At 69.5% G+C, this 112,178-nt stretch carries 107 protein-coding genes, 4 tRNA genes and 1 riboswitch (1 of these 112 only partly in view); of the genes, 57 read left to right on the top strand and 54 right to left on the bottom strand.

Annotated features, from left to right (window positions below):
- Positions 1 to 132: 132 nt before the first annotated feature.
- Positions 133 to 585 carry a GNAT family N-acetyltransferase gene (locus tag AB0E78_RS06190; protein ID WP_361828891.1) on the bottom strand — a complete coding sequence of 151 codons (453 nt, stop codon included), beginning with the start codon at positions 583 to 585 and terminating at the stop codon, positions 133 to 135.
- Between the two features lie 66 nt (positions 586 to 651).
- Complete coding sequence (locus tag AB0E78_RS06185) at positions 652 to 1,110, bottom strand: MarR family transcriptional regulator (protein ID WP_361828890.1); 459 nt, start codon at positions 1,108 to 1,110, stop codon at positions 652 to 654.
- Between the two features lie 140 nt (positions 1,111 to 1,250).
- On the opposite strand from AB0E78_RS06185, the gene AB0E78_RS06180 reads away from it, so the two are divergent.
- Entirely contained in the window at positions 1,251 to 2,459 is a 1,209-nt protein-coding gene (locus AB0E78_RS06180; protein WP_361828888.1) for an MFS transporter, read from the top strand.
- 54 nt (positions 2,460 to 2,513) lie between these two features.
- Positions 2,514 to 2,939, top strand: a complete 426-nt coding sequence (locus AB0E78_RS06175) for a heme-binding protein (RefSeq protein WP_361828886.1) — start codon at positions 2,514 to 2,516, stop codon at positions 2,937 to 2,939.
- A 143-nt stretch (positions 2,940 to 3,082) separates the two neighbouring features.
- Here the strand turns inward: AB0E78_RS06175 and AB0E78_RS06170 are convergent, their stop codons facing one another.
- Together AB0E78_RS06170 and AB0E78_RS06165 are read right to left on the bottom strand one after the other, a co-directional pair.
- Positions 3,083 to 3,952 carry a GNAT family N-acetyltransferase gene (locus AB0E78_RS06170; RefSeq protein WP_361828885.1) on the bottom strand — a complete coding sequence of 290 codons (870 nt, stop codon included), beginning with the start codon at positions 3,950 to 3,952 and terminating at the stop codon, positions 3,083 to 3,085.
- A 5-nt stretch (positions 3,953 to 3,957) separates the two neighbouring features.
- Complete coding sequence (locus tag AB0E78_RS06165) at positions 3,958 to 4,509, bottom strand: DUF2269 domain-containing protein (RefSeq protein WP_361828884.1); 552 nt, start codon at positions 4,507 to 4,509, stop codon at positions 3,958 to 3,960.
- A gap of 76 nt (positions 4,510 to 4,585) precedes the next feature.
- On the opposite strand from AB0E78_RS06165, the gene AB0E78_RS06160 reads away from it, so the two are divergent.
- Positions 4,586 to 5,218, top strand: a complete 633-nt coding sequence (locus tag AB0E78_RS06160) for an HAD-IB family phosphatase (RefSeq protein ID WP_361828883.1) — start codon at positions 4,586 to 4,588, stop codon at positions 5,216 to 5,218.
- Positions 5,219 to 5,610: 392 nt separating this feature from the next.
- On the top strand, positions 5,611 to 7,173 hold the full coding sequence (locus tag AB0E78_RS06155; protein WP_361828882.1) for a globin domain-containing protein: 1,563 nt from the start codon (positions 5,611 to 5,613) through the stop codon (positions 7,171 to 7,173).
- A gap of 74 nt (positions 7,174 to 7,247) precedes the next feature.
- Here the strand turns inward: AB0E78_RS06155 and AB0E78_RS06150 are convergent, their stop codons facing one another.
- From AB0E78_RS06150 to AB0E78_RS06130, 5 genes are all read right to left on the bottom strand, one after another.
- Positions 7,248 to 7,730: an NUDIX hydrolase gene (locus AB0E78_RS06150; protein ID WP_361828880.1), complete on the bottom strand. Its 483-nt coding sequence runs from the start codon at positions 7,728 to 7,730 to the stop codon at positions 7,248 to 7,250.
- A 59-nt stretch (positions 7,731 to 7,789) separates the two neighbouring features.
- Entirely contained in the window at positions 7,790 to 8,695 is a 906-nt protein-coding gene (locus tag AB0E78_RS06145) for a LysR family transcriptional regulator (RefSeq protein ID WP_361828879.1), read from the bottom strand.
- Between the two features lie 247 nt (positions 8,696 to 8,942).
- Complete coding sequence (locus AB0E78_RS06140; RefSeq protein WP_361828877.1) at positions 8,943 to 10,160, bottom strand: cystathionine gamma-lyase; 1,218 nt, start codon at positions 10,158 to 10,160, stop codon at positions 8,943 to 8,945.
- Complete coding sequence (locus AB0E78_RS06135) at positions 10,157 to 10,654, bottom strand: low molecular weight protein-tyrosine-phosphatase (RefSeq protein ID WP_361828876.1); 498 nt, start codon at positions 10,652 to 10,654, stop codon at positions 10,157 to 10,159. Before AB0E78_RS06135 ends, AB0E78_RS06140 begins: the two co-directional genes overlap by 4 nt.
- Before the next feature lie 9 nt (positions 10,655 to 10,663).
- Positions 10,664 to 11,044 (bottom strand): phage holin family protein, encoded by a 381-nt coding sequence (locus AB0E78_RS06130; protein ID WP_361828875.1) that lies wholly within the window; start codon positions 11,042 to 11,044, stop codon positions 10,664 to 10,666.
- A gap of 71 nt (positions 11,045 to 11,115) precedes the next feature.
- On the opposite strand from AB0E78_RS06130, the gene AB0E78_RS06125 reads away from it, so the two are divergent.
- From AB0E78_RS06125 to AB0E78_RS06110, 4 genes are all read left to right on the top strand, one after another.
- On the top strand, positions 11,116 to 11,433 hold the full coding sequence (locus AB0E78_RS06125) for a cupin domain-containing protein (protein ID WP_160506069.1): 318 nt from the start codon (positions 11,116 to 11,118) through the stop codon (positions 11,431 to 11,433).
- A gap of 158 nt (positions 11,434 to 11,591) precedes the next feature.
- Positions 11,592 to 11,813, top strand: coding sequence for a DUF5326 family protein (locus AB0E78_RS06120; RefSeq protein ID WP_249588932.1), 222 nt, complete (start codon positions 11,592 to 11,594; stop codon positions 11,811 to 11,813).
- 288 nt (positions 11,814 to 12,101) lie between these two features.
- Positions 12,102 to 12,827 carry an IclR family transcriptional regulator C-terminal domain-containing protein gene (locus AB0E78_RS06115; protein WP_361829528.1) on the top strand — a complete coding sequence of 242 codons (726 nt, stop codon included), beginning with the start codon at positions 12,102 to 12,104 and terminating at the stop codon, positions 12,825 to 12,827.
- Positions 12,828 to 12,930: 103 nt separating this feature from the next.
- Positions 12,931 to 13,368, top strand: a complete 438-nt coding sequence (locus tag AB0E78_RS06110; protein WP_361828873.1) for an SsgA family sporulation/cell division regulator — start codon at positions 12,931 to 12,933, stop codon at positions 13,366 to 13,368.
- Between the two features lie 91 nt (positions 13,369 to 13,459).
- On the opposite strand, the gene AB0E78_RS06105 is transcribed toward AB0E78_RS06110, so the two are convergent.
- Positions 13,460 to 14,920, bottom strand: a complete 1,461-nt coding sequence (locus AB0E78_RS06105) for a YibE/F family protein (protein ID WP_361828871.1) — start codon at positions 14,918 to 14,920, stop codon at positions 13,460 to 13,462.
- A gap of 71 nt (positions 14,921 to 14,991) precedes the next feature.
- A riboswitch (TPP riboswitch) is annotated at positions 14,992 to 15,136 on the top strand.
- On the opposite strand from AB0E78_RS06105, the gene thiC reads away from it, so the two are divergent.
- A complete protein-coding gene (thiC, locus tag AB0E78_RS06100; protein ID WP_361828870.1) occupies positions 15,129 to 16,973 on the top strand; it encodes a phosphomethylpyrimidine synthase ThiC in 1,845 nt (614 codons plus the stop codon). It overlaps the preceding riboswitch by 8 nt.
- 77 nt (positions 16,974 to 17,050) lie before the next feature.
- Here thiC and AB0E78_RS06095 read toward each other — a convergent pair whose 3' ends face one another.
- Complete coding sequence (locus AB0E78_RS06095; protein ID WP_361828869.1) at positions 17,051 to 17,737, bottom strand: DUF4234 domain-containing protein; 687 nt, start codon at positions 17,735 to 17,737, stop codon at positions 17,051 to 17,053.
- 409 nt (positions 17,738 to 18,146) lie between these two features.
- Here AB0E78_RS06095 and AB0E78_RS06090 point away from each other — a divergent pair, with 409 nt between their 5' ends.
- Positions 18,147 to 18,623, top strand: coding sequence for a hypothetical protein (locus tag AB0E78_RS06090; RefSeq protein WP_361828867.1), 477 nt, complete (start codon positions 18,147 to 18,149; stop codon positions 18,621 to 18,623).
- A 95-nt stretch (positions 18,624 to 18,718) separates the two neighbouring features.
- Complete coding sequence (locus AB0E78_RS06085) at positions 18,719 to 18,847, top strand: hypothetical protein (RefSeq protein ID WP_361829557.1); 129 nt, start codon at positions 18,719 to 18,721, stop codon at positions 18,845 to 18,847.
- Between the two features lie 97 nt (positions 18,848 to 18,944).
- Here AB0E78_RS06085 and AB0E78_RS06080 read toward each other — a convergent pair whose 3' ends face one another.
- The 3 genes from AB0E78_RS06080 to AB0E78_RS06070 all read right to left on the bottom strand — a co-directional run bounded on the left by AB0E78_RS06080 (position 18,945) and on the right by AB0E78_RS06070 (position 22,510).
- A complete protein-coding gene (locus tag AB0E78_RS06080; RefSeq protein WP_361828866.1) occupies positions 18,945 to 19,820 on the bottom strand; it encodes a hypothetical protein in 876 nt (291 codons plus the stop codon).
- Between the two features lie 181 nt (positions 19,821 to 20,001).
- Entirely contained in the window at positions 20,002 to 21,093 is a 1,092-nt protein-coding gene (locus AB0E78_RS06075) for a metallophosphoesterase (RefSeq protein WP_361828864.1), read from the bottom strand.
- A gap of 295 nt (positions 21,094 to 21,388) precedes the next feature.
- Complete coding sequence (locus AB0E78_RS06070; RefSeq protein WP_190082941.1) at positions 21,389 to 22,510, bottom strand: LacI family DNA-binding transcriptional regulator; 1,122 nt, start codon at positions 22,508 to 22,510, stop codon at positions 21,389 to 21,391.
- Positions 22,511 to 22,886: 376 nt separating this feature from the next.
- On the opposite strand from AB0E78_RS06070, the gene hisC reads away from it, so the two are divergent.
- From hisC to AB0E78_RS06040, 6 genes are all read left to right on the top strand, one after another.
- Positions 22,887 to 23,966 carry a histidinol-phosphate transaminase gene (gene hisC, locus AB0E78_RS06065; RefSeq protein ID WP_361828862.1) on the top strand — a complete coding sequence of 360 codons (1,080 nt, stop codon included), beginning with the start codon at positions 22,887 to 22,889 and terminating at the stop codon, positions 23,964 to 23,966.
- A gap of 264 nt (positions 23,967 to 24,230) precedes the next feature.
- Positions 24,231 to 25,775, top strand: a complete 1,545-nt coding sequence (locus AB0E78_RS06060) for a cytochrome ubiquinol oxidase subunit I (RefSeq protein WP_361828860.1) — start codon at positions 24,231 to 24,233, stop codon at positions 25,773 to 25,775.
- Between the two features lie 14 nt (positions 25,776 to 25,789).
- Positions 25,790 to 26,794, top strand: a complete 1,005-nt coding sequence (gene cydB, locus AB0E78_RS06055) for a cytochrome d ubiquinol oxidase subunit II (protein WP_361828858.1) — start codon at positions 25,790 to 25,792, stop codon at positions 26,792 to 26,794.
- A gap of 89 nt (positions 26,795 to 26,883) precedes the next feature.
- Positions 26,884 to 30,381 (top strand): thiol reductant ABC exporter subunit CydD, encoded by a 3,498-nt coding sequence (gene cydD, locus AB0E78_RS06050; protein ID WP_361828856.1) that lies wholly within the window; start codon positions 26,884 to 26,886, stop codon positions 30,379 to 30,381.
- A 100-nt stretch (positions 30,382 to 30,481) separates the two neighbouring features.
- Positions 30,482 to 32,218 carry a GAF domain-containing protein gene (locus AB0E78_RS06045; RefSeq protein WP_361828854.1) on the top strand — a complete coding sequence of 579 codons (1,737 nt, stop codon included), beginning with the start codon at positions 30,482 to 30,484 and terminating at the stop codon, positions 32,216 to 32,218.
- Between the two features lie 172 nt (positions 32,219 to 32,390).
- Positions 32,391 to 33,431, top strand: a complete 1,041-nt coding sequence (locus AB0E78_RS06040) for a M23 family metallopeptidase (protein WP_361828852.1) — start codon at positions 32,391 to 32,393, stop codon at positions 33,429 to 33,431.
- Positions 33,432 to 33,485: 54 nt separating this feature from the next.
- Here the strand turns inward: AB0E78_RS06040 and AB0E78_RS06035 are convergent, their stop codons facing one another.
- The 8 genes from AB0E78_RS06035 to AB0E78_RS06000 form a co-directional block, all read right to left on the bottom strand.
- The gene (locus AB0E78_RS06035) at positions 33,486 to 34,382 is read right to left on the bottom strand and encodes a Cof-type HAD-IIB family hydrolase (RefSeq protein ID WP_361828849.1); all 897 of its coding nucleotides are present in this window, start codon (positions 34,380 to 34,382) and stop codon (positions 33,486 to 33,488) included.
- A 61-nt stretch (positions 34,383 to 34,443) separates the two neighbouring features.
- Positions 34,444 to 35,367 carry an LLM class flavin-dependent oxidoreductase gene (locus tag AB0E78_RS06030; protein WP_361828847.1) on the bottom strand — a complete coding sequence of 308 codons (924 nt, stop codon included), beginning with the start codon at positions 35,365 to 35,367 and terminating at the stop codon, positions 34,444 to 34,446.
- Positions 35,368 to 35,401: 34 nt separating this feature from the next.
- Positions 35,402 to 35,848 carry a hypothetical protein gene (locus AB0E78_RS06025; protein ID WP_361828846.1) on the bottom strand — a complete coding sequence of 149 codons (447 nt, stop codon included), beginning with the start codon at positions 35,846 to 35,848 and terminating at the stop codon, positions 35,402 to 35,404.
- 19 nt (positions 35,849 to 35,867) lie between these two features.
- Positions 35,868 to 36,458, bottom strand: a complete 591-nt coding sequence (locus AB0E78_RS06020; protein ID WP_361828844.1) for an RNA 2'-phosphotransferase — start codon at positions 36,456 to 36,458, stop codon at positions 35,868 to 35,870.
- 150 nt (positions 36,459 to 36,608) lie between these two features.
- The gene (locus tag AB0E78_RS06015) at positions 36,609 to 37,562 is read right to left on the bottom strand and encodes a MerR family transcriptional regulator (RefSeq protein WP_361829526.1); all 954 of its coding nucleotides are present in this window, start codon (positions 37,560 to 37,562) and stop codon (positions 36,609 to 36,611) included.
- A gap of 89 nt (positions 37,563 to 37,651) precedes the next feature.
- Positions 37,652 to 38,584, bottom strand: a complete 933-nt coding sequence (locus AB0E78_RS06010; protein ID WP_361828842.1) for a metal-dependent hydrolase — start codon at positions 38,582 to 38,584, stop codon at positions 37,652 to 37,654.
- Complete coding sequence (locus AB0E78_RS06005; RefSeq protein ID WP_361828840.1) at positions 38,581 to 40,362, bottom strand: SDR family oxidoreductase; 1,782 nt, start codon at positions 40,360 to 40,362, stop codon at positions 38,581 to 38,583. Before AB0E78_RS06005 ends, AB0E78_RS06010 begins: the two co-directional genes overlap by 4 nt.
- Positions 40,359 to 41,210: a M24 family metallopeptidase gene (locus AB0E78_RS06000; RefSeq protein WP_361828838.1), complete on the bottom strand. Its 852-nt coding sequence runs from the start codon at positions 41,208 to 41,210 to the stop codon at positions 40,359 to 40,361. The genes AB0E78_RS06005 and AB0E78_RS06000 overlap by 4 nt, the downstream gene beginning before the upstream one ends.
- Positions 41,211 to 41,463: 253 nt before the next feature.
- On the opposite strand from AB0E78_RS06000, the gene AB0E78_RS05995 reads away from it, so the two are divergent.
- The 4 genes from AB0E78_RS05995 to AB0E78_RS05980 are packed head-to-tail and all read left to right on the top strand — an operon-like array spanning position 41,464 to position 45,005.
- Positions 41,464 to 42,471 carry an ABC transporter ATP-binding protein gene (locus tag AB0E78_RS05995; protein ID WP_361829524.1) on the top strand — a complete coding sequence of 336 codons (1,008 nt, stop codon included), beginning with the start codon at positions 41,464 to 41,466 and terminating at the stop codon, positions 42,469 to 42,471.
- Positions 42,461 to 43,366: an ABC transporter permease gene (locus AB0E78_RS05990; protein ID WP_361828836.1), complete on the top strand. Its 906-nt coding sequence runs from the start codon at positions 42,461 to 42,463 to the stop codon at positions 43,364 to 43,366. Before AB0E78_RS05995 ends, AB0E78_RS05990 begins: the two co-directional genes overlap by 11 nt.
- Entirely contained in the window at positions 43,363 to 44,274 is a 912-nt protein-coding gene (locus AB0E78_RS05985) for an ABC transporter ATP-binding protein (protein WP_361828834.1), read from the top strand. The genes AB0E78_RS05990 and AB0E78_RS05985 overlap by 4 nt, the downstream gene beginning before the upstream one ends.
- Positions 44,275 to 44,285: 11 nt before the next feature.
- Positions 44,286 to 45,005, top strand: a complete 720-nt coding sequence (locus AB0E78_RS05980) for an ABC transporter permease subunit (RefSeq protein ID WP_361828832.1) — start codon at positions 44,286 to 44,288, stop codon at positions 45,003 to 45,005.
- A 312-nt stretch (positions 45,006 to 45,317) separates the two neighbouring features.
- On the opposite strand, the gene AB0E78_RS05975 is transcribed toward AB0E78_RS05980, so the two are convergent.
- From AB0E78_RS05975 to AB0E78_RS05935, 9 genes are all read right to left on the bottom strand, one after another.
- Positions 45,318 to 46,205, bottom strand: a complete 888-nt coding sequence (locus AB0E78_RS05975) for an HAD family hydrolase (protein WP_361828831.1) — start codon at positions 46,203 to 46,205, stop codon at positions 45,318 to 45,320.
- The gene (gene serS, locus AB0E78_RS05970; protein WP_361828829.1) at positions 46,139 to 47,428 is read right to left on the bottom strand and encodes a serine--tRNA ligase; all 1,290 of its coding nucleotides are present in this window, start codon (positions 47,426 to 47,428) and stop codon (positions 46,139 to 46,141) included. Before serS ends, AB0E78_RS05975 begins: the two co-directional genes overlap by 67 nt.
- Positions 47,429 to 48,156: 728 nt before the next feature.
- A complete protein-coding gene (gene pheA, locus AB0E78_RS05965; protein WP_361828827.1) occupies positions 48,157 to 49,092 on the bottom strand; it encodes a prephenate dehydratase in 936 nt (311 codons plus the stop codon).
- 128 nt (positions 49,093 to 49,220) lie between these two features.
- Positions 49,221 to 50,453 carry an iron uptake transporter deferrochelatase/peroxidase subunit gene (gene efeB, locus AB0E78_RS05960; protein ID WP_361828825.1) on the bottom strand — a complete coding sequence of 411 codons (1,233 nt, stop codon included), beginning with the start codon at positions 50,451 to 50,453 and terminating at the stop codon, positions 49,221 to 49,223.
- Between the two features lie 11 nt (positions 50,454 to 50,464).
- Complete coding sequence (locus tag AB0E78_RS05955; RefSeq protein ID WP_361828823.1) at positions 50,465 to 52,432, bottom strand: copper resistance protein CopC; 1,968 nt, start codon at positions 52,430 to 52,432, stop codon at positions 50,465 to 50,467.
- Positions 52,433 to 52,446: 14 nt separating this feature from the next.
- Positions 52,447 to 52,926: a copper chaperone PCu(A)C gene (locus AB0E78_RS05950; protein ID WP_361828821.1), complete on the bottom strand. Its 480-nt coding sequence runs from the start codon at positions 52,924 to 52,926 to the stop codon at positions 52,447 to 52,449.
- Positions 52,923 to 53,573: an SCO family protein gene (locus AB0E78_RS05945; protein WP_361828819.1), complete on the bottom strand. Its 651-nt coding sequence runs from the start codon at positions 53,571 to 53,573 to the stop codon at positions 52,923 to 52,925. Before AB0E78_RS05945 ends, AB0E78_RS05950 begins: the two co-directional genes overlap by 4 nt.
- A gap of 79 nt (positions 53,574 to 53,652) precedes the next feature.
- Complete coding sequence (locus AB0E78_RS05940; protein ID WP_361829523.1) at positions 53,653 to 54,384, bottom strand: YcnI family protein; 732 nt, start codon at positions 54,382 to 54,384, stop codon at positions 53,653 to 53,655.
- Between the two features lie 190 nt (positions 54,385 to 54,574).
- Complete coding sequence (locus AB0E78_RS05935) at positions 54,575 to 55,399, bottom strand: hypothetical protein (protein WP_361828817.1); 825 nt, start codon at positions 55,397 to 55,399, stop codon at positions 54,575 to 54,577.
- A gap of 281 nt (positions 55,400 to 55,680) precedes the next feature.
- On the opposite strand from AB0E78_RS05935, the gene AB0E78_RS05930 reads away from it, so the two are divergent.
- A complete protein-coding gene (locus AB0E78_RS05930; protein WP_361828815.1) occupies positions 55,681 to 56,127 on the top strand; it encodes an ATP-binding protein in 447 nt (148 codons plus the stop codon).
- A gap of 66 nt (positions 56,128 to 56,193) precedes the next feature.
- Here the strand turns inward: AB0E78_RS05930 and AB0E78_RS05925 are convergent, their stop codons facing one another.
- Entirely contained in the window at positions 56,194 to 57,630 is a 1,437-nt protein-coding gene (locus tag AB0E78_RS05925; RefSeq protein ID WP_361828813.1) for a PLP-dependent aminotransferase family protein, read from the bottom strand.
- A 47-nt stretch (positions 57,631 to 57,677) separates the two neighbouring features.
- Here AB0E78_RS05925 and AB0E78_RS05920 point away from each other — a divergent pair, with 47 nt between their 5' ends.
- Positions 57,678 to 58,199, top strand: a complete 522-nt coding sequence (locus AB0E78_RS05920; protein ID WP_361828811.1) for a carboxymuconolactone decarboxylase family protein — start codon at positions 57,678 to 57,680, stop codon at positions 58,197 to 58,199.
- A gap of 102 nt (positions 58,200 to 58,301) precedes the next feature.
- Here the strand turns inward: AB0E78_RS05920 and AB0E78_RS05915 are convergent, their stop codons facing one another.
- Both AB0E78_RS05915 and AB0E78_RS05910 read right to left on the bottom strand, forming a co-directional pair.
- Entirely contained in the window at positions 58,302 to 59,798 is a 1,497-nt protein-coding gene (locus AB0E78_RS05915; RefSeq protein WP_361828809.1) for an aminopeptidase P family protein, read from the bottom strand.
- A 99-nt stretch (positions 59,799 to 59,897) separates the two neighbouring features.
- Positions 59,898 to 61,331 (bottom strand): PP2C family protein-serine/threonine phosphatase, encoded by a 1,434-nt coding sequence (locus AB0E78_RS05910; RefSeq protein WP_361828807.1) that lies wholly within the window; start codon positions 61,329 to 61,331, stop codon positions 59,898 to 59,900.
- Between the two features lie 537 nt (positions 61,332 to 61,868).
- Between AB0E78_RS05910 and AB0E78_RS05905 the strand changes: the two genes are divergently transcribed.
- Both AB0E78_RS05905 and AB0E78_RS05900 read left to right on the top strand, forming a co-directional pair.
- Positions 61,869 to 62,546: a bifunctional DNA primase/polymerase gene (locus tag AB0E78_RS05905; RefSeq protein ID WP_361828805.1), complete on the top strand. Its 678-nt coding sequence runs from the start codon at positions 61,869 to 61,871 to the stop codon at positions 62,544 to 62,546.
- Positions 62,547 to 62,603: 57 nt separating this feature from the next.
- Complete coding sequence (locus AB0E78_RS05900; protein ID WP_361828803.1) at positions 62,604 to 63,221, top strand: hypothetical protein; 618 nt, start codon at positions 62,604 to 62,606, stop codon at positions 63,219 to 63,221.
- 204 nt (positions 63,222 to 63,425) lie between these two features.
- Here the strand turns inward: AB0E78_RS05900 and AB0E78_RS05895 are convergent, their stop codons facing one another.
- The 3 genes from AB0E78_RS05895 to AB0E78_RS05885 all read right to left on the bottom strand — a co-directional run bounded on the left by AB0E78_RS05895 (position 63,426) and on the right by AB0E78_RS05885 (position 66,095).
- Positions 63,426 to 64,391: a DUF5926 family protein gene (locus AB0E78_RS05895; protein ID WP_361828801.1), complete on the bottom strand. Its 966-nt coding sequence runs from the start codon at positions 64,389 to 64,391 to the stop codon at positions 63,426 to 63,428.
- Positions 64,392 to 64,602: 211 nt separating this feature from the next.
- On the bottom strand, positions 64,603 to 65,220 hold the full coding sequence (locus tag AB0E78_RS05890) for an ATP-binding protein (protein ID WP_361828799.1): 618 nt from the start codon (positions 65,218 to 65,220) through the stop codon (positions 64,603 to 64,605).
- Positions 65,221 to 65,282: 62 nt separating this feature from the next.
- Positions 65,283 to 66,095, bottom strand: a complete 813-nt coding sequence (locus tag AB0E78_RS05885) for a glycerophosphodiester phosphodiesterase (RefSeq protein WP_361828797.1) — start codon at positions 66,093 to 66,095, stop codon at positions 65,283 to 65,285.
- A 184-nt stretch (positions 66,096 to 66,279) separates the two neighbouring features.
- Here AB0E78_RS05885 and AB0E78_RS05880 point away from each other — a divergent pair, with 184 nt between their 5' ends.
- Together AB0E78_RS05880 and AB0E78_RS05875 are read left to right on the top strand one after the other, a co-directional pair.
- Positions 66,280 to 67,749, top strand: a complete 1,470-nt coding sequence (locus AB0E78_RS05880) for a trypsin-like peptidase domain-containing protein (protein WP_361828796.1) — start codon at positions 66,280 to 66,282, stop codon at positions 67,747 to 67,749.
- Positions 67,750 to 67,791: 42 nt separating this feature from the next.
- Positions 67,792 to 67,876, top strand: a tRNA-Ser gene (locus AB0E78_RS05875).
- A 134-nt stretch (positions 67,877 to 68,010) separates the two neighbouring features.
- Here the strand turns inward: AB0E78_RS05875 and AB0E78_RS05870 are convergent.
- The 7 genes from AB0E78_RS05870 to AB0E78_RS05840 all read right to left on the bottom strand — a co-directional run bounded on the left by AB0E78_RS05870 (position 68,011) and on the right by AB0E78_RS05840 (position 74,846).
- Positions 68,011 to 68,847 carry a hypothetical protein gene (locus AB0E78_RS05870; RefSeq protein ID WP_361828794.1) on the bottom strand — a complete coding sequence of 279 codons (837 nt, stop codon included), beginning with the start codon at positions 68,845 to 68,847 and terminating at the stop codon, positions 68,011 to 68,013.
- A 138-nt stretch (positions 68,848 to 68,985) separates the two neighbouring features.
- Positions 68,986 to 70,386: a site-specific integrase gene (locus AB0E78_RS05865; RefSeq protein WP_361828792.1), complete on the bottom strand. Its 1,401-nt coding sequence runs from the start codon at positions 70,384 to 70,386 to the stop codon at positions 68,986 to 68,988.
- Positions 70,380 to 70,574: a helix-turn-helix domain-containing protein gene (locus AB0E78_RS05860; protein ID WP_361828790.1), complete on the bottom strand. Its 195-nt coding sequence runs from the start codon at positions 70,572 to 70,574 to the stop codon at positions 70,380 to 70,382. Before AB0E78_RS05860 ends, AB0E78_RS05865 begins: the two co-directional genes overlap by 7 nt.
- Positions 70,571 to 72,070, bottom strand: coding sequence for a replication initiator (locus AB0E78_RS05855; protein ID WP_361828789.1), 1,500 nt, complete (start codon positions 72,068 to 72,070; stop codon positions 70,571 to 70,573). Before AB0E78_RS05855 ends, AB0E78_RS05860 begins: the two co-directional genes overlap by 4 nt.
- Before the next feature lie 134 nt (positions 72,071 to 72,204).
- Positions 72,205 to 72,918, bottom strand: coding sequence for a DUF2637 domain-containing protein (locus AB0E78_RS05850; protein WP_361828788.1), 714 nt, complete (start codon positions 72,916 to 72,918; stop codon positions 72,205 to 72,207).
- Between the two features lie 46 nt (positions 72,919 to 72,964).
- Positions 72,965 to 74,359: a cell division protein FtsK gene (locus tag AB0E78_RS05845; protein ID WP_361828787.1), complete on the bottom strand. Its 1,395-nt coding sequence runs from the start codon at positions 74,357 to 74,359 to the stop codon at positions 72,965 to 72,967.
- 106 nt (positions 74,360 to 74,465) lie between these two features.
- On the bottom strand, positions 74,466 to 74,846 hold the full coding sequence (locus AB0E78_RS05840; protein WP_361828786.1) for a hypothetical protein: 381 nt from the start codon (positions 74,844 to 74,846) through the stop codon (positions 74,466 to 74,468).
- Positions 74,847 to 75,004: 158 nt separating this feature from the next.
- Between AB0E78_RS05840 and AB0E78_RS05835 the strand changes: the two genes are divergently transcribed.
- A complete protein-coding gene (locus tag AB0E78_RS05835) occupies positions 75,005 to 75,442 on the top strand; it encodes a GntR family transcriptional regulator (protein ID WP_361828785.1) in 438 nt (145 codons plus the stop codon).
- Between the two features lie 1,345 nt (positions 75,443 to 76,787).
- On the opposite strand, the gene AB0E78_RS05830 is transcribed toward AB0E78_RS05835, so the two are convergent.
- Together AB0E78_RS05830 and AB0E78_RS05825 are read right to left on the bottom strand one after the other, a co-directional pair.
- On the bottom strand, positions 76,788 to 77,033 hold the full coding sequence (locus AB0E78_RS05830) for a hypothetical protein (RefSeq protein WP_361828784.1): 246 nt from the start codon (positions 77,031 to 77,033) through the stop codon (positions 76,788 to 76,790).
- Positions 77,021 to 77,203, bottom strand: a complete 183-nt coding sequence (locus tag AB0E78_RS05825; RefSeq protein ID WP_361829522.1) for a hypothetical protein — start codon at positions 77,201 to 77,203, stop codon at positions 77,021 to 77,023. The genes AB0E78_RS05830 and AB0E78_RS05825 overlap by 13 nt, the downstream gene beginning before the upstream one ends.
- 271 nt (positions 77,204 to 77,474) lie before the next feature.
- On the opposite strand from AB0E78_RS05825, the gene AB0E78_RS05820 reads away from it, so the two are divergent.
- The 7 genes from AB0E78_RS05820 to AB0E78_RS05790 all read left to right on the top strand — a co-directional run bounded on the left by AB0E78_RS05820 (position 77,475) and on the right by AB0E78_RS05790 (position 82,073).
- Positions 77,475 to 78,194 (top strand): XRE family transcriptional regulator, encoded by a 720-nt coding sequence (locus AB0E78_RS05820; RefSeq protein ID WP_361829521.1) that lies wholly within the window; start codon positions 77,475 to 77,477, stop codon positions 78,192 to 78,194.
- A gap of 2 nt (positions 78,195 to 78,196) precedes the next feature.
- Entirely contained in the window at positions 78,197 to 78,667 is a 471-nt protein-coding gene (locus AB0E78_RS05815; protein ID WP_361828783.1) for an NUDIX domain-containing protein, read from the top strand.
- A gap of 225 nt (positions 78,668 to 78,892) precedes the next feature.
- On the top strand, positions 78,893 to 79,585 hold the full coding sequence (locus AB0E78_RS05810) for a hypothetical protein (RefSeq protein ID WP_361828781.1): 693 nt from the start codon (positions 78,893 to 78,895) through the stop codon (positions 79,583 to 79,585).
- Positions 79,582 to 80,106: a hypothetical protein gene (locus AB0E78_RS05805; RefSeq protein WP_361828779.1), complete on the top strand. Its 525-nt coding sequence runs from the start codon at positions 79,582 to 79,584 to the stop codon at positions 80,104 to 80,106. Before AB0E78_RS05810 ends, AB0E78_RS05805 begins: the two co-directional genes overlap by 4 nt.
- Before the next feature lie 493 nt (positions 80,107 to 80,599).
- Positions 80,600 to 80,684: transfer RNA gene (locus AB0E78_RS05800), tRNA-Ser, on the top strand.
- Between the two features lie 207 nt (positions 80,685 to 80,891).
- Entirely contained in the window at positions 80,892 to 81,122 is a 231-nt protein-coding gene (locus tag AB0E78_RS05795) for a hypothetical protein (RefSeq protein WP_361828777.1), read from the top strand.
- A gap of 222 nt (positions 81,123 to 81,344) precedes the next feature.
- Entirely contained in the window at positions 81,345 to 82,073 is a 729-nt protein-coding gene (locus tag AB0E78_RS05790) for a sensor domain-containing protein (RefSeq protein ID WP_361828775.1), read from the top strand.
- 134 nt (positions 82,074 to 82,207) lie between these two features.
- Here AB0E78_RS05790 and AB0E78_RS05785 read toward each other — a convergent pair whose 3' ends face one another.
- Positions 82,208 to 83,080 carry a bifunctional DNA primase/polymerase gene (locus tag AB0E78_RS05785; protein ID WP_361828773.1) on the bottom strand — a complete coding sequence of 291 codons (873 nt, stop codon included), beginning with the start codon at positions 83,078 to 83,080 and terminating at the stop codon, positions 82,208 to 82,210.
- A 370-nt stretch (positions 83,081 to 83,450) separates the two neighbouring features.
- On the opposite strand from AB0E78_RS05785, the gene AB0E78_RS05780 reads away from it, so the two are divergent.
- The 9 genes from AB0E78_RS05780 (at position 83,451) to AB0E78_RS05740 (ending at position 92,640) form a co-directional block, all read left to right on the top strand.
- On the top strand, positions 83,451 to 83,762 hold the full coding sequence (locus tag AB0E78_RS05780) for a hypothetical protein (RefSeq protein WP_361828772.1): 312 nt from the start codon (positions 83,451 to 83,453) through the stop codon (positions 83,760 to 83,762).
- A 261-nt stretch (positions 83,763 to 84,023) separates the two neighbouring features.
- Positions 84,024 to 85,292, top strand: a complete 1,269-nt coding sequence (locus AB0E78_RS05775; RefSeq protein ID WP_361828770.1) for an acyl-CoA dehydrogenase family protein — start codon at positions 84,024 to 84,026, stop codon at positions 85,290 to 85,292.
- On the top strand, positions 85,289 to 86,197 hold the full coding sequence (locus AB0E78_RS05770) for a bifunctional MaoC family dehydratase N-terminal/OB-fold nucleic acid binding domain-containing protein (protein WP_361828768.1): 909 nt from the start codon (positions 85,289 to 85,291) through the stop codon (positions 86,195 to 86,197). Before AB0E78_RS05775 ends, AB0E78_RS05770 begins: the two co-directional genes overlap by 4 nt.
- A 1-nt stretch (position 86,198) precedes the next feature.
- Positions 86,199 to 87,533, top strand: a complete 1,335-nt coding sequence (locus AB0E78_RS05765) for an acyl-CoA dehydrogenase family protein (RefSeq protein WP_361828766.1) — start codon at positions 86,199 to 86,201, stop codon at positions 87,531 to 87,533.
- A gap of 41 nt (positions 87,534 to 87,574) precedes the next feature.
- The gene (locus AB0E78_RS05760; protein WP_361829519.1) at positions 87,575 to 87,982 is read left to right on the top strand and encodes a MaoC family dehydratase; all 408 of its coding nucleotides are present in this window, start codon (positions 87,575 to 87,577) and stop codon (positions 87,980 to 87,982) included.
- On the top strand, positions 87,979 to 89,145 hold the full coding sequence (locus tag AB0E78_RS05755) for a lipid-transfer protein (protein ID WP_361828765.1): 1,167 nt from the start codon (positions 87,979 to 87,981) through the stop codon (positions 89,143 to 89,145). The genes AB0E78_RS05760 and AB0E78_RS05755 overlap by 4 nt, the downstream gene beginning before the upstream one ends.
- 52 nt (positions 89,146 to 89,197) lie before the next feature.
- The gene (locus AB0E78_RS05750; protein ID WP_361828763.1) at positions 89,198 to 90,061 is read left to right on the top strand and encodes a DUF1906 domain-containing protein; all 864 of its coding nucleotides are present in this window, start codon (positions 89,198 to 89,200) and stop codon (positions 90,059 to 90,061) included.
- Between the two features lie 161 nt (positions 90,062 to 90,222).
- Positions 90,223 to 90,786, top strand: a complete 564-nt coding sequence (locus AB0E78_RS05745; RefSeq protein ID WP_249588982.1) for a SigE family RNA polymerase sigma factor — start codon at positions 90,223 to 90,225, stop codon at positions 90,784 to 90,786.
- Between the two features lie 204 nt (positions 90,787 to 90,990).
- Entirely contained in the window at positions 90,991 to 92,640 is a 1,650-nt protein-coding gene (locus AB0E78_RS05740; RefSeq protein ID WP_361829517.1) for a long-chain fatty acid--CoA ligase, read from the top strand.
- Between the two features lie 104 nt (positions 92,641 to 92,744).
- On the opposite strand, the gene AB0E78_RS05735 is transcribed toward AB0E78_RS05740, so the two are convergent.
- Positions 92,745 to 97,319, bottom strand: a complete 4,575-nt coding sequence (locus AB0E78_RS05735; protein WP_361828761.1) for a PAS domain-containing protein — start codon at positions 97,317 to 97,319, stop codon at positions 92,745 to 92,747.
- Positions 97,320 to 97,579: 260 nt separating this feature from the next.
- Positions 97,580 to 98,065, bottom strand: coding sequence for an SSI family serine proteinase inhibitor (locus tag AB0E78_RS05730; RefSeq protein WP_361828759.1), 486 nt, complete (start codon positions 98,063 to 98,065; stop codon positions 97,580 to 97,582).
- Positions 98,066 to 98,237: 172 nt separating this feature from the next.
- On the opposite strand from AB0E78_RS05730, the gene AB0E78_RS05725 reads away from it, so the two are divergent.
- Together AB0E78_RS05725 and AB0E78_RS05720 are read left to right on the top strand one after the other, a co-directional pair.
- Positions 98,238 to 98,328: transfer RNA gene (locus tag AB0E78_RS05725), tRNA-Ser, on the top strand.
- A 190-nt stretch (positions 98,329 to 98,518) separates the two neighbouring features.
- Positions 98,519 to 98,591 (top strand) — tRNA-Arg (locus AB0E78_RS05720).
- Here the strand turns inward: AB0E78_RS05720 and AB0E78_RS05715 are convergent.
- From AB0E78_RS05715 to AB0E78_RS05705, 3 genes are read right to left on the bottom strand one after another with little or no spacing between them, the layout of a single operon-like run.
- On the bottom strand, positions 98,557 to 99,072 hold the full coding sequence (locus tag AB0E78_RS05715) for a site-specific integrase (RefSeq protein ID WP_361828757.1): 516 nt from the start codon (positions 99,070 to 99,072) through the stop codon (positions 98,557 to 98,559). The two genes, AB0E78_RS05720 and AB0E78_RS05715, sit on opposite strands and share 35 nt — an antisense overlap.
- A complete protein-coding gene (locus AB0E78_RS05710) occupies positions 99,069 to 99,332 on the bottom strand; it encodes a hypothetical protein (protein ID WP_361828755.1) in 264 nt (87 codons plus the stop codon). Before AB0E78_RS05710 ends, AB0E78_RS05715 begins: the two co-directional genes overlap by 4 nt.
- Positions 99,329 to 99,700: a hypothetical protein gene (locus AB0E78_RS05705; RefSeq protein ID WP_361828753.1), complete on the bottom strand. Its 372-nt coding sequence runs from the start codon at positions 99,698 to 99,700 to the stop codon at positions 99,329 to 99,331. Before AB0E78_RS05705 ends, AB0E78_RS05710 begins: the two co-directional genes overlap by 4 nt.
- A gap of 202 nt (positions 99,701 to 99,902) precedes the next feature.
- Between AB0E78_RS05705 and AB0E78_RS05700 the strand changes: the two genes are divergently transcribed.
- Together AB0E78_RS05700 and AB0E78_RS05695 are read left to right on the top strand one after the other, a co-directional pair.
- On the top strand, positions 99,903 to 101,156 hold the full coding sequence (locus AB0E78_RS05700) for a helix-turn-helix transcriptional regulator (RefSeq protein WP_361828751.1): 1,254 nt from the start codon (positions 99,903 to 99,905) through the stop codon (positions 101,154 to 101,156).
- Between the two features lie 48 nt (positions 101,157 to 101,204).
- Positions 101,205 to 101,753 (top strand): GNAT family N-acetyltransferase, encoded by a 549-nt coding sequence (locus tag AB0E78_RS05695; RefSeq protein WP_361828750.1) that lies wholly within the window; start codon positions 101,205 to 101,207, stop codon positions 101,751 to 101,753.
- Between the two features lie 123 nt (positions 101,754 to 101,876).
- On the opposite strand, the gene AB0E78_RS05690 is transcribed toward AB0E78_RS05695, so the two are convergent.
- Positions 101,877 to 103,103: an FAD-dependent oxidoreductase gene (locus AB0E78_RS05690; protein WP_361828748.1), complete on the bottom strand. Its 1,227-nt coding sequence runs from the start codon at positions 103,101 to 103,103 to the stop codon at positions 101,877 to 101,879.
- Between the two features lie 131 nt (positions 103,104 to 103,234).
- Positions 103,235 to 104,185 carry an RNA polymerase sigma factor SigJ gene (gene sigJ / locus AB0E78_RS05685; protein WP_361828746.1) on the bottom strand — a complete coding sequence of 317 codons (951 nt, stop codon included), beginning with the start codon at positions 104,183 to 104,185 and terminating at the stop codon, positions 103,235 to 103,237.
- 225 nt (positions 104,186 to 104,410) lie between these two features.
- Between sigJ and AB0E78_RS05680 the strand changes: the two genes are divergently transcribed.
- The 9 genes from AB0E78_RS05680 to AB0E78_RS05640 form a co-directional block, all read left to right on the top strand.
- The gene (locus AB0E78_RS05680; RefSeq protein ID WP_361828745.1) at positions 104,411 to 104,833 is read left to right on the top strand and encodes a hypothetical protein; all 423 of its coding nucleotides are present in this window, start codon (positions 104,411 to 104,413) and stop codon (positions 104,831 to 104,833) included.
- 32 nt (positions 104,834 to 104,865) lie between these two features.
- A complete protein-coding gene (locus AB0E78_RS05675) occupies positions 104,866 to 105,693 on the top strand; it encodes an ATP-binding cassette domain-containing protein (RefSeq protein ID WP_361828744.1) in 828 nt (275 codons plus the stop codon).
- On the top strand, positions 105,693 to 106,994 hold the full coding sequence (locus tag AB0E78_RS05670) for a hypothetical protein (RefSeq protein WP_361828742.1): 1,302 nt from the start codon (positions 105,693 to 105,695) through the stop codon (positions 106,992 to 106,994). Before AB0E78_RS05675 ends, AB0E78_RS05670 begins: the two co-directional genes overlap by 1 nt.
- A gap of 50 nt (positions 106,995 to 107,044) precedes the next feature.
- Positions 107,045 to 107,659: a hypothetical protein gene (locus tag AB0E78_RS05665; RefSeq protein ID WP_361828740.1), complete on the top strand. Its 615-nt coding sequence runs from the start codon at positions 107,045 to 107,047 to the stop codon at positions 107,657 to 107,659.
- A 44-nt stretch (positions 107,660 to 107,703) separates the two neighbouring features.
- Entirely contained in the window at positions 107,704 to 108,600 is an 897-nt protein-coding gene (locus AB0E78_RS05660) for a DUF2797 domain-containing protein (protein WP_361828738.1), read from the top strand.
- Between the two features lie 163 nt (positions 108,601 to 108,763).
- On the top strand, positions 108,764 to 109,174 hold the full coding sequence (locus AB0E78_RS05655) for an antibiotic biosynthesis monooxygenase (RefSeq protein WP_361828736.1): 411 nt from the start codon (positions 108,764 to 108,766) through the stop codon (positions 109,172 to 109,174).
- Positions 109,161 to 110,090, top strand: a complete 930-nt coding sequence (locus AB0E78_RS05650) for an amidohydrolase family protein (RefSeq protein ID WP_361829515.1) — start codon at positions 109,161 to 109,163, stop codon at positions 110,088 to 110,090. Before AB0E78_RS05655 ends, AB0E78_RS05650 begins: the two co-directional genes overlap by 14 nt.
- A gap of 80 nt (positions 110,091 to 110,170) precedes the next feature.
- Positions 110,171 to 110,932 carry a response regulator transcription factor gene (locus AB0E78_RS05645; RefSeq protein WP_361828734.1) on the top strand — a complete coding sequence of 254 codons (762 nt, stop codon included), beginning with the start codon at positions 110,171 to 110,173 and terminating at the stop codon, positions 110,930 to 110,932.
- Positions 110,929 to 112,178 carry the 5' portion of a HAMP domain-containing sensor histidine kinase gene (locus AB0E78_RS05640; RefSeq protein WP_361828732.1) on the top strand. It continues 343 nt past the right edge of the window, so the window shows 1,250 of its 1,593 coding nt (coding positions 1–1,250); the start codon lies at positions 110,929 to 110,931; its stop codon lies beyond the right edge, outside the window. The genes AB0E78_RS05645 and AB0E78_RS05640 overlap by 4 nt, the downstream gene beginning before the upstream one ends.

Genomic DNA, 112,178 nt, shown 5'->3' with positions numbered 1-112,178 from the left:
GGGGGGGGGGGGGTTTTGCGTTTTTGGGGGGGGGGGTTGTTTTGGGGGTGTCCGCCCCGGGTTTTGTTGGGGGGGGGGGGTTTTTTTTATCAAACCCCCCCCCCCCACCCGTGCGACGCATCAACAACAGCTTCAGAGCTGCAGCTTGAAGCCCACATGCGATGCCGTGAACCCGAGCCGCTCGTAGAAGCGGCGGGCATCGGTACGGGTGGCATCCGAGGTCAGCTGCACCAACTGGCAGCCCTGTCGCCGGGATTCATCGACGGCCCATTCGATGAAGCGGGTGCCGAGACCGCTGCCACGTTCGTCGGCGTGCACGCGCACGCCCTCGATGATCGACCGAAGCGCTCCCTTGCGGGACAGGCCCGGAACGATGGTGAGCTGGAGCGTGCCGACGACACGGCCCTCACGCACGGCGACGACCTGGTGCTGGTTCGGATCTCCGGCAAGGCGTTCGAACGCGGCGAGGTACGGAGTGAGGTCGTCCGGCGACTCGCGCGTGCTGCCCAGGGGGTCGTCGGCGAGCATCTCCACGATGGCGGGGATGTCGTCGGCGACTGCGGGGCGTATCTCAAGATCTCCCATGAGACGCAGCCTATGCAGCCACCGGCCTGCCGGACAGGGCAGGCCGCCGCTCGACTTCCACAGCCCCTACGCGGGGACCCGCACCGCTTCCACGGCCCTGACCAGCGGCGTGAGCTCCGGGTTCAGCGCCGCCTCGTCGAGCGCCTCGCGCAGTGCGGCGTCATTCGTGGGGCGTGCCTCGGCGAGGAGTGCGGTGCCCGCCTCGCTGACGTCCGTGTAGATGCCGCGGCGGTCGGTGGGGCACAGGTAGCGGGACAGCAGCCCGCGGTCCTCGAGCCGGGTGACCAGGCGCGTGGTGGCGCTCTGGCTGAGCACGACCGCGTCGGCGACCTGCTTCATCTGCAGGTGGCCGCCCTCCCCGTCGTGCTGGCGGCTGAGGACGTCCAGCAGGGAGTACTCGCGCACGCTCAGGTCGTGCTTGGCCTGCAGGGCGCGCTCGATGTGGGTCTCGATCTTCCCGTGGAGCAGGGAGAGCGCGCACCAGCCCTGCGCAAGGGCGGTGAGTGCGGGGTCCGTCGCTGTCATGGCTCTTGTTCCTCCGTCCCGGAGCTGCTGAGACCAGGATAGTCCACCGCTGCAATATCCAGCGGTTGCAAGTAACCCGCGTGTGCAACTATTGTGGACGCAAGCTAAGCGCACCTGCAATCGTCTTGGAAGGTAGAACCATGCCTCTCGCGCTACTGGCCCTCGCGATCGGGGCCTTCGGAATCGGGACCACAGAGTTCGTGATCATGGGACTCCTCCCTGAGGTCGCGGGTGACTTCGGCGTTTCCATCCCCACGGCCGGTCTTCTCGTCACCGGCTACGCACTCGGCGTCGTACTCGGCGCTCCCCTGATGACGGTCCTCGGCACCCGCATCTCGCGCAAACGCATGCTGATGCTGCTCATGGGCCTGTTCATCGCGGGCAACCTGCTCTCCGCGGTAGCCCCGGTCTTCGGCGTCATGCTGGCGGGCCGCGTCGTCGCCTCGCTCGCCCACGGTGCCTTCTTCGGCATCGGCTCGGTCGTCGCGGCCGAACTGGTCGCACCGCAGAAGAAGGCCGGAGCCATCGCCATGATGTTCACGGGCCTGACCGTGGCCAACGTGGTCGGAGTGCCGCTCGGCACGCTCGTCGGGCAGACCCTCGGCTGGCGCGTCACCTTCTCCATCGTGGCGGGACTCGGCGTCATCGGCCTCGTCGGGATCGCCAAGCTCGTTCCTGAACTGCCCAAGCCCGAGGGCGTACGGCTGCGCCACGAGCTGGCCGCGTTCCGCAACGTCCAGGTGCTGCTCGCCATGGCGATGACCATCCTCGGCTTCGGCGGAGTCTTCGCGGCCGTCACCTACCTGGCGCCCATGATGACGGACGTCGCCGGCTACGCGGACTCCTCCGTGACCTGGCTCCTCGTCCTCTTCGGCCTCGGCATGGTCGCGGGCAACCTGGTCGGCGGGAAGTTCGCGGACCGGGCCCTGATGCCGCTGCTCTACATCTCGCTGAGCTCGCTGGCCGTCGTGCTCGCCCTCTTCACCCTCACCGCCCACAACAAGATCGCGGCAGCCGTGACCATCACGCTCATCGGCGCGCTGGGCTTCGCCACCGTGCCGCCGCTGCAGAAGCGGGTGCTCGACCAGGCCTCCGGCGCCCCGACCCTCGCCTCGGCCATGAACATCGGCGCCTTCAACCTCGGCAACGCGCTCTCGGCCTGGCTCGGCGGCCTCGTGATCTCCGCGGGCCTCGGCTACACCGCCCCGAACTGGGTGGGCGCGGCCCTCGCGGGCTCCGCGCTCCTCCTCGCCGTCGTCTCGGCCGCGCTCGAGCGTCGCTCGGCCGCTCCCAGCCTGGTCGTGGCGGGCGTGACCCCTGTCGAGCAGCCGACGCCCGTCCACCACTGACCCCATCACCCCCACTAGCCCTCTCATGAGCACCACCGCACAAGGAGAAACCCCATGAGCACCGCCACCCCCGCCGTCGCCCCGCTGACCACGCAGGACGCCGAGGCCCTCGTCACCGCGGCCCGTCGCGCGGCCGAGGCGGCCGATGTCACGGTCAGCGTCACCGTCCTCGACGCGGGCGGCCATCTGCTCGCCTTCCGGCGCGACGACCGGGCCGTACTGATCTCCGGCGAGACCAGCACGCGCAAGGCGTACACGGCGCTCCAGCTCAACGCCCCGACCGCCGACCTCGTCGACCTGGTGAAGCCCGACGGCCCCTTCCACACCCTGCCCACCGCCCTCGACCGGCCGCTGCTCTTCATCGCCGGTGGCGTCCCCGTCCACCGTGACGGCCGTCTGATCGGTTCCGTCGGCGTCGGCGGTGGAGCTCCCGAGCAGGATCACGGGTTCGCCACGGCGGCCGTGCAGACCCTCGCGTAGTACGACACCGCGGGTACGACACCGCGCGAGGACATGACGAAGGCCCGCCCCCAAGTACCGGGAACCATCCGGCGTTTGGGGGCGGGCCTTTGCGTTCGGTCAGTGGGGTTCCGTACAACGGTCAGCGCGGTTCAGTACTGCCGTCAGCCGGCCGCGACCGTCAGCGGCGCGAAGCGACGGGTCCAGTCGCCGGGCAACTCGGGGACGCCGTACGTCATCACGGCATTGAAGGCGGTCGGCGCGAGGCCCCGCTCCTTCACCCAGGTGAGCAACTCTTCGTGGCGTACGTCGATGTCGGTGCGCAGCGGTCGGTCCGAGCCCTCGGCGAGTGAGGCGATCAAGGCCTTCGCCGTCTCCGTGTCGGGTGCGATCAGAGGGCCGATGACATGGGTCTCCATGTTCGGCCAGGCACCCGCGTAGCCCGTGATCGTGCCGTCCGACTCCGCGACCCGCAGCTGGTCGACGAAGGCGGGGAGCCGGGTGAGCACGTGAGTGCGGTCGAGGCCGAAGACCTCGGTGTCGAGACGGACGATCGCCGGCAGGTCCTCCGCGGTCGCCGGCCGGGTGGCGACTTCCGGCAGCGGGCCGCCGGGGGTGAACCGGCCGCGGACCATCTCGGCGCGCCCGGTGGTCTTGAAGCCGAGCTGCTCGTAGAGGGGCTGGCCGGTCGGCGTCGCGTGGAGGGTGAGCGGGGTGGTGCCCGCGCCCTCGACGACGTACCGCATCAGGCGGCGGCCGAGGCCCTTGCGTGCGTGCCGCTCGGCGACGAGGACCATGCCGATCGCTCCGAGGCCGGGGCGCTCGTGTGGTCCGTACTCGGTCACCACACAGGCGGCCACGAGGCCGTCACCGTCGGGGTCGTCGATGCCGTAGCCCGTACCGGCCGAGAGCAGCAGCCCCCATTTATGGTCCTCGCGTGGCCAGCCTCGATCCTGCGACAGGTCGGCGCAGGCGGTGAGATCACGGAGGGTCAGCCGGCGGATGGGCAGGGCGGAGAGGGTAGGTGTCGACACTCGGCTCAGGCTGTCTGACGCATGACCTTGGCGTCCACCGGTTTGCGGGCAGAAGCACGTTGGTTTTGGTCACGTTGCTTCCGGCCACGGCGGGTCAGGCCCCAGGGCTTGAGCACCGAGATGACCGTCATGAAGAGATAGGCGCTCAGGGAGACGACGGGGCCCGCGATCAAGTCGGTCGGATCCGTCACCGGGGCGCCCGCGGACACGATGGCGACCGTGTCGTTGATGCCCGGACGCAGCGCGAACGCCGACGCGGCGGTGGTGGCCAGGGTCAGCCAGAACTTCGTGTAGACCCAGCGGTGCCTGGCAAGGCCCCAGGGAGTCCCGAGGGACAGCAGCAGACCGCTCAACAGCGTGAGCAGCGCGAGCGGCAGCACCAGCCAGTCCGTGAACAGTTTCATGGAGCGGGCGGCGGCCTCGGTGACCGCGGCGGAATCCGTGGTGATGGCCGCGAAGGCCAGCGCGAGCAGGCCGAGCGTGAGCCCGAGCCAGCCTGCGGCGGCGATGACATGGACGACGAGGGTGGCCCGGCGAGCGGGGCGGCGTAGTTTCACGTGAAACACGGTGCCGGGATCGGCGGCCGAAGGCGTCTGACGGCGGGAGTAACCGCGGGTACTAGCCTCGGCGTACATGGCACGCCTTCACCTCTTCGACCTGGACGGAACGCTGCTGCACGGCACGGCGGCTCCCGTGGAGATCTCGCGCCAGCTCGGCCTCGACGCGGAAATCGCGGAGCTGGAACGGGACTTCGTGGCGCAGCGAATCGACTCGCCGCAGTACGCGGCCCGTGTGCACGCCCTGTGGGCGGACCTCACGGACGCGCAGGTCACCGCCGCCTTCGACGGTGCGCCGTGGCTGACGGGGATCCGTGAGACCTGGGCGGAGATCCGGGAGGGCGGCGATTACTGCGCGGTGATCTCGCTGTCACCGTCGTTCTTCGTGGAGCGGCTGCTCGGCTGGGGCGCGCATGCCGCGCACGGCTCGATTTTCCCCGCCGTGCCGTTCACCGAGCCGGTGAATCCGACGGGCATTCTCAACGCCGCGGCCAAGGTGAAGATCGCGAACCGGCTCTGTGAAGAGTTCGGGGTGGGGCGGTCCGATTGCGTCGCTTATGGAGACTCGCTCTCCGACCTGGAGCTGTTCGGAGCGGTGCCCGTCTCGGTCGCCGTCAATGCGGATCAGCGGCTGGTCGGGCTCGCGACCCACTCTTATGTCGGGCGTGATCTGCGTAAGGCGTATGAATTGGTGCGCGACGCCCGGTAATTGGAGCAATTGGCGGGCGCCGGTCGCTTAATTCCTGGTTAAGGGCGGTGGGACTTGTGTGCCGGACGGCTGCCGGTATGGTCGAGTCCGGTTCGGGCCGGGTGCTCTTTGGGCACCCCTGGGGGGCACGGCGGAGGGCAACGAAGCCTAACGGGGCGAAGTGATCGAAGACCTGAACTTTCCGTTATGCGACCGGCGTGACGGCGAGGGATGGGACGCTGCCGTGAGAGGACTGCGGGCAATGTCACATTTGACACCTACTTGTCCGTAGGGTCCGGTGATTCGAGGTTCAATGTGGCCACATTGGCTGCCGAGGCGGAGCGGGGAAAGTAAGCGGCTTCCTTCAGGGAAGTGCACGGACCGACTGAGAGATGTTCGAGGCGAGGCACAGCATGGACGCTCCGACCACCACGTCGGCGGGCAACGGCACTTCTGGTGACAGCGGCGGTGGAGGCGGCTGGTTCACCCCACGGAAGGCGCCGAAGCCGTCGGAGGGCGGCGAGCAGCAGACCCAGGCCGAAGGTGGCGAGCCCGAGGCGACCGAGGGCCGTCGGGTCTCCGCCATACGTCCCGTGGGCAGGCCCGGCACGGCTGCACCCGGCCCGGAGGCCGGCCCCGCGCCCCAACCCGGCGACGCGGCAGCGGAGCGAATACCGGCCGCCCGGGAAGCAGCCGCACTGACGCCCGCATCGGCTCCCGCACAGGCGCCCGCTCCCTTCGCGCGGCAGAACGCGCCGCAGAACGCGCCGCAGAGCGCTCCCCAGAGCGCACCTCAGGCCCCGGCGCCCCAGGCCGAGCCGCCGCGCTCCGAGCGCGTACCGGAACCACGGAAGCCCTCCCCCACGGGTTCCCCCGACGCGATCCGCGTCCAGCGCACCATGGCCGAAATAGCCCCCGTCGCCGACAAGGTGACCTCGTACTTCTACGCGCTGCTCTTCACCCGGCACCCCGACCTGCGCCCCTTGTTCCCCGCCGCGATGGACACCCAGCGCGACCGGCTGCTCAAGGCGCTGCTGACCGCCGCCGAGAACATCGACCACGCCGACGCGCTCGCCGCGTATCTGAAGAACCTCGGGCGTGGACACCGCAAGTACGGCACCCGGCCCGAGCACTACCCGGCCGTCGGCGAATGCCTGATCGGCTCGCTCAGCCGGTACGCGAGCGCGATCTGGGACGAGGAGACCGAGGCCGCCTGGGTCCGGACGTACACGACGATCTCCCAGATCATGATCGACGCGGCCGCCGCGGATGAACTGCGCGCCCCTGCCTGGTGGCTCGCCGAGGTCGTCTCGCATGACCTCAGGACGCCTGACATCGCTGTCGTCACCGTCCGCCCCGACCAGCCCTACCCCTTCCTGGCAGGCCAGTACACGAGCCTGGAGACGCCTTGGTGGCCGCGGATCTGGCGGCACTACTCCTTCGCGTCGGCGCCGCGCTCCGACGGACTGCTCTCGTTCCATGTGAAGGCCGTCCCCGCGGGCTGGGTCTCCAACGCCCTGGTGCACCACGCCCGCCCCGGTGATGTCCTGCGCCTCGGCGCGCCCGCGGGGTCGATGACCGTCGACCATTCCACCGACAGCGGCCTGCTCTGTCTGGGCGGGGGCACCGGCATCGCCCCCATCAAGGCGCTCGTCGAGGACGTCGCCGAGCACGGCGAGCGGCGGCCGGTCGAGGTCTTCTACGGAGCCCGCACCGACCACGACCTGTACGACATCGACACGATGCTGCGCCTCCAGCAGACCCATCCCTGGCTCTCGGTCCGCCCCGTCGTCGACGGGCACGCCCACTTCCCGGACGCCGTGCGCGAGTACGGCCCCTGGAACGAGTACGACGCGTACCTCTCGGGCCCGCCCGGCATGATCCGTAGTGGGGTGGACGCGCTGCGCGACGTCGGCATCCCGGCCGGCCGCATCCGCCACGACTCCGTCGAGGAACTGGTCACCACGGGCGATTAGTCCCGATCAGGCAGCCCCGATCAGGTCCCATGGTCAGGTCCCCTGGTCAGTGATGTGCAGCCAGCTGGGCAGAATCAGCCCAGGTCAGGGGCGTGCATCGCTCGTACGCCCTCGATGTTGCCGTCCAGGTAGTGCCGCAGCGACAGCGGTACGAGGTGGACCGAGGCGATACCGACCCGGGTGAAGGGCACATGGACGATCTCGTACTCGCCGCACGGCTCCTCGATCTCCGGGCCGTGCCGCAGCGAGACGTCCATGGACTCCAGGCGGCAGACGAAGAAGTGCTGGACCTTGACGCCGGTCGCGCCACCGTCCTCGCCGATGTGCTCGACGGTGTCCACGAAGCAGGGCACCACGTCGGAGATCTTGGCGCCGAGCTCCTCGTGAACCTCACGATGGAGCGCGTCGACGACGGTCGCGTCCTCCGGCTCCACGCCGCCACCGGGGGTGAGCCAGTAGGGATCGACGCCGGGTTTGGTCCGCTTGATCAGGATCAGGTCGTCGCCATCGAGCAGGACGGCGCGTGCGGTGCGCTTGACCACGGGTCGGACGGTCATGGGAGGAATGTGGCCCGGACTGTTCCACGTGAAACATCGTGAACCAGCCGGAGTCCTCCTCAAGTCCAGTCGACGGCAGCGCGCAGCAGCCACTCGTGCGCCCGCGCGATGTGCGTCATGGCGAGCGTGCCGGTGCGTACGACCAGGAAATACGTGCGCAGGGGCGGCACCGCCGGGTCAAGCAGGGCCACGACCTCGCCACTCTTCAAGGCGGGCGCACAGAGATAGCGCGGCAGCACGGCAAGACCCGCCCCGCTGGCGACACAGGAGAGCACCGCCCGTAGGTCCGGCACGATGACGGCGCCCGATGCGGCCGGACGGGTGTCGAAGACGGCGGACCAGTAGCGGGCGACCAGCGGCAGCGACTCGTGCACCTCCACCACGGGCAGGTTCTCCAGCGCCGAAGCGCCCTTGCGGCGCACCGTGCCGGGTCCGATGCGCGCCGCCCAGTGCGGTCCCGCGACCAGGACGTGCTCCTCGTCGCACAGCGGCGTCGCGGTGAGCAGTGAGCCGCGCGGTCTGGCGGTGGTGATGGCCAGGTCGTGATGCCCGGCCGAGAGCCCCTCGATGACTTCCTCCGCGTTGCCGAACGAGGTACGCAGTGCGTAGCCCTGTCCGTCCTGCCCGGTCAGCGAAGTGAGGGCGGGTAACGCGCGGGCCGCGGTGAACTCCGGGGGCCCCGCGAGGTGGAGGGTGCGGACCGAGGAGTCTTCTTCGAGGCCTGTCTCGGCGATCTCCACCAGGGCGTCGAGATGCGGCGCGGCCTTGTGGGCGAGCTCGTCCCCGATGGTCGTGGGCGTGACGCCGCGCGCCTGGCGCAGGAACAGAGGGCGGCCGAGCTGCTGCTCAAGGGTGCGTATCTGCGAGGTGACGGCCGGCTGGGACAGGCCGAGCAGGGCAGCCGCGCGCGTGAAGGAACCGGCCCGGTGCACGGTCACGAACGTGCGCAACAAGGCCAGATCCACGGCGACGCCCTCCCCTCTCGGCCCTCGGACCGCGCCCAACTATAAATATGTCGATAGGTGTCTGCCGCTACTGTGATTGGACACTGACACAGAGTCAACTAGCCTGGTTCGCGCGGTTCTTCGCGCGCGGAACCGGAACGGTCCGAGCCACGAGGGGGGAGGCTCGGGCCGTTCGTTGTGCGTACTCCAGTACTAGTTCTGCGTGCTCCAGCAGTAGCCGCGAGGGGCCCGCACGCAGTCGGGGCCGTCAGCCCGCCGACTCGTCCAGCGCGCGCAGCACGTCCCCGACCAGGTCATCAGGGTCCTCGGACCCGGCGGAGAGGCGGATGAAGCCCTCCGCGACGGCGTCCCCTCCCCAGCGGCCACGCCGCTCCGCGGTGGAACGCACGCCGCCGAAGCTCGTCGCGTCGTCGACCAGACGCAGTGCGTCGAGGAAACGATCGGCACGGGCGCGTGAGGGCAACGTGAAGGAGACCACGCACCCGAAGCGCCGCATCTGCCGCGAAGCGATCTTGTACGAGGGGTCGTCGGGCAGCCCCGGGTAGCGGAGCCCCGTCACCTCACCGCGGGCGCGCAGCGCCTCGGCCAGGGCAAGGGCGTTGGCGTTCTGGCGCTCGGCGCGCAGCTGGAGCGTGGCGAGCGAGCGATGCGCCAGCCAGGCCTCCATCGGCCCCGGGATGGCCCCGACGATCTTGCGCCAGCGCCGCACTGAAGCGGTCAGCTCCGCGTCGCGGCAGGCGACGTACCCAAGGAGGATGTCGCCGTGGCCGGTGAGCATCTTGGTGCCGCTGGCCACGGAGAAGTCCGCGCCGAGGTCCAGGGGACGCTGACCGAGCGGCGTGGCCAGGGTGTTGTCGACCGCCACGAGGGCTCCACGCGCGTGTGCCGCGTCGGCGAGGCGCCGTACGTCGCACACGTCGAGACCCGGGTTCGACGGCGTCTCGATCCACAGCAGCTTGGCGCCGTCCAGGACGTCGAGCTGGGCGTCGCCGCCGGTCGGGGCGGTGCGCACCTCGATGCCGTACGCCGTGAGCTGCTCTTTGACGAGAGGCAGCACCTGATAGCCGTCGTCCGGCAGGACGACTACATCACCGGCGCGCAGCTGGGAGAAGAGCACGGCCGAGATGGCGGCCATCCCGGAGGCGAAGACCAGGGTCTCGACGTCCGTGCCGGCGGCTCCGTCACTGCCGTCGCCCGGTGCCTCGAGCTCGCCGATGGCCTGTTCGAGCAGCGTCCAGGTCGGGTTGTCGTCCCGGCCGTAGGTGTACGGCCCGGTGGGATCACCCGGCAGGTGGAAGTGCGCGGCGAACACCGGCCCCGGGAGGGTCGGCTCGTGCTTCACCGGCTCGGGGAGGCCGGCCCGCACCGCTCTCGTGCCGTCGCCCATCGCGGCGCGTGTTCCCACGCCTGTGCCTGCGGCCGTTCCCTCGCCGGTACCTGCGGATATCGCTGCGGAGTCCGTCATGCCGCCCGCCCTTCCCTTGCTTCGCGTACGGCGTCGAGCAGACCTTCGCTCGCCGCCTCCACCATTCTCAGGCACGCGTCGAACCCGTCGTCGTCCCCGTAGTACGGGTCGGGGACGTCCAGGTCGCCGAGGCCGGCCGCCACGGGATCGTACGAGCGCAGCAGCCGCACCTTGTCCGCGTCGGCCGGCGTGGGCGCGAGGCGGCGCAGGGCTCGGTGATGGCCGGAGTCCAGGGCGATCACCAGGTCGATCCGGGGGAACCAGGAGACCTGGAAACGGCGCGCCACGTGATCGCTCTCGTAGCCGGCCGCCGTCAGGACGGAGACGGCGCGCGGATCGGCGCCGTCCCCCTCGTGCCAGCCGTCGGTGCCCGCACTGTCCACCTGGACGAGGCCGCCGAGTCCGGCCTCGTCCACCCGGGCACGGAAGACGGCGGCGGCCATGGGGGACCGGCAGATGTTGCCGGTACACACGAAGCACACGGAGAAGGGCATGGGGTGGACTCAGTCCTTGTCGTCGGGCAGGACGACGTTCATCGCCCAGGACACGATCGAGATGATCAGGCCGCCCAGGACGGCGGTCCAGAATCCCTCGACGTGGAAACTCACGTCGAACTTGTCGGCCAGCCACGACGTGAGCAGCAGCATCAGGGCGTTGACCACGAGCGTGATCAGGCCGAGCGTCAGGATGAACAGGGGGAAGGTGAGCACCTTCACGACCGGCTTGACCAGGAAGTTCACCAGGCCGAAGAGCAGTGCGACGACGATCAGCGTGAGCGTCTTCTTGCCCGTGCTGTCGCCGGTGAGCGTGATCTTGTCGAGGAGCCACACGGCGACGGCCAGGGCCGCCGCGTTGGCGATCGTCTTGACTACGAAATTCTTCATGTGTCTGATCGTTGCAGACGGACGGCCAGAGCGGTCGGTTCGCTGGCTGGGGCAAGGGGCGTACGAGGACGATGAAGGCATTCCGGCTGGATGAACTGGAGACGGAGCGCGCCGCGAACGACGGTGCGTACCTGCAGTTTCTGCGCGAGCGGAACATGTCGGTCGGGCTGTACGCGCTCGACGCCGGGGAGTCCGATCCCCAGCAGCCTCACCAGCAGGACGAGGTGTACATGATCGTCAGCGGACGGGCGTCGATCACGGTCGGCATGGAGACCACCCAAGTCGCGCGCGGCAGCGTGGTGTACGTGCCCGCCGGGGTGGCCCACAAGTTCCACCACATCAGCGAGGACCTGCGGGTGCTCGTCGTCTTCTCCCCGCCGGAGGGCTGATCCTCTACGCCGCAGGGCTGACTTCTCAGGGCTGCGACCTCGGGGTTCCCTAGGGGGCGGATCAGGGGAGGACAAGGGATGCGAGGCCCCCGTCGGGTCCTCCGCCCGCCTAGCATCGAATGCAAGAAGCAGGACGGATGCGGAGAGAGGTAAGGACGATGGCAGCGCAGGAGATCTTCTCGGGATTGCCGTGGTGGGTGAAGTGGATCGCGGTGCCTGTCATCGCGCTGGTCGTCTTCGGCGGTTTGATAGCGAGCGTCGTGGGATTCGTGGTCGGTCTGTTGTTCAAGGCACTGATTTTCGTCGCCTTGGTGGGTGGACTCATCTACGTCGTACGGAAGTTCATATCCGGCTCGACCTCTTCCCGCAGCGATTGGTGACTTCTGGCAACAGTTCGCTCGGGCGGGGGAAGTTTCCTGGTGCGGCGCCTTAGGTCGGCGGCCAACGGTTAGAGTCCGAAAACCGGCGCGGGGTGAGCCCCGCGCGTGGGCGCACTGCGCTCCCACCCGTGTATCCCCGGGCACGGGCGGAACCCCCACGCGTTTCGGGAGTGACCCTTGGCCACGGTTGACGCCACACCCGCCGACATCTCCTCCAACGACCCCCCGTTCGAGGCATCGCCGACCGTCACGGCCTCAACTGCGGCCGCGCCGACTCTCATTGGCTCGGTGCAGCGGGCGATGCACCTGCTGGAGGCCGCTTCAGCGCATCAGGAGGGGGCGCCCGCCAAACAGCTGGCCCGGGAGGCCGGGCTCGCACTCCCCACGGCGTATCACCTGCTGCGCACGCTGACGCACGAGGGCTATCTGCGCCGGGAGAAGGGCGTGTTCGTGCTCGGGGAGGCGGCCGAGAGGCTGAGTGCGAGCGGGGCGCAGCAGAATCGTCGCGGCATGATCGGTGAGGCTCTTGAGCACTGGCGGGACGCCATCGGCGTACCGGTGTACTTCGCCGTCTACCGGGAGGGCGAGATCGAGGTCGTGGCCGTCGCGGACACACCCGGGAACCCGGCGGTGGAGGAATGGGCCGACTTCCGCGAGACCGGACACGCCCATGCGATCGGGCAATGTCTGCTCGCTCAACTCGACGACGAACAGCGGCAGGACCACCTCTCCCGCTATCCGGTGCAGTCGATCACCCGGTACTCGGTCCGTGACCACCGGAGTTTCATCCGGCGCCTGGACGCTATGGGCCGGATGAAGCCCGTGGTGGAGCGGCAGGAGTACGCGCTGGGAACGGTCTGCGCCGCGATTCCGATCACTGCGGGTAACACCGCGGCCACCATGGCAATTTCCGTTCCGTCCTATCAGGCGGACCGGCTACTCCCTGCGGCTGAACGCTTGCAGAATGAGATCGGAAGGCTACTGGGGACACTTGCCTTCTCTATCAGCATCTGAAAACTCACTCCTTGTGATCTGATGTGTACGTTAAGCAAGATGCCATGAGTGTCAGGGAGTTGGTTCCTGGCCAGTCGAGCTTTAGCGACGGGGTAGGCGGACGATGCGCGAGTCGGTCCAGGCAGAGGTCATGATGAGCTTCCTCGTTTCCGAGGAGCTGTCGTTTCGCATCCCGGTGGAGCTGCGTTATGAGACCGGCGATCCCTACGCCGTCCGGCTGACCTTCCATCTCCCCGGAGACGCACCCGTGACCTGGGCCTTCGGGCGGGAGCTGCTGGTCGACGGGGTGGGCGGGGCGTGCGGTGACGGGGATGTGCACATCGCCCCCACCGATCCCGAGCTGCTCGACGATGTACTGATCCGGCTTCAGGTCGGTGCGGATCAGGCGCTGTTCCGGGCGGGGATCCCACCGCTCCTCGCCTTCTTGGACCGTACGGACAAGCTGGTTCCGCTGGGGCAGGAGCGGGCGCTCGCCGACTTCGAGACGCACCTGGACGAAGCGCTGGACCGGATCCTCGCCGAGGAGCAGAGCGCGGGCTGACTCCGCGAACCAAGGGGCGCAGCCGTACGGCAGATTGGTGCATTTCGTGGCATCGGCCGCGTAAGCCTTGCGGCGCCGGGCCGCGCGAGCCTCAGGCCTTGCGGCGTCGGCCTTTTCCGCCGCGGCTCTGCTTGGGTGCGGGCAGGACGGGGGTGGCGGGGGCGGCGGGAGTGGCACCGCCTCCGGGGTGGGCCGCGCCTCCAGCGTTGCTCGCGCCTCCCGGGTGGCTCGCGCCTCCCGGGCGGGCCGCGCTTCCCGTGTGGCCCGTGGGAGTCGAGCGGTCGGCCGAGACCACCAGGGCCGCGAGCGCGGTCGTCACCGGTACGGAGGCGACCAGGCCGATCGAGCCGACCAGGGTGCGCACGATCTCCTCGGCCACCAGCTCGCTGTTGGCCACCGTGCCCACGCTGCTCTGGGCGATCGAGAAGAGCAGCAGCAGGGGCAGCGCGGCACCCGCGTAGGCCAGGACCAGGGTGTTGACGACCGAGGCGATGTGGTCGCGGCCGATGCGGATGGCGGCGCCGTACAGACCGCGCCAGCCCATCGTGGGGTTGGCCTGGTGCAGTTCCCAGACCGCGGACGTCTGCGTCACCGTCACGTCGTCGAGTACGCCGAGCGAGCCGATGATGACGCCGGCGAGCAGCAGACCGCTCATGTCGATGGACGGATACAGGCCGTGGATCAGGCCGGTGTTGTCGTCCGTGTTGCCCGTCAGCGAGGCCCAGCCGATGAAGAGCGAGCCGAGGAGGCCGATGAGGAGCAGGGAGATCAGCGTGCCGAGGACCGCGACCGAGGTACGCGCCGTGAGGCCATGGCACAGATAGAGCGCGATCAGCATGATGGCGCTGGCCCCGATCACCGCCACGACCAGCGGGTTCGAGCCCTGCAGGATCGCGGGCAGGATGAAGAACGTCAGGACCAGGAAGCTCAACGCCAGCGCCACCAGGGCCATGACGCCGCGCATTCGTCCCACCACGACCACGGCGAGTGCGAAGATCCCGGCGAGCAGCGCCATGGGGAGCTTCCGGTTCACGTCGGTGACCGAGTACTGCAACGCCTCGGGGGCCGTGGGCTCGTAGGCGACCACCACCTCCTGGCCCTGGCGCAACTGCCGCGGTGAGTCCGGCTGGACGATCTCGGTGAACGTGCGGCCCTTGTCCTTTCCGCTGGTCACCTCGATCGTCGCCTTCTTGCAGACGCCCTTCGCGCGGGACTGCGCGGACTGCTCCTCGGCGGTGGAGGTGTCGCCGTTGGGCGGAGTCTGGGAGGCGTTCACCTCACTGCAGGGGAGCTCTTTCAGCTTCGCCACCGTGGCTGACTGGGTCTGCCGGTCGAAGCCGACTCCGGTGCGTTCGTGGGACGGTGCGCCCCCTGGCCAGAACACCGCGAGCCCCACGACCACCGCCGCGGCGAAAGGAATCAGCACGGCGGCGATGACCTTGCGCAGATGCTTGGAGACGGGGGCGGCCGGGCCATGGCTGTGGGAGTGCCCGTGCGAGTCGTGCGGCACGTTCGGGGCGGGCGGCTGGGACGGCGGCTGTGTGGTGGTCACTGCCCGATCATCGCAAGAACGGAGGGGGCCCTCTGTTCAGCGCGCCCGACGGGACGCTAGCGTGGAGGCACCTTTGCAAACGCGGGAGCTCGGAGCACCGGGCTGAGAGGGCGCTGACCTCCGTACGAAACGGTATGAACCGTACGGAATCCGCTGCGTCGACCGCCGAACCTGTTACCGGGTAATGCCGGCGTAGGGAGTAGGTCTCATGACCACAGCGGACGCACGCACGCCTGCCTCCAGCAGCGACGAGAACGGCGAGAACGGCGAGAACGTAGGAAACGCCGAGCACACCGTCGCGGCCGAGGCCGGGAAGTCCATCGGCTGGCACAAGGCGTATGTCGAGGGTTCACGCCCCGACCTGCGGGTGCCGGTCCGACAGGTGCACCTCACCAACGGCAAGGCCGTGACCTTGTACGACACTTCGGGGCCGTACACCGACGAGTCCATCGACACCGACGTCCGCAGGGGCCTCGCGCCCCTGCGCGAGAACTGGATCATCGCCCGCGGCGACACCGAGGAGTACGTGGGCCGCCCGCCCCGTCCCGAGGACGACGGCATCAAGCACACCTCGCCGCGCGGTGGCCTGAAGAACCTCGACGCGGTCTTCCCCGGCCGCCCGCGCCAGCCCCGCCGGGGCCGCGGCGGCCAGGCGGTGACGCAGCTCGCGTACGCCCGCCGTGGCGAGATCACGCCCGAGATGGAGTTCATCGGGATCCGCGAGAACCTCGACCCCGAGGTCGTGCGCGCGGAGGTCGCCGCGGGCCGCGCGGTGATCCCCGCCAACGTCAATCACCCGGAGATCGAGCCGATGATCATCGGCAAGAAGTTCCTGGTGAAGGTCAACGCCAACATCGGCAACTCCGCGGTCACCTCCTCCATCGAGGAGGAGGTGGACAAGATGACCTGGGCGACCAAGTGGGGCGCCGACACGGTCATGGACCTGTCCACCGGGCGCAACATCCACACGACCCGCGAGTGGGTCCTGCGCAACTCCCCCGTGCCCATCGGCACCGTGCCGCTCTACCAGGCCCTGGAGAAGGTCGACGGCCAGGCCGAGGCGCTGACCTGGGAGATCTACAAGGACACGGTCATCGAGCAGGCCGAACAGGGCGTGGACTACATGACGGTGCACGCGGGCGTGCGCCTTCCGTACGTCCCGCTGACCGCCAACCGCAAGACCGGCATCGTCTCGCGCGGCGGTTCGATCATGGCGGCCTGGTGCCTCGCGCACCACAAGGAGAGCTTCCTCTACGAGAACTTCGAGGAGCTCTGCGAGATTCTCGCGGCGTACGACGTGACGTACTCGCTCGGCGACGGTCTGCGCCCCGGGTCGATCGCGGACGCCAACGACGAGGCGCAGTTCGCCGAGCTGCGCACGCTCGGGGAACTCAACACGATCGCCAAGCGTCATCACGTACAGACCATGATCGAGGGCCCGGGCCACGTCCCGATGCACAAGATCAAGGAGAACATCGACCTTCAGCAGGAGATCTGCGAGGAGGCGCCGTTCTACACGCTCGGCCCGCTGACCACGGACATCGCGCCCGCGTACGACCACATCACCTCCGGCATCGGCGCCGCGATGATCGGCTGGTGGGGCACGGCGATGCTCTGCTACGTCACGCCCAAGGAGCACCTCGGCCTGCCCAACCGCGACGACGTGAAGACCGGCGTCATCACGTACAAGATCGCGGCCCACGCGGCGGACCTCGCCAAGGGGCACCCGGGCGCGCAGGACTGGGACGACGCGCTCTCGGACGCACGCTTCGAGTTCCGCTGGGAGGACCAGTTCAACCTGGCCCTCGACCCGGTCACGGCGCGGGAGTTCCACGACGAGACGCTGCCCGCGGAGCCCGCGAAGACGGCGCATTTCTGCTCGATGTGCGGTCCGAAGTTCTGCAGCATGAAGATTAGCCACAGCATCACAGAGCAGTTCGGCGGTACTGCGGCTGCGGACGCGACGGCTGAGGAGGTCGCGGCGGGGATGCTCCAGAAGTCGAAGGAGTTCGCCGCGAGCGGGAATCGGGTCTACCTGCCGCTGGCGGACTGACGCGCGGTTAAGCGCCGCTCCAGGAAACTTCGGCTTCTGGAGCGGCGCTTCCCCGTACGGCGAACCAGAGCGGATGGCTAGTGAGGGAGGACCGGATCGGCGACCCGCAGAGCGTTAAGGACGGCGTCCTCGGTGGAGTGCACCTCGGGGTAGAGCTTCTCCGGGTCGGTGTGAAGTCGGTAGTCCCACACGATGCCGTAGATCCCGAGCGTGACGAACGAGAGAAGGAAGTGCATCCCGAAGCTGCGGTTCAGCGTTTGGACGGGCTCGAAGGTCAGCGGATACCGGACAATCCCGAGCTTGGTCCAGGCGACACTGAGCTTGTCGTCGAAGTCCTGTTCAGTGAGCTGGATCTGCCACCAGAAGCGCATCAACCGATAGACCGCGATGCATCCGTAGATCCCTAGCGTGATGAAGGACAGGAAGACCGACAGTCCAGCCTTGATTGGTTTGTGCTCATCCTCGAAACGGCCCTTCACAAAGCGCTGCAGGTCGTCCAGCTCATCGTGACTGGCATCGTACTGGCCATGCTCCTCGGCGTACTGCTTTGAGGCATCGATGACCGCGTTGTAGTAGTGCACACGGCGACCTCTGAAGAGGTCAGCACGGTTGAGTCGGCGATAGAACAGCACAACTCCGTAGACGCCTAGCGTCACCCACGACAGGAGAAAGAAGTAGATGCCCCAACCGACGAATATCTGGTCCGTCGAGCGCCTCTCGTGCACGTAGCGGTCTACTTGCTGCACTGCTTGAAGCTGTTCCATGTGGGCCCCCAGTCGATCAGCCCTCGTCGGTGCCGGGTGTGATCTTCTTCTGGGGAGACATCAGCGGCTCAATCCCACGGAGACGGGTTGCCCGTCCTCAGTACGTCTAGCGATCGCACTCTCTTCACCCAGCGTATGCCTGGCTCAGTGCAAAAGCCCCTGCTCTGCAGCCTTTCCTTCAGGGACCTGCCCAAAGTGCTGAGCAATCCTGCTTGGCCGGCCTCGGACGAGCCGAGGGGTGTGATGCCTCTGGGCGCCTGCCAAGGATGACTGGGCAAAGCATCACCGGACGGACTTTGCGGCAGATGGGAGTGCCAGTTCGACGTGCGGATGGGCAACTAGAGCGAAGGCGACGGCCGCGTGGATCTGGATCTACCATCTAAGGGGGAGACAACTCCCAGGAGATCCGATGAAGTACCGAGTGATCACCGCGGGGATATTGACACTCCTCGGGGTGTTGCTGGTCGCATTTGGCACTGCTCTTGCCGTCCCGACCGTGTCGGCTCAGGCCCCACGACCGGCGCCGACGACCTCTTACGACGAGCTGACCGCACGGGAATGGGCTCTGATAGCCAAGGACCCTGACGCGCACGCCGGCGAGCGCTACGTCGTATACGGAGTGGTCACACAGTCCGACGCAGCAACTGGCACCGAGGCTCTCCGCGCGGACGTCGACGGAGTTCGGCACACCGACGCTTACGAGTACCCGACCAACACCGTTCTGACCGGGGACGCAAAAGCGTTCGCGAAGATCGTGACGGATGACAGCTTCACGGCGAAGGCCGAAGTAAGCGGATCCATCGAGTACGAGAATCAGATCGGCGGTGAGACGACCGCTCCGGAGCTGCAGGTGGATTCCATCAAGGTGACAACTCCTGCGCCGTAGGCGATTCTGCGTGGCCCAATCTTTGAGACGGCCCGACGCTGCTCAGGGTTGGCGCCCATCGAGAATGTGCCGGTTCCAGGCTGAAGTTGCCCAGCATGAAGATCTCGCACGACATCCGGCGTGAGCACGGTGGCTCGAAGGACGAGATCGAGGCGGGCATGGAGCAGAAGTCCAAGGAGTTCGCGGCAGCAGGAAACCGCGTGTACCTCCCCATCGCCGACTGAGCCGACCGAACCGGCCGCGCCGACCGAAACGGCTCAGCGATGGTCCGCGCCGCGCTTCGGGCGGGTGTGTCATGCCCGCCCGAAGCAGCGTCGCGTGCTACTCCGGCTTGTGGTCTGGACCTCCGAAGTCCGGGCTGCTGAAGTCCGGGCTGGAAAAGCTCGGTCGCGGTCCCGCCGCCGGGCCGCCGTCCGGGCTGCTGAACCCCGGCCTGTTGTAGCCGAGTTGAGGCATGCGGCTGGTCGGGTCCGTCGCCGGAGTGCGCGCCGCGTGCGCCGTCCCGGGATCCGCGAGCGCCTCCCGCAGGAACGGCAGGACGCCGCGCTCCATGAGTGCCTCGCCCCAGGCTTCCCTGGCGCGAACCACCTCCTCGTTCCGTTCTCCGTACGGACCGGCCTGGAGCGACGTGGCGCCGTTGCGCAGGGCGGTCAGGAGCAGGCCGATCGCGGCGATCAGGATGCCCCCTGCGGTGAGCGCGCCGAACAGCCACCCCGCGGTGAGCAGGGTTTCCGCGAAGGCGGGCTCGGGGTTGAGCATCTTCAGGATGTAGCCGACGAGCAGAAAGATCGCGGCGGCCGCCCCGGCGAGAACCGGTGCGAGCACCGCCACGACGGCGACGGCTCCCGCCCCTGAACCCTGGGCGGTGACCTCCCCCATCGTGGTGGCGAGACCGAGGCCCCCGGAGCCGGCTTCCGCCGGACCCTCGGGGCTCCGCTCCCGGATCGATGGTGCGGCAGATCCGCTTTCGCGCAGTTCCTCGCGGACCTTCACATAGTGCGTGTACTCGGTCGTGGCGGCGGCAGTGATCAACGCAGTGGCGTTCAGGGCCATGGTGCGCAGCTGCTCGGGATTGAGCCGCTCGCCCACTGCGGCGAGATCAGGACGATTCGGTGCCGTACGCAGCGCCTCATCGAGGATCCGCTCATATTCGGGGCGGTCCTCATTGAGCAGGTGTGGAGCGCTGTTCATGTGCATCCCCCGATGCTCCGTAGGGCTTGGGGCTCGCATGGGTGCGAGCCGTCGGGCAGAAACGGAGGGGAGCCTGCTACGGATAAGCCGATGGTAGAGCCGTGAAGGCACGCGGTGACAGGGGGTTTCCAGAAATAGGCCCCCTGGCCAGCGTGATCCTGTAGTGGTGCGCCTGCCCGGCGAACGTTCAGTTATCCAGGGGAAGTTGGCAGACCAGCAGTTTTCCGGCCATGGTCACGCCGCCGTCCATGGCGATGGCCAGGCCGCCTGCGTAGATGTGGGGTCCCTCGATGACGGGGCCGCCGCCGTCCGAGTCATCCTCGGAGCCGACATCGCCGAGCAGATACGGGATGGGGCTGTGGCCATGCACGATGCGGTGGCCGCCGTACATGTCGAGGAGTTCGCGTACGGCGGAGGGGCCGGACTCGTCGCGGAAGGCGAAGCGCTTGGTGAACTTCCGGAAGAGGTCCCAGCATTCGTCGGCGTCGTTGCGCGTGAGGGTCTCACGGACCGTGTCGTTCACGGCCTCGATCGAGTCGCCGTAATCCAGATAGGCGGTGGTGTCGGAGTGCATCAGGAGATGCCCGTCCTCCGCCTCGATCGCGTCGAGGCGGGCCATCCACTGCAGATGGTGGTCCTCCAGGCGCTCCATGTCGGTCTTCTGACCGCCGTTCAGGAGCCAGGCGGCCTGGAAGGTGGCCGTGCCCGCGCCCGAGTTGACCGGGGTGTCGCCGAACCGCTTCGCGCCAAGCAGGAGCAGTTCGTGGTTGCCCATCAGCGCCTTGCAGTAGCCACCGGCGGCCGCGGCCTGCGCGGACAGACGCATCACGAGGTCGATGACGCCGATGCCGTCCGGGCCGCGGTCGGTGAAGTCGCCGAGGAACCACAGGCGCGCGTTGCCCGCGGACCAGTCGCCCTCGGCGTCGATGAGGCCCTGCTCCTGGAGCGCCGCGAGCAGCTCGTCCAGATAGCCGTGCACATCGCCCACCACGTACAGCGGGCCGTGTTCGTCGGTCGCCGGCGCCTGCGGAGGCTCGGGCATGACCTGCACCTCCACTCGCACGGTGTCCCCGCGATTGATGACGGGGAGGTCGCGCTGAGTGGGGGTGTAGCCGTCGTCCGCGTCCGGCGCTCCGGGGATCACCCCCGGAGCGCCCGGAACCGCCACGCCCGCCGGGTCCCCCTGGACCGGACCGGTCTCATGGACGTACGCCGGAACGCGGAAGTCGCGCAACGTCGCCGTCCGCACATCGGGTCCCTGACCGGCCCCCTGAGTCATCGACCCCTCCACCACCATTGCGCCGCATCTGCACCGAGATCGGACTGCCTGGTCGCAGCGGCCCGCGGTGTCGTCCGCCCATCATAGGAATGCGGCTCGCGCTGTGTGGTGCACCAGGGGTGGTGAATCAGTGCTGAACCCCAGTTCACCGAGGTTTTCTCCCGAATTGGGTAGGGGTTTCCCCCCAGGCCACGACCGGGACGTGCCAGGCAGTGCCGGTTGTCGGCCGGTTGTCGGTCGGTTGTCGGCCGGTTGACGACCGGCTGACGGGGGTTCTCCCCGCCGGGCGGCCCGCTCAACCGGGTCCGGGTGAGCGGGGTGGGCTGACCGTCGTACGCGGGGGACGCCGCTCGGACGAGGTGCGCACGATCAGCTCCGTCGGTATCACCTGCTCGACGGGCCGGCCCGAATCCAGGCCTTCGATGGCGTCGATGAGGAGTTGGACCACGGCCGTGCCGATGCGCCGGGGTTTGAGCGAGAGCGTGGTGATGGGCGGTTCGGTCGTGGCGTAGACCGTGGACTCGCTGCAGCACACGAGCAGCAGGTCGTCCGGGACGCGCAGGCCGTACCGGCGGGCGGCCGCGAGGAGATCGGTGCCGTTCGGGTCGAAGAGGCCGTAGACGGCGTCGGGGCGGTCGGGCCGGGCGAGCAGCCGGTCGGCCGCGACGGCGCCCGCGCAGGGGTCGTGAGCCGGGTAGGACTCGTAGACCGGATCCTGCCCGACGCGCTCGCACCAGCGCAGATAGGCGGTGGTGGACAGATGGGTGTACGTGTCCGTGGTGGTCCCGGTGAGCAGCCCGATCCGGCGGGCTCCGGCCGCCGCGAGGTGGTCGAGGATCTCAAGGACCGCCGCTTCGTGGTCATTGTCGACCCAGGCGGTGACCGGGAGTGACCCGGCAGGACGGCCGTCGGACACTACGGGTAGGCCCTGGCGCACGAGTTCGCTGACGACGGGATCGTGGTCGGACGGATCGACGACGACGGTGCCGTCGAGCGCGACGTTCGACCACACGTCGACCGGGCTGCGCCGGGAGGTGGCGGGCAGGATGACGAGGGCGTAGCCGCGGGCCAGCGCGGCGGAGGTGGCGGCTCTGGCCATTTCCGCGAAGTACGCGAATTCGGTGAAGGTGAAAGGTTCATCCCCGTATGTCGTCACGGTCAGGCCGATGAGGCCCGACTTGCCGGTACGGAGGGTTCGGGCCGCCGCGGAGGGGCGATAGCCCAGCCGTTCGGCGACCTCGCGGACATGGCGACGGGTGGCGTCCGGAAGCCGCCCCTTGCCGTTAAGAGCGTCGGAGACAGTCGTGATGGAGACACCGGCGGCGGCGGCGACGTCTCTGATGCCCGCTCGGCTCTGCCGGTTGCCCCGGCGGGCGGTCTCCGCTCGGCTCACCTGATGGTTCCCTGCTGCTGTCATGGCGAGCCGATAGTAGGGCTCATGAGGGTGGGTAGTGCGGACGCATATTCACTTGTTGACAGGCACGTTTCTGCATGGTCGAGGCGGGTCAACTACCTTGGATTATAAGGGAGTTGCCGGGTTTCAGGGTGGACGGTCCCTTGTCGCCGCGCACAGGCCTGCCGAATGAGCGATGTTTCGAAGAGGTCTCAACTCACCTTCACGGGTGATGCGCGCCACGGAGTGAGCCACCGGCGCGCGCCATGAGGGGGAGCGCTCCCCCCTCGTTGTGCGCCTGGCGGAGCGGATCCCCCTGACCCATTCGCAGCAGCGCTGAATCCTCATAAGGTGAGGAGTATTGAAGTCAGGCCGTTCAGGTGTTCAGAGGAGGACTGCGGTGAGCGAGAAGAGCCCGAGGCTGCGTGCAGAGCTGGAGGGTATCCCCACCTACAAGCCGGGGAAGCCTGCCGCGGCCGATGGCCCGGTGGCCTACAAGCTGTCCTCGAACGAGAACCCCTACCCGCCTCTGCCGGGCGTCATGGAGAGCGCGCTCGCCGCCGCTGGTGTGTTCAACCGCTACCCCGACATGGCGTGCACGGGCCTGATGAACGAGCTCGCCGACCGCTTCGGGGTGCCGGTGTCGCACGTGGCGACCGGCACCGGTTCCGTCGGCGTCGCGCAGCAGCTGATCCAGGCCACGTCGGGCCCGGGGGACGAGGTCATCTACGCCTGGCGGTCCTTCGAGGCGTACCCGATCATCACGCAGGTGAGCGGGGCCACGTCGGTGAAGGTGCCGCTGACGCCGGGGGATGTCCACGACCTGGACGCGATGGCCGACGCCATCACCGACCGGACGCGGCTGATCTTCGTCTGCAACCCGAACAACCCGACCGGCACCGTGGTGCGCAGGGCCGAGCTCGAACGGTTCCTCGACCGGGTGCCGAGCGATGTCCTGGTGGTGCTCGACGAGGCCTACCGCGAGTTCATCCGTGACCCCGAGGTGCCGGACGGCGTCGAGATCTACCGTGACCGGCCGAATGTCGCCGTGCTGCGTACGTTCTCCAAGGCGTACGGCCTCGCGGGCCTGCGCGTCGGCTTCGCGATCGCCCATGAGCCGGTAGCGGCCGCGCTGCGCAAGACGGCGGTGCCGTTCGGCGTGAGCCAGCTCGCGCAGGACGCCGCGGTGGCCTCGCTGCGGGCCGAGGACGAACTGATGGGCCGCGTCGGGTCCCTGGTCGCCGAGCGCACGCGGGTGGTCGAGGCGCTGCGCGGGCAGGGCTGGACGGTGCCCGAGACGCAGGCGAACTTCGTGTGGCTGCGGCTCGGGGAGCGTACGAGCGACTTCGCGGCGGCCTGCGAGAAGGCCGGCGTGGTCGTACGGCCGTTCGCGGGCGAGGGGATGCGGGCCACGATCGGCGAGACCGAGGCCAACGACATCTTCCTGCAGGCGGCGGAGGCGTTCCGCAAGGAGCTCTAGCCTTCGGCCGCTGCGGAAGAGGAAGGCCGAAGAAGGACCAGAAGGCCCCGGGGTGCTGCCCCCCGGGGCCTTCTCGCGTTTCCCGGGGTGCGGCCTCTCGCGTTCCCCAGATGAGGGGGACCCCCCCTCCACGTGCCGACAGCCAGTACGACATAATGCTTGTGAATGTGAACGCGTTCACAAGCGTGTCCTGGTTGGTCCCAAGGTAAGTGGGATTAAAGGGGCAAACTGCCGATGTGATCACGGCCGTAAGGAGAAGTCGACGTGGATCTGGCTCTGGCGCCCGAGACTTTGGCGCGATGGCAGTTCGGCATCACCACCGTCTACCACTTCCTGTTCGTCCCGCTGACGATCTCCCTGGCCGCCCTTACGGCGATCCTGGAGACGGCGTGGGTGCGCACAGGCAAGGAGCACTACCTCAGGGCGACCAAGTTCTGGGGAAAGCTGTTCCTGATCAACATCGCGATGGGTGTCGTCACCGGCATCGTCCAGGAGTTCCAGTTCGGCATGAACTGGTCCGACTACTCGCGCTTCGTCGGTGACATCTTCGGGGCGCCGCTCGCCTTCGAGGCGCTCATCGCCTTCTTCTTCGAGTCGACCTTCATCGGCCTGTGGATCTTCGGCTGGGACAAGCTCCCGAAGAAGCTGCACTGCGCCACGATCTGGATCGTCTCCGCAGGCACCATCGCGTCGGCGTACTTCATCATCGCGGCCAACGCCTTCATGCAGCACCCGGTCGGCTACAAGATCGTGGAGCGGGACGGCACCAAGCGCGCGGAGCTCACCGACTTCTCGAAGGTGCTGTTCCAGGAGACGACGCTGGTCAACTTCGCCCACGTCATCTCCGCGGCTGTCCTGGTCGGCGGTGCCTTCATGACCGGCATCGCGATCTTCCACCTGCGCAAGAAGCAGCACATCCGCACCATGCGGATGTCGATGCGGCTCGGCCTGGTCACCGCGTTCGTCGGCACCCTGCTCACCGTGGTCAGCGCCGACACCCTCGGCAAGGTCATGTACGAGCAGCAGCCGATGAAGATGTCGGCCGCCGAGGCGCTGTGGGAGTCGGAGAAGCCGGCGCCGTTCTCGCTCTTCGCGTACGGCGATGTGTCCAAGGGGCACAACGACGTGGCCATCGAGATCCCCGGAATACTGTCCTTCCTCGCCAAGAACAACTTCAGCGCCGAGATCCCCGGCATCAACGACCTCAACAAGGAGGCGCAGGAGAAGTTCGGGCCCGGCGACTACCGGCCCAACATCCCCACCGCCTACTGGTCCTACCGCTGGATGATCGGCTTCGGCGGGGTCTCGATGGCCCTGTGCACCGCAGGCCTCTGGCTCACGCGCAAGAAGTTCTGGCTGGCCCCGGAGCACCGCACGGGCGCGGACGACGTGCCGAAGCTGATGCTCACCAAGAACAAGGAGCTGGCACCGAAGCTCGGCAAGTGGTGGTGGGTGCTCTCCCAGTGGACGCTGATCTTCCCCCTCATCGGCACCGCCTGGGGCTGGATCTTCACCGAGACCGGGCGACAGCCCTGGGTGGTCTACGGCGTCCTGAAGACCAGGGACGCGGTCTCACCGGGGGTTTCGCAGGGCGAAGTCATCACCTCGCTGGTCGTGTTCACCGCGATCTACGCGATCCTCGCCGTGATCGAGGTGAAGCTGCTGCTCAAGTACATCAAGCAGGGGCCGCCCGAGCTCACCGAGGCCGATCTCAACCCGCCCACCAAGATCGGCGGTCCCGGCTCGGGCTCGGGCTCGGGTTCCGATGACGATGCCGACGCCGACCGGCCCATGGCCTTCTCGTACTGAGGGAGTTGATCGACATGGAACTTCACGACGTCTGGTTCGTGCTGATCGCAGTCTTGTGGATCGGCTACTTCTTCCTGGAGGGCTTCGACTTCGGGATCGGCATCCTCACCAAGCTGCTCGCCCGTGACCGGACCGAGAAGCGGGTGCTCATCAACACCATCGGCCCCGTCTGGGACGGTAACGAGGTGTGGCTGCTCACGGCGGGCGGCGCGACCTTCGCCGCCTTCCCCGAGTGGTACGCGACGCTCTTCTCCGGCTTCTATCTGCCGCTCCTGATCATCCTGCTCTGCCTGATCGTGCGGGGTGTGGCCTTCGAGTACCGGGCCAAGCGGCCCGAGGAGAAGTGGCAGCGCAACTGGGAGCAGGCCATCTTCTGGACCTCGCTCATCCCGGCGGTGATGTGGGGCGTGGCCTTCGCCAACATCACGCGGGGCGTGAAGATCGACGCCCACAAGGAGTACGTGGGCAACTTCTGGGACCTGCTGAACCCGTACTCGATCCTGGGCGGCCTGGTCACGCTGACGCTGTTCACCTTCCACGGCGCGGTGTTCGCCTCGCTCAAGACGGTGGGTGACATCCGGATGCGGGCGCGGAAGCAGGCGCTCGTGCTCGGCCTGGTGGCCGCTGCCCTGGCGCTCGGGTTCCTGGTCTGGACGCAGGCGGACAACGGCGACGGCAAGAGCCTGGTCGCGATGATCGTGGCCGTGGTCGCGCTGGTCGGTGCCATCGGGGCGATCAAGATGGGGCGCGAGGGCTGGTCGTTCGCGCTGTCGGGCATCACGATCGCGGCGGCCGTCGCGATGCTCTTCCTGACGCTCTTCCCGAACGTCATGCCCTCGTCGCTGAACGAGGAGTGGAACCTCACGGTCACCAATGCCTCGTCGAGTCCCTACACCCTGAAGATCATGACCTGGTGTGCGGGCATCGCGACGCCGATCGTGCTGCTCTACCAGTCGTGGACCTACTGGGTGTTCCGCAAGCGGATCGGGACGCAGCACATCGCTGATGCGGCGCACTGAGTGCTCCGCGGATGCCGCGCACTGAGTCCTTCGTGGACGCCGTGCACTGAGTTCTCCGCTCGCTGATCTCTTCGGAGGGTGTGTTTCACGTGAAACCAATCGACCCGCGTCTGCTCCGGTACGCCCGCGCCACTCGGTTCTTCCTGGCCGCGGTGGTGGTCCTCGGCGTCGCCGGGGCGGGCCTGGTCGTCGCTCAGGCGATGCTCATCGCCGAGATCGTGGTCGGGGCCTTCCAGGAGGGGCTCGCCCTCGGTGACCTGGGGACGCCGCTCGTCCTGCTCGTGGTCGTCGCGGCGGGGCGGGCGCTGGTGGCCTGGCTGACCGAGCTCGCCGCCCACCGGGCGAGCGCGGCGGTGAAGTCGGAGCTGCGGGGGCGGTTGCTCGACCGGGCGGGGCAGCTGGGTCCCGGCTGGCTGAGCGGCCAGCGGACGGGTTCGCTGGTGTCGCTGGCCACGCGGGGCGTGGACGCGCTCGACGACTACTTCTCGCGTTACCTGCCGCAGCTGGGGCTCGCGGTGGTGGTCCCGGTGGCGGTGCTCGCGCGGATCGTCACCGAGGACTGGGTGTCCGCGGCGATCATCGTCGTGACGCTGCCGCTGATCCCGATCTTCATGATCCTGATCGGCATGGCGACCCAGAATCACATGGACCGTCAGTGGCGGCTCCTCTCCCGTCTGTCGGGGCACTTCCTGGACGTGGTGGCGGGGCTGCCGACGCTGAAGGTGTTCGGGCGCGCGAAGGCGCAGGCCGAGTCGATCCGGCAGATCACCGGCGAGTACCGGCAGGCGACGATGCGTACGTTGCGCATCGCCTTCCTGTCGTCGTTCGCGCTCGAACTCCTCGCGACGCTGTCGGTGGCGCTGGTCGCGGTGACGATCGGGATGCGGCTCGTCCACGGGGACATGGATCTGTACGTGGGTCTGGTCATCCTGATCCTGGCGCCCGAGGCCTATCTGCCGCTGCGTCAGGTCGGTGCGCAGTACCACGCGGCGGCCGAGGGGCTCTCGGCCGCCGAGGAGATCTTCGAGGTTCTGGAAGCTCCTGTGCGGGTCACCGGGGAGGCGGCGGCGCCTTCGGGGACGTTGAGCGTGGAGGGCGTGACGGTCCGGTACCCGGGGCGGGCGTCGGACGCGGTCTCCGGGGTGTCGTTCGCGGTGGAGCAGGGCGAGACCGTGGCGCTGGTCGGGCCGAGCGGTGTGGGCAAGTCGACGCTGCTCGACGTGATCCTCGGGTTCGTCGAGCCTGCCGAGGGGCGGGTGCGCGTCGGGGGCGCCGACCTGGCCGGGGTCGCGCCGGAGCGGTGGCGCGAGCGGATCGCCTGGGTCCCGCAGAGGCCGCACCTGTACGCCGGGTCCATCGCGGAGAACGTACGCCTGGCGCGGCCGGACGCGGACGACGCCGCCGTGCGGGACGCGTTGGAGGCGGCAGGGGCCTGGGAGTTCGTCTCCGTGCTGCCGGGTGGCGTGGAGACGCTGCTCGGGGAGGACGGGGCCGGTCTCTCCGCAGGGCAGCGGCAGCGGCTCGCCCTGGCGCGGGCGTTCCTGGCCGACCGGCCCGTGGTGCTCCTCGACGAGCCAACCGCGGCTCTGGACGGGGAGACCGAGGCAGGGGTCGTCGAGGCGGTCCGGCGGCTGGCCGTGGGGCGGACCGTGCTGCTTGTCGTGCACCGGCCGGCGCTGCTGGCGGTGGCGGACCGGGTCGTACGGCTCAGCGCCTCCCGGGAGCGTGCGCTGAACGGGGCGGCGCTCCCGCTCGCGGTGGCGGCTGACGCGCCCCTCGGTCACCCGGAGGCGCCGGACGCCCCGGTGGAGGCGTGGGAGAGCCCCCGGCCCCGGAGGGACGTGCTGGCCCGGGTGCGGGGTGCCGCGCAGGCACGGAAGGGCAAGCTCGTGCTCGCCCTGCTCCTCGGTGCCCTCGCGATCGGCAGTTCCGTGGGGCTGATGGCCACCTCGGGGTGGCTGATCAGCCGGGCGTCCGAGCAGCCGCCGGTGATGTACCTGATGGTCGCGGTGACGGCGACCCGCGCCTTCGGCATGGGCCGCGCCGTCTTCCGTTACGCGGAGCGCCTCGTCTCGCACGACGCCGTCCTACGGATGCTGGCCGACACCCGAGTGGCCGTCTACCGGCGCCTTGAGCGCCTCGCCCCGGCCGGGCTCGGGAAGACCCGCCGCGGCGACCTCCTCTCCCGCCTGGTCGCCGACGTGGACGCCCTGCAGGACTACTGGCTGCGCTGGCTCCTGCCCGCGTCGGCCGCCGCGGTCGTGGGCGCCGGAGCCGTCGGCTTCACCGCCTGGCTGCTGCCGGAAGCGGGCGCCGTACTCGCCGTGGGCCTGCTCATCGCCGGAGTCGGCGTACCGCTGCTCTCCGGAGCCGTCGCCCGCCGGGCCGAGCGCAAGCTCGCCCCCGCGCGCGGGGTGCTTGCCACCCGCGTGGCCGATCTGCTCACCGGCACCGCCGAGTTGACGGTCGCGGGCGCGTTGACCCGGCGTACCGCCAAGGCGAAGGAAGCCGATGCCGAGCTGACCCGCATCGCGTCGCGGACCGCCACGGCCACCGCGCTCGGCGACGGGCTCGGGGCGCTCGCCTCCGGTCTCACCGTGGCCGCGGCCGCCCTCGTCGGCGTACAGGCCGTGCATGACGGCCGGCTCGGCGGCGTCGCGCTCGCCGTCGTGGTGCTGACCCCGCTCGCCGCCTTCGAGGCGGTCCTCGGGCTGCCGCTCGCCGTGCAGTACCGCCAGCGGGTCAGGAAGAGCGCCGAGCGCGTCTACGAGGTCCTCGACGCCCCTGAACCCGTACCCGAGCCCGCCGTGCCCGCACAGGCCCCGCAGACGCCCTTCCCGCTCCGCGTGGAGGGGCTGCACGCCCGGTACGAGGGCCAGGACCGGGACGCGCTCGCGGGCGTCGGTCTGACGCTGGAGCGCGGACGGCGTATCGCGGTGGTCGGCCCTTCGGGCTCCGGCAAGACCACGCTCGCCCAGGTGCTGCTGCGCTTCCTGGGGACGAGCGAAGGAACGTACAGCCTGGGCGGCACGGACGCGGCCACGCTGGACGGCGACACCGTGCGCGAACTCGTCGGGCTCTGCGCGCAGGACGCGCACCTCTTCGACAGCTCCGTGCGCGAGAACCTGCTCATCGCGCGCAAGGGCGCCAGCGACGACGAACTGCGCCACGCCCTCGCACGGGCGCGGCTGCGGGAGTGGACCGACTCGCTGCCCGACGGACTCGACACCCTGGTCGGCGAGCACGGTGCCCGCCTCTCCGGCGGCCAGCGGCAGCGCATGGCCCTGGCCCGCGCGCTGCTCGCCGACTTCCCCGTCCTCGTCCTGGACGAGCCGGCCGAACATCTCGACCTGCCGACCGCCGACGCACTCACCGACGACCTCCTCGCCGCCACCGAGGGCCGTACGACGCTGCTCATCACGCACCGGCTCGCCGGGCTCGACGCGGTGGACGAGGTGATCGTCCTGGACGCGGGCCAGGTGGTGCAGCGCGGTGCGTACGCGGACCTCGTGCTGGTGGACGGGCCGCTGCGGCGGATGCGGGAGCGGGAGCGGGCGGCGGACCTGCTGGTGACGGCCGCCGGGTAGGACCGCGGGGCCCGTGCCCGGCCGGTGGCGGGGCCTGTGCCCATGGCTGGGGACGGGCCCCGACTTTCCTCGCCAAATAGGACTAACTACTCTCAAAGGCATGTCAGCCCCCTCGGCCTCCGCCGCCTCACCGCAACCCGACGGCCCACCGGACCCGGTAGAGGCGGCGAAGAAGGCGACCCGCAGCCTGCAGGGGCTCTCCCCCGAGCTGACCGCGCGCGTGCCGCAGCTCCTGGAGGCGATGCGCTCCGTAGGCGCCGGGCTCGAACTGCACACCACACTGGACCGCATCTGCGAGACCGCGGCCGAGCTCGCGGACGCCCACTACGCGGCGATCGGCGTCGTCTCCGAGGACGGCAAGGGGCTCTCCGACTTCGTCTACACCGGCATCGACGCGGTGACCGCCGAGCGCATCGGGCACTTGCCCGACGGGCACAAGGGGCTGCTCGGCGCGCTCATCCACCAGCCGGAGACCCTGCGCCTCGCGGATCTCTCGGCCGACCCGCGCTCGTGCGGCTTCCCGGCCTACCACCCGCCGATGCGTACCTTCCTCGGCGTCCCCATCCGCGTCCAGGGCGAGATCTTCGGCAACCTCTATCTGACCGAGAAGCGGGGCGGCGCCGACTTCAACGAGTACGACGTGCACATGGTCCGCGTGCTCGCGACGGAGGCGGGTATCGCCATCGGCAACGCCCGCCTCTACGAAGCCGCCATGCAGCGCGAACGCTGGATCGACGGCTCCGTGGCGGTCACCACGGCGCTCCTCTCGGGCAGCGACGCGGAGGAGGCGCTCGCCGTCGTCGCCGAACAGGCCCGCCATCTCGCCGACTCGGCCGCCGGAATCGTGCTCCTGCCCGACGAGGAGGGTGGCATGGAGATCGTCGCCGTCTCCTCGGACGAACCCTCCGGAGTGCTCGGTGTCGTCGTCCCTCCGGAGAGCCGGATCATCACCGATCTGCTCGCCGGGGACTCCGTGTTCCTCGACGACGCGGCCACGGACCCGCGCGTCATGACCGACCTCGCCCGCGGCTACGGCCCCGTCATGATGCTGCCGCTGCAGAGCGACGGCCGCGTCATGGGGACGCTCGTCACGCCACGCGCGCGTGGCGCACGGCCGTTCAGCGAGACCGAGCGGACCCTGGCCACCCAGTTCGCCTCCCAGGCCGCGCTCGCGCTGATGATGGCCGAGGCGCAGCGTGACCGTGAACGGCTCGCCGTCTACGAGGACCGCGACCGGATCGCACGGGACCTGCACGACCTCGTGATCCAGCGCCTGTTCGCCACCGGGATGATGCTGGAGAGCGCCCAGCGCAGGTCCATCGTGCCCGAGGTGCAGACGGGGGTGGGCAAGGCCGTCGACGAGCTGGACGTGACGATCCAGGAGATCCGGACGGCGATCTTCGCCTTGCAGCAGGGGCCGGCGGAGGCGCCTTCCGGGCTGCGTACGCGGGTCCTTCGCGAGATCAACATGGCTGCCGTTCCGCTCGGCTTCAAGCCCTCGCACCATTTCGTGGGGCCCGTCGACACCGTGGTCGGCGAGCTCAGCGGCAAGAACCTCATCGCGGCCCTGCGCGAGGCGCTGTCCAACGCGTTCCGGCACGCGCGGGCCGACCGTATCGATGTCGTCGTCGACGCTACGGTGATCCTGCCCGACGGGCAGCAGGGCGTACGCCTGACGGTCTCGGACGACGGCGTCGGCATCGCGGAGGGCGGTCGGCGCAGCGGCCTGAAGAACCTCAAGAGGCGGGCGGAGTCGCTCGGCGGGGACAGTTGGTACGGCCCGGGGATCGGGGAGGACGGCGGCGGCACGGCGGTGGTGTGGCAGGCGCCCTACTAGGCGCTCCTGCCAGGCCCCCTACCCGGCGCCTTACTAGTGGCTCTGTAGTCGTGACGACTGGGCATCGGGTCCCTGTTCGGGCGTACGGGAGTGGGCTGTTCGGGGCACCGGGTGCCCCGGGTGTACGAGTCGGGCAGGACCCGGGGACGGCGGCAGGTCAACGATCCCTGACATGCGCTTCAGCCACCGCGGTACCCGTCACCCGCTCGTCGCCGTGACGGTGCTGCTGTGCGCGCTCCTGTGCCCCATGCCCGCCGATGCCTCCGAAGGACCGGACACGAGCGCCGAAGTGGCACGCCTCTACGAGGAGGCTTCCGCGGCGACCGCGCGCTACGAAGAGGGCCGGTACGCCGCCAAGGCGCAACGCGCGAAGGTCCGGAAACTGGACCGGCTCCTCGCGAAGGAGCGGGCCGCGGTCGAGGTGCTGCACGCGGACCTCGGCCGGCTGGCCAGCGCCCAGTACCGCAACGGCGGTGACCTCCCCCAGGCCGCCCAACTCCTGCTCGCCGACAGCCCGGAAGAGCTGATCCGTGGTCAGCGGCTCCTGGGGCAGGCGGATCTCGCCGTCACCCACGCCGTCGGCAAGACCCAGCGGGCCGCCGCCAGGCTCGCGACCGCCAAGCGCACGGCGGACCGCGCCCGGCGCACGCTGGACCGGCGCAGTGCGGATCTCGCCGAGCTGAAGCGCGGCATCGAGAGCAAGCTGGCGTCGGCGCAGTGGACCCTGCAGGGCGAGGCCGACCGGTCGGTCGCGGCCGGGCAGTGCAGGGGTGCCGTACGCCTGGACCAGCCGGAAACGGACTCCACGCGCGCGTGGATGACGCCCGTGGAGACGTACGAACTGTCCGCGGGCTTCGACAGTGCCGGTGCGCGCTGGTCGCACCGGCACACCGGGCAGGACTTCGCGGTCGGCATCGGGGCGCCGGTGCGGGCGGTCGGCGCGGGCCGGGTGGTGTCCGTGACGTGTGGGGGCGGCTTCGGCATCGAGGTCGTGGTGGAGCACAAGGGCGGCTACTACACGCAGTACGCGCACCTGGCCGCCGTCACCGTCGACCAGGGGGAACGGGTGCACCCCGGGCAGTGGGTCGGGCAGGCGGGCACCACCGGCAACTCGACGGGGCCGCACCTGCACTTCGAGGTGCGGATCACGCCGGATCTGGGGTCGGCCGTGGACCCCGTCAAGTGGCTGGACGACCGGGGCGTGCGGCTTTGAGCGTGCCGCATGAACCGGGGCGTGCGGCTCTGGGCTTCCCGGGCGAGGCGGGGCCTACTGTCCCTGCTGCTCGCTCAGGATCCGCTCGATGACCACCGCGACACCGTCCTCGTTGTTGGCGACCGTGTGCCCCGAGGCGGCGGCGAGCACATCCGGGTGCGCGTTGCCCATCGCGTACGACGTGCCCGCCCAGCTGAGCATCTCGATGTCGTTCGGCATGTCCCCGAAGGCGACGACCTCCGCGGGCGTGATGCCGCGCTCGGCACAGCACAGCTCCAGGGTGCTGGCCTTGGAGACTCCCGGACCGCTGATCTCCAGGAGGGCGCTCGGGCTCGAGCGGGTGATCTCGACCTGGCCGCGCACGGCCTCGCGGGCCACGGCCAGGAAGTCGTCGGGCGCGATCTCGGGGTGGAAGGCGAGGACCTTCAGGATGGGCTGGGTCGCGTTCTCTGCGTTCTCGGGGTCCTCCCCGAGAAGCTTCTCCGCGGGGGCGATGCTCTCGCCGGGCTCCAGGTGCAGGGGCGGGTACGTCGGTTCGTGGTGCAGTCCGCCGGTCCGCTCGACCGCGAAGGACGTGCCGGGGGCCGCCGCGCGCAGCAGGCGGACGACGTCGAGGGCGTCCTCGCGCCGCAGCTCCCGCACCTTCACGAAGCGGTGGCCGCCCGATCCGTCGTGCAGGTCGACCACGGCGGCGCCGTTGCCGCAGATGGCGAGGCCGTGGCCGTGCACGTGAGCGCTGACGACGTCCATCCAGCGGGCCGGGCGGCCGGTCACGAAGAAGACCTCGATCCCGGCCCGCTCGGCGGCGGCGAGTGCGGCGACGGTGCGGTCGGACACGGACTTGTCGTCACGCAGGAGGGTGCCGTCCAGGTCCGTGGCGATCAGCCGTGCCGTGGGCCGGTGGGGGGCGGTTGCGGCCGGGGTCTTGGGCCGTGGGGTAGCTGAGGTCACGCCATCGATTGTCCCGCACATACGTGCACGGGCGTGCGCTGGGGCGCACATCTGAGTGCCTTTATGCCCCTGCCGTGCTGCCCCCGAGCTGGACCAGAGCCTCCGTGGCGATCCGCTCGAAGACCTTCTCGTCGGCCGCGAAATCCGTTCCGGGCAGCGGCCAGTGCAGCACGATCTCGTTGAAGCCCAGCTCAGCGTGGTTGCCGGCGAAGTCGACGAAGGCGTCGAAGGAGTCCAGAGGACGGTCCGGGGTGAACCCGGTGAGGAGGATCTTGTCGAGTTCGGCGACGTCCCGGCCGATCGCGTCGCAGGCCGCGGCGAGCTTGTCGGCCTGTCCGCGGATGGCTTGAATTGACTGTTCCGGAGTGCCGTTCGCGAAGAGCTTCGGGTCACCGGTGGTCACCCAGGCCTGCCCGTGGCGCGCGGCGAGCTTCAGGCCGCGCGGTCCGGTGGCGGCGACCGCGAAGGGCAGCCGGGGGCGCTGGACGCAGCCCGGGATGTTCCGTACCTCGGATGCCGAGTAGTGCTCGCCCTCGTACGAAACGACGTCTTCAGTAAGAAGGCGGTCGAGCAGCGGCAGGAACTCGCCGAAGTGATCGGCCCGTTCGCGCGGGGTCCAGGGCTCCTCGCCGGGCTTGAGCAGCGCGGTGGCGTCGAAGCCGTTGCCGCCCGCGCCGATGCCGAGGGTGATCCGGCCGTCGGACACGTCGTCCAGGGTGATCAGGTCCTTGGCGAGGGTCACCGGGTGCCGGAAGTTCGGCGAGGTGACCAGGGTGCCCAGGCGCAGCCGGTCGGTGGCCGCCGCGGCGGCGGTCAGGGTCGGCACCGCGCCGAACCAGGGCCCGTCGCGGAAGGTCCGCCAGGAGAGGTGGTCATAGGTGTACGCGGTGTGGAAGCCCAGCTCCTCGGCCCGCTGCCAGCGCTCCTTGCCCCCCTCGTGCCAGCGGCGGACGGGCAGGATCACGGTGCTCAGACGCAAACTCATGTATCAGAGCGTATGTCCTGCGGGCCTCGGGCTTTCACCGGAATCTGCTGCTCAGCCAGGGGGTGAGGACGACCATGGGGATGTACTCCTTGTGCGTCCTGTCGCCCGGCATCGGCACGATCAGGTGGTAGCCGGGCGGGAAGCGCCGCCCCTTCACATGGGCCAGACCGCCGAGGACCGAGCGCAGGAACGCGGGTACGTCGTCGCGCGGTATGTCGGCGCACTCGACGCCCTCGACGGTGATCAGCGCGTCGTCGTCGGGATAGAGCCGCACCGAGAGCCGGGGCGAGCCGCCGAATTCCACGAAGGCCTCATGGGGCAGCGATCCGTCGGGGTCGGTGGTCACGCCGATGCCCGCGGAACTGCGGCGCGACGTCTGGTCGGCGCCGATGTCGTGCGAGATCTCCATCTCGAGGCCGTACTCGTGCGCGATCTCACGGAGTGCGGCGAGCGCGGCCTCGGTGCTGTGCAAATGTTCCATGGCCATCGATCATGCCTGGTCAGTGCTTCTCCGGGAAGCGGAGACAGCCGGGCGGTACGGCGGCGGTGAGCCAGACTCCGTTGGCGCTGACCTGGAAGACGTGTCCGTCGCGATGCATCGCGCCCGCGTCGACGGAGAGCACGACGGGCCGTCCGCGGCGGGCGCCGACGCGGGTGGCGGTCTCACGGTCGGGCGAGAGGTGCACGGCATGGCGGTTCATGGGCCGCAGGCCTTCGGCGCGGATCGCGGGGATATTGCGGGCCACCGTGCCGTGGAAGAGATACGCGGGCGGGGTCGCCGGGGGCAGATCGAGGTCGACGTCGACGGAGTGGCCCTGACTGGCGCGGATCCGGCCGTGCTCCACGGCGAAGCGCTGTTTGTCGTTCACGGCCACGACGTGCTCCAGCTCGGCACGGGTGAAGCGGAAACCGTGTGCGGCGGCTGCCGCGATGAGGGCGTCGATCTCCACCCAGCCGCTCTCGTCGAGCGTGAGCCCGATTCTCTCCGGCTGATGTCGCAGGTGCTTGGAAAGGTATTTCGACACCTTCACGGTGCGCCGCTCGCCCGCCGCTTCGCCGGAGGGGGCTTCTGAGGGGGCTTCTCTATTCATCCATTCAGCCTCGCTCCGAAGCGTTCTCCCCGCACTTGATTTTCGTCCACCGACTTTTCATCCGCCACTTTTCGTCCACAGGTTTGATCCACAGCCAAGTCCAGTTATCCACAGGGGAATTGGCGATTCTGTGGACAACGCCCAAACAATTTAGGTGTTTTGGCTAATAGATCCTGTATTAAGGTGACTTGCCGCGAGTGTGTCCAATGTCCGGGCCTGAACCTCGCGTTCAGTGGCGGCTGCGATGAACGCGGCAGCGTTCTCTCGTCCAACAAGCCCTTCCACCGCCTGCATTGTCGAGGCCGGAAGGGCCACGGGGAGCGGCTCATTCATACGCTGGGCGGGCTGCCCCGAGGCGAGGTGGTGCTGGAGGTGGCGGGTGGCGAACAGGCGCATGGCCCGCGCCAGTTCGGCGTCGACGGACTGCTGAGCGAGCGGCCTCAGGCGCCGGACGAGAGCCGCCGCCTCGGCCGCGTCCGCCTCACTCGGCGGGTGGTGGCCGAGATAGCGCGCAAAGACATGCTCGGTCGTGAACTCCAGGAAACGGGCCGCTATGTGCTCGACCTGCCCCCTCAACTCCCGCAGATGGCCCGAGATGGCGGACAGCGGTACTCCTGCGGCATGCAACTCGACCGCTACGGCGAGCTCTTGAGGACTCGGCACCAGGAATTCGTCATCCCGCCCCGGCATGGGCTCCAGCACACCGAGGGCAATCGCGTCGGCCAACGCGGCCTCGTCCGGCTCGCCCCCGAACGCCGCGTCCAGCTCCGCCCGGGTCATCCGGTCGGCCTTCTCGTCCGTCCATGGACCGCCGACCTCGGCGGCGAGTCCCAGGACGCCGCCGAGCCCCCGGCCCGCGTCCCAGGCCTCCAGCAGTTCCTTGATGGAGGCCAGGGTGTAGCCCCTGTCCAGCAGATCGGCGATCTGCCGCAGCCGGGCCAGATGCGCGTCGACGTAGACATTGGCCCGGCCGCGCCGCTCGGGCCGGGGGAGCAGGCCGCGGTCCTGGTAGGCGCGGATCGTGCGGACCGTGGCCCCGCTGTGGTGCGCCAGATCCTCGATGCGGTACTCCACCGGCCTGTGCTCGGTACCGTGCTGATCCACGGACCTGAGCTCGGCGGCGTGCTGATCCACCGGCCCCTGCCCGGCGCCCGACTTCTCGTCCACGCTCCCCGCCTCCGTAAACCCTCGTGCTAGGCGATGGCCGCTCGGCCGACCGCAGCGGCCGCGGCCCGTGCCGCGGGTGACACCGCCAGATATTCGACGGCCTTGCGCAACGAGCCTTCCTGCGAGGGATGGTACGACCGCCGCAGGTAGCGGGGTATGGCCGCTCCGAGCTCCCGCCACGTGGGCAGCAGGCCCTTCCTGACGGCCCTGTTGTGCTCGGCCAGTGAGTAGCGGAGGCGGCCCGCGAGCTGGGGGTCCCTGCGCATCAGATACGCGGTGCCCCAGACCCACAGGTACAGCATCACGGGTGCGGTGACCGTCATGCCCGCGATCCGGCGGGCATAGCGGGCCAGGCCCTCGCCGCCGCAGTGCTGATACATGTCGAAGGCGACCGAGCGGTGCTCGACTTCCTCCGCGCCGTGCCAGCGCAGCAGGTCGAGCATGACCTCGTCGGCGTCCGCCTGGTCCAGGCCCTCGGCGTGCAGCACCCAGTTCCCCAGGACCGCCGTGAACTGCTCGATCGCCGCGACGACCGCGAGGCGGAAGCGCAGCCACTCCTGCGTTGGTATCGGAGCACTCAACGGCGGGTTCTCGCCGAGGAGTTTCTCGAAGAGCAGGTCGACGTACTTGGTGAACGCGGCGGTGTCGAGCCGCTGCGCCGCCAGGTGATCGAGCACGTGCGCGTGCTGCACGCTGTGCGTGGCCTCCTGGCCCATGAACCCCTTGACGTCCTTGAGCAGCACGGGATCGGTGACCAGGGGCAGGCCTTCCTTGAAGACCTTCACGAACCACCGCTCCCCGGCGGGGAGAAGCAGATGCAGCACGTTGATCACGTGGGTGGCGGTGGGCTCGTCCGGTATCCAGTGCAGCGGCGTCCGTTCCCAGTCGAACGAGACCCGGCGCGGAACGATCGTGTAGTGCTCCTCGGAGTTCGTCTCGGTGCTCTTCTCCGTGCTCACAGCGGCGGCTCCAATCGGGCTATCGCACGCAGCGCCTTGGGCGTGAAGCGGGACATGAGGTGGGCGCCACGGGCCTCCGGGGTGACCGGGACCACGGCCTGGTTCTTGACGACCGCGCGCAGGATCGCGTCGGCGACCTTCTCCGGCGGATAGTTCCGCAGGCCGTACAGGCGCGAGGTCTTCTTCTGGCGGCGCTTCTCCTCCTCGGCGTCGACGCCGGCGAAGCGTGTGGTCGCCGTGATGTTCGTGTTCACGAAGCCCGGGCATATCGCCGAGACGCCGATGCCCTGGCCCGCCAGCTCCGCGCGCAGGCACTCGCTGAGCATCAGGACGGCCGCCTTGGAGGTGCTGTAGGCGGGCAGGGCCTTGGACGGCTGATATGCCGCCGCGGAAGCGGTGTTGACGATGTGGCCGCCCTGTCCGCGCTCGGCCATCTGCTTGCCGAAGAGCCGGCAGCCGTGGATCACGCCCCACAGATTGACGTCCAGGACCTTCTTCCAGTCCTCGGGGCTCGTGTCGAGGAAGGATCCGGTGATGCCTATCCCCGCGTTGTTCACGAGGACGTCGACGATGCCGTACTCCCTGGCGACCTTCTCGGCGAGCTTCTCCATGGCCTGCTCGTCGGTGACGTCAACCGTCTCGCCCCAGGCCTCGGGGGCCCCGATCAGACGCGACATCTCCGCCGTGCGCGCCGCGCTCTCCGCGTCCCGGTCGACGGCCACGACGCGCGCGCCCGACTCGGCGAACGCGAAGGCGGTGGCCCGGCCGATGCCGCTGCCCGCACCCGTGACCAGGACCAGCTGGCCGCCGAAGCGATCGGCGTGCTTCCCCGTGGCCACACTGGCGTTGACGGGCACGCCGTCCTCGTTCCTGGTGACGAAGTCCGTGATCCACGCCGACAGTTGGTCGGGCCGGGTGCGGGGCACCCAGTGCTTGGCCGGGATGCTGCGGCGCACCAGCTCCGGCGCCCACAGTTCCAGTTCGTCGTAGAGCCGCTCCGAAAGGAAGATGTCGCCGGACGGCGTGATGAGCTGCACGGGGGCGTGGGCGTAGGCGTCGGCGCGGGGCCTGCGCATCCGAGCGCGGACGTTGTCGCGGTAGAGCCATGCTCCGTGCGCGGCGTCCGAAGGCAGCGACGACGTCGGATAGTCACCCGACGGGACCTTCTCCACGCGCTCGAGGATCTTCGGCCACCGCTTGCCGAGCGGCCCGCGCCAGGCGAGCTCGGGGAGCACCGGCGTGTGCAGCATGTACACGTACCAGGACTTGGCGCCCTGGCCGAGGAGCTGCCCGACCTTGCGGGGCGTGGGCCGGGTCATCCGCTTCTTGATCCAGTGCCCGAAGTGGTCGAGCGAGGGTCCCGACATCGAGGTGAAGGACGCGATGCGCCCTTCGGTGCGCTTGACCGTCACGAACTCCCAGGCCTGCACCGAACCCCAGTCGTGGCCGACCAGATGCACCGGCTTGTCCGGGCTGACCGCGTCCGCGACGGCCACGAAGTCATCGGTCAGCTTCTCCAGCGTGAAGCCGCCGCGCAGCGGCTGCGGAGCCGTCGACCTGCCATGGCCGCGCACGTCGTAGAGCACGACGTGGAAGCGGTCGGCCAGGCGCTCGGCGACCTCCGACCAGACCTCCTTGGAGTCCGGATAGCCGTGGACGAGCAGCACCGTGGGCTGCGTCGGGTCGCCCAGCTCGGCGACGCACAGCTCCACCCCGCCCGTACGCACCCAGCGCTCGCGGGCGCCCTTGATCCCCTTGGTGATTCCTCCCGTGGTCATGCGGCGGCCCTCTCCTCAGCCCAGCGCCGCACATGCGGCAGATCGTCATCCAGCCAGAACGCGCTCTGCTCGGGATCCTTGGAGTCGGTGACGACCAGGATCTCCTCGAACTTCGCGCCCGTACCCCTGAATCCGAGGTGCGGTTCGACCGCCCAGAGTCCCTTCTGGGGTGGGTGGTCGGAGAATTTGTACGGCGACCAGAGTGGCGACCAGCCGTCCCGATGGCCATGGATCGCGTCGCTCGCGAGCCCCTTCAGGGACTGGGTGCCGAAGCCGAAGACGTTCGGCGACAGCCGGCGCTCCTTGACCCGGTCGACCTTGTGCGCGATGACCCCGAAGGGATAGGCGCGATGGCGGTTGGCATAGCCCTGGCGGACCATGAGCCGCTCCACGTCCTCATAGATCTCGCGCAGCGGGCGGCGCTCGCGCACCTCGCGCAGGAGCAGCTCGCGGTGCGCCTCCAGGTCGGCGAGCAGCTTGTCGTGCACGGGATTGAGGCCGAGGCAGCCCGAATAGCCGATGTCCGCCGTGTATCCCTTGTAGACCGGGGCCATGTCGAGGATGAAGGGCATCCCCGGCTCGAGGCGGCGGTTGGTGGGGAAGAACTGGAGCGGTATCCGGAAGTTCACGAACGCCGTGCGGTCCCCGAACCAGGCGAACGGCAGGTGGAACCAGTCCCGCACACCCCGCTCGCGCAGCCACTCACGCTGCATCCGCGCCGCCTCGCGCTCGGTCACACCCGGCTTGAGCTGCGCCGCGACCGCCTCCGCGCATTCATACGCGAGGGTCTGCACTTCCCTGAACCCCCGCAGTTCCGCGGAGAGTTCACCTGCCACTGCTGAGGTCATGCCACCGTCCGTCCGTGTCCGGTCCATCGCAGTACGCGTCCGTAACTTGACACTGATGAATGTGACAATGCTCAGCGGCTACGTCAATAGCTGAGCCCGAGCCGGTCCTGACTCCGGGGAAAGCTGCGGGGTATCCCCCAGGGGGCGACCTCAGGACGACCCCTACGGGCCCGTAATACCCGAGAGTGATGCGAGGACAGCACCCTGGTCTGACGCCCGATGTGGTCTGCGCCACTACCTTCGAAATGTGACTGTGATCGCGACCGAAAGCCTGAGCAAGCGGTTCCCGAGGGTGACCGCGCTTGACCGGCTCTCCATGGACATCGGGCCCGGTGTGACCGGACTCGTCGGAGCCAATGGAGCCGGCAAGTCCACTCTGATCAAGATCCTGCTGGGTCTGTCCCCCGCCACGGAGGGCACCGCCGCCGTGCTCGGCCTCGACGTCGCCACCAGTGGCGGCCAGATCCGTGAGCGCGTCGGCTACATGCCGGAGCACGACTGCCTGCCGCCCGACGTCTCGGCCACCGAGTTCGTCGTCCACATGGCGCGCATGTCGGGGCTGCCGCCCACGGCGGCCCGTGAGCGAACCGCGGACACCCTGCGGCACGTGGGTCTGTACGAGGAGCGCTACCGCCCCATCGGGGGCTACTCCACCGGCATGAAGCAGCGCGTAAAGCTCGCGCAGGCCCTCGTCCATGACCCCGACCTGGTCTTCCTGGACGAACCGACCAACGGCCTAGACCCCGTGGGCCGCGACGAGATGCTCGGCCTCATCCGCCGCATCCACACGGACTTCGGCATCTCCGTCCTGGTCACCTCGCACCTGCTCGGCGAGCTGGAGCGCACCTGCGACCACGTCGTCGTCATCGACGGCGGCAAGCTCCTGCGGTCCAGCTCCACCACCGACTTCACCCAGACCACCACGACGCTGGCCGTCGAGGTGACCGACACCGACGAACACTCCGACGGCACCAAGGCGTTCCGCGAGGCCCTGCAGGGCCGGGGGGTCGCCACCCACGAGGGAAGCGGACTGCCCGGTGCCGGGCACACCGTGCTGCTCGAGGCGGCCGGTGACGAGACGTACGACCTGGTCCGTGACCTCGTCGCGGAGCTCGGCCTCGGCCTGGTCCGGATGGAACAGCGCAGGCACCACATCGCAGAGGTCTTCCAGTCCGAACAGACCGCACAGCCCGAGCCGTCCGGACTGCCTCAGCGGTCCGGCAAGGAAGAGCGGAAGGAGGCGGTCCGTCATGGCGGTTGAGCAGCCCCCGGCACACGCCGGCGAACAGACCCAGATCCACAACATCGGCTATCGCAACTACGACGGCCCGCGCCTGGGCCGCGCCTATGCCCGCCGTTCCCTCTTCTCACAGAGCCTGCGCGGTGCGTACGGACTCGGCCGCTCGGCCAAGTCCAAGGTCCTCCCCATGATCCTCTTCGCGGTGATGTGCGTACCCGCCGCGATCATGGTGGCCGTCGCCGTGACCACCAAGGCGAACGAACTCCCCCTCGACTACACCCGCTACGCGATCGTTCTGCAGGCCCTCATCAGTCTCTATCTCGCCGCCCAGGCCCCCCAGACGGTCTCGCGCGACCTGCGCTTCAAGACCGTCCCCCTCTACTTCTCCCGCCCCATCGAGCACAGCGACTACGTGTGGGCCAAGTTCGCGGCGATGGCATCGGCGCTCTTCGTCCTCACGGCCGCACCGCTGCTCGTCCTCTACGTAGGGGCGCTGCTCGCCAAGCTCGACTTCGCGGACCAGACCAAGGGCTTCGCCCAGGGGCTCGTGTCCGTGGCGCTGCTCTCGCTCCTCTTCTCCGGCATCGCGCTGATCGTCTCGGCGATCACACCCCGCCGCGGCTTCGGGATCGCCGCGGTCATCGCCGTGCTGACCATCAGCTACGGAGCGGTGTCCACGGTCCAGGCCATCGCCTACGAACAGGGCAGCACCGACGCCATCGCCTGGCTCGGTCTCTTCTCGCCGATCACGCTCATCGACGGCGTACAGACCGCCTTCCTCGGCGCGACCTCCGCCTTCCCCGGAGGGGAAGGCCCCTCGTCCGGCACGGGCGCGGTCTACGTGATCGTCGTCCTCGCCCTCATCGCGGGCTGCTACGGCGCACTGATGCGCCGCTACCGAAAGGTCGGGCTGTGAGCACCCTCAACATCGACCACGCCAGCCGGTGGTTCGGCAACGTGGTGGCGGTCAACGACATCACGATGACCGTGGGCCCGGGCGTCACCGGCCTCCTCGGCCCGAACGGCGCGGGGAAGTCCACCCTCATCAACATGATGGGCGGCTTCCTCGCCCCCTCCACCGGCAGTGTCACCCTCGACGCCAAGCCGATCTGGCGGAACGAACAGATCTACAAGGACATCGGCATCGTCCCCGAGCGCGAGGCGATGTACGACTTCCTCACCGGACTCGAATTCGTCGTCGCCAACGCCGAACTGCACGGCCTGGACAAGCGGGCCGCGCAGAAGGCCCTCGCCACGGTCGAGATGGAGTACGCGCAGGACCGCAAGATCTCGACGTACAGCAAGGGCATGCGCCAGCGCGTGAAGATGGCGTCCGCCCTCGTCCACGAGCCGTCCGTGCTCCTGCTGGACGAGCCGTTCAACGGCATGGACCCCCGTCAGCGCATGCAGCTGATGGACCTGCTGCGGCGCATGGGCGACGAGGGCCGCACGGTCCTGTTCTCCTCGCACATCCTCGAAGAGGTCGAGCAACTCGCCTCGCACATCGAGGTGATCGTGGCCGGCCGGCACGCGGCGAGCGGCGACTTCCGTAAGATCCGTCGCCTGATGACCGACCGCCCGCACCGCTACCTCGTGCGTTCCAGCGACGACCGCGCACTGGCCGCCGCCCTGATCGCAGACCCGTCGACGGCAGGAATCGAAGTCGACCTCAAGGAAGGCGCCCTGCGCATCCAAGCCATCGACTTCGGGCGCTTCACCGCCCTGTTGCCACGCATCGCCCGCGATCACGACATCCGGCTCCTCACGGTCTCGCCCTCGGACGAGTCCCTCGAGTCGGTCTTCTCCTATCTCGTCGCGGCCTGAAGGGAGCCATCGTGTACGACCCCACTGTCGCCCGGCTCACCTACCGGGCCCTGCTCGGCCGCCGCCGGGCTCTGATCCTCATGGCCCTGCCCGTCCTGCTGATCGTCATCTCCGCCGCGGTCCGCGGATTCAGCGGCGCCGACGATCAGGTCGCCTCCGACCTTCTCGGCGGCTTCGCGCTCGCCACGATGGTGCCGATCATCGGTGTCATCGCGGGCACCGGGGCCATCGGCCCGGAGATCGACGACGGCTCCGTCGTCTATCTGCTCTCCAAGCCGATCAAGCGGCCCACGATCATCCTCACCAAGCTCACCGTCGCCATCGCCGTGACCATGGCCTTCTCCGCGGTCCCGACGTTCATCGCGGGCATGATCCTGAACGGCAACGGCCAACAGATCGCCGTCGCCTACACGATCGCCGCCCTGGTCGCCTCCATCGCGTACGCCGCGCTCTTCCTGCTCCTGGGCACCATCACCCGGCACGCGGTGGTCTTCGGGCTCGTCTACGCCCTCGTATGGGAGGCGCTCTTCGGGACCCTGGTCCCCGGGGCGCGCACGCTCAGCGTCCAGCAGTGGTCGCTCGCCATCGCCCAGAAGACCGCGGGCGGCGACCTGGTCACCTCGGACGTCGGACTGCCGGTCGCCACGGTGCTCCTCATCGGCGTCACGGTCCTGGCCACCTGGTATGCGGGGCAGAAGCTCCGGTCGCTGACGCTGGCCGGGGAGGAGTAATTAATTCGGTGGCGGGAGCACCGGGGGCGCGGGCACAGTAGTTCGTGTCACCGCGCCACGACCCTGGCGCCCACTTACCGGGAGAGGAGCCGACGTGTCCTGCACCAGTCCGTCGAGTTCCCGGCAGGGCAGCCCGCGGCAGGCTTCGGAGTAGTTACTCACTCCGTCGAGCCCCGCCCACGGGATGGCCCGGGGCGGCCGCTTCGAGCGCGCACTTCGCTGCGCGGGCCGCCCACCCGACGTCGCACTGAGCCGGGCACCGCATGTCGGTGCCCGGCTCAGTGCGTGCGGGGCGTGGCGCCCGCACGAAGGTCAGCCGAGGAGCTTCTCCAGGACGACCGCGATGCCGTCGTCCTCGTTCGACGCCGTCACCTCGTCGGCGACCGTCTTGAGCTCCTCATGGGCGTTGGCCATCGCCACGCCGTGCGCCGCCCAGCCGAACATCGGGATGTCGTTGGGCATGTCCCCGAAGGCGATCGTGTCGGCGGCCTTCGCGCCCAGGCGGCGGGCCGCGAGGGACAGGCCGGTCGCCTTGGAGAGGCCGAGGGGGAGCAGCTCGACGATGCCCTCGCCGGCCATCGTCACGCCGACAAGCCCGCCCGCCACCTCACGCGCCACCGCGGCGAGCGCGTCGTCGCTCAGGCCCGGGTGCTGGACGTACACCTTGTTCAGCGGAGCCGCCCACAGCTCGGCGACATCGGTGAACGGGACGGCGGGCAGCGGGCCGTCCTGGACCACGTACCCAGGTCCTACGATCACCTCGCCGTCGAGGCCGTCACGGCTCGCGGCCAGCGCCAGCGGGCCGATCTCCGCCTCCATCTTGGCGAGGGCGATACCGGCCAGCTGCCGGTCGAGCGTGACCGACGTGAGCAGCCGGTGCTCGCCCGCGTGGTAGACCTGCGCGCCCTGCCCGCACACCGCCAGGCCGTCATAGCCCAGGTCGTCGAGGATGTGCCGGGTCCAGGGCACGGCGCGACCGGTGACGATGATGTGCGCGGCGCCCGCCGCGGTGGCCGCGGTGAGCGCGTCGCGCGTACGCGCCGAGACCGTGTCGTCGGAGCGCAGCAACGTTCCGTCGAGATCGGTCGCGACGAGCTTGTACGGGAAGGACGGGGTGACGGGAGCAGGGTGGCTCACTTGTTGATGGGCTCCAGGATCTCTCGTCCCCCGAGGTACGGACGCAGCACCTCGGGCACCCATACGGAGCCGTCGGCCTGCTGGTGGTTCTCCAGGAGGGCGACGATCGTGCGCGGAACGGCGCAGAGCGTGCCGTTCAGCGTCGCGAGCGGCTGCGTCACCTTCTTGCCGTCGCTCTCCTCGCGCATCCGGATCGACAGACGGCGGGACTGGAAGGTGTTGCAGTTCGACGCGGACGTCAGCTCGCGGAACTTGCCCTGCGTCGGGATCCACGCCTCGCAGTCGAACTTCCGCGAGGCGGAGGAGCCCAGGTCGCCCGTCGCCACGTCGATCACCTGGAAGGGCAGACCGAGGCCCGTGAGCCACTGCTTCTCCCACTCCAGGAGCCGCTGGTGCTCGTTCTCCGCGTCCGCCGGGTCGACGTACGAGAACATCTCGACCTTGTCGAACTGGTGCACGCGGAAGATGCCGCGGGTGTCCTTGCCGTACGTGCCGGCCTCGCGGCGGAAGCAGGGCGAGAAGCCCGCGTACCGCAGGGGCAGCTTGTCGGCGTCGATGATCTCGTCCATGTGGTAACCGGCGAGCGCGACCTCGGAGGTGCCGACCAGGTAGTAGTCGTCCTTCTCCAGGTGGTAGACGTTCTCGGCGGCCTGGCCGAGGAAGCCCGTGCCCTCCATGGCGCGCGGGCGGACCAGGGCGGGCGTCAGCATCGGGATGAACCCGGCCTCCGTCGCCTGCGCGATCGCCGCGTTCACCAGGGCCAGTTCGAGCAGGGCACCGACACCGGTCAGGTAGTAGAAGCGCGAGCCCGAGACCTTCGCGCCGCGCTCGACGTCGATGGCGCCGAGTGCCTCGCCGAGCTCCAGGTGGTCCTTGGGCTCGAAGCCTTCGGCCGCGAAGTCGCGCGGGGTGCCGATCGTGTCGAGGACGACGAAGTCCTCCTCGCCGCCGACCGGGACGTCCGGGTGGACGAGGTTGCCCAGTTGCCCAAGGAGGCGCTTGGTCTCCTCGTCGGCCTCGTCCTGGGCGGCGTTGGCCGCCTTGACGGCGGCGGAGAGCTCGCCGGCCTTCTTCAGGAGCTCGGCCTTCTCGTCACCCGAGGCCTTGGGGATGAGCTTGCCGAGCGCCTTCTGCTCGGAACGCAGCTCGTCGAAGCGGAGCCCGGACGACCTGCGCCGCTCGTCGGCGGAGAGCAGGGCGTCGACGAGCGCGACGTCCTCTCCACGGGCGCGCTGGGAGGCGCGAACACGGTCGGGGTCCTCACGGAGCAGGCGAAGGTCAATCACCCCACCAGGCTACCGTCGAGCGGTTCCGGCTCTCGACTCGATATTCCACTCTGAAGCGTTATGACCGGTTTGCCGGAATAGGAATTCCCGAAAGAAGCCCGCCGGGAACTCGACGAAAAATCGACAGAAATGAGCCATCGGGCGATCACCAGCCGGTCGCCGCGCAACCGTCGAGGGGCTGCCGCACCCCGCTCCGGACCCTCGCGTGCGGGGTCAATGAAAGGGGTGCCATTCCCCGAAATGGGGCAGAGCGGGCCTGCCTCCTTGACTCGATCCCCTTGCGTGGGCCGGGACTTGGGGGCCCGGTTGTCCACAGGGATATCCCCTGTCGAAAAGTTATCCACAGGCTGTGCGAAAGATCTGTGGATGCCGGAAGGGATCGTTCCGAAAGCCGCATGCGCGACGAAGGATTCCCGTCCCAAACCACCCTCACACCCACTTTCGAGTGGAAATGGTTCGCTCCAAAGAGTTGATCAATGGAAAAGAGTGGACGAGGGGTGACGTGCGGGACTGTGGACGGACTTGTGGGGTGTAGGCCGATTTGTCGACCATGTCGTGCTTCGTTGTCGACTTGTCCCCAGGTCGAGAACGGGACCTGTGGATAACTTTGTGGATAACGTAAATCAGCAGGTAAGACCGCCCGCTGGACTCATCGGTCGGCTCGGACCCGGCAGTCCAGACCGCTCATACTCGGCAGTCCAGACCGTCCGGCCCGGCAGTCAGACCGCTCAGAACCGGCCGTCCTGGCACTGGGTCAGCCAGTCCGACGCCGCAAGGAACTCGCCATCGGTCGTCCCGGGTCGCGGCGCCCGCAGGTCGGCGGGCGACACGCCCGCACGCGGGTACGACCCGAGGAAGCGCACCTGAGGGCAGATCCGCTTGAGGCCCATCAGGGCCTCGCCCACGCGGCGGTCCGTGATGTGACCCTCGGCGTCCACCGAGAAGCAGTAGTTGCCGATGCGCTGGCCGGTGGGCCGCGACTCGATCCGCATCAGGTTGACGCCGCGCACGGCGAACTCCTGGAGCAGTTCGAGCAGGGCGCCGGGGTGGTCGTCGCCCAGCCAGATGACCACCGAGGTCTTGTCCGCGCCGGTCGGCGCCGCGGGGCGGGCCGGGCGGCCGACCAGGACGAAGCGGGTCTCGGCGGTCGCCGCGTCGTGGATCTCGCTGACCAGCGGTTCCAGGCCGTACGTCGCCGCCGCGAACTCGCCCGCGAAGGCCGCGTCGAAGCGTCCCTCCTGGACCAGGCGCGCGCCGTCCGCGTTCGAGGCCGCCGACTCCCACAGGGCGTCCGGCAGATTCGCGGCCAGCCAGTTGCGGACCTGGGGCTGGGCCACGGGGTGGCCGGTCACCGTCTTGATGTCCTTGAGCTGCGTGCCGGGCCGTACGAGCAGCGCGAAGGCGATCGGCAGGACGACCTCGCGGTAGATCATCAGGGGCTCGCCCTTGGCGAGTTCGTCGACGGTGGTGGTGACGCCGCCCTCGACGGAGTTCTCGATCGGCACCAGCGCCGCTGCCGCGTCGCCGCCGCGGACCGCGTCCAGCGCGGCCGGCACGGACACCATCGGGACGAGCTCCCTGGTGGCCGCTTCCGGGAGCGTGCGGAGGGCGGCCTCGGTGAAGGTGCCCTCGGGGCCGAGATAGGTGTAGCGCATCGCCGACATACCGTCACCCTAATGGCCCGTACGTGGCACGGCTCACGCGTCTCACGGAGCGGCGCCCGCCCCACGTACCCATGCTCGAACCCTCGTGCGGGAGGCCGGAAGAACCCTCGTGCGGGAGGGCGTAAGCACTACGCCTCCAGCAGCCGCTGCCCCACGTACTCGCCCTTCGCGGCCCCGCCCGGCACCGCGAAGAGCCCGCTCGCCTCGTGCCGGATGAACTCCGACAGCGCGTCCCCGCGGTCGAGCTTGCGCTGCACCGGCACGAAGCCGCGCAGCGGGTCCGCCTGCCAGCACACGAAGAGCAGGCCCGCGTCCGGCTCCCCGCCCTTGTCGAAGCCGTCGTGGTACGAGAACGGGCGGCGCAGCATCGCGGAGCCGCCGTTCTGGTCGGGCCGGGTGATGCGGGAGTGGGCGTTGAGGGCGATGACGTACTTGCCGTCCGGGCCCGCCTTCTCCAGCTTCGGCTCGGTGGTCTCCGTACCGCCGGTCAGCGGTGAGCCGTCCGACTTGTGACGGCCGATGACCGCCTCCTGATCCCCCACCCCGAGCTTCTCCCAGTCGTCCAGGAGCATCCGGATACGGCGTACGACGACATACGAGCCGCCGGCCATCCACGACGGGTCACCCTCGGCGGGCACGTAGATCCGCCGGTCGAAGTCGTCCTCCGACGGCTTCGGGTTGTTCGTGCCGTCGATCTGGCCCATCAGATTGCGCGTCGTCATGGGGTGCGCGGTCGCGCCCGGCGAGCGGTTGAAGCCGTTCATCTGCCAGCGCACCCGCGCCGCGTCGCCCGCCTCCTTCTGGAGCGCGCGCAGCGCGTGAAAGGCGACGAGCGGGTCGTTCGCGCCGATCTGCACCCACAGATCGCCGTCGCTGCGCGTCTTGTCGAGGTGGTCGGACGAGAAGTCCGGCAGCGGGTCGAGCGCCGACGGGCGCTGCTTCTCCAGGCCGGTGCGCCCGAAGAAGCTGTGACCGAAGCCGAAGGTGACGGTCAACGACGACGGGCCCGCGTCCCGGGCGACATCCGTGTCCTCGCCCGCAGCGGCCTTGCCCGCCATCAGCCGCTCGGCCGTCGCCGACCAGCGGCGCAGCAGGGCCGCCGCCTCCTTGCGGCCCGCGCCCGCCGACAGGTCGAAGGCGATCAGATGGCCGCGGGACTGGACGGGCGTGGTGATGCCGGGCTGATGTTTCCCGTGAAACATGACCGTGTCCGCGCCAAGGGACGCCAGCGACGCCGCCTTCTCGGGGGTGTCCGAGGGCGCCGCGGCATACCCGGCCGCACCGCCCGCCGCGCCGAGCGCGAGACCGGTGGCGCCCGCGGTGCCGAGCAGCCGCCGCCTCGAAATCCCGTTGTCCGCCATGGTGGTTCCGTTCAGCCGATCTGCACGTTCTTGTTCACGGTCACTTGGTCGATGTCGGAGGTGCGCACCGTCAGCGCGACCTTCCAGTTGCCCGCCATCGGGATCTGCACCCCGCTCGCGCTCCAGTGTCCGGTGGCGATGTGGTCGGGGGCGACGGGCAGCGGCCCGACGTCCTTCGACTTGAGGGTGAACGAGACCTTCACCTCGGGGATGTCGAACGCGCTGCCGTTCGGGCGCTTCACGAAGATGTGCATCTCGTTGCTGCCGGTGCGGCCCGGGTCCAGGTCGAGCTGCACGGTGCCCTTGCCGTCGTCGGAGCCCGTGTCGAAGGGGATCTTGAGGGTGAGCGGGCCGGACCGCTGTGCGGCGGCGGCCGTCTTCGAAGCCGCCGCTTCCTCCTCCGTGCGGCCGGGCTCGGTGGAGGTGAGGATCGTGGTGACGGCGAGCAGGACGACGGCGACGCCCGCCTCGGCGAGCACGGAGCGCCGCAGGCCGGACCGGTTCGGGTCGGCGTCGCGGATCCGCTTCTCGCGGGCGGTGCTCATGGCGGCCTGTTGGCGGGCGAGCTGGGCGGAACGCTTGGCGTCCGTTCCGGCGCCTCCGGCGGGCACCGTCACCGGCTTCTTCTCGACGCGCTTGGCCCCCGCGTGCTTCTCCGCACGCTTCTCGACGACGGCCGCCGCGGCGGCCTCCGGCGCCATGTCGCCCGCCTGGCCCGCGATCCGCCCCGTCCAGCGCCGGGAGATCCAGGCGATGCCGACGAGGACGGCCACCAGGCCGACCTTGATCAGGAGCAGCTGTCCGTACCGCGTACCGGTGAGCGCCGACCAGGAGCCGACCTGCCGCCACGACTGGTAGAGCCCGGTCGCGGCGAGGGCGACGACGCTGCAGAACGCCACGCGCGAGAAGCGCCGTACCGCCCCGGCCTCCATCGACGGCCCGAAGTAGAGGGCGACGACGAGCGCCGCGAGCCCGCCGAGCCAGGCGGCGACGGCGAGCAGGTGCACGACGTCCACGGGCATCGCGAGACCGGCCTGGATGCCGGTCGACGCGTGCTCGGCCATGGCCCAGGTCGCGCCGAGTCCGACGGCGACGACACCTCCGCCGACCGCGAGCCCGAAGGTGAGGTCCTTGCGCTCCTTGGGGTCGGTCCGCTTCTCGTACGCACCGAAGAGCACCGCGATGAAGAGCGCGGCGGCGGCGAGCAGCAGCAGCCGTGAGACCAGCGCGGCTCCCGTCTTCGTCTGGAGCACGTCGCCGAGCTTGGCCATGTCGAAGGCGTCGGCGATCTTGCCCGACCCGGTGTAGGGCGCGCGGAGCAGCAGCATCACGAGGGTGGATGCGGTGAGCGTGACCCAGCCGGACACCACGAGACGCTGCACGGGGCGTACGCCGGCGCCACGCGGCCAGCAGCCGAGCACGAAGGCGGCCCCTCCGACGACGAGAATGAAACCGGCGTACGAGAGGTAGCGGGCGAAGCCGTAGAGCCCGCCGACGAATCCGCCGCCCACTTCCTGGTCCGGCAGCGCGACCTTCGTGTCGGACGGCGCGCCCACGGAGAAGGTGTAGGCCCCGGAGATGGGGTGGCTGTCGGCGGAGACGACCTGGTAGGCGACGGTGAAGGTGCCGTCGGGCAGCCCCTTGTGCAGTGGCACGCCGTACGTGTTGGAGCCGAGGTCGGTGGTCTTGCCGGTATCGACGCGCTTGCCGGCCGGGTCGAGCACCCGTACGGAACCGTCGGACATGGCGACCTTCTCGGAGAAGGTCAGCGATACGCGGGCGGGCGCCGTGTCGACCACCGCCCCCTGCTTGGGGTCGCTGCCCGTCAGCGCGGCATGGGCGGAAACGGGTGCCGCCGTGGCCAGCAGGGCGCCGAGGAAGACGGCGACGACGAGCAGGAGCCGTCCGGCGCCGGGGGTTATCCCGAAGCGCGCGGCGGCCCCGGAGCGAGCTCCACAGCGGGGAGCGATGGTCTGCATCAGCGATCAGTCCCTCAGTGCGACGCGTGCTTGCCGGGCTTGGGGTTGTACGTGGCGGCCTTCACCGGAACCTCAATGTCGATCGGTTCCGACTTCTCGAAGTGCAGCGTCACGGCGACCTTGTCGCCCTGCTTCGGCTTGTGCTTGAGCTCCTCGAACATGAGGTGGTTGCCGCCCCGCGCGAAGTCGAGCTCGCCGTTCGCGGGTACGTCGAACGACTTCTGCTCCTTCATCGCGCTGCCCTTGGTGCTGTGCAGCGTGACCTTCTGCGCGAGGGAGCTGGTCACCGAGGTGAGCTTGTCGGCGCCGCCCTTGTTCGTGACGGTGAAGAACCCGGAGGCCATGGTGTCCATGACGGGCTCGGGCATGAAGGCGCCGGCGACCTTGAGTTCGGGCTTGTCCGATGCCTTGTCGGCCGACGCGTCCGAGCAGCCGGCGAGGGCGAGCCCCGCCGTCAGCGCCAGGGCGCCGCCGGTGAGAATGCGGCGGTTCACGGAGTCGCTCCCTTGACGATCTTGGGGAGGTCCTTGGTGTAGTCGTCCACGGTGGTGTCCTCGCCGTAGAGGACGTATCCGGCGTCGGTCTTCGGCGAGAACGCGATGACCTGCGTGCCGTGCATCGAGACGACCTTGCCCTTCTCCTTCTTGGAGGGCTCGATGCTGATGCCGAGGGTGCGGGCGCTGCCCTGGATGGTGTCGAAGTCACCGGTCAGACCGATGAAGTCGGTGTCCTGGGACTTGAGCCACTTGCCGAGGGCTTCGGGGGTGTCCCGCTTGGGGTCGGTGGTCACGAAGACGACCTGGAGCTTGTCCTGTTCGGCCTTGGGCAGCTGCTTCTTGGCGACGGCGATGTTGCTCATCGTCAGGGGGCAGACGTCGGGGCAGTTGGTGTAGCCGAAGTAGATGAGCGTCGGCTTGCCCTTGGTCTCGGCGCGCAGGTCGTACTTCTTGCCGTGCGTGTCCGTGAGGACGAGGTCCGGCTTCTCGAAGGGCTTGTCGAGGATGGTCGCGGCCTTGTCGCCGTTGGACTCGACGGAGACGTCCGCGACGGGCTTCTTGCCGTCGTCACCGCTGCCGCAGGCGGACAGGGTGAGGGTGGCCGCGGCCAGCATGGCGGCGGCGAGCAGCTTCTTCTTGCGCATACGAAAATGTCCCAGATGTGAGGGGGCCCGGGCGCATCGGGGGCGGTCGTAACGCCCCCGATGCGGCCCGAAGGGTGGCTCAGCTGTTGGCGCGCCGACGACCGGCGAGCACGCCGAACGCCACACCGGCGGCGCCGACGACGATGCCGACGATGCCGAGGACGCGGGCGGTGGAGTCGCTGCTGTCGGAGGAGGCGGCGGACTCGCTCTTGTCGTCCGACGTGGCGTCTTCCTTGGCGTCGTCGTGAGACGCGGCGGCGCCGTGGCCGTCCTCGGACGCGGCGGTCAGGGCGAGGGCGGGCGCCGGGTGCTCCGGCTCCTCCTGGCCCTTCTGCTGCGGCTCGATCCAGCGGACGACGTCCTTGTTGTCGTACGTCTGGACGGCCTTGAAGACGAGCTCGTCCGCGTCCTCGGGCAGCGCGCCGATGGAGAGCGGGAACTTCTGGAAGGTGCCCGGCCGGACACCCTTGCCGTCGGCGGTCCAGGTGACCTTGGAGACGGCCTCGTCGATCTTCTCGCCGTGCATCTCGAGCGGCTTGTCGAGCTTCGTCTTGGTGACCTTCGCGGTCCAGCCGGGGATGTCCTGCGTCATGACGGAGGCGAGCGGGTGGTCCTTGGGGAAGGAGACCTCGAGCTTGTTGGTCGAGGCGTCGTCCATCTCGTTCGGGACCTTGAAGTTGACCGTGGCGTAGCCGCCCTTGGCGGCCTGGCCCTCGGCCGTGACGCTGACGTGCGCGAAGGCGGGGACGGAGAGCAGCAGGACGGCGGAGGCGGCGACGCCACCGACGACGGAGACGCGGGAGGCCTTCACGGTGGACAGCGCAGACAGAACAGACATGGCGGAACACTCCACTTTCAGCGGTGGTGGTCAGCGGTGCCGACGAGATCGGCGGCGGTGACCGGGGAGAGTGCGCGCGGCAACGAACCGAGCGGGCACGCGCGCGTGGATGCCGCCGGGCGTGAGGCACCTCTCCGTAGTGCTGCGGTAGGAGTGCGTCGCGTCAGGCAGCGAGTGCGAGTGCGGCGGAGGCCGGCGGCCCTCGCCTGATCACCGTGTGCTGGAGCGCGGAGGTGTGCGGCTTCGGTGGTCCGAAGAAGGCCGTACGGGGCGCGCGGAGATCCGCGTCGGGCGCTCCGGGAAGTCCGGCGCGGAGGGCGCATACGAGGGCGAGCGCGCCGCGCAGGGAACGAATGAGAGCCCCCTCGGCGACTCCATACGCCCCGTGCGCCGAGAGCCGCACGAGTCGGAGCAGCGCGATGTCGCCGCGGCGCAGCAGCCATCCGGCGGTCACGGCGGCGAGTACGTGCCCCAGGAGCATGGGAAGCGACGGGAGCAGCGACATGGAGCCCATCGCCGAGTCCGCCGCCGTGGTGGCCGGGGAGCTGTGGTGGAGGGCGTGGCCGGTGGCCCCGCCGCCCGGCTCCACGCCGGCCGTCGTCAGGATCCGGTGGGCCTGGGCGGGGCTGATGCTGGCGGCGCCGGCCCCGCACACGATGCGCGCGGCCCGCTCCATCAGGGAGGGGTCAGTGGACGCCACCGCCGTGCTCCCGTGCTGCCCGGCTCCGAAGAGCGCGTGCAGTCCCACCTGCCCGGCAGCGAGCAGGGCGGCGATGCCCGGCAGTGACCGCTCACGCCCGGCGAGCGGTGCCGCGAGGGCGAAAACGGCGAGGAATCCGACGCCGAGCGTCCACAGCGGGACGGCGGCGCAGGAAGCGAGCACATGGCCCCCGGCGGACAGCACGACGCAGAGCACGGCGAACACCGCGGCTCTCAGCAGCCGGAGGTCTACTCCGGTGCGCGTTTCGTGCGGGTGGGGGGCAGTCATGGCCGGAACATCATTGCACTGGGCTTACCCGCCTCATACGGCAGGTCCGCAAGCTCCCATGGATGCCGATGAGTGCCGATGAGTGCCGATCGGTGTCCGTCGGCCACGAATGGGCGCCTTTGGGCGGGGGCCCGAAAGTGGCTCGTGAGAGGCGTGTCTACACCGTCCCGAGCCATCCGCGCGTCCGCCGTATGGGCGGCATCACTTCAACTACGCGCTTACACACGGGCGCTTGCGGCAATACGTATCGGTATGTCGAGCCGCGGCCAGGAGGCTGGAGCATGAGCATGTGGTGGTCTCTCCATTTGCGGCGCGAAGCTGCGAGCGTCCCGCTGGCCCGCCGCTTGCTGATGGGCACGATGGAGACCGCGGGGGTGGATCCCGACGTCTCGTACGACCTGTCGGTGGCGCTCAGCGAGGCCTGTGCCAACGCGGTGGAGCACGGTGGAGCGGCGGTGCCTCCCGAGGGGGCGGCCGGGGCCTATCGGGTGACGGCGTACCTGGACGGCGAGAAGTGCCATATCGAAGTGGCCGACTCCGGCCCGGGATTCGTCCCCGTCGCGCAGCCCGCATCCGACAGCGCCGAACACGGACGCGGGCTGTACCTCATCCAGGAGCTCGCCGATCACGTCCACTTCGGCAACGAGCCGGGGGGCAGGGGCGGCGCGGTGATCAGCTTCGACAAGATCCTCAAGTGGCGCGAGGACGCACCGCTCGTCACGGCCTGAGCACCCTTCCAACGCTGTAGAAGCCCCATCTGGTCTCCCGGGGGTCTGCCGGGCCCTCTTCCCCGCTCAGCCGGGCGGCAGTGCCCTGCACAGGGCCTCCAGTGCCGCTCCGTAGGCGTGCTCCGGAGGCGTGGAGTAGCCGACGACCAGGCCGTCGGGCGCGGGCATCGTGGCCTCCGGGTGGCGGAAACCGGCGAGGCCCTCCAGTGCGAGGCCCTGCCAGGCGGCTGCCTTGGCCGTGGACTGTTCGGTGCCGGGCGGCAGCCGCAGGACGGCGTGCAGGCCGGCGGCGACGCCGGTCGGGCTGATGTGCGGGGCGTGCGTGGCGAGGGCGATGACGAGCTGGTCGCGGCGGTTGCGGTAGCGCTGACGCATGCGGCGGATGTGCCGGTCGTAGTGGCCCGACTCGATCAGATCGGCGAGCGTGAGCTGGTCGATGACACTGGCCCACGCCTCGCGTTCGCCCTTCGCCGCGAGCACTCCGTCGATGAGGTGTTCGGGCAGAACAAGCCACCCGAGGCGCACTCCCGGAGAGAGGCTCTTGCTGACCGAGCCCATGTAGACGACGCGTTCGGGATCCAGGCCCTGTACGGCGCCCACCGGCTCCCTGTCGTAGCGGAACTCGCCGTCGTAGTCGTCCTCCAGGACGAGGCCGTCGCGGGCGCGCGCCCAGTCGATCACCGCCGTGCGCCGGGTCGGGTGCAGCGGGCCGCCGGTCGGGAACTGGTGTGCGGGCGTGAGCAGTACACCCCGGACTCGCTGACTTTCGGTCAACTCCTCGATCCGGGCGCCCTTTTCGTCGAGGCCGAGCGGAACCGTCCGTACGCCCGCGGTCGCGAGGATCGACCGATGAAAGCCGAGGCCGTACGACTCCACGGCCAGCGGCCCGCGCAGCATTCCGCCGCCCCCGGCCCCGAACAGCAGCCGCAGGGCGTGCGCGAAGCCGGAGCAGACCACGATCCGCTCCGGGTCGGTGCGCACTCCGCGGGCGCGCCCCAGGTATCCGGCGAGCGCCCGGCGCAGCTCGACGCGCCCCTGTGGGTCACCCGGCCCGAAGGCCTCGTTCGGCGCGGAGTTGAGGGCACGCCGGGCCGCGGCGAGCCAGGCGGTACGCGGGAAGGAGGCGGCGTCCGGCTGGCCCTGGCGCAGGTCGTACGCGGGCGGGGCGGGTGTCGCGGGCCGGGTGGGGGCCCGCTTGGGGACGCGGGTGCGCGCGGGAGGCGCCGCCCGGTCGGCCACCCGGGTGCCGGAACCCTGCCGTGCGGTCAGCCAGCCCTCGGCGACCAGCTCGGCGTACGCGTCGGCGACGGTGTTGCGGGCGATGCCCAGATCGGCGGCGAGGGAGCGGTAGGGCGGAAGCCGTGTCCCCGGAGCGAGCCGCCCCTCGCGCACGGCGTCCCGCAGCGCACGGATGAGGACGGCACGGCGGCCACCCGCTCCGGAGAGCTCCAGGTGTAGGTCACTCCCGATGCGCTCGGCCAAATTGACCCATGATTCCGCCATGGGAATGCACCCTATCGAAGGTCTATCCCACCCGTAGATTCATGGTCATGACGAACAACGAGAACGCCACGCAGACCACCGCCCAGGCCGCCGCACGGACCCTCGCCCCCGCCCCCACCCCCGCTCCCCGCCTCAACTTCGCCAAGGCCGCCCCCAAGGCCTTCAAGGCCGTGATCGGACTCGACGCCGCCGCCCGAGACGGTCTCGACCCGGCCCTGGTCGAGCTGATCCAGATCCGCGCCTCCCTGCTCAACGGCTGCGCGTACTGCCTCCACATGCACACCTCCGACGCGCGCAAGGCGGGCGAGGACGAGGCGCGGCTGCACATGGTCGGCGTATGGCGCGAGGCCAGGAACTTCTTCACGGAGAAGGAGCAGGCGGCCCTCGACCTGACCGAGGCCGTCACGCTCGTCCACCGGGGCGGCATCCCGGACGACGTCTACGCCCGCGCGGCGGCGCACTTCGACGAGACGGAGCTGGGCCACGTCCTGGCCCTGATCTTCACCATCAACACCTGGAACCGCATAGCCCTGAGCACCGCCAAGGTGGCGGGCGAGGACGAGCGCTAGGTCCCTGGGAGACGACCGCATGGCCCCGGAAACGCGAAACCGGGCCCCTTCCTAAAGAAGAGGCCCGGTCCGGCAGGTCGCGGCAGATCAGATCACGGACGATCAGCCCTTGAGCTCGGCCATCCACGCCTCGACGTCATCGGCACGCCGCGGCAGCGAAGCCGACAGGTTCTTGTTGCCGTCGGCCGTCACGAGGATGTCGTCCTCGATCCGCACGCCGATGCCGCGGTACTCCTCCGGCACCGTCAGGTCGTCCGCCTGGAAGTACAGACCGGGCTCGACGGTCAGGCACATGCCGGGCTCCAGGACACCGTCGGCGTACGTCTCTCGGCGCGCGGCCGCGCAGTCGTGGACATCCATGCCGAGCATGTGGCCGGTGCCGTGCAGGGTCCAGCGGCGCTGGAGGCCCAGCTCCAGGACACGCTCGACCGGGCCCTCGACGAGGCCCCACTCCACGAGCTTCTCGGCGAGCACACGCTGCGCGGCGTCGTGGAAGTCGCGGTACTTGGCGCCGGGCCGCACGGCCGCGATACCGGCCTCCTGGGCCTCGTACACGGCGTCGTAGATCTTCCGCTGGAGCTCGTTGAAGCGGCCGTTGATCGGCAGTGTCCGCGTCACGTCGGCGGTGTAGTACGTGTGCGTCTCCACACCGGCGTCGAGGAGCAGCAGCTCCCCGGAGCGCACGGCGCCGTCGTTGCGCACCCAGTGCAGCGTCGTGGCGTGCGGGCCTGCGGCACAGATGGAGCCGTAGCCGATGTCGTTGCCGTCGACGCGGGCGCGCAGGAAGAACGTGCCCTCGATGTAGCGCTCGCTGGTCGCCTCGGCCTTGTCCAGGACCCGTACGACGTCCTCGAAGCCGCGCGCCGTCGCGTCGCACGCCTTCTGCAGCTCGCCGACTTCAAACTCGTCCTTGACCAGACGGGCCTCGGAGAGGAAGACGCGCAGCTCCTCGTCGCGCTCGGCGGTGACCTTGTCGGTCAGCGCGGCCTCGATGCCGGCGTCGTAGCCGCGGACGGCACGGACGGAACCGGTCGCCTCGCGCAGGTGTTCGGCCAGCTCGCGCACGTCGGACGCGGGGATGCCGTACAGCGTCTCGGCCTCGGTGAGGGAGTGCCGGCGGCCGACCCACAGCTCACCCTGGCCGTCCAGCCAGAACTCGCCGTTCTCGCGGTTGGAGCGCGGCAGCAGGTAGATGGTGGCCTCGTGGCCGCTCGTGCCGTCCGCGAAGTCCGTCGGCTCCAGGACGAGGACGCCGTCCTCGGTCTGGTTGCCGGTCAGGTACGCGTACTCGACGGAGGCGCGGAAGGCGTACTCCGTGTCGTTCGAGCGGGTCTTGAGGTTGCCCGCGGGGATCACGAGACGCTCGCCCGGGAAGCGCGCGGAGAGCGCGGCACGGCGGGCGGCGGTGTGCGCGGTCTGGGCGATCGGCTGCAGGTCGTGCAGCTCCGTGTCGGCCCAGCCGGACTTCATGTTCTCGGCGAGCTCGTCGGAGACTCCCGGGTACAGGCCGTTCTTGCGCTGCTTGATCGGCTCTTCCTCGGACTCGATCTCCAGGTCTTCCGGGATCTCCGGGTTCTCCGGATTGAGCTCCTCCGACACGATCTGCCTCCTATGTACGACACTGGGCCCCCTCCATCGTACGGGCGTACGGAAGGGGTCCCAGAGCCAGAAGGCCCATTACATGGCGTATCGCGGGAGTCACTCGAAACGGGCCGCGAGGAGAACCACGTCCTCGTCGCTGTCGGCCGTGTCGAGCCCGTCCGGCAGCACCGTCCGCAGGATGTGATCGACGAGCGCGTCCGGATCGTCGCGCACCGTCTTCGGCACCCCGGCCGCCGCCGCGTGCAGCCGCGCGAAGGCCCGGTCCATCGGGTCACCGGTGCGGTGCAGCAGGCCGTCCGTATAGAGAAGCACCGTTTCTCCCGGCTCCGTCCTGAACTCCACGCTGGGTGCCTCCCAGCACGCGAGCATCCCCAGCGGCGCCGACAGCGACGTCTCCACGAACTCCGTGCGCCGCTCGCCGATCACCAGCGGCGGGCTGTGTCCGGCACCGGCCAGGATGATCTTGCGCTGGGCCGGCTCGCAGTACGCGAAGAGAGCCGTCGCCGAACGGGCCGGTTCGGTGAGCCGCAGCAGCAGCTCCAGATCGGACAGTACGGCGACGGGGTCCTCGCCCTCCATGACGGCATACGCCCGCAAGGAGGCCCGCAGGCGCCCCATCGCGGCCACGGCGCTCGGCCCGGACCCGGTGACGGACCCGGCCGCGAGACCGAGCGCGACGTCGGGCAGCGGCAGCGCGTCGAACCAGTCGCCGCCTCCGAGCGCGCAGGTGCGGTGCCGCGCGGCGAGCTGCACCCCGGCGACCCGCGGCAGACGCGAGGGCAGCAGCTCCTCGCGCAGGGTGGTCTCCGTCGTGCGGGCACGGTCCAGTTCGAGCAGCCGCGCCAGGTGCTCGGCGGCCTGGCGCACGTAGAGGCCGACGAGGTGGCGCTGACGCTCGCCGGGCTCCGCGGGCTCGTCGTACAGCCAGACTGCGGCGCCGATCCGGCCCGCGGCCTCGCTGGACAGGGGCAGCGCGTACGTCGCGGCGTAACCGAGCCGGACGGCGACCTCGCGGTGACGGGGGTCGAGGCTGCTGTCGGCGAGCAGGTCGGCGTTGACGATCTCGGTCCCGGCGCCCGGGGGCGTGGGCGGCGCGTCGAGCAGCCGCCCGAAGGCGGTGGCGGCGCGGGGGACCGTCTCGATGTGGCCGAGGTCGGCACGGGTGACGCCCAGGCCGACGGTGGTGTCGGGGCCGATCCCGTCCGCGGGCTCGAGGACGAGCAGGCCGCGGCGCGCGCCGACGAGGGCGGCTCCGGCGTGCAGCAGTTCGTGCAGGGCTTCGTCGAGGGTGGCCGTGCGCGCCAGGCGTTCGGTGAGCTCCTGCAGGGTGGTCAGATCGGAGATCCAGCCCGCGAGCCGGTCCTGGATCATGAGGGTCGGTGCGGCCTTGGCCTGTGGGGCTGGCGCGACAGTGTGGGCTGGTGGCGGAACAGTTGAATCGATTCCGGCCACTTTCGGGAGGTGCGGAGCGTTCATGGCTGACGGCTTTCCGGCCGGTGCGTATTGCTCAATAGCATCGCAAACCCCCATGTCATTCTGCGCCGCTAGCAATGTTCTCCACATCTACACGCACTGGTTAGGGGATGTCCAGCATTGTCCAGCTGGGATTCCTGGTGTCCGTGGGAATTCTGTGACGTATCGCGATCTTGGTAACTTGGCTCAAAAGTGCCTGAGGCGACGGCCTATTGCGATCGACTGGGATTGTTCAACAAGGGGTACTCCCGAGCCCTCAGGCACGGGAGGCGCGTCACAGCGGCCGTGATGGGTACGTACTCGGTGATGACCAGGGGCAGTTGAGATCAGCCCGGAACCTGGTGACGGACCCGGGCGTCTTAACTCACGACGACCGTGCCCCATCCTCCCGTGGGGGAGGCGGCGAGAAGCACGCGGGACAGCAAACGCCAGGCACCGCCACCCCACGCCACGCTAACGCTCGGCCCTTCGGGGTTCCCCATGCCGCAGGCTGGGGTGTGATGCGCCAGTTCTACGCACAGCGAAGTGATCCACACATGGTGTGATGTGGCCCGCCGTGTTCCTCGGCGTGTAAACGGAAAGGAACGAGCGCTCATGCGCGAGATCCTCGGAAGGCGAAGCAGGCTCCTGTCCAGGCTCACCGGCAGGAAGTCTGACCGGAGTCCCGGCCTGAAGGGCGCGGCCCTGACCTTTGCGACGGCATGGAAGTGGCCCGTGGTGCCCGGCGTCGGCCTCGACCGGCGAGACGGCACCCGCTGCGCCTGCCCCGACCCCGACTGCACGGTGCCAGGAGCCCACCCCCTCGACCCAGGTCTGCTGACCGCGACGACCGACGAGCGCATGGTGAGCTGGTGGTGGACGAACCGCCCGGACGCTCCCATCGTGCTCGCGACCGGCGTCGGCGCCCCGTGCGCCGTCAGCCTGCCCGCCATCGCGGGTGCGCGCGCGCTGGCCGCGCTCGACGAGATGGGCATCAGGCTCGGCCCGGTCGTGGCGACCCCCGCCCGCGTCTTCCTGCTCGTAGCGCCGTACTCCATGGAGCAGTTGGGCGAGCTGCTGTACGCCAAGGACTACGTACCGGGCTCACTGCGCTTCCACGGAGAGGGCGGATACATCGCCCTGCCGCCCTCGGAGACGGGTCAGGGTCCGGTGGGCTGGGAGCGGGCTCCGCTGCCCGGCTCGGCAGCCCCGTGGGTGCCCGATGTCGAGGCCGTGGTGGACGCGGTGGTCGACGCGCTCACTCGTACGGGTGTGAGCGCGCCCGAGTTGTAGGGGAAATGGGCGCGCGGCGAGCCGGGCGCCCAGCAAACGTCGTTACTGTCAGGCCTTATGAACCCCCGCCTGATCGCGCTCATGGGCGTCGTGGCCATTACGGTTTTCCTGCCGCTCGCCGGCGCGTCCGCGGGGCCTGTGGGTGACGGCGACGCCGACGCCAAGCCGTCGGAGCGACCGGCGGACGCGGCACCGGGAACGGCGCCGGATCCGGACGCGAAACAGCCCTCCACGGAGAAGCCGACTTCGAAACGGCCTTCTACGGAGGGCTCGTCTTCGTCTGCGTCCTCGTCCGGGGACGGCTCGTCGCTCCTCACGGGGCTCGGCCTCGACACTTCCGCACAGTGCGGCCCCGAAGTGACCTCCCCCAAGGGCATCGAGGCCCAGACGTGCGTCCTGACCCAGGGGCAGGACACCTGGGGGCGCACGTACTACCGCAACACGACCGGTGATGAGCTGAGCGCCGTACTGACCGTTATGGGCCCCCGCGGACGCACCGTCCAAGTGCATTGCGCGGTCGGCGCGGCGGACGAGCCGGGGGCGTGCGAGACGCCCCGGGAGCGAACGGTGGGGAATGCCGGGGCGTATGCGGCGGTGGTGGAGTTCGCCGACGGGAGTGGCGGACCGTTGCTGCTGCGCTCCGGGAGCAACTCCGCTCGACCGAAGGCCAGTTGAGACAGCAGGTCAGGCCGGACAGCGGGCCGGACATGAAAGCGCCCGGTTGCTGGCGACGGGGGATGCACCAGCAACCGGGCTACCTGAACGGTAACAAGAGATCTGCTCTGGGCAAATTCGATCTCGGATATCCAGACAGGGATTTACCTGCGACGACGGGGAGTTGTGACAGGAGTCACGCTCCCCGTCCGACTGACTGGTGGGTCAGCTCAGCGTCACCTGGCGGTTGGTGAGACCGCCGCGCGCCCGGCGCTCCTCCGGCGTGAGCGGGGCATCGCTGCCCAGCGCCGTCGCGAGCCGCTCGGCGAACTCCGCGGCGGGCTTCTCGATGTCCTCGGCGCTCATTCCGGTCGGCAGGTCCCACACCGGGACCGTCAGACCGTGCGCCCGGAAGGAGCCGACGAGACGGGTGCCGTCGCCGAGGCTCGACGTACCGGCCGCGTGCAGCCGCGCGAGCGCGTCGAGGAGCTGCTCCTCGGGGTGCGGCATGACCCAGCGCAGGTGGTTCTTCTCCGGCGTCTCGCACCAGTATGCGGAGTCCACGCCGGAGAGCCGCACGGTCGGGATGGCGGCGGCGTTCGCCCGCTCCAGGGACGCGGAGACCTCCGTGGACGCGTTCTCCGAGTCCGGCACCCAGAACTCGAAGCCGGCGTGCACGATCGGCTCGAATGCGCCCTCGGGGTCCAGGAGGTCCTGCAGGCGCGGCCCGTCGGCGGGGGCGCGGCGGGCCTGGACCGGAGAGCCGGGCTCGGCGGTCAGGGCGCGCTGGAGGGTGTCGGCGAGGTCGCGGCTGATGTCGCCGGACGCGGTGTCGTTCTGCAGGCCGAGCAGGACCGAGCCGTCGTCGCGGCGCAGCGCGGGCCAGGCCATCGGCAGGACGGTCGCCAGGGAGACGGAGGGCACGCCGTCCGGCAGTCCGTCCTTGAGGGGCAGTTCGACGGTCGCCGCCGGGACGAGCTCGCGCAGGGCCACCCAGTCGCCCTCGCCGGGCAGGCCTTCGAAGGGGCGGTGCACCAGCTCGGTCGCCGCGTGCGCGGCGGCCCGGCCGTGACAGGCCTTGTAACGGCGGCCCGAACCGCAGGGGCAGGGTTCGCGGGCACCGACGACAGGGACCTGTCCGTCCGTCAGCTGCGGCTGCTTGCCCTTGGTCTGAGGGCGCTTCTTGGCCATCTTGGGTGTCTCCCGGATGCGGCTTTACAGCGTGGCTCTTCGTACGCCTTGGGGCGTACGGGCGCGAGCCTAGCCGCTCGCCCAGGGGGCGCCGGGATTCAGCCTGGGGCGGTGGGAGCCGCCGGGCGGTCGCAGGTCGTGATCCTCGTCGGTGGCCGCCGCCCGCGGCGGTCGGTTGCGGCGGGCGGTCGCGGTCGTCGGACCACGGTCGTCAGTCGCGGTCGTCGAACGGGTCGGCGTACGCGAGGTCGGGTATCCCGGCGGCCGAGGGGGCCGCGACGCGCGTAGCGAAGTCCTCGTGACACTGCCCGGCATGGACGACCACCCAGACCGTGACCTCGCCGTGGGTGTCGTCGCGGACGCCCCAGGCCTCGGCGAGGGCCGTGATGATGTTGAGCCCGCGCCCGCCGTGCGCGGTGACCGAGGGCGTGGCCGGAACGGGGCGGGTCGGTCCACCGCCGTCCGTCACCTCGACCGTCAGCCGGCCTGTCGCGTCCACGCGCCAGGCGGCCCGGACATCACCGTCGCCGACCATTCCTTCGCCCAGCGGCCTGCCGTGCCGGCAGGCATTGCTGAGCAATTCCGAAAGGATCAGTACGGCATCGTCGACGACCGTTTCCGGCACCCCGTTCCCGCGCAACTGATCACGCATCCGGTGCCTTGCTTCTCCCACGCCCGCAGGGCCATGGGGTACGGCCATGCTCGACGACGCGGGCACCTCCCGTGCCACCACCAACGCCACCCCCGAGACCTCCTTCGCCCCACGCCACGGTGTGAATGCCCCAATGGACTGGACCGGAAACCGGCCAATCCTTGTGCGGTGACGCACTCGTAACGATCGAATACGGACCGAACGCGCCGGTGCACACCCCGTAACCGATGGGATGGCGGTTAGCGACGGCCCAACTGGGACAGCACCTGCTTGGGGCGATTGGTGATGATGGCGTCGACGCCGAGTTCGGCGCAGAGCTCCACGTCCTCGGGTTCGTTCACGGTCCACACGTGCACCTGGTGTCCCGCGCGTTTGAGTTTGGCCACGTAGGCGGGGTGGTTGCGGACGATCCGCATGCCGGGACCGGCGATCCGAACGCCCTCGGGGAGGCGGCCGTCGCGGTGGCGCGGCGAGACGAACTGCATCAGATAGACGGTCGGCAGGGTGGGGGACGCGGCCCGCACCCGGTGCAGGGAGCGCGCCGAGAAGCTCATGACGCGTACGGGAGAGGGGCCATCGGAGGGTGGGCAGTCCAAACCGAAGCGCTTCAATAGGAGGAGCAGCCTTTCCTCGACCTGCCCCGCCCAGCGGGTCGGGTGCTTGGTCTCGATGGCCAGCTGGACGTTGCGCCCCGAAGCGTTGCTTTCGGCCACCAGCTCCAGGAGCCGCTCCAGGGTGAGGACGGAGGTGTCCTCCCAGTCGGGCCCTTCGTCGGCCTCACCGTGGTTGTTCTTCCAGGAGCCGAAGTCGAGGGTGGCGAGGTCGGATAGCTCGAGGGCCGACACGGCGCCCCGGCCGTTCGACGTCCGGTTCACGCGACGGTCGTGGACGCAGACGAGGTGCCCGTCCGCAGTGAGGCGTACGTCGCATTCGAGAGCGTCGGCACCGTCCTCGACCGCTTTCTTGTACGCGGCCAGCGTGTGCTCGGGGGCGTCTTCGGAGGCTCCGCGGTGGGCGACGACCTGGATCTGTTGCTGTCGTGCGAGGGTCACCGCGTCATGGTGCCATCACGGGGTACCCGCAGGCTTGCCCACGGTGGTGCACACAGAGCCGGATCCACAGGATCGGCTTATGGTGCCCTGACAGCCCATGGGAAAAGCTGACTGCAGACACATGCACAGTTGGGCACAGCCAGGCCGTGACCGAGAACGACAGCGTGGACCGAGGAGAAGAGCTGTGAGCACCGAGAACGAGGGCAACGAGGTACCCCCGGCCCCGTCAGCGCCTCCTGTGCCGGTGGAATCTCCCGCAGCTTCCGCCGACCGCGCGGCGCCGCCCGCCGCGCCCGACCCCGCGACGCCCGCCCCCGCGGCGCAGTCCGCCGCGCCCGGCCAGGAACCGGCGGCGCACCAGGCTCCCCCGCACGCTGGTACCACCGCAGGCACGCCCCCGCACGCCTCCGGTGCCGGAGCCTGGCCGCCTCCGCCGCCGCCGCCCACCGTTCCTGCGTACGCCCAGGGCGGAGGCTCCGGCTGGGGCTCTTCGTACGCGGCGCAGCACCCGGAGGGGTCCAAGCCCGCGGGCCGTCGCGGCGGCCTGATCGCCGCGGTGCTCGTGGCCGCGCTCGTCGCGGGCGGCGTCGGCGGCGGCATCGGCTTCTGGGCGGCCGACCGGAACGACAACAGCACGGGCTCGACCACCGTCTCCGCGTCGAACACCCCGGCCGACCTCAAACGCGATCCCGGTACGGTCGCCGACATCGCGAGCACGGCGCTGCCCAGCGTCGTCACCATCGAGGCCCAGGGCGGCAACGGCGAGGGCGGCACGGGCACCGGCTTCGTGTACGACAAGCAGGGCCACATCCTTACGAACAACCACGTCGTGGCCTCCGCCGCCGACGGCGGGAAGCTCGCGGCGACGTTCTCGGACGGCAAGAAGTACGACGCCGAGGTGGTCGGCCGTGCCGAGGGCTATGACGTGGCGGTCATCAAGCTCAAGAACCCGCCGTCGAATCTGAAGCCCCTCCCCCTCGGCAACTCCGACAAGGTGGCCGTCGGCGACTCGACGATCGCCATCGGCGCCCCCTTCGGCCTCTCGAACACGGTCACCACCGGCATCGTCAGCGCCAAGGACCGCCCGGTGACCTCCAGCGACGGCGCGAGCAGCAAGAGCTCGTACATGAGCGCCCTGCAGACCGACGCCTCCATCAACCCCGGCAACTCCGGCGGTCCGCTGCTCGACGCGGGCGGCGCGGTCATCGGCATCAACTCCGCGATCAAGCCCGCGGAGAGCGGCGGCGGCCTCGGCGGCGGAGGCGGCCAGTCCGGCTCGATCGGCCTCGGCTTCGCGATCCCGGTCAACCAGGCCAAGTACGTCGCCCAGCAGCTGATCAAGAACGGCCAGGCCGTCTACCCCGTGATCGGTGCCTCGGTCGCCCTGCAGGAGAACACGGGCGGCGCCACGATCTCCCGGGAGGGCGCGAGCGGTTCGCAGGCGGTCACCCCGAACGGTCCCGCGGACAAGGCGGGCCTCAAGCCCGGCGACGTCATCACGAAGCTGGATGACACGGTGATCGACAGCGGCCCGACCCTGATCGGCCAGATCTGGACCCACAAGCCGGGCGACACCGTAGAGATCACGTACAAGCGCGACGGCAAGGAGCACACGACCGACGTGGTCCTGGGCCAGCGCAAGGGCGAGAGCTGACCCGCTACTCTTGTCCCCGCACCGCCCTGACCGGCGGTGCGGGGTGGGTTGCCCGAGCGGCCTAAGGGAACGGTCTTGAAAACCGTCGTGGCGAGAGTCACCGTGGGTTCAAATCCCACACCCACCGCAGCAGATCAGCGTGTGCGCTGGTCACAAGGGGTGCCCCAGTTCTGGGGCACCCCTTGTTGGCAACTGTTGTCTCACCTTGATCCGCGTCTGTAGCGCTGTTGATCAGTGCGTGTGGACCAGGCGTGGACCACGTCAGGGGCTACGAGTCACAGCCCCCGAGGCGAACCACTGCACCAGCGTGGCAGCGAGGTGGACAGCAGAACGTGCTGATTCGAGGGTCTCCGGTACGGTCACGGTCTGCTTGCCATGCCGCGATGTCTGCCCGTCCCACAACGCGCGCATCATGGCCTCTACCGGTGCGATGGGATCTTTCCCTGTGGGAGTGGAAAGCGTGGTTACGAACTTCCCCTGGGCATTGCCTATCTCACCCAGCATCGTGCCGAGCGTCGCTCGGGCGTGGTTGGGCTGGATGACTCCGTGTGCGGCGGACTCCACGGCTTTGATGGCCTCGCTGTAAGCCCGGACGGGATCGGGGTGCAGCCCGTAGGACGCCTGCCAAGCTGCGGCGAGGTGCTCCGCTCCAGAGCCGGTGGAAGGGTTGCTCTGGGCGTCTGAGACTGCCTGACCAACCGACTCACGCACGGCTGGATCGACCCTCAACTCCAGGCCGTCTCCAGCTTCATTGACCCGGTAGGCGGAACCAGCGACGTTGAGCATCCGGGCGAGGGTGTCTTCGTAATCTCCTCCCAGGTCGGGGTCCTCCGAGCCCAGGATGGCGTCAACCACATCCAGCGTGGTCGTCTCATCGGCATTCATGAGTGCCTCACGGGAAAACTCGCCCTGCCGGAGGGCGATCCGGAGCTGCATGCAGATTTCGTCAGCTTGTGGATCGACGTTGCTGAAGTGGCTCCTGATCCACCTACGCAACGGATCCTTCAGATGCGCCGGTACGCCTTCGTAGGGGGCGTGGTCGAGGGACTCTCGGATGCCCAGACGTACAGAAAGCCGTTCGCGAGGCGTACTGGTCATATGCGGATAGTACAGATCCAACTACCCATCCGTGGAGGAATTCTTTGCGCAGCCAAGTACGACAGCCCCCCTCGCGTGAGTGAGCGAGAGGGGCTGAGCTGAGGGGCCCTATTCAGCGGACGGAGGTAGTCGGATCAGTTACTCGTCATCTGACTCTGCGGCGTGTAGCGCCGCCTCAATCTGGCGATTCGACCGATCCTGGCTGCGGTGAATGGCCTTCGCGTAGAAGCGAAAGAGGACAGCGATGCTGTGGCCCGCGCGGCGGGCGACCTCTGCCGGGGAGACCCCCGACTCAAGCCAGAGCGACACGCCCGCATGCCGCAGCGAGTAGGGCACCTCCGCCAGGGGCGAGGCCGCTTCGGAGTCCGACAGCACTGCGAGTCGAGCCGCCTTCCAGAGCTCCCCGTACTCCTTGGACAGGAGATGCCCGCCTTGGACCGCACGGAACATACGGCCGTCATCGGGGGTACCGAACTCCTTGACGTGCTCGCGGATCATGCGGACCAGGACGGGCGGAATGGGGACGGGTCGAGTCGCCTTCCGGGCGCGCTTCTTCAAGCCGCGTGAGTCGAACGACTCGCCCGTGTCCGTCCACCCAGAGCCGACGCGGGGCGTGCTGATCGACAGGAGTACCTCTCCCCAGCCCTCTTCGGGCAGGGTGAAGTCCGACTCACAGAGATTGGACGCCTCACCGGGGCGATTGGCCGCGTAGTACAGGCAGCCGAAGAATGCCCTCAGGTGTCGGCCGCGCTCCCCCTGGGCTCCCACAGCCTCGATCAGCTTCCGTGCCAGCTTTGGGCCGGGCACGAAGCGGAAATCGATCTCGCCATCGGATTCCGGGGGCGTCCAGTCCACCTTGTCGAGGGGGAGCGTTGTCATCAACTCCCGCTCCACGGCGTACCGCAGGCAGTTGCTGAACACGGTCCGCTTGCGGTTCACCGTGTTGTCGGCGGCGGCCGTGCCGTCCATCTTCTGTGAGAGCGCGTCGAGGGCGGAGCGCACCACGGAGGGGGTGTTGAGGTCGGTGATGTCCACGGACTTGCGGGCGATCCAGTCGAGCGCCGCCGCGATGTCCTCAGGTGGCGTCACCACATCCGCACGGCGGTTCCACTTCCCGTCGTCGTCCAGGACGAAGCGGAAGGCCCAGGAGTAGAGCGCGGCCCGGAGTACCTTCGTCGACGGGGCCCCACGGCTGTCCTTGATCAGCCGAGGTGTGACCGTGGCCAACGCATCAGCGATGCCCGCACGGTGCTTGGCCGAGACACCGGGCCACTTCATGTCCGTGTACGCGAGGGTGTGCGCGTACCAGGTGGGTGGCTTGGGAGCCTGGATCTCGGAGGAAGGCAGACCAGTTTCCGAATCGAACTGCTCGCGGTTGCGCAGGGCGGACAGCAGCTCTGAACGGCGGCCGTCAGCTTGGGCCTTGATCTTGTAGCTCTTGGAGAAGGGACGGGGCCCGACACGCCAGCGAAGTTGGTAGGCCGCAGCGCGGTTGGCCCGCTTCCGGATGCTCCAGACCTGAACGTCGTACGTCAGCATGTGGAGACCTCACAGGTGGCGAACCAGGCATCGAGATCTGAACGGCGTATGCGAATCTGGCCGTTGGGGAGCTTCAAGCACTTCGGGGCGTAGCCGCGAGCCCGCATGCGATAGAACGCTGCCCGCGAAAGCCCGATCTCGTCGAGCACTTCGGCCAGGGTGAGCTTCTGGTCACGGTGGGCGGTCACAGCCAGGGGGCTCCTTCGGTCTTCGCGCGTTCCTTGAGGTCGCGGGTAGCGGCTAGTTCATGGCGGACTTGGGCGGCGAGGAGTTCTTCGCCGGAGCGGTAGCCGCTGCTGAGGTAGGTCCAGGAGGAGGCGGTGACGAGGGTGGTGTTCTCGTCACTGACGGGGAGGCCAGCGGAGGCGCGGGCGGCTTCGGCCTGGGCGAGGCGCCAGGCTCTGCGTACGTCGCGCAGTGCGCGGAGGGTGGTGGAGTAGGCGCGGGATTTGCTGGAGAAGTGGCCGCGGAAGCCGAGCATGTGGGCCCACTTCCAGAGCTTGAGGTGGGCGAACTCCGGGAGGTGGCCCAGCGCCCAAGCCGTGCGGATCATCTGCCGGGCGTGCTGCTGAACGGGGAGGGCCTTGATGGGTTCGGCTTGTCCGCTGCCCTCGCAGTCGGGGCACAGGTCGTGGAAGCTGTCGGGCCCGCGTACGTATCCACGTCCCTGGCAGGGGCGGCACATGAGGGTGCGGTCTACGGTGCCCGCGCCTTCGGCGTTCTTGGTGGCGTACTTGGCGACGTATCCGGCGACCTTGGCGTCTGTGTACTCGGCAACCCTGGCATCGGTAAGTTCGCCGTCGCCCAGAGCAGTGATGGGGTCCACCTTGAACTCGCGGCCCCAGACAATGATGCGTTCGCCGATGGCGTCGGACTCGACGGTGAGCCGGGCGCGCTCGACGGCCAGGCCCACGGCGGCTTTGAGAGCGTCGTAGGTGGCCCAGGAAGGGGGCGGGCTCGTGTGGCCATCGGGGCCGTCGAAGCGGATCACGGCGTGGAAGTGGACCAGGCCGCGCATCTGGTACTCGGCGACCTTGGCGAAGGAGACGCGCAGGGCAGCGTTCAGTGCCTTCTGGGTCATGCGGAGGTGTTCGGCCAGGGCGCGGCGCAGGTAGGTGGTGAAGCGTGCCCACAGCTGTCCGGCGTGAGCGTTCCAGAGCACGGCGCCCGTGTAGTCGTAGGTGGCCGGGGCTAGGGGGGTGCCCAACGCCGGGGCGTCTTCGGTGTGGCGGGTGCCGCAGGCGCAGGGGCGGGGCTTGCCCGCGTGGTCGGTCTTGCGGTTGTGGACGGGGCCGAAGGACGGGGCGGTGAGGGTGACGAAGGCGCGGGGGTGGTCGCGGACGTTTTCGGCGACGTTCTTGCCGCCGGACAGTCCGGCCTTGATGAGGTGGTACGTGTCGGCGGCGTACACCCGAGAGCAAGCAGGGCAACGGGAAGAGCGGCGGTTGCCGCAGGTGGTCAGCAGCCGTCCGGAGGGCTCGTCCTCGGAGCGGTACGAGCGGACCACTTGCTTGGTGGCCGGGTCGGTGGTGGCCGTCCAGCCGTGCAGGTTCACGGGGTGGGTGCAGCCGCGCAGGTCGCGGACCTGTTCGGCGACGCGGTCGAAGTCGCTGCCGTTCGCGAGGGCGAGAAGGTCGCTGACGGCGGGGCTGATCACGTGGTGCAGGCCGATTTCGCGGGCCATGGGGTGCAGGTATCCCTTCTGGCGGGGCGGAGGCGGCCGGGCAGCAACAGAGGCGGTTTGCTGCTGCCCGGAGGCATGACGAACTGGGCCCGGTAGGGCAGGGGCGGGGGTGGGGCCGAAGTGCCGGCCGGAGGTCAGGCCGTCAGGGCGGCGTGCGCAGCCTTGGCCAGGGGGAGGCCGACGCCGAGCCGGGTCTTGAGTTGCGAGGCGGTGATGGGCTGGCCGTGTGTGGCGGTGTGGTCGGCGGCGATCTCGCGTGCGGCGTCCAGGAGGCCCGGGGGCACCGGAGCGGCGAGGGCCGGGGCGGAGGCGGGCTGCGGCGTGGGAGTCACCGCAGGGGCTGCGGGCTCGACAGCTGCGGCGGGCGCGAGCGGTGCCGGTTGGTCCGGGACCGGAGCTGTGTCGGTCAACGGTGCGGGGGATTCGGTCGGTGCATCGGCGGGGGTGCTGACCGCGTGGAAGTGGCGCAGGAGGGCGGGGCCGACCACGCCCCAGCCGAGGAGGAGCAGCGGAGCTACGGCGTCCACGCAGGCGCGGCCGTAGTGCCCGGCGATGATGGGTTCGGCCACGTTCAGGGCGAGGGTGAAGAAGCCGGAGACGTGCATGAGGCGGGTCGCCGCCGTGAGTTCACTGGCCGGTACTCCGCGCAGAGACAGGTACCGCAGGGCGACCAGGAGGCCGACCACGGACAGGTCCACCATCGGGGCGATGAGCGGAGCGACGGAGCCGGGGACGCCGAGGCGCAGGGCGAGGCTCCATACGTTGCCGAAGGAGAATACGAAGGCCAGGAGGGCGATGACAGCCATGACCACGGTGACCGTGCGTTGCGTGATCCGGTCTTCCGACATGAGGTTTCACCTCCTTTCGAGGGCGTAGGGGTAGGCGGTAGGGCCGTCAGGCTGCTTCGGACAGAGCCTTGGCCAGGTCCACGGGCTCTTGACCGGTGAGGCGTTCGAGGAGCTGCCCGGGGTCACGGGTGAGGTGCGCTGTCTCGGCAGCTATGCGGGCGGCGTGCTCGTCGGCCACGAACGGAGTGCGGATGCGGACGAAGCCCGGGCGACCGTGGGCGTTCATGACCGCCACTCCCACGTAGGCAGCATCTTGGAGCGTGACCGGGTTGGCCTCGGGCCACTGACGGATGTCGTCTCCGAGGGCGGCAACGGCGGCGTCGGCAGTCTTCTGGGCGAAGGACAGGCCGACCGGGCACACGTCCCTGATGAAGGTGGGGATGGCGTCGCCGGTGGTCTTCTGCGTGATGATCAGGGTCAGGAAGCCGAGGGCTCGCCCCTTCTTGGTGAGGTCCTCCACCAGGCGAGCGTTCTCGGCGGCCAGGGCGGCCAGTCGCTTTGTCTGCGCGTCAGTGCCCTTGTGATCGCGGAAGTACGTGTGAGCTTCATCGATGATGGTCACGATCAGCGGCCACTCTTCCGTGGGCCCGACGTGCCAGAAGTTCTTGACGCCCCGGATCTGCTTCTGGCAGGCCGAGCGGGCACGGCGAAGCTCGACCAGGCGCTTCAGCTCCTTGTTCGCTGCCTCCAGGTCGTCACCGACGAAGGCGAAGAGCCGCTCTACGAGATCGGCATAGTCGCCCTCATAGGCGTGCGACACCTTGCCGTCGAACACGTTGAACTGCACGGCTGCTGAGGGGGCCCAGTCACAGATCAGACGGTTGACCGCAGACGTCTTTCCGAAGCCGGGCAGGCCCGCCATCGTGATGCCGGGAACTTCCGACAGCGGCACGCTGACGGGCATGCCGAACTCGTCCACCCCCAGATCCCACAGGGCGACCTTCTCCGGCGGGTGTCCTGAGGGGGTGTGCGTGGTCGAGGTGATGAGCGGGTCGACCCGCACCCCACGGATGAGTACCTGACCTGGCTTGTCCGGCAGGACCGAAACCCGGGTCATGCGCCACGCGTCGGCCAGGTACGGGGCTGCTTTCTGGAATTCCTTCAGGCCCACTTGCGGCAGGCAGCTTGCCCGCACGATGACGCCGAACTCGTCCGGGACGACCTTGAGGGTCGGCACCAGGACGCGGGGCTTGACGACCTTGTCGCCGCTGGCGAGGGAGGCCACGGCAGTTGGCATCTTGTCGGTGACGGACAGGTTGACCATCGGCGCCAACCGCTTCCAGCCCCACCGGATGCGCACTGCCAGACGGATGCTGCGGCGCTTCATGGGCGTCGCCCGCAGGTAGCGGACCACCCACACCACCGCCCAGAGGGCGATCGCTATGAGGCCCAGCCAGGCAGCGCCACTGACCCAGCTGAAGGCTTCGTTGATTCCGGTCATCACTTCGTCCTTCTGTCTATGAGTTGGCCGCCAGGGCGGCAGCGTCCTGTCTCGCAAAGGAGAGAAAGCAAGCGCCGCCGCCCTGGGATGTCGCGGGGTACGGGACTTACGCCGCCGCAGACTCAGCGGCTTCCTGCGGGACCGCCGGGCCAGCGACCAGCTCCAGGGACGCGCAGCGGAAGGCAACGCCCTCCTGAAGGGAGTCGTTGAAGATCCGGGCCCACGGGATCGCGAACAGCTCGACCGGCTTTACGAAGCGACCGGGGTGAAGACCGTTCGGCAGGCCGCCCGCCGGAACGGTGATCTTCATTGCCTCGGCTCGGTCGTCCTCCATCAGGAAGAGCGTCACGACGAACATCGGCTGGCCGGTCTCCCGATCAACGGCGCGCACGCCGTTCTCCTGGTCCTTCCACTTCGGCACCGGAGGAGTGCCGACCATGAAGTTCGTGGAGTCGAGCAGACCGACGCGGATGAAGGTCATAGCCATGACAGATAGGGCCCTTCGGTTGGTTCTGCGGTCCGGGTCCGGCCGCACCAAGAGATAACCACGACAGCTAGGTGTACTGCAACACCTATGTGTTGGATGTTTGCTGCTACCCATGTGTTCCGTAGGTGAGGCAGGCGTAGCCGCCGTATTCTTGGGCCATGACGCTGCCCCTCGAAGACGACTCTCGACCGCCCTACGTGCAGGTGGCCGAGTACCTCCGCCGTCAGATCCAGAGCGGCGAGCTGAGTCCTGGGGACAAGGTGCCGTCCTCCCGCGAGCTCCAAGAGAAGTTCGGACTGGCCAGCGCGACCATCCAGAACGCCTTCCGACTACTGAAGAGCGAAGAGCTGATCTACAGCGTCCAGGGCAGGGGCAGTTTCATCCGCCGCCCCGCCGTCGGCCCCGGGCCGGAGGGCGGGACAGAGGGCCCGGAGTCGTTCGAGTCGGAGGGCGACGCCGCAGACTTGGGCTCTAGGGTCGCGTCCCTTTCCGCCGAGGTTGCCGATCTGCGCGGCCAGGTCGGCGAGATGCGCGAGACGATGCAGAGCCTGTTGGAGCTGATGCAGCAGCTGAAGAGCGAGAGTGAAGGCGCCTAGCCTCTGCTCGCACTTGCTCCAGGAGCGACGCCAGTTCGGCGATCTCCACAGCGAGACGCGTCACTTCTCCGTCAAGTGCCGCCATCTCCGACTCGTCCACCAGGTCCCGCCCTTCGTTGCGCTGATCTGACTCTTCACGCCACCACGGATCACTAGCCCGTGGGATGCCCCGTCCCGCAGGGCGGTAGAAGGCTTCACGTCCTCCCGCACCGTGGTGATGCGGCTGCTTTCGCGTCCCGTCACGCGCTCCCCCAGTAGGCCACTTCGGGCCTGACGCCGATGCTCGGTCCTTCACCTGCTACAGGTGTGGCGCGGCCTCGCCGTGTGACAGTCCGAACCGACGAGTTCAGGAAAACTTGGAACGCCTGTGGATAAGTTCTGGCGATCCGAAGCACATAGCGCCTCGGTAGATGCCGAAGTATCGATGAGTAGGCAGCGAGGAGCGGCCCGGGGAGCGAGCTGTCCAAAGTTTCTTTACTGGATCAAGGCGGCCCGCCTACGGCGGACCGCGCGCGCTGGCGGCGTGGGGCCGCCGCCGCTCCATGTCTCCGCCACCGCTGCGGCGGCCCCACGCCGCTCAGCGCGCAGCTTCGCCAAGGCGGACAGCAAGATCAGGAAGAAGCCAGACCGCATCGAGCTCCAGGGCCAGCCCGTCGTACCCGGCTCGACCACACCACTCAATCGCTCGCTGCTCCAGGCCGGACAGTTCACAGAGCCGCAGACCGAACCCAGTTGCCACGCCACGTCGGCAACGCCAAGGGCATACAACGGTGCAGTCCGTGACGCATAGAAGTAGCGTGGCTGAGGTCGGAGCGGGGTTGCTGGAGACATACGTGGCGGGTGCTCGTTCGCCCGCCCCGCCGTCGTGGCTGACTTTCGGTGGCTGAGGCCAGAACGGGGCCTACACCGGCTGCACCGCAACACTGATTCCCTCCAACTCGATAACTGGGAACGGGGATTGCAGTCGCACCCGCGTTCGAGCACGCCGACCGCCCCGGTACCATCGGCACCGGGGTCCTGATCAGGGCTTCCGCGACCGGACCACCCGGAATGCTGTCCAGGCTGAGGGGTGGTCCGGTCTCTTGCTGTTCGTGCCCGCCGCTCGCATCAAGGGCGGGGATCGGGTCTTCCGGTCAAGGCCGGATGCAGATGTGGAACCCGTCCCCACCGAGCCCGCAGAACGTGGGGGAACACGTCGATCGGCTTCAGTCGGTGGGGACGGGGGTTCAGAGGAGAGTCGAGCTAGACGCCAGAGTGAAGCCGATGACCAGGCCGCACGATCCGGAGATCATGATGATCAGCAGCGGGCCGGTGAACTGTCCCAACCAGGTGATCGCTTGGCGCATCAGGCTCGCCTCCAAGCCCGCCACGGGCGCGTGATGATCTCGCGGTAGGTGTGGTGTGACGGGTGCTTGCCGCAGTGTTCGAGGACCCAAGCCTGAGGCTCGGCGAAGTCCTCGCCAGCCGGTGACGTCTCGCCGTCAACCGCGCACTGCATGGCGTACGTTGCCGGTTCTGCGTCAGGTTCGCGATCGGGTTCGAGAGTCCACGTCTCGTACCGCAGTACAGCGCGTGGGCTCACCGTCCCCACCGCCCTTTGTCCACAGCCACTTTGGCGCTGAGCCCCTCGGACGAACTGGGATGACGGAGCGCATCGGGTGGGACGTCCCACTCCAGGCCCCCGCACAGCGGCCGGAGTTGTACATAGGGACCCTCATGCCCCATCACGACGCCCGCTTTGCCAGTGCGCTCATCCACCATGAGAACGCCGATAGTTGGGAAAGCCGCGTTGTCGGTCACTACTGCCTTCTCCTCGCCACGGGACGAACTGGCTCGGAACCAGACCGCCGCGTAACTCGGCAAGCAGTCGGCACCCGTCCGTACTCATGCGAAGAAGCATCAGGTGGACCGGCAGGACCTAGAAACCACCCTCAAACCCCACTTCGGGACGTCCCGCGTCGGGTAGAACGTCCCTAGTGCCGTCCCAAGACTCAGGGGGAGACTCGTGCAGAACGAGAGACTACGTGCCGTCATGACGGCCGGAGGTTGGACGTATGCCGCCCTCGCAAAGGCAGTTGAGGTCGACCCCAAGTCGGTCGAGCGATGGGTGAATTTGGGCCGTACGCCGCGCCGTGCCACAGCCTTACAGGCGGCTGAAGCCCTAGGAGAAGACGTGTACGCACTCTGGCCGGCACTTCGGCAGGCCCGCCCCGCCCGCGCGATCAGCCCGGAGCTCGTTGCCCTTTATGAGCAGCGTGCAGACGTCCCCGTGTCCACGTTCGTGGACATGATGACGCAGGCCCGCGAGCGCATCGACGTGTTGGTGTACGCGGCTGTCTTTCTGCACGAGGCGTACCCGCGGCTGAACAGTCTGCTTCGTGAACGCGCCGCCGAGGGCTGCACCGTACGCATCGCGGTAGGCGACGCCGAAAGCTCGAACGTTCAGGCACGCGGCCAGGAGGAGCGGTTCGGCCACGGCATCGAGTCCCGGTGTCGACTGGCCCTGATGCACTACCGCCCTCTGGTCGGGGTATCTGGCATCGAAATAAGGACCCACGAGACGACGCTCTACAACTCCTTGTACCGCGCGGACGACCAGATGTTGATCAACGCTCATGTCTGGGGAGTGAATGCGTACGGTGCCCCGGTGTGGCATCTCCGTCGCAACGGGGAAGGCGGCATGTTCGACACCTACGGCCAGAGCTTCGACGCGGTATGGGCGACGGCGGAGCCGGTACAGCAGGAGGAGTGACCATGGCGCGCACCGAGTACTACGACGACCCGAATGCACCGAAGCCGAACAGCATGGTTGTCGCGGCCTCAGCGGTCGTCACCGACGAGCAGGGACGCATCCTGCTCCAGCGCCGCAGGGACAACGACCTGTGGGCGCTGCCCGGGGGCGGAATGGACCTCACCGATTCCCTGCCCGGAACGGCGGTCCGCGAGGTCAAGGAAGAGACCGGTCTCGACGTCGAGATCACGGGCCTGGTCGGTACGTACACCGACCCGAAGCACATCATCGAGTACACGGACGGCGAGGTCCGGCGACAGTTCAATGTCTGCTTCACCGCGCGGGTCATCGGCGGTCGGCTCGCGATCTCCGACGAGTCGACTGAACTCCGGTTCGTCTGCTCTCAAGAGCTTGAACAGCTACCCATGCACCACACCCAGAGGCTCAGGCTTCGGCATTACTTGGAGCGCCGCGATCGTCCTTATCTAGGTTGATGGGCCACGTATAGTCAGCTCAGCCGTCCTTCGAACCTGAGTGCTATATCTATGCATTGAAGTGGCGGGTGAGGATCTGGGGCCTGCCCAGTGCGGGATTGATGATCCTGATGCTGCGACAGATAGATCAGTACTTGCGCCGGTACGTCAAACATCTATCGCGATCGCGATGTCCTCGGTACCGTCGAGCTTGATACTGGACATTGGGGGTGTGCAGTGGATCGCTTGAGCAGGATCAAAGCTAGATTCTTGAAGCGTCGCGTAGTGAATGTTGTGGATCTTCCAGCGGAGCCGGAACCGCCGAGTCTGGTGGAAAGCAAGGCAATGCTGTACGAGGCAGCCTCCCGTAATCTTCCCGAGCCGCCAGTTCGTGCTGACACCTTCGCCGAGCGGGCGGTTGTCTACCTCCTTTCCGCAGATGTTCGTGATGTGGAGTTCTCTCTACGCCAAGTCGCTCACGAATTGATGCCCAGGCGCCCCGAGGAACCTGCCCCTAAACCACTAAGTGATGAACGATCCCGAGAAATTACCGGCGGGCATCTCGGCAGAGATGAGTTGTTTGCTCTCGGTAATTCCTTCTACTATATGCGGGATATCAGTGCGCAGCCGTCAGGGCATCTAGCCACAGAGATTTCCATGCTTCAACATCAGTTGCGTGGAAGTCGCCCGCGCAGGCATTCTTCGGATTATCCCAGCACGTTTGCGCATGTAACCAGCGTGGGTGGCGAAGTCGAGATAGTTGCTCAGTATTCTCCGGAGGAACTGACGTGGGAGCAAAATGAAGATTTGGCCTCCACGTCAGGCCGAACGATTGATCATGCTTTGGCGCGGCTATTTTTGCGTCTTGGCCCGCCGCCTGAGGCTAGCCCCTTTGGGTGTGTGCCCGCTTCGACGGGTGATGGAGGCGCGGCGCAATGATTCCAGAGGAAGGCGAAGCCCTGCCTACGCCGACGAAACCTCTCAGCTCTGACGTAGACCCTGTGTTGTCGGCGGGCATAAGTATTGCCGTGCAATGGGGCGCCGCCTTAGGGCCAGATAGGCTTGATGTTGCCCTGAAAGCCCTTGAGCCTCAGTTGAAGCGTGACCATCAAGCTCTTATGAAGCGCCTAGAGATGCAACGCGAGGCGGCTGAGCGAGCCGACCTGGCGGCAGCCGAAGCAGCCGCTCGCGCAGATCTTGATAAGCGCAACAAGCGTAAGCATGTGCAACACATGAGTGGCCTTATCGTTGGCGCTGTGATAGCAGTTGCGATGTTAGCTGGTGGAGTTTACGCTGCTGCGGATACTTGGTGGCTTTCTGCTTTCCTGTGTGGCCCCAGTGTTTATGCTCTCGTTAAGGTGTTCGTGCTGCGCCGCAGCGATCCGGACGATATGCGCATCCTGGCTAAGGGGGCTCGTGGCGCCACTGAGGCCAAGGCTCAAACTTTGCCACCACCTTAAGATGTGACTTCCCAAGAGTTCCCGAGGTGATCATGTCTTGGAATTAACCTGTTTCGCCGGTCCCCTTCCCCTTTTGAGGTGCAAGGCTGTGAACATGCGAGCGTGCTTGGTGGAATGAGGGACGCACCCGTTGTAGTGGCGACTCGCTTCGAGGCTGACGGCAACGGCAGCACATAGAATCGCGCAGCCTCCTACATGAGAGAGCAGAGAAGGTAGCCGCCGCCCCTCCTCGCAGGGGGTGCCCGATCCTACGGGTCAGAAGGTTGCGAGGTTTTACGCTCTTGCCCCCTGAGCCATGTCTCGGTGCGCTGGGGGCCTGACTGTCCTTCTACAGGGGCGGGGACTGAGCTTCCCGATGCGGTTCTTAGGTCCGTGGGACCCAGTGCTGGAGTCGGTGCAGTGCATGCCGATGGACCCTGTGTGGACCATGCCCTCCGTGAAACGCCGCAGATCCGCAGTCTGGACCGCCTCCGCCCCAGGTGAGCGGGACGGAGGTGGGTTGCCCGAGCGGCCTAAGGGAACGGTCTTGAAAACCGTCGTGGCGAGAGTCACCGTGGGTTCAAATCCCACACCCACCGCACTTCTTGAGAGCCTCTGACCAGCGCATTCGGTCAGGGGCTCTCGTGTTTTCAGGTGGCTCGCAGCCGCTCGTGCGCGCATAGGTCACCTTGGATGAACCTGGTACTCCACGTGGCCGCTGCCCGGCGAGCCTGGGAGAAGGTGCGGGGCGATTGAGGTGTTGTCGCTGCCAAGGATCACTGGAATCACCCCAAAAGGAGATAACCGTGTTGCAGCGCATCGCAGCCGCCTTTGCCGTCGCCACCGTCGCCGGAGTCCTGGCCACCGGCACCGCCGTCGCTTCCGACGGTCCGAGCAGCACCATCAGCGAGGGCCGCTACGCGGGCCAGTCGTTCACCAACATGGGCGGCCCCTACGGGATCACCACGGCCGGCCAGGCGGACGGTGGCCACCGTGACGGTTCGTCGCTCGACGGTCTCTTCGGCTACAACGGCTGACGGCTTCTCCCGTCAGGCCGGGGGTGTCTCTCAGTGCTTCTCGCTGAGGGGCACCCCCTTTCCCTTCCTCCGGAGGATTTGGTTCCGTACGGGGGTGGTGTCAGCTACACCCCGGAGAGGCCGGGTCGCCGGATGTTCCGGGCCGCTCGGATTCGCGATCGTGGAGGACGTCAGCACGGCACGTCCCCAGCACGTCCCCACCGCGAAGATTCGAGGCCCGTCATGAGCATCAGCGCCCAGCCGTACGCAGCCGCTGCCGCCGCTCCTTCCGCTCCCTCCGGTCCTGCCGCTGAGCGCTCCGCGGGGGCCCCGGGCTTCTGGCGGGCGCCGTTCGCCGCCTCCACGTACCGGGAGATCGGCTACACGGTGGCGTCGCTGCCCATCGCCATCGTGGGGTTCACCTTCGCCGTGACGATGTTCTCGCTCGGTGTGGGTCTTTTCGTCACCGTGCTCGGCCTTCCGGTCCTCGCTGCCGCGCTGGCCGGGGCGCGGGGCCTTGGCGCCGCCGAGAGGGGGCGAGCCCGGTCGCAGCTGGGGCTCGACGTGGCCGGGCCAGCTGCCGTGCAGACGCCGCGGGATGCGGGTGCGTGGGCGGGGATGCGGGCACGGCTCTCGGACGGCGCGGGCTGGCGGGCGCTGCTCTTCCAGGTCGTGACGTTCCCGACGCGGGTCGTGTCCTTCGTCCTCAGCGTGACGTTCCTGGTCACCGGCTGGGTGGTCGCGCTCCTCCCGGTGTACTCCTGGGTGTTCCCGCGCTACCTCGACTGGCCCGGATACCGCGTGTTCGACTACACCTCCGGCGGCGAGCGCCACGAGTTCTACCTGGAGGCGCCGGTGCAGATCGCGGGGGCGTCCCTGCTCGGCCTCGTCATCGTCTTCCTCACCCCGAAGCTGGTCCGCGCCCTGACGAACATCGATCGTGCGGCGGTGCGGTCGATGCTCGGCAAGTGACCGGATGCGGCAGGCCGCATGCAGTACCGGATGCGGCAGTCCGCATGAAGTAAGGGGCGTCCGCCACTGCGGACGCCCCTTACTTCGTCATGTCTCGTCTGGCCTCCTCGTGCCCCGTCATGCCTGGGTCTCCGTCACGCGTGGCCCGTCAGTCGCGCCGCCGACGCGATCGTCGAGCGGGCCTCCCGTTCCGTGAGGCCGACCCGGAGCGCGGCAGCGGCGAGTTCATCGGCCAGGGTCTCGCCGATGCCGTTCTCGTAGGCGCGGCAGGCAGCCCAGAACAGCCGGGTGTTGCGCTGGCCCTCGTGTGCGGCGAGCACGAACTGCACCAGGCCCTGACCCCGTTGGACCGGGGCCGGCATCTGCGGGAGCGTCGGGTGGTGGACGCGGGGCGGAGGCGTCAACAGGCGCAGAAGGGCGGGCGGGCAGTTCGCCGGAGGGAGATGGGCGGTGCCTGCCACGGCGCTGTAGACGCCGTGCTCGGTGCGCGAGCCGGGGCCGACGAGATAGCCGCCCGCACCCCTGATGTCGATGCCGGGGGCGAGGCGCCCCGCGGAGTTGGGGACGACGGCGTCGGGCGGGCCCGCGAGCCAGATGTGCCGTCCGCCGCTCGGGGTCGCCACGACGACCGTGGGCGGGATCGTGAACAGGTGGCGCAGCGCCAGTTCCCGCAGGGCCGCCGGAGCGTCCGTACCGGACTTGGTGTCGAGGTCGATGCCGATCAGATGGTGCGGCGCCAGCCCGCACGCGATGCCGTAGCCGGTGGCCCAAGGGGCCGCGGTGAAGAGCTCGCGGATGCGCCACGGGTCGGTCGACGCGTCGTACACGCCGTGCCCGAGGCGGCCGCATTCGCCGTGACAGAGGGTCGGTTCGGGCTGCTCGTGGTGAGGGGAGCGGAGCGCCGGCAGCTTGGTGCGGGAGAGCGGGATGACGGCGAGGCCGCGTTCGGCGGCGGACAAGGCGTGGGCGAGTGCGAGTGCTGTGGCATGGCGGTCGATGGTGGCCATGCCTTCATTTTCGTACAAGCGTTCGAAGAAAGGAAGAGGGGGCGGTGCGACGCGCGGACGAAACGCGGGTGTGGTCATCGATCTTCATGAAGTGACGGAACGGTTCAGCGCTTGCGGCGCCTGGGTTTGGGTCGGGCTGTGGGCGCTGATCTGCGGCTATGGGGGTGCGAAGCGTGTTTATCGACTTGTACTCACGCTTGCGGGGGAATTGGGGCTTCCGGGGTGGTTCGCCGGGGATTCGGTGGGCAACTCTGGACTCGCGACGTCGTGCAGAACCCTCAAGGCGGTCGGCCAACCGCCTTGGAACAAGACGCACTTCAGGTACTCCCGGCACATCGCCGGTGCGTACCCCCGTAACGGAGGAATTGACATGGCAAGCATCCGTACCGCCCGCGTCATCGCTGCAGCCGCGGCCCTGCCCCTGGCTGCCGCACTCTTCTCGGGTGTCGCGATGGCTGACAACGGCGCCTTCGCGAACGACGGATCGAATGCGGGCGTGGCGACTGTCAACGGCAGCGGCGTCGGCGGCAACAACAGCGGCAACTCGAACACGTCGCAGCAGCAGGCTGTCGGCTCGGGCGCCTCGAACCAGAACAACACCGCCCAGGTGAACGGCTCGGCGTTCACGGCGATCGACCAGTCGAACGAGAACATCGCCGTCAACTTCACCCACCTCTGGTGAGGTGACGGCCCTCCGGGGTAGCTCCTGAGGTCTGCTCGATGGGGTGTGTGGCGTTTCTGCGCGGCGGTGCAACTGCACCGCCGCGCAGGCGTGTTCGGGGGCCGGTCTCGTCTGGCTTCGCTCTGCGAGGTGCTGGGCGTCCGCTTCCCGGTCGGCCCGCATGCGTATGGAGCGTGATCTCTTGACACCGCCACAGTTTCTGACGGACAGTCAGAAATCATTGTCGGTGCGACGCCCTTACGTGAAGGAGAGGCCGCCGCCGTGCACCTCGCCCCCACCGAACGCCAACAGCAGCTGCGTGCCGAACTGCGCGCCTACTTCCGCGAGCTCATGCCGGCGGGCCCGCCCGAAGGGGGCGATCTGGAGGGGCAGCGCCGGCTGCTGCGGCGCATCGGGGCCGACGGCATGCTCGGCCTGGGCTGGCCGGTCGAGTACGGCGGGCAAGGGCGTGGGCCCGACGAGCAGTTCGTCTTCTTCGACGAGGCGTACCGCGCGGGCGCGCCCGTATCGATGGTCACCCTGAACACCGTCGGGCCGACCCTCATGAAGTACGGCACCGAGGAGCAGAAGGCCGCCTTCCTGCCGCGGATCCTCAGCGGCGACCTGGTCTTCGCGATCGGATACAGCGAGCCGTCGGCGGGCACGGACCTGGCCTCGCTGCGGACGCGGGCGGTGCGTGAGGTCGGGGCTTCCGGCGAGGTCGGGGCTCCTGGGGCCGGGGCTCTCGGAGGCGGTGCTCCCGAGGCCGGGGTTCCCGGCGCCGAAGGGTCCGAGGGCACGTGGGTCATCGACGGGCAGAAGATCTTCACGTCGAACGCCCAGAACGCCGACTGGATCTGGCTTGCCTGCCGCACCGACCCCGAAGCCCCCAAGCACCAAGGCATCTCGATCATCCTCGTGCCGACCGACGCGCCCGGTTTCTCGTGGACGCCGATCGAGACGGTGGGCGGGCTGACGACGACGGCGACGTACTACGACGGAATCCGCGTGCCCGCCACGAACCTCGTCGGCGAGGAGAACGGCGGCTGGGGGCTCATCACCAACCAGCTCAACCACGAGCGGGTGGCGCTCGCCGCGATCGGAATGCAGGCCGAGGATTTCTACGCCGCAGCCCTCGCCTTCGCCCGTACACCCGATCCGGTGACGGGCGAGCGTCGGATTGACGCTCCGTGGGTCCGTTCCAGGCTGGCCGAAGCACAGGCGCGGCTGGCGGCAACGCGCCTGCTCAACTGGCGTTTGGTGGGGGATGTCGGGGCGGGTGCGCTGGCGCCGGGAGATGCCAGCGGCGTGAAATTCGTGGGAACCGAATCGGCGGTGGAGGTGTACCGAATATGTCAGGAAGTCACGGGCGAGGCGGGGCTGGTCCGGGCCGGTTCACCCGGGTCCCTGACGCTCGGCACGGCCGGTGAGGGGGAGTTGGAGCGGATGAACAGAGCGGCGCAGATCAATACGTTCGGGGGCGGGGTGAGCGAGGTGCAGCGGGAGATCGTGGCGACGATGCGCCTCGGGATGCGGAGGGGACGGCGGTGACCGATCTTTCGCACGAGACGCTGAAGGCGTTCGAGGGGCGGGCGGCCGCCACGTCGGGCCTGGGCAAGGACCCGGTGAACGAGCCGATGATCCGGCACTGGTGCGAGGCCATGGGCGACACGAACTCGGCGTATGCGGGGGCGGATCCGATCGCGCCACCGACCATGCTCCAGGCGTGGACCATGGGTGGACTGTCCGGGCACGACGGGCGTTCGGCGGCGTACGACGAGCTGTTCGCGCTCCTGGACGGCGCGGGGTACACCTCCGTCGTGGCCACGGACTGCGAGCAGGAGTATCTGCGGGCGCTGCGACCGGGGGACGAGATCACCTTCGACGCGGTCATCGAGTCGGTGTCGGAGCGCAAGACGACCAAGCTGGGCACGGGCCATTTCGTCACGACCCGGATGGACGTCAGAGCGGGCGGCGAGCTGGCGGGGACCCATCGCTTCCGGATCCTGAAGTACGCGCCCGCGCAGCGGAAGCCCCAGGGCAAGCGGCCCCGCCCGGTGATCAATCGGGACAACGCGGGGTTCTGGGAAGGAGTGGCCCGGCATCAGCTCCTGATCCAGCGCTGCGGTGGCTGCCAGGCCCTGCGCTTCCCGTGGCTGCCCGGCTGCAATGCCTGCGGATCGCTCGAATGGGACACGGTCGAGGCGAGCGGCGAGGGCACGGTCTATTCGTACGTCGTCATGCACCATCCACCCTTCCCCGCCTTCGATCCCCCGTACGCGGTCGGGCTCATCGAGCTGGCGGAGGGGGTCCGCATGGTCAGCAATGTGGTGGGGGTGCCCAGCGACAAGGTGCGGATCGGGCAGCCGGTTCGGCTCGAATTCCGGCAGATGGACGCGGAGTTGGAGCTGCCGGTGTTCCGGGCCGTCGAGAGCATGGCGGGGGGCGGGCTCTGACATGGACTTCACACCTACGGAGGAGCAGGCCGCCGCACGTGATCTCGCCGGTGAGATCTTCGGGGACCTGGCCACGCCCGAGCGGCTCACGGCGGCGGGGACAGGGTCGGATGCCGAGCTGTGGAAGGCGCTGTGCGCCGCGGGGCTGCCGGGCGCGGTGGAGGACGTAGGGCTGCTCGGCCTCGTGCTGCTGCTCGAGGAGCAGGGGAGGGTGACGGCACAGGTGCCGTTCGCGGCGAGCTGTGTCTATGGGCTGCTGGCGGTGGCGGCACATGGCACGGAGGAGCAGCGGGGGCGGCTGCTGCCGGGGCTGCGGGACGGGACGGCGGTCGCGACGGGGGCTTTCCCGGCGCGGGGCGGCGTGGTGGCTGTCGTGGACGGGGCGCAGGGCGGTGAATCGACCGGAGCGGTGCTTGGCGCGGGGGCTGGGGCGGCACCCGATGCGGGGCCCGGAACGGCGCCCGGGGCGGCACCCGGTGTGGTGGTCGGGGCGCAGGCTGGGAAGGTGCCTGGCGCAGCGGCAGGGGGGAGGGCCGGGGCGGCGTTCGGAGCCGTGGCCGGGGCGCAGGCCGGAGCGGTGATCGGTGCAGCAACGGGAGCGCCTGCGGCAGGCAGGCTGACCGGGGTGGTGCCATGGGTGCCGTGGCTGCGGGACGCCACGGAGGTCCTGGTGGCGGTGCGCGAATCGGCGCCGCGGGCCGGCCACAGCCTGTGGAGAGTGCGGGTGGCCGACGCGGAGACCGAGCCCGTGGAGCTGACCGCGCCCTGGTCGGCGGGGCGGCTGGTCCTGGACGGAACCCCCGGGGAGCGGATCGGAGGGGACGGGGCGTACGAGGACGTCCTGGCGAGCGCACGGACCGCCTTCGCGGGGCTGCAGGCCGGGGTGTGTGCGGGGTCGTTGGCCCGCGCGGTGGCGCACACGAACGAGCGGGAGCAGTTCGGGCGGCCACTCGCGGCCAAGCAGGGGGTCCAACTTCGGGCGGCGGATGCCCATATGGACACCGAGGCGATACGGGTCACGGCGTACGAGGCGGCCTGGCGGCGCGACGCGGGCCTGCTGTACGGCACGCATGCGCTGACCGCCGCGTGGTGGGCGTCGGAGGGCGGAATGCGTGTCGTGCACGCCGGTCAGCATCTGCACGGCGGCATGGGGGCCGACCTCGACCACCCCGTTCACCGGCACTTCCTGTGGGGCCGGCAGCTGGACGCGTACCTGGGGTGTGGGAGTGAAGTCCTGCAGGAAATGGGCGACTTGATCGCTGAAAGCCCAGAGGAGCCGGAGCAACACCCGGAGAAACAGCAACAGCAGGAGCAACAGCAGGAGGGGGCGGCATGACGGGGGGACGGTATGCCGGAGGAGGAAGCGGCGGAGACGGTGTGCGGGTCGGGGACGAGTTGCCGGAGCTCACCATCCCGGTGACCCGGACGCTGATCGTCTCCGGTGCGATCGCTTCGCGGGACTACCAGGACGTGCACCACGACGCGACGGCGGCACAGGAGAAGGGCTCCCCCGACATCTTCATGAACATCCTGACCACGAACGGCCTGGTCGGCCGCTACATCACGGACCACTTCGGCCCCGAGGCGATCCTCCGCAAGGTGGCGATCCGGCTGGGAGCCCCCAATTACCCGGGGGACACCATGGTGCTGACCGGTTCCGTGGAGGGGGTCGACGGTGACACGGCCACGGTCAAGGTCGTCGGGGCGAACGGCATCGGCAAGCACGTCACCGGCACGGTCACGGTCACCGTCCCCGCCGGAGCACCGGCGGGGGGCGCGGCATGAGTGTACGTACACGCGACCTCCTCGGCGGGAAGGCCGCCGTGGTCGGGATCGGGGCCACCGAGTTCTCCAAGGACTCGGGGCGCAGTGAGCTCAGGCTCGCCGTGGAGGCGGTGGGGCTCGCGCTCGACGATGCCGGACTCGGCCCCGAGGACGTCGACGGCATGGTCACGTTCACCATGGACACGAACCCGGAGATCACCGTCGCGCAGGCGGCCGGGATAGGGGAGCTGTCGTTCTTCTCGCGCGTCCACTACGGCGGAGGCGCGGCCTGTGCGACCGTCCAGCAGGCGGCGCTCGCGGTGGCGAGCGGGGTGGCCGAAGTCGTCGTCTGCTACCGCGCGTTCAACGAGCGCTCGGGACGGCGCTTCGGTTCAGGTGTGCAGCACCGGGAGCCGTCGGCGGAGGGCGCGGCGCTCGGCTGGTCCCTGCCGTTCGGGTTGCTGACCCCCGCCTCCTGGGTGGCGATGGCGGCCCAGCGGTATCTGCACACCTACGGCCTCACCCCCGATGCGTTCGGCCATGTGGCGGTCACCGACCGGAAGTACGCGGCGACCAACCCGGCGGCGTATTTCCACGGGAAGCCGATCACGCTCGCCGAGCATGCCGCCTCGCGCTGGATCGTCGAGCCGCTGCGGCTCCTGGACTGCTGTCAGGAGACCGACGGTGGGCAGGCGATCGTCGTGACGAGCGTGGAGCGGGCCCGCGACCTGCCGAAGCCACCGGCAGTGATCACGGCGGCGGCCCAGGGGGCGGGCCGGGCACAGGAGCAGATGACCAGCTTCTACCGCGACGACCTGAGCGGCCTGCCGGAAATGAGCGTGGTGGCGAAGCAGTTGTGGCGCAGCTCCGGGCTCGCGCCCGGCGACATCGACGTGGGCATCCTCTATGACCACTTCACTCCGTTCGTGCTGATGCAGCTGGAGGAGTTCGGCTTCTGCGGGCCGGGGGAGGCGGCGGACTTCGTGGCCGAGGAGAGGCTGCCGCTGAACACGCACGGGGGACAGCTCGGGGAGGCGTATCTGCACGGGATGAACGGCATAGCGGAGGCGGTCCGGCAGGTGCGCGGCACATCCGTGAACCAGATACCGGGCGCGGCGCGCACGCTGGTGACCGCGGGGACCGGAGTGCCCACATCAGGGTTGATTCTGGCGGCGGACGGCTGAACGCGGCGCGTGTCCCGGGCATGGCGGGCTCCCTGGGCCCTTCACTCGGCGTATGCGCTACAGAAAGCTGATGATGGGACTTCTCCTCGCCGTCGCCCTGACCACTCTGGCCGTGGGCGCGCCACCGACCGGCGCCGTGAGCAGACCCGAGGCCGCGGGTTCCCGGCCGGGGAGCTCCGCGGCCGGGTGGGCCGCGGGCGTCTCGGTCTTCCGGGGCTGGGCGTTCGACACCTGCCTCGCCCCGTCCGTCGAGACGATGCGCCGCTGGAAGGCCTCCGACTACCAGGCGGTGGGCGTCTATTACGCGGGCCGCGGCCGGGCGTGCGCGCGTCAGCCGGAGCTGAGCCGCCGGTGGATGCGCGCGGTGCGGGGGCAGGGGTGGAAGGTGCTGCCGGTGTACGTCGGTTCGCAGTCGCCCTGTGTCATCGCCAAGAACAAGAGGGACGTACGTATGGGACGACACCCCTGGAGGCAGGGGACGAAGGAGGGACGTCACGCGGTGCGCACGGCGAAGGCGCTGGGGATGCGGCGGCTCAGCCCGCTCTATCTGGACATGGAGGCGTACAGCTACCGGAAGAAGAAGTGCGCCGCCACCACCCTGTCCTTCGTGCGGGCCTGGGACCGCGAGGTGCGCAGGTTCGGGTACGTCCCGGGGTTCTACAGCAGCGCGAATTCCGGCGTACGGCACATGGAGATCGCGCGGCGGGCAGGAGTGCGGGATCTGCCGGCGGTGATGTGGTTCGCGCGCTGGCACACGCGGCCGCACCTGTACCGCGAGCCGGTGCTGCGGCGCGACGCGTGGAGTCCTGAGCGGCGCATTCATCAGTACACGGGGAACGTGGAGGAGCGGCACGGCGGGCGCAAGCTCGTGATCGACCGGAACCTCGTGGACGCGCCGGTGGCCCGGATCGGCTAGGCCGGGAGCGAGGCCCTCTCGGGGACGAACCCTCAGGGGTGTGCTCCGCCTCCTCCACCTTCAGGAGGTGGGGCTACCACCCCACGTACAACCTGAGGCGGACACCGCTTCGGGACCTGCGGCCGATCCGCTGAAGTAGGGGGCGCTTCTAGCGTGGAGCCATGACCGTATCCATGGTGCCCATGTGCACCAGCGCATCGAAGGCCGCGACGCGGACAGCGAGTCCTTCGGCGTATCCGTCGTTCGCGTCGTACGTACGGGCACGTCAGCCCGTGTTGCTGCGCACCGCGCGCTCGCTGACCGCGAATCCGAGCGATGCCGAGGATCTGCTGCAGACCGCCCTCACCAAGACCTATGTCGCGTGGGACCGTATCGAGGACCATCGGGCGCTCGACGGCTATGTGCGCCGGGCCCTGCTGAACACCCGGACCTCGCAGTGGCGCAAGCGCAAGGTCGACGAGTTCGCGTGCGACGAGCTTCCCGAGCCCGAGGTGACGCCGGTCGCGGACCCGGCCGAGCAGCAGGTGCTCAGGGACGCGATGTGGCGCGCGATCATGAAACTGCCCGCACGGCAGCGGGCGATGGTCGTCCTGCGGTACTACGAGGATCTCAGCGAGGCCCAGACGGCCGAGGTGCTCGGGGTGTCCATCGGCACCGTCAAGAGCGCGGTGTCGCGTGCGCTCGGCAAGCTGCGCGAGGACCCGGAGCTCACGCCGGTCCGGTGATGCCGGTCAGATGACGCCGACCCGGGCATGCCGGTTCGATGATGCCGACCCGGTGATCGATCGCCGCCGGTCCGCCGGACCTTTCTTCTCCCGGCCTAGTGACATACCGTGCGGTATGCGGCAAGAATCTGGCGAGCCCTACTGCCAGGTAGGTCATTCGGGAGCCGCCCCGGATGAATGCCGCGCGCCCACCGGGAGGACGCCGTGCTGAGCACGATGCAGGACGTACCACTGACCGTCACCCGCATCCTCCGGCACGGGACGACCGTGCACGGGTCGTCGCAGGTCACCACGTGGACCGGCGAGTCCACGCCACAGCGCCGCAGCTTCCGCGAGATCGGTGAACGCTCGGCCCAGCTGGCGCACGCGCTGCGCGAGGACCTCGGGGTCGACGGCGACGAACGCGTCGCGACCTTCATGTGGAACAACGCCGAGCACGTCGAGGCCTACTTCGCGGTCCCCTGTATGGGCGCCGTCCTGCACACCCTCAATCTCCGGCTGCCCGCCGCCCAGTTGACGTGGATCGTGAACCACGCGGCCGACCGCGTCATCATCGTCAACGGCTCCCTCATCCCGCTGCTCGCGCCCCTGCTTCCGCAGCTGCCGACGGTCGAGCACCTCGTGGTCTCGGGGCCGGGCGACCGTTCGCCGCTGGCCGGAATCCAGGCGCAGGTACACGAGTACGAGGACCTGATCGCCGCCAAGCCCACGGTCTACGACTGGCCCGAGCTGGACGAGCGTACGGCCGCCGCCATGTGCTACACCTCCGGGACCACCGGTGACCCCAAGGGCGTCGTCTACTCCCACCGTTCCATCTACCTGCACTCCATGCAGGTCAACATGAGCGAGTCCATGGGTCTGACGGACGCGGACACCTCCCTCGTCGTCGTCCCGCAGTTCCACGTCAACGCCTGGGGCCTGCCGCACGCGACCCTGATGACCGGCGTGAACATGCTGATGCCGGACCGTTTCCTGCAGCCCGCCCCGCTCGCCGAGATGATCGAGACGGAGCGGCCCACGCACGCGGCCGCCGTCCCCACCATCTGGCAGGGCCTGCTCGCCGAACTCAGCGCGAAGCCCCGTGACGTCAGCTCGCTCGGCCAGGTCACCATCGGCGGCTCGGCCTGCCCGCCCTCGCTGATGGAGGCGTTCGACAAGCTGGGCATGCGGGTCTGTCACGCCTGGGGCATGACGGAGACGTCCCCGCTCGGCACGGTCGCCCGCCCGCCGGCCAAGTCCCTCGGCACCGAGGACGAGTTCGCCTACCGCCTCACCCAGGGCCGTTTCCCGACCGGTGTCGAGGCCCGCCTGGTCGGCCCCGGCGGCGAGCACCTGCCGTGGGACGGCGAGTCCGCGGGCGAGCTCGAGGTGCGCGGGCCGTGGATCGCGGGCGCGTACTACGGCGGCGCCGGCGGCGAGCAGCTCAAGCCGGAGGACAAGTTCAGCGCGGACGGCTGGCTGAAGACCGGCGACGTCGGTGTGATCAGCTCCGACGGCTTCCTGACGCTCACCGACCGCGCGAAGGACGTCATCAAGTCGGGCGGCGAGTGGATCTCCAGCGTCGAGCTGGAGAACGCGATCATGGCTCACCCGGATGTCGCGGAGGCGGCGGTCGTCGCCGTGCCCGACGAGAAGTGGGGCGAACGCCCGCTCGCCACCGTCGTGCTGAAGGAGGGCGCGAGCCTCGAGTACGCCGCCCTGCGCGACTTCCTCGCGGGCAGCATCGCCAAGTGGCAGCTGCCCGAGCGCTGGGCGATCGTGCCCGCCGTGCCCAAGACGAGCGTCGGCAAGTTCGACAAGAAGGTGCTGCGCAGGCAGTACGCGGACGGGGACCTGGACGTCACCAAGCTCTGAACCGGGCGCTGAACCGAGCCCCCATGGTCGTACGGCAACGGCGATGCGCCGCTCCCCCGCGAGGGAGCGGCGCATCGCCGTACTCGCACTCAGAGGCCTGAAGCCTAGTTCGTGCCGATCTTCGCGAGCAGATCCACGATGCGGCCCTGCACCTCGGTGCTCGTCGACCGCTCCGCGAGGAACAGCACCGTCTCCCCCGCCGCGAGCCGCGGTAGCTCCGTCTGGTCGACGGCGGCGGTGTAGACGACGAGCGGGGTGCGGTTCAACTGGCCGTTCGCGCGCAGCCAGTCGATGATCCCGGCCCTGCGGCGACGCACCTGCATCAGGTCCATCACCACCAGGTTCGGCCGCATCTGCGCCGCGAGGGTCACCGCGTCCGCGTCGCTCTCGGCCCGCGCGACCTGCATGCCACGCCGTTCGAGCGTCGCGGTCAGGGCGAGCGCGATCTCCTCGTGCTCCTCGATGAGCAGGACGCGCGGCGGGTGCTGCTCGCTGTCGCGGGGCGCGAGGGCCTTCAGGAGTACGGCGGGGTCGGCGCCGTACGCGGCCTCGCGCGTCGCCTGGCCGAGTCCCGCCGTGACGAGCACGGGGACCTCGGCGGCCACGGCGGCGGTGCGCAGCGACTGCAGGGCCGTACGTGTGATCGGTCCGGTCAGCGGGTCCACGAAGAGCGCCGCGGGGAAGGCCGCGATCTGGGCGTCGACCTCTTCGCGGGAGTTCACGATGACGGGACGGTAGCCGCGGTCGCTCAGCGCTTGCTGCGTGGTGACGTCGGGCGCGGGCCAGACGAGGAGGCGGCGCGGGTTGTCCAGCGGCTCGGGCGGCAGTTCGTCGTCCATGGGCTGCGGCTGGGGCCGGTTGGCGACCTCGACGGCACCGCCGGGGCCGTCCAGCGGCTCCGGTCCCTCGTCGGCGTCCTCGTCCGGGGCGCCGATCGCGTACGAGCGTCCTGTGCCCTCCGAGGAGGACGCGATCCGGGACTGCGGGTGGCCCGGCGCCTGGGGGTGCGGGCGGGCCGCGGCCTCGGAGCGGTCGTCGCCCGCGGGGGCGGGGGGAGTGGAGAGCCTGCGGCGCCGTCCCGAGCCGCCGACGGAACCGCCGAGGGTGGACTGCCCTTGCCCTTGCCCTTGCCCTTGCCCCTGCCCCTGCCCCTGAGCCGCGGGCTGCGCGGGCGCCTGCTCCGGGAGCGGGCCCGCAGTGGGCTGCTGCGGGGCGTCCGGGGCGGGAGCGGAGGGCTGGGCCTTGGCCGGTGCCTGCGGCTGCTGAGGAGCCTGCTGGGCCGGGGGCGCCTGCGGGGGCAGCGGAGGCTGCGGTGCCTGCGGTGCCGCCCCTGGGGCAGCCGACGCGGCCGGAGTGGCCGGAGTGGCCGGAGCGGATGGGGCCTGGCCCTGCTGCAGCCCGAGACGACGCTGCTGCTGCTCGGCGATCTGCTGGCCGAACGGCACGCCCTGCCCGAGCGTGCGCACGCTGATCGCGCGCCCCTGCGTCGAGTTGGGGTCACCGGGCGCGGCCTCGGCGGGCAGCGGCTGCGAGGCTCGCCCACCCTGGGTCCCGCGCTCGGGCGGCAGTGCGACACCCCTGCCGGGCGTGTGGACGCCCCGCGCCGGAGTGCCTTCGGCGTACGTGGTGGGCTGCGAGGGAACACCGGCGGGCGGGGTGCCCTGCACGTCCCCCGCCGCCCCTGCGGCAGCGGACACCGAAGCCGGCGCGTGGCCCTGCCCGGGAGCCTGGCCCTGCCCGGGAGCCTGCCCCGGTCCGGGAACCTGGCCGGGTCCGGGAACCTGGCCGGGTCCGGAAACCTGCCCCGGCCCGGAAACCTGCCCTGGCCCGGCAGCCTGCCCCGGTACCTGCCCCTGCGCCGGACGCGACCGGCGGCGGCCCGTAGGCGCCTCCGCGGGGTGCGGCTGCGGCGGGGTGTGGTCGTCAGCCGGGTGGTGCAGGGCTGCTTCGTGCTGCCCCGTGTCGTCCTGATCGGCGGACGCGGGCGGCAGTGCGAAGACGCGCCCGCTGGGAGCCTCCTCGGCAGCGGCCCGCTCCTTGGCCGCGGCCAGCGCACGGCGACGCCGCCCCGTCGGACGGGGCGAGGCCTCGCCCGCATCCCCGGCGAAGCCACCCGGCCCGGCAACAGCCACAGCCGTCCCGACCCCGGAACCTCCGACCCCGGAGCCCGGACCTCCGACCCCGGACCCCGGACCCCCGACCCCGGAGCCCCCGGCGGCAACACCCTCCTGCCCGCCACCACCCGAAGGCAGAGCGGGCGGCAACGCCAACTGCTCGTCGTTCCGTCGCGCCCGCTGGCCGGAAGCGGCAGGAGCCACCCCACCGGCAGGAACCGGCACGCCCTGCGGCGGTACCGCCTGCCCCAGCGCCGCGGACCCGGCGGCATGCTCGGCCGCGGTCACCACGGAGCCGACGGACCCGACGGACCCAACGGACCCAACAGACCCAGCGGACCCCGCGGAATCCTCGGCGGCGCTGGGCCGCCCACGCCGCCGCCCGGTACCACCGGAAGGCACAGCAGAAGGCACACCAGAAGGCACAGCAGAAGGCACAGCAGAAGGCACGGCAGAGGGCTGCGCACCCTCGCTCCGCACTGGCGCGTCCGGAGTAACGGACGCCGCGGCCTCGGCGACCTGAGCCGCCGCAGCCTCCGCCGCGTCGGCCTCCGCCGCACGCCGTCCACGCCGCCGCCCGGTCCCGCTGGGCGAAGCCCCGGCAGCACCCGCGGAGGTCCCGCCTCCAGAAGTCCCGCCCCCCGAAGTCGCACCCTCGGCAGTCGAGCTCTCCAGGAACGAGTCGACTGAGGGACCGGCAGCCCGCCGGGCCCGTCGCCGCCCGCCACCCGTGGCAGGCGAAGCCTGCGCCGGCACCACGACCGAAGACCCGACAGAACCGGCGGCGTCGCCAGAACCGTCCGTGCCGTCCGAGCCGCCCACCACCTCGGGCGCAACAGAAACCGTGCCGCCCCCCGCACCGATCGGCACCTCAAGAACGTACGCATTGCCGCTCATCCCCGGCACCTCATGCGTCTGCAGCACGCCGCCGTGCGCCCGCACGATGCCCCGGACGATCGGTTCGTGCACCGGGTCTCCCCCGGCATACGGACCCCGCACCTCGATGCGTACGACCTCACCCCGCTGAGCCGCGGCGACGACCACGGTCGAGTCCACGTACCCACCGGGGGCCACGGCCGAGGGGGCCGCACCGGCACGCGCGTTGCCCGTGGCGTCGATCCCGGCCACGTCGGCGACCAGGTGGGCGAGCGCCGTGGCGAGCCGCCCCGGGTCCACCTCGACCTCGATCGGCGGCGCGTGCACCGCGAACTGCGCGCGTCCGGGCCCGATCAGCTCGACCGCACCCTCCACGCCGCTCGCGACGACCGCGTCGAGCATGACCTTCACGCGGGAGAGCTGTTCCGAGCCCGAGTCGAGCAACTGGAAACCCAGCACATTGTCGACAAGCGTGGTGATGCGCGCGTACCCGGCGGAAAGATGATGAAGGACCTGGTTCGCCTCGGGCCACAACTGCCCGGCGTCATCGGCCGCGAGGGCCGACAGCTCGCGCCGCAGCTCGTCGAGCGGACCCCGCAACGACGAACCGAGCACGGCGAGCAGCTGCTCGTGCCGCGCGGCCAGCGCGTCGTACCGCGCCTTCTCGCGCTCGGCGAGCTCCTCGAACCGGTCCTTCTCGCGCTCGGCGAGTGCCGCGTACCGCTCCTGCTCGGCGGCGATCTCCTCCGCGCGTTGCTCGGCGGCGGCGGCCAGTTCGGCGGCATGCCGCTCGGTGGCGGCCCGCAGCTCCTCCGTGCGCCGCTCGGTCGCGGCCTGCATCTCCGCCGCGTGCTGCGCGATCGCGGCCTCGTGCTCCTCGGCCAGCGCGTCGTAGGGGCGCCGGTCGGTGAACGTCATGACCGCGCCGACGAGCTGATCGCCGTCCCGTACGGGGGCCGTCGTCAGGTCGACCGCGACCCGGTCGCCGCTCTTGGACCACAGGACCTGCCCGCGCACCCGGTGCTTGCGCCCCGAACGGAGCGTGTCGGCGAGCGGGGACTCCTCGTAGGGGAAGGGCTCGCCGTCGGCGCGCGAGTGGAGCACCAGGTGGTGCAGTTCCTGGCCGCCGAGGTCGCTGGCCCGGAAGCCCAGTATCTGAGCGGCGGCCGGATTGACGAGGACGACGCGTCCGTCGGTGTCCGTGCCGACGACGCCTTCGGCCGCGGCGCGCAGGATCATCTCGGTCTGCCGCTGGGAACGCGCGAGTTCGGCCTCGGTGTCCACGGCGCCCGAAAGGTCGCGTACGACGAGCATGAGCAACTCGTCGCCGGTGTAGCCGTAATTGTCGTACGCGTCCCGGATGTCCTCGAGGTTCGAGCTGGTGACCTCGACGGGGAACTCGCTGCCGTCCGTGCGCCGCGCGGTCATCCGCGTCGGCTTGGTCCGCCCGCGCTCGTCGACGGCCTCGGGCCTGCGCATCGATCCGGGAATGAGCCGGGAGTCGAACTCCGGCAACAGATCGAGGAGCCCGCGGCCCACGAGTGCGGTGCCGGGCGTCTCGAACGCCTCCAGCGCGATCGCGTTCGCGTTCACGACGGTCCCGTTCGCGTTCACGAGGACCAGCGCGTCCGGGAGCGCGTCGAGTATGGCTGCGAGGCGAGCAGCGCCTCGGGATGGCCTGCTGCTCACGACGACGCTTCCTCCCTGGTTACTGCTGCTTGCCGACTCGCTCAGGCCATCTTGCCCCGCGGCCCGCGGCGTGTCACGGGAGGGAGTCTACGGGGAGCGGTTGTGCGCGCGACGCCGGATGAGAGGGAGGTCGCACGCAGAAGATGTGAGGCTTCCGTACCGCCTGGTCACGAGGAGGTGGCGGCGAGCCGGATTCGACCGTGGCCGAAACCGGACCAAAGGGTGGCCAAAAACAGATCGGCCGGTGTCAGGCGCTGACGTCAGGCGTTCGCGTCGGGCAGCACCGGGACGAGCTTGTTCCACCGGGAGATCTCGCATCCGTTGCTGCGGTTGTACGTCGCGTCGACGGGCCGCCCGTGCCAGTGTCCGGTGATGTGCGCGGTGGCGGGGCCGCCGTACTGCATGGTGCAGTTCGCGCCGGGCGGCGTGGGCGCGAAGGTGTCGGTGCCCCAGGTGCCCTCGTCGAGCCTCGCGCACGCGTCCTCCGCCTGCGGGTGGGTGCCGCCCGTCGGGTGGCATTCCAGCTCAAACGTTCCGTCACGTCCGTCCCCGGCATCGGTGACCGTCACCGTGAGCCGGTCGGGGCTCGGCCCGGTGACCGGCGTCGGCAGGGGCAGGGGCCCCGTGTCGGCGTGGGCGACGACGGGGGCGGCGGACAGCGCGGCGACGGACGCGGCGGCGGTGAGGACGAGACGGCGCAGCATGACGGGGCTCCACTGGGTGCGGGATGCCGGGTACGCGAACACGTACGGGCTCTACCGCGTCTAACGCCGTTGACGCCGCGACGTTGCGGGCGCGGAAAGACGCTTTGCTCTGCGGGCCGCCCGACTAGTACCGTGGAAGCCGCGATTGGTGACACGCCGCCCGGCTGTGTCATCATCTGCACGCACCACCCGCGCTCGCGCAGGTGTGCAAGCTGGAGGCGTCGCCTAGTCCGGTCTATGGCGCCGCACTGCTAATGCGGTTTGGGACTTACATCCCATCGAGGGTTCAAATCCCTCCGCCTCCGCTGCAAGACCCGAAGCCCCGGTCCCCTGGACCGGGGCTTCGGCGTTCCTCCTTCGGGAGGCACGTTTCCGCAGGTCGCAAGCGGTGTGGCCAATGGATTTCACATGGCGGCGGCGGTCATGTAATGTTCTTCCTGTCGCCGCGAGCGGGCCGAAAGGCCGGGGAGCAAAGACAGAAAAAAGAAAAATCAAGCACTCGTAGCTTAACGGATAGAGCATCTGACTACGGATCAGAAGGTTGCAGGTTCGAATCCTGCCGAGTGCACAGCAGACCAGAGGCCCTGGCGGGTAACCGCCAGGGCCTCTGGCTTTTGCGTTGACGGCAGCATCGTCACGCGGATGGAGCTGTGCCCGAGGACTTCCATGATCGTCCGGGCGTCGGCACCCTGCTCGTGCAGGAGTGAGGCACAGGTGCGCCGAAGGTCGTGGAAGCGGACCTGACGTATGCCCGTCCGGTTGCTCAGGGGCTTGAAGGCGCGGTTCAGGTTCCGGGGCTCGATCGGGGTCCCGTTGCGCGTGGTGAACACGAGACCCGATGCCGTCCACTTCTCACCGGCCGCCAGCCGGTCGGCCCTCTGCTGAGCGCGGCGAGCCCGTAATACCGTCCGGCACTCCTCTGGCAGCGCGAGCCGACGTGTGGAGCGGCGGGTCTTCGTGGCCGTGAGCGGACACCGGCCAAAGCCGCTGCGGCCGGCCGCGTGGGCACGCGCGCGTCTACCCGAGCCGACGAGAATCGGGCAGGTCACGAGGCTGATGGGGGATTCGCTGCCGGGTCGGCCATGCTGGCGGTGAAGTGTTGCGACGCCGACAGTTCATAGCCGCCGTGCCCAGTGATCCCGGCGTGCTTGAGACACCACAGTTGGGCGTCGTCTCCCGCCGCCGTATCGACGCATTGCTCTGAGCAGGTGAGGCACTTGCCGACATGGCGCACGGCCGCTTCCGGTTCGGCTTTCAGCGTCCACTCGGCGAAGCGATAGATGCCGCGCGAGACCCCGGCCGCGCTCATCCGAATGCCTCAGCCGGAAGCTGTGGGCCGTCCCCGTCGTCGAGATCGTCCTCCTCCGCGTCGACCGGGCCAGGATCGTCATCGGGTACGGGCAGCCGTGTGCCCCTGCTGTCTGCGATCCGCTTCGTGTCACGCAGGGACTGGCTCATGCAGGACAGCGCGAACCGGAGCTGATCAGCAGTGGCCTTGCTGTCGTCTAGCAACTCGTCGACATGGCTCAGCAGGTCATCTGCCATGCCGAGCTGAACGGACTCGATGTTGTCTGCCACACGGGCCAGGTATCCGTTGCCGTCGCTGGACAGGTAGCACGGCTTGCCTTCGGGAGTCACCCAAGGAAGCAGCCGTGCCACGTGCGTCGTGACCGTCACGCCGTCACCTCCGTACCGTGCGGCAGGACCGGCATTCGAAGTCTCGCGCTAGCTTGAGTCATGTCGTCAACCTCCTGGGTTGATGGCCACGCCCCCCGGGCTGTCCACCACGGTCGCGGGGGTCCTTCTTCAGCAAGACCCTTGCGCCGAACACCTGTTGATCCCATCCCATGGCCCTATAGACCGGCCCTATATTGGAGATATGGGAGAAGCTCCCGAGAGCTTGTGGTCTCACCCGCAGCTGGCCACGGCGGTCACCAGCGAGGACTGGGGCGCCGTCTTTCGCACGTACCGCAAGCTCACCGGCCTGAGCCAGACGAAGCTCGGGGAACGGGTCGGTCTCGCCCAGTCCGATGTGTCCGACATCGAGCGGGAGCGCCGCCGCATCACCTCCGTCGAGGTGCGGCAACGCATCGTGGCCGGGCTCAGGATTCCGGCCGAGCTCCAGGCCGTAGCAGCAGAGGCAGGCCGGACAGAGACTCCGATTCCGGGGCTTTCGCTACCGGGAGCCGCGCAGGATGAGGATCTATTGGCCCGTGTGACGAGCGTGGTCGACTCCTCCCACCGGGTCGACGCAGCCACTCTCGATTGGCTGGACCGACTCCTCGCCGAGCACCGTCGCGCCGAGGACCACATGGGGTCACGGCCGCTGGTCGAGGTGATGCGTCAGCAACTCCGGACTGTCGTTGACCTTTACGCGGGGGCGCGTGGCCCGCTCGCAGACCGCGTCGTACGACTCGCCTCCGAACACGCGCAGTTCCTCGCGTGGATGGCCCAGGACCAGGCGCAGTCTGCCGCTGCCCTTGCTTGGTACGACCGCTCGCACGAGTGGGCGCTGGAGGCGGGAGACGCCAACATGGCCGCCACGACGCTCAGCATGAAGGCACACATGGCGTGGTCCGGCGGCCGGGGAACGAGGTGTGTCCGCCTGGCGGAAGCGGCGCGCTGGTCAGCGCCGGGCACTTCGCTCGGAGTGCAGGGCATGGCCGCACAGATGGCCGCCCGAGGGCACGCGCTCAACGGTGAGGCCGACGACGCGCACCGCCTGCTTGATGAAGCGCAGGGGCTCATCCGCCGGGCGTCCGAGCACCCCGAGGACGAGCCGGTCTGGATGTACTTCTACGACGAGACGTGGTTCACCCTGCAGCGTGGCATGGCGGCACTGCACTTGCGTGACTGGCGGGAGGCCGTGGATCGGATCACGGTTGGGCTCGCCGCACTGCCGGACGAGTACCGACGCGACAAGACTTGGTACCGCGCTTGCCTCGCGCACGCGCTCGCCGGGGTCGGTGAGTCTGCGCAAGCCGCGTCAGTGGCTGTGGCGAGCGTCCCCGACGCCGCCGACATCGGGCGTCCGCACTCGTGGAACGAGCTGCACACCACGGCCGCCGTGTTGAAGCGACGGGGAGCGAAAGAAGGCTCAGAGTTGGTGGCTGCCCTACGCGAATACGACTAGGTCTTCTCTTTCGGATCACTCTCACGGGCGTGCGATAGGTTGCCCGCCATGGCTGAACTCGGACCCGTCGCCTGGCCACCTGCCCTGATCAGGACCGACAGGCTCATGCTCCGCGAGTCCGAGGCCCGAGACCGTGAGGCGTTCATCGAACTGTTCGCATCGCCAGAGGTGCGCACTCACCTCGGTGGCCCTCGACCGCGCGATGAGCTCGAACGCGCGCTACCTGAGATACCCGGTCGGCGCCCTGGCCTTTTCGTGATCGATCTCGACGGAGCGATGATCGGCTCGATCACGCTCGATCGGCGCGATTCAGAGCGTCCGGGTCACCTCCGTCCGGAAGCCGGGGAGGCCGAGCTCGGTTACATGTTCCTGCCGGAAGCGTGGGGACGGGGGTACGCCGCCGAGGCATGTGCAGCAGCACTCGACTGGTTCTCTGATGCACTCCCCGGCGAGCCGGTGGTGCTCTGCACCCAGACCGCCAACGACCGCTCGATGCGCCTCGCGGAGAAGCTGGGGTTCACCGAGGTGGAACGGTTCGAGGAGTTCGGCGCCGAGCAGTGGTTCGGCGAGTGGTACTCGGTCACGCCGTCTGGTTGAGCCAGGTCGTTCCTTAGGATCATGACCCTGGCCAAATGATGATGCGGAGTGACGGCAGCGAGGGCAGACCCAGGCTGACGACCACGGCCCCCGGATCATCCGGGGGCCTTTTGCGTTGTCGGGTCAGGCCGTGGCCTTGGCCGGGGTGGTCGGGTGGGGCTGGGGCTGCGCTTGGGGGGTGATCGGGCGGGGGCGGGTTGGCATTCCTACCGTTGGGTGGGCGACGGCCCAGGCCGCGCCCTTGCAGATCAGTTCCTTGTAGAGGGCGGCGAGCCTGCCCGTCAGGGCCGCCTTGACCGAGCGGTCGTCGGCGGTGACGTACTGGATCAGTCCGTTCCTGCGGCCCAGCGAGATGCACTGGTTGAAGTAGCGGAGCGGCGTCTTCGGGATCTTTCCGCCGGTCAGGCGGGCCGCGATGGCGTCGGCGGCCTGCCAGGCCATGGGGGTGCCCGTGGCGCACGACATCCGCAGCGGCTTGTCGCCGGGGCCCATCGCCATGGCCGCGTCGCCGACCGCGTACACGTCCGGGTGCGAGACCGAGCGCATGGTCCGGTCCACCACGATCTGGCCGCTGTCGGTGACCTCCAGGGTGGTGGCCCGCGCGATTGGGTGCACCGCGAAGCCGGTGGTCCATACGGTGACCGCGGCCGGGATGGACCCGCCGTCGGCGGTGGTGACGTGGTCCGCCCGGACTCCGGTGACGGCGGCCTGCTCGTGTGCGGTGATGCCGAGCCCGGCGAAGACCTTCCGGACGTGGCCGCGGCCCTTGGGCGAGAGCCAGTCGCCGAGTTCGCCGCGGGCGGCGAGGGCGACGTCGAGGTCGGGGCGGGCCTCGGCGATCTCGGTCGCGGCCTCCAGGCCGGTGAGGCCGCCGCCGACGACGACCACGCTCTCCCCGGCGTCCAGGCCGGCCAGGCGCTCGCGCAGCCGGAGCGCTCCGGGGCGGCCCGCGATCTCATGGGCGTGCTCGGCGGTGCCGGGGACGCCCTGCGCGTTCCAGCCGCTGCCGAGGGCGTAGACCAGGGTGTCGTACGGAAGTTCCTCGGCCGCCTCACCGCTCGTGAACGTGACCGTCTTGCCGTCCACGTCGACGGCGGTGACCTTGGCGAGCTTCAGCTCGACGCCGGTGCCCGCGAACATCTCGCTGAAGGGGCGCGGCGCCAGGTCCTGGCCGACCGTCAGCTGGTGCATCCGGACGCGCTCGACGAAGTCGGGCTCGGCGTTGACGAGGGTGATGGCCACGTCCTCGCGGCGCAGCCGCTTGGCGAGGCGTCCGGCGGCGATGGCTCCGGAGTATCCGGCTCCGATGACGACGATGCGGTGCTGCCGCGTGGTCTGGTGCTGCTGCATGGTCTGGCTCCTGTCAGCTCTTCATCGGCTCTTCAGCGGGTTGCGCCCCTTGAACCGGGCAGCCCGCCGTTTCCTGACAGGAACGCGAAGTGAGCCACGTCACAGCCGCATCGCGCAGGTGTCACCCGTGGTCAGAAGGCCTCGCGCAGCGCGGGCTCACCGTGGTCGGTTTCCGCCCACCGCCGGGTCGCGCGTTCGAGCTTGTCGGGGTTGACCTGGTTGTGGAACGCCGCGATGCCGTCGGCGGTGATCTCCAGGCACATGATGCCGACGACCCGGCCGCCGATGACCGCCACGATGGCGGGGGCGCCGTTGGCGGTCGTGATGTGGGCCTCGGGGGAGCCGCCGACGTAGGCGCGCTTGGCCTCGCTCGGCTTGAACAGGCCCCGCATGAACTTCGCGACCGCGACGGCGCCCTCGAACGCCTTGGCGCGGGCCGGGATCTTCCCGCCGCCGTCGCCGATCGCGACGGCGTCCGCGGTGAGCAGCCGCACCAGCGGCTCGGTCCGGCCGCTGGTGGCGGCCGCGAGGAACTCCTCGACGATCCGCATGGCCGCGGCCTCGTCGAACTCGGTGGTACGGGTCTTGCCCTCCGCGACGCGCTTCTTGGCGCGGTGGAAAAGCTGCTGACCCGCGGACTCGGTGATGTCGAGAATCTCGGCGATCTCCCGGTGCCGGTAGCCGAAGGCCTCCCGCAGCACGTACACCACGCGCTCGTCGGGCGAGAGACTCTCCATGAGCCTGAGGACCGCGTACGACAGTGATTCGCGCTGCTCGGCGGTGTCCGCGGGGCCGAGCATCGGGTCCCCGGCGAGCAGCGGTTCGGGGAGCCACTCGCCCACGTAGGTCTCGCGGCGGGCGCGGGCCGAGGTGAGCTGGTTGAGGCACAGGTTGGTGAGGACCTTCGTCAGCCAGGCCTCGGGGACCTCGATGTGGTCGACGTCGGCGGCCTGCCAGCGCAGGAAGGTGTCCTGTACGGCGTCCTCGGCGTCGCTCGCCGAGCCGAGGAGGCGGTAGGCGATGGCCTCAAGGCGGGGCATGGCCGCCTCGAACCGGTCGACGTCCTGCACGGTCAGAGCCATGCCCCGGATCCTAGCCCGCGCGGGGCGCGCGGGCCCGGTCCGCTCATCGGGCGGGAGGGCGGCCGTAGTTCACCCCGGCCGGGTGCCCCCGCAGACGCCCCACGGCGCCCCGCACCCGGCCGGAGATGTGATCGTCGGCACAGCTGAAGCATTGGCCACCGGAGTCACATATTCCACACATAGCGTGATCAACGACCAAGTAGGTCCTGCTTAATTGGAGGATTGATGCGCAAGTTGTACACGGGGAAGCGCAAGCTCGCGGTCGTGGGGGCGCTGACGGCGATTGCCATCGGCGTGCCCACCGTGGGCGCGGTCGCGGGGGAGATCAGTGGAAGCAGGCTTCCGTTCTCCATAGCCACCGCGGGCAGCAAGGAAGACGGTGACCGCTGGAAGGGCAAGAGCAGCGGCCACGCCAAGGTCTGCGGCGATGTGCCGGTGAACGACACCAGGACGTTCAGCGCGTACATCTACCAGGACAAGAGCTTCCGCCCCGACCCGAAGATCACCAGCACGTCCCGCAGCTACAAGCAGGCGTACGGCTGTGGTGCGTACAAGGGCACCAGCACGGGTGGCAAGTACTACACCAAGGCCACCTGGGCCGGGATTCCCGGCAGCCGGGCCTACGGTTACGTGAACGCCCAGAACTGATTCGTGAACGCCCAGAACTGATCAGGAATCACGTGACCACCAGCAACAGCACCGCCGCGGCCGGCTCCCAGCCGGTCGCGGCGGTCGCGGCCGTGACCGCCGTGACCGTCAAGTACGGCTCCACGGTCGCCCTCGACGACGTATCGCTTGAGTTTCCCTCCGGGGTCACCGGGCTGCTCGGCCCCAACGGGGCGGGGAAGAGCACCCTGTTGTCCCTTCTGAGCACGGCACGCAGACCCAAGTCCGGGTCGGTCACCCTCCTCGGCGACGAGGCGCCCGGCCGGGCGCGGGTGCAGCGGATCCGGCAGCGGATCGGGGTGCTCCCGCAGTCCTTCGGGTTCTATCCCCGTTTCACCGTCCTGGAGTTCACCGAGTACGCGGCCTGGCTGCGCAAGGTGCCCGCCGCTCAGCGGCGCGAGCGGGCCCGCGACGCGCTGCGCCTCGTACAGATGGAGAAGCACGCCGACCGCAGGATGGGCGCACTGTCCGGCGGCATGCTGCGCCGCGTCGGGATCGCCCAGGCCATGGTCAACGAACCGTCCCTGGTGCTCCTCGACGAACCGACCGTCGGCCTCGACCCGGCCCAGCGCGTCGGATTCCGCGGTCTGATCCAGGAGTTGGGCGAACGGGCCGCCGTGGTGATGAGCACCCACCTCGCCGAGGACGTCGCCCACGTGTGCGACCGGGTCGCCGTACTCCTGGAAGGGTCGGTCCGCTTCACGGGGACGGTCGCCGAGCTGTGCGCGCTGCCGGGCGCGGGGGCGCCGGGGGCGGACGGCGAGGACGGCAAGGAGATCGACGGGGGAGCCGTGGAAGCCGGGTATCTGCACCTGGCGGGGACGGAAGCGGTGGCCATCTGATGCGCGTGCTGCTGACCGAGATGCGGCGCGGCGAGGCCAAGTGGGCCGCCGCGCTCATGGGCGCGATCGGGGTGTACTACTTCACCGCCGAGAGCCCCGACGAGAGCGACTGGATCGGCTGGTGGACGCAGACCAGCCTGCAGGTCCAGCTCTACTCCGTGATCGTGATGGGCTCGGTGATGAGCGCCGCGGCCGCCTGGGGAGCGGGCCGCGCCTTCCGGCACAGGACCAGGGTCTGGGCGGACACCGCGGCCCGGGGCGGCTGGTCGCAGTCGCTGCTCCTGTGGCTGGCGGTGTGGCTGTGGTCCCTGCTCGCGTACGCCGTCCTGGTGGCCGTCGCGTTCTCACGGACCGCGGGGGTCAGCGACGTCAGCGAGCCCGCGTGGACGCCGCTGCTGCTCGGGGCCGGGATGATGGGCCTGGAGATCGCCGTGGGGGTCGCGATCGGTTCGGCGCTGCCGTCCCGCGTGGTCGCGCCCTTCGCCGGGATCTTCTGGTACGGGCTCTTCGTCTTCGTCGCGTTCGTCCCCGACACCCCGCTGGACAAGCTGTTCCCGGCGATAGACGAGTTCTGGAGCTCGGAGTTCGAGCCCAACACGACGCGCATGCTGATCGCCGTCGCCTGGTGCCTGGCCTTCGGCCTGCTCCTGACCGCACTGCCCGCGCTGCGGCGCCGTGCGGCGCTCGCCCCGCGGCCCCTCGCCCTCGGGGCGCTCGTCGTGGCCGCCGTCGTCGCGGGCGGCACGCTGGTCGCCTTCCGCACGCCGAGGCCCGACTCGTACTGGGCGGTGCGCAAGGCCCAGCCCGCGCGGCAGCTCTGCGCCTCAAGCGGCCGTACGAAGGTGTGCCTCTGGCCGGAGGACCGCCATCTGCTGCCCAAGGCCCGCGCCGCCGTGAAGACCGTCGATGAGCGGCTCGGCGACCTGAAGGGACTCAACCGCGCCTTCTACGCGAGCGGCCTCGACCGGCCCGCGGGCCGCAGCGCCGAGCTGTCCCTGATGACGCCCGCGGAGACCGAGGCCGACCTGACCGACGCCCTGTTCGCGGCGGCCCTGCCCCAGCCCAAGTCCCCTGACTGCGCGCCCCACTTGCTCAAGGAGACCGGCGGCTACCCCGACACGTTCCTCTTCGAAGCCGTCATCCGCGCCCGCGCCGGAGCGCCCAGCGAGTACTACGGCGAGAAGTTCGGCCGCGTCCTCGCCCGCATCACCGGCGCCCCGGCCGCGAAGCAGGACGCGTGGATCGAGGCGGCGGCCGAGGACATCCGCGTCTGCCGCCCCGTTCCGGAGCCGCCGCGGTGAGCCCTGTGAAGGGCCGTGTCAGGGGCCTCCAAGCGGCCAGGAATCCCCAGGTGGGCGCCGCCATCGCGTTCGTACGCTGCCGTGGGCTGCCCCGGGCCACCGGTGTCGCGCTCCTTATCGCCCTGGCGGCGACCGCGTTCGCGGGGCAGCGCGTCGCGGTGCCCGAGTTCCGCTATCTCGTCGACTTCAGCGTGCCGGTGGCCGAGGTCGTGCCGCTGGCCCACGCCGTGGTCCTCGCCACCACGCTGTTCTCGCCGATGGCCGACCTGGAGCAGACCGCGGCCCAGCCGATGAGCCGTCTGCGGGGCGGCTATCTGCTGGTGCTGCTCGCCCTGGCGCTCGGTCTCAGCGCGCTGCCGCTGCTCTCCGGCGCCACCGCCGAGGTGTTCGGCTCGGCGGCCCGCAACGTCGTGGGCTATCTCGGCCTCGGCATGATCAGCGCACGCCTCTTCGGCAGCGGGCTCGCCTGGCTGCTGCCGCTCGGCATGTTCGGCCCCACGCTGCTGCTCGGCGTGGACAGCGACAACACCCCGGAGCCGTGGGCCTGGTCGCTGCACGCGTCGTCCAGTACGTCGGCCGTCGTCGTGGCCGTCCTCCTTTGGCTGACCGGCGCGGTCGCCGCCGCCACGGGGCGGCCCCGGCAGACGGAGCGGGCGGAGCAGTAGGCGGACCGGCGGCCGCGGTGGGGCGGCTGCGCGAGACTGGTCCCATGGAGTGGCGCAGTGCGGGGCTGAGCTGGGCGGACAGTGAACGGCCCGTGCTCGTGTGGGAGCGGGGGGACGTCAGCCCGCTGGTCGTGGGGCGGCGCGTGGGGTTCCGGGCCGTCGGCCGGCGGGAGTGCGTGGGTGCGCGGGGGAACCCCTGTCCGGTCGGCGCCGCCGTGCCGGGGCGGGCGACGCAAGCCCGGTGTGCGGAGTGCGCGCGGCTGGACCGGGCGCACTCGGTGGCCGCGGACACCATCGCCGACGATCCGCGGACCTACCGCGTCTACCTCGCGTGGTTCGGCGCCGGGATGGTGAAGGTCGGGATCACCCGCGAGGAGCGCGGCCCGGCCCGGCTCCTCGAACAGGGGGCGGTGGCCTTCGTCTGGCTGGGCCATGGACCCTTGATGGCCGCGCGGCGGGCCGAGGAGCTGCTGCGGGTCGCGCTCGGGGTGCCGGACCGGATCTCGTACGCCAGGAAGCGGGCCGTGCGGGCCACTCTGCCGGGTGCGGACGAGCGGCGGCTGGAGCTGGAGCGGATGCATGGCTTCGCCCTCGCGTTGGAGGGGTGGCCCGAGTCGCTGGAGCGGGTCGCGCTGGGGGGCCACGGTGTGGTGGACCAGGGTGTCGCGGACCACGGTGTGGTGGACCACGGTGAGGTCTTCGGGGTGGAGCGTCTCGCGGGTGCCGGCGGGTTCGCCGTGACCGAGCTCGTCGACGGCGGGGCGGTGCTGGGGGATCTCGTCGCCGTGGCCGGACCCGACGTCTACCTCGACGACGGCGGGCGGCTGATCGTCCTGGACAGCCGGCTGCTGCGGGGCTGGCGGCTCGACGGGGCGCGGGAGACGGCGCGTACGACCGTTCCTGTGCGGGAGGTGCCCGCTGTTCAGGGCGGGCTCTTCTGAATCCCGGGAATCCTGTGCATCCCGTAAAGCCCGCGGGCTCCGAGATGCCTCGTGGCGCCTCGTGGCGCCGAAGCTGACCGGAGGGTCAAGACTGGCTGCCCGTACGGCAATGAAGGCGGGGAGAGGGTGGACAGGCGGGCAGGGCACGACTGAGTCTGGGGACATGAGTGATCAGTCCGTCACGCCTGTCCCCCCGTTCGAACCCCCTTACTACGCCGTCGTGTTCACCTCACTGAGGACCGAGGCCGGAGACGGTCACCAAGGCGAGGAACAGCATCAAGCCCAAGCCCTGGACGACGACGGCTACGACGCGACCGGCGCCCGCATGGACGAGCTCGTCGCCTCCGTGCCCGGCTTCCTGGGGATGGACTCCGCGCGGACGCCCGGCGGTCTCGGCATCACCGTCGGGTACTTCCGGGACGAGGACGCGATCAAGCGGTGGCGCGGCGACGCCGAGCACCGCACGGCCCAGAAGCGCGGGCGCGGCGAGTGGTACGAGAAGTACGTCGTCCACGTGGCCAAGGTGGAGCGCAGCCATGGTTTCGAGCGGAGGGACGACCATGTGCGGGGGTGACGCCGAGACGGCCGCAGGCGGTGTCGGGGAACGGGAGGCCAGGGCCGTCCGTGACTTCTGGGAGCGGCTCGGGCTGCCCGGACTCATCGACGTGCACACGCACTTCATGCCCGAGCGCGTCCTCGCCAAGGTGTGGGACTACTTCGACTCCGCCGGTCCGCTGACCGGCGTGAAGTGGCCCATCGCCTACCGGCACGAGGAGGCGCAACGGCTCGCGCTGCTGCGGGAGTTCGGCGTCCTCGCCTTCACGTCGATGATCTACCCGCACAAGCCGGGCATGGCGGAGTGGCTCAACGGCTGGGCCGTCGGCTTCGCCCGCCGGACGGACGGCTGTCTGCACACGGCGACCTTCTTCCCCGAGCCGGGAGTCGAGGCGTATGTGCGCGACGCCGTCGATTCCGGGGCCCGGATCTTCAAGTCCCATGTCCAGGTGGGGGGTTACGACCCGAATGACCCCGCGCTGACGCCTGTATGGGGGCTGCTCGCCGAGGCCGGCATCCCGATCGTGGTGCACTGCGGGTCGGGGCCCGCGCCGGGCAAGCACACCGGGCCCGAGCCCATCGGGCGGCTGCTCGCGAGCCACCCCCGGCTGCGGCTCGTCGTGGCGCACATGGGGATGCCGGAGTACGCCGACTTTCTCGACATCGCCGAGCGGTACGGCGAGGTCAGGCTGGACACGACCCTGATGTTCACCGACTTCTCCGAGGGGCTCGCGCCGTTCCCGCGCGCCGAGCTGCCGCGGCTCGCCGATCTGGGGGACCGGATCCTGCTGGGATCGGACTTTCCCAACATCCCGTACGCGTACGTCCATCAGCTGCACGCCCTGGAGCGGCTCGGTCTGGGGGACGACTGGCTGCGCGCGGTCTGTCACGGGAACGCGGCCGGACTCTTCGGGCTGCCGGGTAGCCGCGACTAGCCGCGCCCGGACGGCGTTTCTCAGGGAATTCACAGGTTCCGGCAAGAGCACTCTCAGGGCCGCGGAGCACGCTGTCGGTCATGACTACGACCTCGCCCCAGGGGCGTACCGAACTGCTCAGGGCGGACGGTAGCCCCGTCCGCGTGCTCGTCGTCGACGACGAGGTGTCGCTCACGGAGCTGCTCTCCATGGCCCTGCGCTACGAGGGCTGGCAGATCCGCAGCGCGGGGGACGGCGCCGGTGCGGTGCGCGCCGCCCGTGCCTTCCGGCCCGACGCCGTGGTGCTCGACATGATGCTGCCCGACATGGACGGCCTCGCCGTGCTCGGACGGCTGCGCCGCGAGCTGCCCGACGTGCCGGTGCTGTTCCTGACGGCCAAGGACGCCGTCGAGGACCGGATCGCCGGGCTCACCGCCGGGGGCGACGACTACGTGACCAAGCCCTTCAGCCTGGAGGAAGTCGTCGCGCGCCTGCGCGGGCTCATCCGTAGGGCGGGCGCCTCCGACCGGCGCAGCGAATCCGTGCTCGCCGTCGGGGACCTCACCCTCGACGAGGACAGCCACGAGGTGACGCGCGGCGGGGACTCCATCCACCTCACCGCCACCGAGTTCGAGCTCCTGCGCTTCCTGATGCGCAACCCGCGGCGCGTGCTCAGCAAGGCGCAGATCCTGGACCGCGTGTGGAACTACGACTTCGGGGGCCAGGCCAACGTCGTCGAGCTCTACATCTCGTACCTCCGCAGGAAGATCGACGCGGGACGTGAGCCGATGATCCACACCCGGCGTGGCGCCGGATACCTGATCAAGGCCGCGCCCTCGACCGAGGTGGCCGCCGCCTCATGAAGCGGAGACGGCAGCCGCGGTCGCTGCGGACGCGGCTCGTCGTCTCGGCGGTGGCGCTGATCGCCGTCGTCTGCGCGGTGATCGGCACGGTGACGACCATCGCGCTGAGCTCGCACCTGTACCAACAGCTGGACGGCACGCTCGACACGGTGGCGATGCGGGCGAAAGGCGGGCCGCTGCCCAAGCCGGGTGAGGACGTCCCCGGCGGCATGACCGATGATGCGGGCGATCCGCTGCGGTTCGTCTCCAAGGGGCCGCAGGAGGTCGGCACCATCGGGGCCGTCGTCAAGGACGACGGCTCGGTCGGCCAGGCCCTGGTCAGCAACGAGCCCGAAAGCGGGACCTTCGAGCCGAAGACCGACCGGCTCGACGCGGCGCAGTCCGCCGCGCTCGGCTCCGTGCCGCGTGACGGGCACCCGCACAACGCCGACATCCCCGGCCGCGGCGAGTACCGCGTGGAGTACGCGACAGGGCCCCACGGCGACTTCCTCGTCGGCATCCCCACGGCCAAGGTGCGGAACACCCTCAGTACGTTGATCATCGTCGAGGTCAGCGTCACCGCCGCGGGCCTGGTCGCCGCCTCGCTCGCCGGCGCGGCCATGGTCGGCGTCGCGCTGCGCCCGCTGCGCCGGGTGGCGGCGACCGCGACGCGGGTATCCGAACTCCCTCTGCACAGCGGCGAGGTGACGCTGTACGAACGCGTCCCCGACACGGCGCCGAACACGGAGGTCGGGCAGGTGGGCGCCGCGCTCAACCGGATGCTCGACCATGTGCACTCCGCGCTGCACGCGCGCCAGGAGAGCGAGACGCGGGTACGCCAGTTCGTCGCGGACGCCAGCCATGAGCTGCGTACGCCGCTGGCGTCGATCCGCGGCTATGCCGAACTGACACGCCGGGGGCGGGAGTCGGCCGGTCCTGATACGCGCCACGCCCTCGGCCGGATCGAGTCCGAGGCGCAGCGCATGACGGGGCTCGTGGAGGACCTGCTGCTGCTCGCCCGTCTGGACGAGGGGCGCGACAGCCCCCGCCCCGGGGCCAGACCGCCGCTCTCGTATCGGAGCACTGATCTCTCACCGCTGGTCGTGGACACCGTGAGCGACGCGCGGGCCGCAGGACCGGAGCACCACTGGGCCCTGGAACTGCCGGACGAGCCCGCGCTCGTCCTCGCCGACGCGCCCCGCCTCCAGCAGGTCGTCGTCAACCTCCTCGCCAACGCGCGTACGCACACCCCACCGGGCACGAAGGT

It is taken from the genome of Streptomyces sp. NPDC032198 (genome assembly GCF_040636975.1).
Lineage (GTDB): Bacteria > Actinomycetota > Actinomycetes > Streptomycetales > Streptomycetaceae > Streptomyces.
The sequence above is the reverse complement of the archived record's forward strand: the minus strand, read 5'-3'. Positions and strand labels throughout refer to the sequence as shown.

Bases quoted from the DNA above. Each gene is read 5' to 3' on its own strand.
- AB0E78_RS06190 (WP_361828891.1), bottom strand. From the start codon at position 585: ATGGGAGATCTTGAGATACGCCCCGCAGTCGCCGACGACATCCCCGCC.
- AB0E78_RS06185 (WP_361828890.1), bottom strand. From the start codon at position 1,110: ATGACAGCGACGGACCCCGCACTCACCGCCCTTGCGCAGGGCTGGTGC.
- AB0E78_RS06180 (WP_361828888.1), top strand. From the start codon at position 1,251: ATGCCTCTCGCGCTACTGGCCCTCGCGATCGGGGCCTTCGGAATCGGG.
- AB0E78_RS06175 (WP_361828886.1), top strand. From the start codon at position 2,514: ATGAGCACCGCCACCCCCGCCGTCGCCCCGCTGACCACGCAGGACGCC.
- AB0E78_RS06160 (WP_361828883.1), top strand. From the start codon at position 4,586: ATGGCACGCCTTCACCTCTTCGACCTGGACGGAACGCTGCTGCACGGC.
- AB0E78_RS06155 (WP_361828882.1), top strand. From the start codon at position 5,611: ATGGACGCTCCGACCACCACGTCGGCGGGCAACGGCACTTCTGGTGAC.
- AB0E78_RS06150 (WP_361828880.1), bottom strand. From the start codon at position 7,730: ATGACCGTCCGACCCGTGGTCAAGCGCACCGCACGCGCCGTCCTGCTC.
- AB0E78_RS06140 (WP_361828877.1), bottom strand. From the start codon at position 10,160: ATGACGGACTCCGCAGCGATATCCGCAGGTACCGGCGAGGGAACGGCC.
- AB0E78_RS06135 (WP_361828876.1), bottom strand. From the start codon at position 10,654: ATGCCCTTCTCCGTGTGCTTCGTGTGTACCGGCAACATCTGCCGGTCC.
- AB0E78_RS06130 (WP_361828875.1), bottom strand. From the start codon at position 11,044: ATGAAGAATTTCGTAGTCAAGACGATCGCCAACGCGGCGGCCCTGGCC.
- AB0E78_RS06125 (WP_160506069.1), top strand. From the start codon at position 11,116: ATGAAGGCATTCCGGCTGGATGAACTGGAGACGGAGCGCGCCGCGAAC.
- AB0E78_RS06120 (WP_249588932.1), top strand. From the start codon at position 11,592: ATGGCAGCGCAGGAGATCTTCTCGGGATTGCCGTGGTGGGTGAAGTGG.
- AB0E78_RS06110 (WP_361828873.1), top strand. From the start codon at position 12,931: ATGCGCGAGTCGGTCCAGGCAGAGGTCATGATGAGCTTCCTCGTTTCC.
- thiC (WP_361828870.1), top strand. From the start codon at position 15,129: ATGACCACAGCGGACGCACGCACGCCTGCCTCCAGCAGCGACGAGAAC.
- AB0E78_RS06095 (WP_361828869.1), bottom strand. From the start codon at position 17,737: ATGGAACAGCTTCAAGCAGTGCAGCAAGTAGACCGCTACGTGCACGAG.
- AB0E78_RS06090 (WP_361828867.1), top strand. From the start codon at position 18,147: ATGAAGTACCGAGTGATCACCGCGGGGATATTGACACTCCTCGGGGTG.
- AB0E78_RS06085 (WP_361829557.1), top strand. From the start codon at position 18,719: ATGAAGATCTCGCACGACATCCGGCGTGAGCACGGTGGCTCGAAGGAC.
- AB0E78_RS06080 (WP_361828866.1), bottom strand. From the start codon at position 19,820: ATGCACATGAACAGCGCTCCACACCTGCTCAATGAGGACCGCCCCGAA.
- AB0E78_RS06075 (WP_361828864.1), bottom strand. From the start codon at position 21,093: ATGACTCAGGGGGCCGGTCAGGGACCCGATGTGCGGACGGCGACGTTG.
- AB0E78_RS06070 (WP_190082941.1), bottom strand. From the start codon at position 22,510: ATGACAGCAGCAGGGAACCATCAGGTGAGCCGAGCGGAGACCGCCCGC.
- cydB (WP_361828858.1), top strand. From the start codon at position 25,790: ATGGAACTTCACGACGTCTGGTTCGTGCTGATCGCAGTCTTGTGGATC.
- AB0E78_RS06045 (WP_361828854.1), top strand. From the start codon at position 30,482: ATGTCAGCCCCCTCGGCCTCCGCCGCCTCACCGCAACCCGACGGCCCA.
- AB0E78_RS06040 (WP_361828852.1), top strand. From the start codon at position 32,391: ATGCGCTTCAGCCACCGCGGTACCCGTCACCCGCTCGTCGCCGTGACG.
- AB0E78_RS06030 (WP_361828847.1), bottom strand. From the start codon at position 35,367: ATGAGTTTGCGTCTGAGCACCGTGATCCTGCCCGTCCGCCGCTGGCAC.
- AB0E78_RS06025 (WP_361828846.1), bottom strand. From the start codon at position 35,848: ATGGAACATTTGCACAGCACCGAGGCCGCGCTCGCCGCACTCCGTGAG.
- AB0E78_RS06020 (WP_361828844.1), bottom strand. From the start codon at position 36,458: ATGAATAGAGAAGCCCCCTCAGAAGCCCCCTCCGGCGAAGCGGCGGGC.
- AB0E78_RS06005 (WP_361828840.1), bottom strand. From the start codon at position 40,362: ATGACCACGGGAGGAATCACCAAGGGGATCAAGGGCGCCCGCGAGCGC.
- AB0E78_RS06000 (WP_361828838.1), bottom strand. From the start codon at position 41,210: ATGACCTCAGCAGTGGCAGGTGAACTCTCCGCGGAACTGCGGGGGTTC.
- AB0E78_RS05990 (WP_361828836.1), top strand. From the start codon at position 42,461: ATGGCGGTTGAGCAGCCCCCGGCACACGCCGGCGAACAGACCCAGATC.
- AB0E78_RS05975 (WP_361828831.1), bottom strand. From the start codon at position 46,205: ATGGGTGCCCGAGGTGCTGCGTCCGTACCTCGGGGGACGAGAGATCCT.
- pheA (WP_361828827.1), bottom strand. From the start codon at position 49,092: ATGTCGGCGATGCGCTACACCTATCTCGGCCCCGAGGGCACCTTCACC.
- efeB (WP_361828825.1), bottom strand. From the start codon at position 50,453: ATGGCGGACAACGGGATTTCGAGGCGGCGGCTGCTCGGCACCGCGGGC.
- AB0E78_RS05955 (WP_361828823.1), bottom strand. From the start codon at position 52,432: ATGCAGACCATCGCTCCCCGCTGTGGAGCTCGCTCCGGGGCCGCCGCG.
- AB0E78_RS05945 (WP_361828819.1), bottom strand. From the start codon at position 53,573: ATGCGCAAGAAGAAGCTGCTCGCCGCCGCCATGCTGGCCGCGGCCACC.
- AB0E78_RS05935 (WP_361828817.1), bottom strand. From the start codon at position 55,399: ATGACTGCCCCCCACCCGCACGAAACGCGCACCGGAGTAGACCTCCGG.
- AB0E78_RS05930 (WP_361828815.1), top strand. From the start codon at position 55,681: ATGAGCATGTGGTGGTCTCTCCATTTGCGGCGCGAAGCTGCGAGCGTC.
- AB0E78_RS05925 (WP_361828813.1), bottom strand. From the start codon at position 57,630: ATGGCGGAATCATGGGTCAATTTGGCCGAGCGCATCGGGAGTGACCTA.
- AB0E78_RS05920 (WP_361828811.1), top strand. From the start codon at position 57,678: ATGACGAACAACGAGAACGCCACGCAGACCACCGCCCAGGCCGCCGCA.
- AB0E78_RS05910 (WP_361828807.1), bottom strand. From the start codon at position 61,331: ATGGGGGTTTGCGATGCTATTGAGCAATACGCACCGGCCGGAAAGCCG.
- AB0E78_RS05905 (WP_361828805.1), top strand. From the start codon at position 61,869: ATGCGCGAGATCCTCGGAAGGCGAAGCAGGCTCCTGTCCAGGCTCACC.
- AB0E78_RS05900 (WP_361828803.1), top strand. From the start codon at position 62,604: ATGAACCCCCGCCTGATCGCGCTCATGGGCGTCGTGGCCATTACGGTT.
- AB0E78_RS05895 (WP_361828801.1), bottom strand. From the start codon at position 64,391: ATGGCCAAGAAGCGCCCTCAGACCAAGGGCAAGCAGCCGCAGCTGACG.
- AB0E78_RS05870 (WP_361828794.1), bottom strand. From the start codon at position 68,847: ATGACCAGTACGCCTCGCGAACGGCTTTCTGTACGTCTGGGCATCCGA.
- AB0E78_RS05865 (WP_361828792.1), bottom strand. From the start codon at position 70,386: ATGCTGACGTACGACGTTCAGGTCTGGAGCATCCGGAAGCGGGCCAAC.
- AB0E78_RS05855 (WP_361828789.1), bottom strand. From the start codon at position 72,070: ATGGCCCGCGAAATCGGCCTGCACCACGTGATCAGCCCCGCCGTCAGC.
- AB0E78_RS05850 (WP_361828788.1), bottom strand. From the start codon at position 72,918: ATGTCGGAAGACCGGATCACGCAACGCACGGTCACCGTGGTCATGGCT.
- AB0E78_RS05845 (WP_361828787.1), bottom strand. From the start codon at position 74,359: ATGACCGGAATCAACGAAGCCTTCAGCTGGGTCAGTGGCGCTGCCTGG.
- AB0E78_RS05840 (WP_361828786.1), bottom strand. From the start codon at position 74,846: ATGGCTATGACCTTCATCCGCGTCGGTCTGCTCGACTCCACGAACTTC.
- AB0E78_RS05835 (WP_361828785.1), top strand. From the start codon at position 75,005: ATGACGCTGCCCCTCGAAGACGACTCTCGACCGCCCTACGTGCAGGTG.
- AB0E78_RS05825 (WP_361829522.1), bottom strand. From the start codon at position 77,203: ATGGTGGATGAGCGCACTGGCAAAGCGGGCGTCGTGATGGGGCATGAG.
- AB0E78_RS05820 (WP_361829521.1), top strand. From the start codon at position 77,475: ATGACGGCCGGAGGTTGGACGTATGCCGCCCTCGCAAAGGCAGTTGAG.
- AB0E78_RS05815 (WP_361828783.1), top strand. From the start codon at position 78,197: ATGGCGCGCACCGAGTACTACGACGACCCGAATGCACCGAAGCCGAAC.
- AB0E78_RS05805 (WP_361828779.1), top strand. From the start codon at position 79,582: ATGATTCCAGAGGAAGGCGAAGCCCTGCCTACGCCGACGAAACCTCTC.
- AB0E78_RS05790 (WP_361828775.1), top strand. From the start codon at position 81,345: ATGAGCATCAGCGCCCAGCCGTACGCAGCCGCTGCCGCCGCTCCTTCC.
- AB0E78_RS05785 (WP_361828773.1), bottom strand. From the start codon at position 83,080: ATGGCCACCATCGACCGCCATGCCACAGCACTCGCACTCGCCCACGCC.
- AB0E78_RS05780 (WP_361828772.1), top strand. From the start codon at position 83,451: ATGGCAAGCATCCGTACCGCCCGCGTCATCGCTGCAGCCGCGGCCCTG.
- AB0E78_RS05765 (WP_361828766.1), top strand. From the start codon at position 86,199: ATGGACTTCACACCTACGGAGGAGCAGGCCGCCGCACGTGATCTCGCC.
- AB0E78_RS05755 (WP_361828765.1), top strand. From the start codon at position 87,979: ATGAGTGTACGTACACGCGACCTCCTCGGCGGGAAGGCCGCCGTGGTC.
- AB0E78_RS05750 (WP_361828763.1), top strand. From the start codon at position 89,198: ATGCGCTACAGAAAGCTGATGATGGGACTTCTCCTCGCCGTCGCCCTG.
- AB0E78_RS05745 (WP_249588982.1), top strand. From the start codon at position 90,223: ATGACCGTATCCATGGTGCCCATGTGCACCAGCGCATCGAAGGCCGCG.
- AB0E78_RS05710 (WP_361828755.1), bottom strand. From the start codon at position 99,332: ATGAGCGCGGCCGGGGTCTCGCGCGGCATCTATCGCTTCGCCGAGTGG.
- AB0E78_RS05700 (WP_361828751.1), top strand. From the start codon at position 99,903: ATGGGAGAAGCTCCCGAGAGCTTGTGGTCTCACCCGCAGCTGGCCACG.
- AB0E78_RS05695 (WP_361828750.1), top strand. From the start codon at position 101,205: ATGGCTGAACTCGGACCCGTCGCCTGGCCACCTGCCCTGATCAGGACC.
- AB0E78_RS05690 (WP_361828748.1), bottom strand. From the start codon at position 103,103: ATGCAGCAGCACCAGACCACGCGGCAGCACCGCATCGTCGTCATCGGA.
- sigJ (WP_361828746.1), bottom strand. From the start codon at position 104,185: ATGGCTCTGACCGTGCAGGACGTCGACCGGTTCGAGGCGGCCATGCCC.
- AB0E78_RS05680 (WP_361828745.1), top strand. From the start codon at position 104,411: ATGCGCAAGTTGTACACGGGGAAGCGCAAGCTCGCGGTCGTGGGGGCG.
- AB0E78_RS05670 (WP_361828742.1), top strand. From the start codon at position 105,693: ATGCGCGTGCTGCTGACCGAGATGCGGCGCGGCGAGGCCAAGTGGGCC.
- AB0E78_RS05660 (WP_361828738.1), top strand. From the start codon at position 107,704: ATGGAGTGGCGCAGTGCGGGGCTGAGCTGGGCGGACAGTGAACGGCCC.
- AB0E78_RS05655 (WP_361828736.1), top strand. From the start codon at position 108,764: ATGAGTGATCAGTCCGTCACGCCTGTCCCCCCGTTCGAACCCCCTTAC.
- AB0E78_RS05650 (WP_361829515.1), top strand. From the start codon at position 109,161: ATGTGCGGGGGTGACGCCGAGACGGCCGCAGGCGGTGTCGGGGAACGG.
- AB0E78_RS05645 (WP_361828734.1), top strand. From the start codon at position 110,171: ATGACTACGACCTCGCCCCAGGGGCGTACCGAACTGCTCAGGGCGGAC.